We start from the raw sequence: 102,268 nt of genomic DNA, 5'->3' as shown, positions 1-102,268 counted from the left end.
TGATCCCACGGATCAATTGCTTAACGCCTGCACCCCGTCAGGCGAATAACCTGCAACGTCGAAGACACAAATCCTAAAACCGTAATAATCGCGTTATATCAGGCAGTTAACTTCGCTCCATGCAAAGTGCTTTGCGTTCAGCCACCACAACGGGAACCACTGTAGTGGCATAAGGACGCAAAAAATACTCAGTGATGGGCGCCTGAATGACCCAGGCTTCAAGCCTAGAACCAAATCCGATTGATACTGCAAACTCCGTTGCAAACGGTCATGAAAGCGACAGGGCAATAGAAATTCTAAAAAACCTCTTCCTCAATGGTGAGAAACAAGCCAATGTCTTAATCTGATAAGTCGGCGTAAGCGGTTAAAAAATCGTTAACTTTTCGGAATAGGTGCGAAAGCAACATGGCAAACTTCAACATCTCTGGCGGCGTTGGTACTACGTTCACCGATACTTCTCCTGGTGGCGGTTTTGTTATTGATTTCGACTCTCTCGACAACAGCTTTAGCCTGCAGATCAATGGTGTGGATTTGTTTGTTGGTGGACCCGCAGGGGCGCCGAATGAGCTGCAATTCCAACGACAAGTCAATGGTACCGAGGGTCAAACTGTTCGCTTTGCCGACGGGGACAGGTACGAAATCGATACACCAGCTGTTTGGCAACTTGGAAATACCAACGGTGAACCAGTTGTTCGTTTGGTCGTTGAGCCGGACGGAACAATCCAGCTCTTTGGCGTGAAAGCGGATAACGGCGCGCTTGTACCGCTGGAATTGTTCAACGGAATGACGGTAAATTCCGCCGCAATTGCAGACGCTTGGAACGATACCGGATCGAACACCATTACCATCGACCAGTCCGTGACCGGCCCCACAAATGCAGACGGCGAGTTTGTGGACGTTTTGTGCTTTGCGGCCGGAACATTGATTGAAACCCAGGATGGTCCTGTTCTGATAGAGGAACTGCGGGTTGGCGATCAGGTTCTCACCCATGATCATGGTCATAAACCGGTTCGTTGGATCGGATCGCGCAGTCTGAGCCTTGTAGAGCTTGAAGCTCAGCCACGGCTTCGGCCTATCCTTATCCGAGCGCATGCCTTGGGTGATGGGTATCCAAAGCAGGATCTAATTGTGTCGCAGCAGCACCGCATTTTGGTGTCATCAGCTGTCGCCATGCGCATGTTTGCGTGTCAAGATGTTTTGATACCGGCAAAAAAGCTGTTGCCTTTGGATGGCATCGACTTTCTGCCCGACACCGCGGGTAGCGTCGAATACTTTCACATACTGTTCGATCGGCATGAGCTCATCTGGTCCAACGGGGCGCTGACGGAAAGCTTGTTTACCGGCCCTGAGGCACTCAGGACTGTATCTCCAGAAGCCCGACAAGAAATCAAAGACTTGTTTCCCGAATGTTGCGATCCACAATTCGAGGCGACTTCCGCGCGCTACATTCCCAAAAAGGGCAAGCATATGCGTAAGTTGGTTGAACGGCACCAGGTGAACAACAAGCCACTTTATAGCTGATCATCTGTCTCAGACCCGTTTACGTCACTTTTGAGATTTGAGAGCGCTGCCGAAGGATCGCTTGATCACCGCTTGGGCGGTAAAACCCATTTCATCCCATCCGGCTTTTGGACGCGATTGAAAATTTCTGCTAATTTGTCCTCCAAGTGCAATGTGGGTTCGAGTTCGCGCAGTGGCCATCGGCTTGCGCCAGAGGACTTTGACTATTTCAGTCACGTCATGGCCGCGTATTATCCCGAGCCGCTTAAGACTTGGTCATGGAAAAAGGGCGTACCCGGATCAACGGCGTTTTCAGGATAAAAGGCACGGAGATCATCAGAATGGGAATTCCTGCCTGCCGAACGGCCTGAATGAAGCTTGCTTAGACCGGCGCGCAAATGTTAGACGCCTTGGATATTGACCGCCGGCCCTTGAATTCAATGATAGCCGGTCGCAGCAGCCACTAAGGAGGCACCCTTAACGTGCTGTCATCGCTGATTCAACGTTTCGGGCGACGCGCGGTCTTTCCTGCTCCTATGCCGGACACGCCGACCTGTGTCATTGGTGATGTGCACGGCTGCATAAGGCAGTTGCAGAAACTGTTGCCTCAGATTCCTCGGGATCATCGGATCATCCTTGTCGGAGATTATGTCGATCGCGGCGAAAACAGTGCTGACGTTCTGCGTCTGATCCAAGACCGCCCGGATTTCATCTGTCTGAAGGGAAACCACGAAGACATGATGTTGAATTTCCTGCGTGACCCTGAGGAGTATGGCCCGCGCTGGCTGCGCTATGGTGGCCTGCAGACGTTGGCTTCATTTGATGTCCGGAACGTGCGCGCCGAGATGACCGCTGCCGAGCTGGTCGCCTGCCGAGACAATCTTTTGGCGGAAATGGGACCTGAGCTGGTCCAATGGATCACGGAACTAAGAGCCTTTGACTATTCCGGAAACGTTCTTGTGGCACATGCTGGTGCAAATCCGAATACGTCCCCCGATCGGCAATCCAAGGAAACCCTGATGTGGGGCCATCCAGAATTTGAAACTACCGACAGACGAGATGGTGTTTGGGTTGTTTACGGTCACACTATTGTCGACCAAGTCACAGCGCGGCGCGGACGAATTGCGGTGGATACCGGTGCCTTTGCCACCGGCGTACTGAGTGCCGTGTGCCTGGATGGCGGTGATCCTACATTCATCAGTACCTACCATTAGCGCCTTTCACGCTGAAATAGGGTCGATTGCACTCGAAATTCACGATGGCGTGCAACTTCCGGAACTCACTCGCGCACGTGGCACAGGACATCCTTTTTTTCGGCTATTCCAAGGCAAGCCTTGTCAGGTCATGACGGTTTCAATAGGAATTTTAGGAACCGCGTCAATTTATTGAGCATATTTATGTTGATCTGTCCTGTCCTTCTTTGCGGAGGCTCCGGTACGCGCCTCTGGCCTTTGTCTCGAAAGAGCTACCCGAAGCAATTCGTTCCATTGGTCGGAGAAGAGACCCTGTTTCAGGCATCTGCCCGCCGGTTGTCGGGGGCAAACGCGGAATTGGAATTTGAATCGCCGGTGGTTCTGACCAACTCGGACTTTCGGTTCATTGTTGCGGAACAGCTGCAGGCTATCGGCATTGATCCCAGATCAATCATGATCGAGCCTGAGGGTCGCAACACAGCGCCAGCGGTTCTTGCGGCGGCACTGTATGCATATGCCAAGGATGAGGCCGCCGTATTGCTGGTTGCCCCTTCCGATCACGTTGTACCGGATGCTGCTGAATTTTACGCCGCTGTTGCCCGTGGTCTGGAGGCGGTTGCACAAGGCAAATTGGTGACGTTTGGCATTACTCCGACACATGCGGAAACGGCGTATGGATACCTTGAACTGGCAGCGGGTTCGGGCGGTGACGGAGCGCCTGTTCCGTTGAAGAAATTCGTCGAAAAGCCGGATCTGGCCCGTGCGACCGAAATGCTGGAGGCCGGGAATTACAAATGGAACGCGGGGATTTTCCTGTTTCGTGCGGCAGATATCATCGCAGCCTTCCAGGCCCACGCGCCCGATCTGATAAAACCGGTGAAGGAAGCGGTTGAAACAGCAACGCCGGATCTGGGGTTCCTGCGCCTCAACCCTGAAAGCTGGGCGCAGGCCGAAGACATTTCGATCGACTATGCCGTTATGGAAAAGGCAACAAACTTGTCGGTTGTGCCTTTCGGTGCTGCTTGGTCGGACCTGGGTGGCTGGGATGCCGTATGGCGCGAAAGCGGCCCGGACGCACAAGGCGTGGTGACCAGCGGGGGCGCAACAGCGATTGATTGCCACAACACCCTTTTGCGGTCGGATAGCGAGCAGCTGGAAATTGTGGGTATCGGACTGGACAACATCATCGCTGTGGCGATGAATGATGCGGTTTTGGTTGCCGATGCATCGCGGGCGCAAGACGTCAAAAAGGCGGTGAGCGCGCTTAAGGAAAAAAACGCGCCCCAGGCGACGGAATTCCCAAAGGACCACCGCCCGTGGGGGTGGTTCGAAAGCCTGGTGGTTGGCGAGAGGTTTCAGGTGAAGCGTATCCATGTGCACCCTGGTGCATCGCTAAGCCTCCAAAGCCATTTCCACCGTTCCGAACACTGGATTGTTGTCGAGGGTACCGCCCGTGTGACAATCGATGATCGTGAGCAATTGGTGACCGAAAACCAATCTGTCTATATCCCTCTCGGGGCCACGCACCGGATGGAGAATCCGGGAACGGTCTCGATGGTCCTGATCGAGGTGCAAACCGGCACGTATCTGGGCGAGGATGACATCGTGCGCTACGAAGACAAATACGCGCGCGGACAGGGGGCGAAAGGCTGAACCACGGCTGAGGTCTCAGTGTGACGTTGATTTACAATTGCGCGGCTGGGATCACTTGTTCTGCCGCGCAATTTTTTCATTTCAGGGTCTAACTGACGGCGCAACGCATGGTGCACTTGAGGATCGTAAAACGGATGAACCCAACGTGCCGCTGACTTGCACGGACAGCGAGATAACCACAATGACGACCAATCCATTTACCAACCGGGTCTCCAGCCTGTTAGGCCTTGCTCGCGCCCTTGTCGCTTAAGACACCTCCGACTAGGCCGGTGTAGCAATCGGTCTTTACGTCGAAACTGGCGGCGCGGTTGTTCTAACCACTGCTCAGGGTGAAGCTCGTACAGTTCATGTATCGGATTTTGATCCTGCTGGTGGGGACAACGCGCGTACATGCAACCGGCACCACAGCATCCGGCATCCTCGCGATGGTACTGGCTAAAACGCAGTCCAACCCAACAATCGCCTATCGACAGGTGGAAATGCCGCCTCTGTCGCTCCGGTCGGAGCAGTAGGTCTTCTAACTTTTTTACAGATTGCCACCTCGGTGGGACTGCACTCGCGCCAATTTTCACCCTCAATCAGCTTAGCTCGTTGGGCTTTGGCCCCAACAAAAAACAGATCATTCAGGTCATCACGCAAAAGCGCGGAGCAAGTGAAAACCGTTTAGTCCGCGCCAAACAAATCCCGGGTAAACACCTTTCCTACGACATCTTCAAGTTCGGGGCTGTGCCGGTTGGCCACAATCAAATCGGCTTCGGACTTAAAGGCTTCGAGATCTGATACGACCCGAGATCGGAAAAACTCGTTTTCCTCTAACGCCGGTTCATAAATAATGACCTCGACGCCCTTAGCTTTCAGCCGTTTCATGATGCCTTGTATAGAAGACTGACGGAAATTGTCGCTTCCGACTTTCATGACCAGCCGGTGGATACCAACGACGCGTGGGCCTTTCATAAGGATTTGATCAGACAAAAAGTCCTTCCGCGTCCGGTTCGCGTCCACGATGGCACGAATGAGGTTTTGCGGAACATGGCTGTAATTGGCCAAAAGCTGTTTGGTATCTTTCGGAAGGCAATAACCGCCATATCCGAAGGATGGATTGTTGTAGTGACTACCAATGCGCGGATCCAATGAGACACCTTCGATGATCTGGCGGGTGTTCATACCGCCGGCCATTGCGTAGCTGTCCAGCTCGTTAAAAAAGGCCACCCGCATGGCGAGGTAGGTGTTGGAAAATAGCTTTATCGCCTCGGCTTCATCCGGGTCAGTGAACAGGACATCCACATCTTTGGTCTCGGCACCTTCAATCAAAAGCCCGGCAAATACCCGCGCCCGGTCCGAACGTTCGCCGACGATCACGCGGGACGGGTGCAGGTTGTCATATAGCGCCCTCCCTTCACGCAGGAATTCCGGTGAGAAAATGAAGTTGTCGCTACCCAGATCGGCACGTAGTGCCTGAACGAATCCCACGGGAATCGTCGATTTGATGACAACGGTGGCTGTGGGGTTGATTGCATTCACCTGCCGGGCGACGGCTTCGACACTGGAAGTATCGAAGTAGTTGGATTTAACATCATAATTCGTCGGGGTCGCAACAATGACGAATTCGGCATCTTCAAAAGCCGGTTCCGTAGTTGCCCTAACCGAAAGCGCTCGGTTGGCAAGAAAGTCTTCCAGTTCGGCATCAACGATGGGGCACTGGCCGGAATTGACCATTTCTACCCGCTCTTTTGAAATGTCGATTGCCGTGACATCGTGGTTCTGTGCCAAAAGCACCGCATTGGACAAACCCACATATCCGAGACCTACAACCGCAATCTTCATTACTCTACCCTCATTTCTGCAAGCCGGTGAGTACTTCACTTGCTATATTGTTAGTCGATTGTAAATGCGCCTGTGTGCTTCATACGCTATAGTTCCGAATATTTGTTTTCGTCTGACCCGCTTGAAGCATGCCTGAGCTAAATGCGTTTCAGCCATGAGCTTAGAACCATTTTGAGACAGAAAAAATCTGTTCAACTCCAAAAGCTTCTTCGAGTGAAAGTGGTTAAGCTCCAGAACAATGGAAGTGTCCATTAGTCGGGTTGGTTAGCTAGCCGACTATCAAACTCATCGAGCAGGCCACGCCATGTTGATCTTCATTGGGGAGTTCAGTATTGGCTTTTCAAACTGCCCGATGTGAACTTCCTTTCGTATACACACCATGGCAACGGTCAGAGTTCCGGGTTTTCTGTGTCACTGGTGCAGCCGACTTGTTAGGTTGGTTCCATCCTTAGCAGGAGGCCTTTCATGCTTTTTATCACGAACAGATTCCCGACCCAGAGTATTCGCACCCGCAAAGGACGTCGCTTCACCTTTGATCTGGACAACAACGCACCTTCGAATTCGGTGTTCTATTGTGAAAAAGGCGAGGATGAACACCACACCGAAATTACCAGCAAAGAGCTCTTGCGGCGGGTGCGCGACAGCGATTGCCGTCAGATCCTGTTATACTTGCACGGGTTCAACAACCTGCCCGACGATGTGTTTCAAACAACGGCCGAGCTTAAGCGTCTGTGCGATCAGGCCAAACCCGGTGAAGTGATGGTGTTGCCTCTGATCTGGCCCAGCGACGCCAAGCAGGGGATCGTTCAGAAATACTGGGATGACCAGAAATCCGCGGACCAAAGCGGCTTTTCCTTTGCGCGGGTGCTGGAGCGTTTCCTGGAATGGCGCAACAGTGAGGATAACGAACCCGAAATCGCTCCCTGTTTGAAACGGATTAACCTGCTGGCGCATTCGATGGGCAATCGGGTTTTGCGCCAGACGTTGATGGAATGGGATCGGTATGATCTGGCGTCGGGCGTGCCTTTGTTGTTCCGTAACACGTTCATGGTCGCCGCAGATGTCGTCAATGAAACCGTGCATGAACATGAGCCCGGTGTGCTGGTCAGCCATGCGTCGCGGAATGTGGTTGTTTATTTCGCATCCGACGATCTCGCGCTGCGGGCCAGCAAGGCAGCAAACCTCAAGAACAAAGTGGCGTCTCGCCGTTTGGGTCATACGGGGCCAGAGAATATCGATCGAACGCCGCATAACATATTTCAGGTCGACTGTGACGATATCAATACGGCCTATGACACCCCCACCGGCCACAAGTATTTTGGTCCGGTTTCGCCGGGCGGCGAGGCGGGCCTGGTGTTCCGGCATATTTTTCAATGCGTCCAATCCGGGCGCGTTTTTCCGGATGATCCGCATCAGCGCTCGGTCATTCTGCGCTGAATCGGGTGTTCGCGATATGTCGGCTTTTCAAATTTGATCGGAAATCCAAATAGTTCACAATCTGGTGTTGCAACCTTCAGAATGATCTGGATGATCAGCACTACCAAGACCGACAAAACCGGTCTGCCGTTCCACGGAACGGTACTAACGAAAAAACGGGGAGATTATAATGATCCTGAAGAACTTGATGATCGCTGCCAGCGCGACCGCATTGATGGCGAGTGCCGCATCGGCGGAAACGCTGCGATGGGCACGTGCTGGTGACGCGCTGACGCTGGATCCGCACTCGCAAAACGAAGGCCCGTCACACACAATACGTCACCAGATGTACGAGCCGCTGATCATTCGCGACGTGACCGGCGCATTCGAGCCTGCGCTGGCGACCGAGTGGGGTCCCAAGGCTGATGACCCGAATGTTTGGGTCTTCAAGCTGCGCGAGGGCGTGAAATTCCATGACGGCGCGGACTTCAACGCCGAAGATGTGGTGTTCAGCTTTGAACGGGCAAAGCAGCCGAATTCCGACATGAAAGAGCTGATCGGTTCGATCACCGAAGTGCGCGCGGTCGACGATTACACCGTCGAGATTGTTACGGATGGTCCGAACCCGATCCTGCCGTCGAACCTGACCAACCTGTTCATTCTGGACAAAGGCTGGGCCGAGGCAAACAACACTGTCAATGTGCAGGATTTCGAGGGTGGCGAGATCACCTTTGCCACCACCAACGCCAACGGTACGGGGCCTTATGTCCTTCAAAGCCGCGAGCCTGACGTCAAAACCGTGATGGTGCGCAACGACAACTATTGGGGCATCGACCAGTTCCCGATGGAAGTGACCGAGATTGTCTATACCCCGATCCAGAACGCTGCGACCCGTGTTGCGGCGATGTTGTCGGGTGAGGTGAACTTCCTGCAGGATATGCCGGTGCAAGACATTGACCGCGTCAATGGTGCCGATGGCCTGATGGTCAAGCAAGCCCCACAGAACCGTGTGATCTTCTTTGGCATGAACCAGGGTGCGGACGATATCGAAGCAGACAACGTAGACGGCAAGAATCCTCTGGCCGATGTGCGTGTGCGTCAGGCGATGTCGATGGCGATCAACCGTGATGCGATCAAGCAGGTCGTGATGCGCGGCCAATCGCAGCCTGCGGGCATGATCGCACCGCCATTCGTGAACGGCTGGACCGAAGCGATGGACGGTGAATCCGCCACTAATCTGGAAAAAGCCAAGGAACTGATGGCAGAGGCAGGTTATGCCGATGGCTTCTCGCTCCGGTTGGACTGCCCGAATGATCGATACATCAACGATGAAGGGATCTGTCAGGCGGCCGTTGGGATGTTGGGCCAGATCGGCGTGACCGTGAATCTGGACGCAAAGCCCAAGGCGCAGCACTTCCCGCTGATCACCGATGGCAAGACAGATTTCTACATGCTGGGTTGGGGTGTTCCGACATATGACTCGGAATACATCTTCAACTTCCTTGTCCACGGTCGCGAAGACGACATCGGCACATGGAACGGCACCGGCTATCAGGACGACGCGCTGGACACGAAGATCAAGTCGCTCGCTTCGAACACCGACCTGGACGCCCGGAATGCCGACATCGCCGACATCTGGCGTGTGGTGCAAGACGAAGCGCTTTACATCCCCATTCATCACCAGGTTCTGAACTGGGGTATGGCTGACGGTGTCGGCATTGAAGTGGATGCCGAAGACCAGCCCAAGGTCAAATACTTCACCATTAAGTAAGTCAAAACCTTTGACGATCAGACAGGGCGCGATTTTCGCGCCCTGTTTTTTGTTGCGATCTGAGATTTCCTTGCGCATGCGGCAAAAACCAAGAAAACTCGACCCCAGAAACAGGGAGACATAACAATGATCCTCAGGAACAGCGCCATTGGCATTGCAATGCTGGCTGCCACCAGTGTTCAAGCTGCAGATTTCAAATGGGCCTCCACCACGGACCCGCAAACCATGGACCCGCACGCGGTCAATTCGGCTCCGGTTCTGGGATTTCTTAACAACGTCTACGAAGGGCTAGTCCGCCGCGACAAGGACATGAGCGTTCAGCCCGCCCTGGCCGTCAGCTGGGAGCCGATTGGCGAAGGCGACGGCTGGCGCTTCAAGCTGCGTGAGGGCGTGACCTTTCACGACGGCAGTACCTTTGACGCGCAGGACGTTTTGTTCAGCTATCAACGCGCCTCGGGCGAGGCCGCGGATACGCGCAGCTGGTTCGCGCCCATCAGTGAAGTCATCGTCGTTGACGATTATACCGTAGACTTCATGACGACCGCGCCGAACCCGTTGTTCCCGTCTTCGATTGCCAACTGGATGATCATGGATCAGGGCTGGACTGAAGCCAATGATGCCGCCGTTCCGGACAAAGAGGCCGGAAATTTTGCGACGATCAATGCCAATGGCACCGGTGCATTCAAGGTCACCGAGCGTGAGCCTGGCCTGAAAACCGTACTGGAGCCTCATGAGGGCTGGTGGGGCGACGTCGAGCACAATATCACCCGCGCCGAGTTTAACCCGATCCAGAACCCTGCGACCGCGGTTGCGGCGCTGTTGTCAGGCGATGTGGATATGATCAACCCGGTGCCAATCCAGGACGTCGCACGCCTGCAGGAAGACAGTGATGTCGAAGTCATCAAGGGGATCGAGGCCCGCGTGATCATGCTGGGCTTTGATCACGAGGCTGAGACGCTGAAGTATACCGACGATGAGGGCAAGCCCAACCCGTTCCGCGACCCGCGCGTCCGCAAGGCAGTGGCGCAGGCCGTTAATGTCGATGCCATTCTGGCCACCATCATGCGCGGCAATGCCGAAGCGGCCTCGCAATTGGTGAGCCCAGCCATGAGCGGCTATTCTGCGGCCCATGCCGAACGTCCCGCATTTGACGTTGAGGGTGCCAAGGCTCTGCTGGCCGAGGCAGGATACGCGGATGGATTCTCATTTGGACTGAAATGCCCCAATGACCGCTATCTGAACGACGAAGCGGTGTGTCAGGCCGTAGTCAGCATGCTGGCCCAGATCGGGATCACGGCCGAGCTGGAAGCGATGCCCGTGCGCAACTACTGGCCCGAGCTGCGCGAGGATAACTTTGACATGTATCTGCTGGGTTGGAGCCCCGGAACGTTTGACGCGGAACACCCGGTCCGGTTCCTAGTCGCGACGCCAAACGAAGAGAAAAAGCTGGGCAGCTGGAACTTCGGCGGCTTCTCGAACGCACGCGTGGATGAACTGCTGCCTGCCATCCAATCCGAGCTGGATGAGACCAAGCGTCAGGCCATGCTGGACGAAGTGGCTAAGATCATTCAGGACGAACAGGTCTATGTGCCCATGTATGTGCAGCCACTGGTCTGGGGCACGCGCAGCAATGTCGAGCTGACACAGCGCCCCGATAACTTCTTTTTGCTGCGCTGGGTGACTGTGAACTGAAAACGTCTAAACATTGGATTGGCGAGGGCCGGTTCGGCACCGCCAATCCGCATCGTACCCTGCTCAAAGCCAATGACGCAGGAAATAAGGATCGCTCTGATACCATCCCGTTAGCGATACCTTGACCAATTAGCCGACCCGTGCATAGAGAAGCGGATCAATGGGGAAAGTGAATGTTCGCATATATCGTCCGAAGGATGCTCCAATCCGTGATCGTACTGCTGGTCGTGGGTCTGGTCGCATTTTCTATGTTCCGGTTTGTCGGCGATCCGATCGACAACATGCTGGGTCAGGAGCGTACGCAAGCCGATATCGACCGGCTGCGGGCTGAACTGGGGCTGGATCAGCCGTTTCCGGTTCAGTACTACAAGTTCCTGAAAAATGCCGTTCAAGGCAATTTCGGTGTGTCTTATCGTCAGGGACGTCCTGTCTCGACCATCATAGCCGAGCGCGCGCCGGCCACACTGGAACTGGCTTTTGTTTCCGGCTTTCTGGCAATCACCATGGGGATTGCTCTGGGCGTGTTCACAGCCATCCGACGACAAGGGATTGCTGCGAATGTCATCATGACCGTTTCCCTGATCGGGGTGTCCCTGCCGACCTTCCTGATTGGGATCTTACTTATCTACATTTTCTCGGTTGAATTAGACCTCTTACCCAGCTTCGGGAGGGGCGAGACCGTTATGATTGGCAACTGGTCCACCGGCTTCTTGACGACTTCTGGTCTCAAGGCGCTGATCCTGCCCGCGATTACGCTGGGTCTGTATCAAATGACCCTGATCATGCGCCTGGTCCGGTCGGAAATGCTTGAGGTGTTGCGCGCCGATTATGTCCGGTTTGCACGCGCTCGCGGTTTGTCGGACCGGGTGATCAACTTCCGCCACGCGCTAAAGAACACTATGGTTCCCGTGATCACGATCACCGGTCTGCAGCTGGGCTCGATCATCGCGTTCGCCATCATCACCGAGACGGTGTTCCAGTGGCCTGGCGTTGGCCTGCTGTTCATCAACGCGATCCAGTTTGTCGATATCCCTGTCATGGCCGCTTATCTGATGTTGATTTCGGTCATGTTCGTTTCGATCAACCTGATCGTCGATCTTCTTTATTATGCCATTGACCCGCGCCTGCGTGTCGACGCGAGGGCCACATGACCGATACCATCGAAACCCCGACCGCCCCCACCAAATCGCGATTTGCCAAGTTCTGGGACAGCGATTTTGCGTGGTCCTTCCGGCATTCTCCGGTTGCCTTGATCGCCTCACTGGTGGTGCTGATCCTTTTGCTGGCCGCCGTTTTTGCCCCGGTCATCGCACCTTATAATCCGTTTGATCCGGCATCGCTGAACCTGATGAACGGCTTTACGCCGCCGGGCACGCCCAATGCCTTTACGCAGGAAACCTTCTTTTTGGGGACCGACGATCAGGGACGCGACGTATTCTCGACCATTCTATATGGCATGCGCATCTCATTGTTTGTCGGCGTGTCAGCTGTGATGCTGGCGCTGATCATAGGTGTCATCCTTGGGCTGGTTGCAGCGTATTTTGGCGGTTGGGTCGAGACGCTCATCATGCGGATTGCCGATGTGCAGCTGACCTTCCCGGCCATTCTGGTTGCGATGCTCATCTTTGGTATCGCCAAGGGCGTCACGCCTCCCGAATACCGCAACGAAATGGCGATTTATGTTCTGATCATCGCAATTGCCCTGTCTGATTGGGTGCAATTTGCGCGGGTCGTACGCGGCGCTGCGCTAGTGGAAAAGAACAAGGAATACGTACAGGCCGCCCGTCTGATCGGGCGCGGGCCAATTCCGATCATGTTCCGCCATATACTGCCCAATGTCCTCAGCCCGGTTCTGGTGATCGCCACGATCTCGCTGGCGCTGGCAATTATCGCCGAGGCAACGCTCAGCTTTCTGGGTGTCGGTGCACCGCCGACCCAACCGTCGCTGGGAACACTGATCCGTATCGGGCAGGGCTTCCTGTTCTCGGGTGAGTGGTGGATCCTGTTCTTCCCGGCCTGCACCCTTCTGGCGCTGGCCCTGTCTGTCAACCTGCTGGGCGACTGGCTGCGCGACGCGCTGAACCCCAAGCTGCGGTGATTACATGAGCCTTCTGACGATCAACGACCTGACGGTCGAATTCCCAACGCGCCGCCAACTGTTTACCGCCGTGGACCACGTGGACCTGTCCGTTGAACCGGGCGAGATCCACGGTCTGGTGGGCGAATCCGGTGCGGGCAAATCCACAATCGGAGCGGCCATCATGGGTCTGCTGGACCGGCCCGGCCGGATTGCCAGCGGCACCATCAAGCTGAGCGGTGACCAGATCAGCGGTCTGGATGCCGTCGCAATGCGCGGCCTGCGTGGCAAGAAAATCTCGATGATCTTCCAGGATCCTCTGACCTCGCTGAACCCGTTGTTTACCGTGCGCGAACAACTGACCGAGACGATCCAGGCCCATCTGGGCGGCACGGATGCCGAGGCGAACCAGCGCGCCCGTGATCTGATCGACCGGGTTGGTATTCCTGATCCGGACACGCGGCTGGACCAGTATCCCCACCAGTTTTCGGGCGGAATGCGGCAGCGTGTTGTCATCGCTCTTGCGCTGTGCACCGAGCCGGACGTGATTATCGCGGATGAACCGACCACGGCGCTGGACGTGTCCGTTCAGGCGCAGATTCTAGACCTGATCAAAGAGCTGGCGCTGGAACGGCAGGTCGGGGTTATCCTGATCACTCACGACATGGGCGTGATTGCGGATACCACGGACAAGGTGACGGTCATGTATGCGGGCAAGGTGGTGGAAACCGGCCCGACCTCGCAGGTCATGGGTCAGCCCACGCACGAATACACCAAGTCACTGATCGCCGCTGTTCCGCGCCCGACCCTGAAACTGCACCGCTTTCCGCAGATCAGCTATGGCGGGCGTGAGACCCGTTTTGCCATCGAGGATATGGCCCGGCACTGGCCCAAGGTGGACAACGACACCAGCAAACCGGTGTTCGAAATCCGCAATCTGACCAAGAAGTTCCTGCAGCGCAAAGGCTTGCTGCCGTGGGACCGCACTTATTTCACCGCCGTTGACGACGTAAGCTTCGACATTCGTGCGGGTGAGGTGTTCGGGGTGGTGGGTGAATCCGGTTCGGGCAAGTCCACTATCGCGCGGATGATCGCGGGGTTGTACCCGGTTGATGGCGGTACGATCACCTTTGACGGTCAGGTGGTCAGTGATCTGACCAACAGGGCCGCGCTGGATGCGTATCGCAAAAACATTCAGATGATCTTTCAGGACCCTTATTCGTCGCTGAACCCGCGGATGCGAGTTGACGACATCGTGGCCGAACCGATCCGCCATCACAAGCTGATGGAAGGGTCTGACATCAAGCGCCGCGTGGACGAGCTGTTGGATCAGGTCGGGCTGGGCCATGAGGCCGGGCTGAAATACCCGCACGAATTCTCGGGCGGTCAGCGACAGCGGATCTCGATTGCCCGCGCGCTGGCAACGCAGCCGCGGTTCCTGATCTGTGACGAACCGACCAGCGCCCTGGACGTGTCAATTCAGGCGCAAATCCTGAACATCCTGAAAGATTTGCAGGAACATCTGGGCCTGACGCTGCTGTTTATCAGCCACGACCTGCCGGTGGTGCGTCAGATGTGTGATCGGGTGGCCGTGATGAAGCAGGGCAAGGTGGTTGAACTTCAAGAAACCAACGAACTCTTCGCCAACCCGCAGACCGAATATGCAAACGAGCTGCTGCGGTTAATGCCGAAACTGGACGATCTGTCGACGGACGGGCTAGAGGCCGAGACCTAATTCCAAAAACCCAATTGCCCGTCTCGCGGGCAATTGGGTGTGCATATACATTAAAATATTCAAACTTTGCAGACTCATCCGGGTCTGTTGTGCTACGTCTGTCTTTGGAGTTGGGGGCTTCAGAGGGGCGAAATGTCTCAGGACCTTAGGGACTGGCTAAGCGCACTTGGATTATCTGACTACGCGCAGGCCTTTTTGGATAACAAAATTGATTTTGGAATTTTACCCGATTTGACGGGTGAAGACCTGATCGAAATCGGAGTCACTGCTGTCGGCGACCGCCGGCGGCTTTTGCGCGCGATTGCCGAGCTTGAGACGTTCGAAACCGCCCCGCCATTTCACCCTGAGGAATCGCTGGAGCCTGCGAAGCGCCAGGTGACAGTCATGTTCGCCGATCTGACCGGTTTTACCCGGTTGACCAGCGAACTGGATGCCGAAGACATGCACGCGCTGCTCAACGCGTTTTTCACCAGGGTGGACAAGGTCGTCGAAAAATACGGTGGCCGGATCGACAAGCATATTGGCGATGCGGTCATGGCCGTGTTCGGCGCGCCAATCTCGCACACGAATGATACCGAACGAGCCGCACGGGCCGCGCTGGAAATTCACACGGTTCTGCCCGGCCTGAACCCTCCGCTGACCTGCCATATCGGGATTGCATCAGGACAGGTGATTGCCAGTACGACAGGCAGTCAGGCCCATACGGAATACACTGTGACAGGTGATGGTGTGAACCTGGCGTCGCGCATCACCGACATGGCAGCGCCGGGGGAAACTCTGGTTTCACATGACATTCAGCGTGCGTTAGGGCCGCTTTTCGTCGGTGAATCGATGGGCGAAAAGGCGATTAAAGGCCTTGGTGATCCGGTTGAGCTGTGGCGGCTGGACCGGATGGCGCGCAACATCCGGTCGCGCAGGCATCGCTTTGTGGGCCGCGAGCGAGAGCTGTCCCTGTTTTCGGCAACGTTCGATCGATGCCAGCGGCACGGTAAGGGTGAAGTCCATATCGTACTGGGCGAGCCGGGCATCGGCAAAACGCACCTGTCCGAACAGGTGGCTGAGCTGGCCGACAGCCTGTCCTATTCCGTCCACAATGGCGTGGTCATGGATTTCGGCGCGCGCGAGGGGCATTCAGCTATCCAATCCGTGACACGCAGTATTCTGGGGCTGGAGCCGACGGATGATACGGAAACCTGTGCATCTGTCGCGAAGGATGCAATTAGCAAGGGTTGGGTAACAGCGGCGAATGCCGCGCATCTGAATGCGCTGCTTGAGCTTGAACAAGACCCCGGTCTGGCCGAGGTCTATGCGGTGATGGACAATGCAACCCGTCTGCGGGGGCGGCGTCAGGTCATCGACGACCTGATTTCGGCCCGCAGCCAGGAAACGCCTTTGTTGATCCATATCGAGGATATCCACTGGGCTTCACCCGAGATCCTGACAGCTTGCGCCCATATCGCGGCGATGACACGTAATCTGCCCTGCGTGTTGCTAATGACCAGCCGCGTGGAAGGCGATCCGATCGACCGCGAATGGCAACTTGCGACGGATGGTGCCCTGATATCCAAGCTGGAACTGGCGCCGATGGGGGACGAACAAGCCCGACAACTGGTCGAAGAGTTCACCGGGATCGATCCTGAACTGTTAGACGCCTGCGTGAAACGCGCCGGGGGCAATCCGCTGTTTCTTGAGCAGTTATTGCGCAATATCGATGTGCTGAAACAGGAATCCGTTCCCGGCAGCATTCAGGGCATTGTTCAGTCCCGTCTGGATTCGCTGGACCGGACCAGCCGGACGTCGATTCAAGCGGCATCCGTGCTGGGGCAGAGGTTCTCGCCCGAAGTTTTGAATTTTGTTCTGGGCGAAGGGCATCTGGATACCTCGACCCTGATCCGCTCGGCCCTGATCCGCGAGGCTGAGGCCGATCTGATGTTTGCGCACGCGCTGATCCGCGACGGATCTTATGCAACTTTGGTGAAATCCGAACGCGCGCGTCTGCATCGTCAGGCCGCGAGTTGGTTTGAGGACCGTGACGCCACCCTGCGGGCACAGCATCTGGATCGCGCGGGTGCAACCCATGCGGCCCAGGCATATCTGGAAGCCGCGGACAAGCTGATACAGGTCTTTCAGTTCGACGATGCCAGCCCGTTGATCGAACGGGCGCTGGAACTACCAGCACCTGCAGGGGTTCGCTTTGATCTGCTGTGCGCCCGGGGTGAGACGCACCGGTTGCAGGGCCTGTCCAATGATGCCCTGCGTGAATTCAAAGAAGCCGCAGAACTGGCCGAAACGGATGAACAAATCTGCCGGGCGCAAATCGGCCTGGCGCAGGCCGCGCGGCAGGCCAGCCTGTACCAGGAAGCACTGGAAAGTCTGGACATTGCCGAGGCGGCTGCGGAACGCTGCGGGTCTGACCGCGACATTGCCCAGATCAACTATGTGCGCGGCAATGTATACTTCCCGCTGGGGCAAGTGACAAAAGCGCTTGAGAGTAATGAAAAGGCTCTAACACTGGCCAGAAAGCTTGAATCCGCACGACTTGAAGTTGGCGCGCTCAGTGGATTTGGCGACGCCAATTTCATGAATGCCACGATGCAGACCGCAACGGGGTTCTACACGCAGGCGGTCGAACGGGCGCGGGAAAAGGGTTTGGTCCGCGATTTGGCAGCGAACCTGCACAATCTGAGCGTCGCACGCAGCTATACCGGCGATGTAGCGCAAGGAAAGTTGGATGCGCAGGAAGCCATCGAGGTGTCACAGAAGTATTTTGCCTTTGTTCCGGAATGCGTGGCACAAACTTGTTTGGGTGTGGCGCACACTTTTTTAGGGGAAATAGATCAGGCGCTGGACGTCTTTACCCTGTCCGCCGAGATCGCGAACCGCGTTGGCGCGAAACGCCTTGAGGCGCAGGCGCTGGAACACCTTGCCCGCACGCAGGTCTATGCCGGACAACTGGAACAGGCGCGCGAAACCGGTCGCCGCGCGGTCGACATTGCCCTTGAACACGGTCGGAATTTTGTCGGACCAAAAGCGCTGTCAGCTTTGGCCATGGCCGAAGAGGACCCAACTGCGCAGGATGAAAACCTAAAGCTTGGCGAGAAGATCATCGCCGAAGGCTGTGTTGGCCATAGCCACCTGCATTTCTATACGGACGCCGCTGCCGTCATGCTGGCGCAAAAGCAGTGGGACGAAGCCACGCGGTACGCAGATGCCTTGGCTGATTTCACAGCGGATGAGCCCTTGCCGATGGTCGACCTGTCGATCTTGCAGGCTCGAACACTGGCTGAATGCGGGGGTTGGGGCATTCCTTTGACGGCACATGAAGGGTTCGATGAGTTGAAGACGCGATTTCAGAACCTGGGCATCAAACAATCGCTGGTCGGGCCGCTGGACTAATCAGGTGAGGGGCTGAATGAGCATAGAAAAGAAAGTCTGGCTGATCTCGGGTTTTGTTACGCTGGGTCTGGCCCTTGTTCTGTTCAAACTCTGGATTGAACTGAACCATTTCGACGAGGATCCGACGCAATTGCCAGATCAGGCGTCAGTCGACGCTTACCTGCAAGACCTTCCAAATTTGCCAAGCTATCAGGTCAAAACTGGCATATTTATCAAATCCTTCAGTTTTACCGGTGCCAGTGATGTGCATGTCAGCGGCTATATTTGGCAGCATTATGAGGACGGTGTGCATGACGCCATCAAGCCGGCTGAAGGTGAAGTGGGGTTCATCCTGCCGGAAGCTGCCGAGGCAGCGAGTGGCCTGATTGAAGAGGCCTACAGGATAGATCAGGGCGGGTCCGAGTTGATCGGCTGGTACTTTGAACAAACCTTGCGCCAGGCCTTTGACTATACCAGTTATCCGTTTGACCACAAAACCGTCTGGGTCCGTTTCTGGCCGGGTGAGTTTGACGTAAATGTGGCTCTAATCCCTGACTTTTCGGCCTATCCGGCCACGGGGCCGAACGATATCTTTGGCATCGACAACCGGATCGTCATGGGAACGTGGGAGCGTGAAAACACCTATTTCGACTACCGGCTGTCAGATCTGGATACGACCCTTGGCATCGGCAAGAACGAATATCAGACCAACCTGCCTGAGCTGCACTATAATTTCGTCATCAAACGGAACTTTGCGAATGCTTTTATCGTCCACATGATCCCCCTGATTGTTGTGACGATGCTGCTGTTCGGGGCTGTCATGACAGTCACGCGACGCCCCAATCTGGTGGAACGGCACGATTTCAGTACGTCCAGCGTTATCGGCACCTGCTCAGTCCTGTTTTTTGTGATCCTGCTGGCGCATGTACAATTGCGTGAAGGGTTCGCTGGATCGCCTGTGATCTACATGGAATCGTTCTTTTTCCTGATGTATTTCCTGCTGCTGGCAGTGTCGGTAAACACCTACTTCTTTGCAGCCGAGGCCGTGCCGTCCCTGTGGTTCATCCACTATAAAGACAACCTGATTCCTAAGGCTTGTTTCTGGCCCTTTGTCCTGTCGTGCATGGTGATCATCACGGCCTATAACCTCAGCCTCAAGGACAGCCCTAAGGATGAGGTCGGGATACAGGTTCAAAACTAGGCGGGCGGCTGCCATCCGGGTTTTAATGTGCCTGTGGCCATGTCCAGCGTGTATTCCCCGACAACCCCGGCTGCGCCCTTCTCCAACTGATCCAGATACTTGGTGGGCTGCGCGATCACATAGGCATATGCGGGTTTCATTACGCCCTCGATCAGCACGTTGATCCGCTTGCGGACATAGACATTCTCGGGTGATCCGGGTCCGTGAAAACCTTCGAGCTTGTCGAGTTCTTTCATACCGGACGAAGTCACCCGATACACCTCTCCGTGGATCGGTTTGCCACGGCCTTTCTGGTCGACCAGCGTGGCCATCCGATGCAGGTAACCACAATTCGGATTATCGCAATGCGGCTCATGCGGCACGATTAGGGGCATTCGCTGTCGGGTCACGGCCTTGCCAACGAAATCATCCAGCACATCTGCGTGGGCTTCGTGGTTTGGGAAGCCTTTCTTCAACGAGCCATAGGTGAAGTAGAGATAGGTACGTTCACGGTCATCTACGACATCGTCTTCGTTCTCTTCCTCGATCTCCGCAAGCGTGTGGCTGTTGGCCCAGTCATCGAGCATGGCCAGCACTTCACTCGAGATTTTGGCTTCATTGACGTCCTCGGCGTTTTTGGGGCTTTGCAGGAAGTGGATGCACGAACTTGCGTCAATGCCATCTGCGGCCAACAGTGTTTTGACCATATCAACCGAGTTGTTCATCACCGCCACGTGCAGGCTGGTAAACCCATGGTCATTGGTCGCATTCACGTTGATGCCGCGCCGTATCAGCTCTCGCGCGGCCTCAATGTCAGGTTTGCCCAAGCCCTTTCCGTTTTCATGCAACTCACCTTCGCCGCCAGCTGCGTAATGCAACAGCGTATCGCCATTGTGCTCATCCACGATGTCGATCCCGGCCATCCCGTTTTCAATCGCGTCGAAAACACGGCGCCATTGCGCGAACTCATCCGAAGCTGCGGCCTCTTGCGCCCATTTGCAGATGTTGTGTTCCTGATCGGCCAGTTCCTCGAACGCTTCGTCCAAAACTTCCATGATCTGGTCCGGGGTGGCCATCATACCGATCCCCATCATGCCGTTCGACAATCGCCCTTTGCGGGGACCGACCAGATCAACACCCAGATCGCGCAGCTTTTCGACATTCCTTTGGGTTGTGACGTTGTTCCACATGTTGGTGTTACACGCCGGGCAAAGGATCGCCGGTTTGTTCCGGTACTGCCAGGCGACAAAGACCGAGGTCAGAAGGTTGTCGGCAATCCCATTGGCGATCTTGCCCATTGTATTGCAGGTCACGGGCGCCACGATCACGCAATCGGCCCAATCACACAACGCAAGATGCGAGGCTCGCAGCGGCATGCCGAACTTGGTGTAGCGGAAGTTCCATTCGTCGTCGTCGCGGTAATAGTCGTTGTGAGAGATATAGTCCTCGACCTTCTCGGGCTCATATCCCCTTTCAATCTCGACATCCGCTTCAATCTCAATATCGCGAAAGAACCTTTCAGCGGACACTGAAGGGATCAGTTTCACATTGTGGCCGGCATCTGTGATTTTCTTCACCAGTTGCGGCACCTTGTCCGCTGCCGATGATCCGCAAGCACACAGCAACACGTTGCGCTTTTCGCTGGGGGCATCGGTCAGTCCGCCCTTGGGGTACCCAAAGATGTTTTTGTCCAAGCTGGGGGATTCATGACGCAGCAGAACCGGCAACCCGGCCTTTTCCACGTCCTTCTGAAATTCACCTTTCAGGATACTGTCCACGATGTCGTTTCGCCGGCCCAGACAAACGCCATTGAAAAACAGATACGGAACGGTTTCCTTGCCGGTTCGGGCGATCAGTTGCCGGCGCATTTTCATAACATTTGCACCGTGCCCTTCGACATCAATCAGCTTGATGTCGGTGATGCCGATATTGGCCAGGATACTGCGCAGCATGTAGGACCAGGGGTCTTCATCCGCATAAAAAAGAACAAGCGGGTTGTTTTTGACGATCTGATCTACATCGCTGGGGTCTTCGGGCGGATCGTGTTTTTCGATCACGAGCAAGGCCGGGTCCTTGAGGTCCCGAAGGCCGCGGAACAGATGCCCGCGCGGTGCCTGCCATACCTGTGAGGTTGCGGGGCTCATGTCCACAACCGTCACCATATCGGTTACCTCTTTATAAGCGATACACAGGCACCAGAACTCCTCCAACAGGGCCGTTTCACGGAACGCATTCTTTGGGGGACAAATGACCTCAGACCCCAGTACCTTATTGAAATCGATATTGATCATCAGATGACGACAATCTTTGTGTTCGTTCAGGCCTAGCAATTGGTAGCGGAACCAGTCTTCGGGTGATCTGATGCTTTTGTCCGAACGATTGGCATAGCTGCGGAAAGAGCTGCCCAGATGCACGTCCGGTTCCTGACTTAGGTACCGTTGCGCCATCGCGTGCATTTCCCGGGCTGTCGACACACGGCTAAGCGCTTCGGCCAAATCGGTTTGCGTTGCCCTTAGCAGTTTATCCTCGTCAACCTGTTCATCCCCAAGGATGGCCAGGCTTTCCGCAAGAACGCCCATCGAGTTCATGTTCGGGCTGGCCCGCCTGAACAGGTTGCGCCGCATTTTGGGGTCCTTGGCCAGGTATTGCGTACTGTCGACATAATTGCAGTCCTGCTTCAGGGTTTGCAGGTATGTTTTGACAGCGTCTAGCGCCGAAAACCGCAGCATCCCCCGTGATCGCATCGATGTTCCATCGCGGTCGGTCATCCCGGCCCACAGTCGATCAATGGTTGTCACCCATAGCTTGCCGTACTTTTCCGGGTGAACGTCCATCATATGCACAAGGCCGGTGCTTGGGTTGCACTTTGCGATAATGGCAAAATGGCCGCCCGGCATGTTCTCCTTGCCATGTGCGACACCGACTTGAAAGTTCGCCACAAGGATATCGTTCTTTCCACCCAGCCGATTGGATTCGTCTATTGCCTCAAGCAGCAGATCCACGGATGTCGTGGCCTCATCCATGAAATAGGCTTGCACCTGAATGACATCGCGCAGGTCCTGAGTATGGATGAATGTGCAGGCAACATCGAAAAGTTCGCCCAGCGATATTCCGTCGTTTACGACAAACGAGGTTGGCAAGCCGCATTCGCGAAAGATGTCGTTGACTTCGTAGCTGAATCCAAGCGCCGACATGCTAAGGGCTGCCGCAGTCACGCTGCAGCAATTGATCGGCTGTTGATAGTTTTTCAGATGCACGCTGACCAGATCGCCAAATAGCGTATCTTCACAGGCATCTTTGATCTTTTTCGGGATTGCCTTCCATTGGTGTTTGGGCAGATAGGCCAACCGGGTGCCCGGAGTGGCCAGGGCCTGAAGACTGACGGGAATGTCCTCGATTTCGAGATGTTCTTCGTAAAAATAGTCCCCGCTGTCTGCGGTCGCCAGAACCGCTTTGTCCTGCCGGAGCTGAACCATGCCGCCAAGGACCACAAACATGCCCTCAGAGGGCAGGACCATCTCTTCGGATACTTCGTAGAACTCGAATTTCGAATGAATGACTGATGGGTCCTTGGATGGCAGGACCTCATCTATCAATTTCAGATCGTCTTGGGATGGATTGAATGATTGTGAGCTTTCAATTGGATCTTTAGGCACGTCTTGTCCCCCCTGAACTTCGCCGTGAAAATTGTCAAAGACCCAACGCAGAAGCTTGTTTTTGGGTCAGGCACCCATCGGTCATACTGAATAAAAGACCGGCCTGACGTAATTTCCCGCGCTGGGCGGACCGATTGAACACATTGATATGCGCGAACAAAAGGGTCCAATTGAGCGCACTGTATAATATCTGAATATAAAAATCACTGGCGTTGTTGATTGGGCCAATTGCGTTGCAGCCATAGGGTGATCATGTCGTTCATCGTGCCGCCGAGCGCGGAATCTCGCACAGGTGGTACGACGAATTGACAAAATTCTTGTCAATCTGACAAGCATAACCACGATTTCGTCAAGATTGCCCCTGCGTTTCGGACAGAAGCGGCCTCATACTTTCAAAAACGAAAGAGGAGGCGTGTTTTGAGCTGGAACATTTGTGTCATCGGGGCAGGCAAGATCGGTCAGATGATCGCGACCTTGCTGAAGTCATCGGCCAATTACTCGGTCACAGTGGCCGACCGGGATTTGGCTGCGTTATCAGCATTGAACAAGCAGGGCATTTCGACCCGGCAGATCGATGTGAGCGACGAAACGCAACTGACCGAAGGCCTGGGTGGGTTCGATGCCGTGATCTCAGCCGCCCCGTTCTTTCTGACGCCGAAGATTGCCAAAGCGGCCAAGACCGCTGGTGCGCATTATTTTGACCTGACCGAAGATGTCGCGGCGACCAATGCAGTGCGTGACTTGGCACAAGGCAGTGATACGGCGTTCATGCCGCAATGTGGTCTGGCACCGGGTTTTGTCGGTATCGCGGGGGCATCGCTGGCGGCGGAATTCGATGAAATCGACAGCCTGCATATGCGGGTAGGGGCGCTACCGCTCTATCCAACCAACGCGTTGAAATACAATCTGACCTGGTCCACCGACGGGTTGATCAACGAATACTGCAACCCTTGCGATGCCATCGTGAATGGTGAACGTGTCAAAACCGCCCCGCTGGAAGATTACGAACTGCTTGGCCATGACGGGGTGGAATACGAATGCTTCAACACCTCTGGCGGGTTGGGCACTTTGCCCGAAACACTGGACGGCAAGGCGCGTGCGGTGTCTTACCGTTCGATCCGGTATCCGGGCCATTGCGATATCCTGAAACTGCTTCTCAAGGACCTTGGCCTGGAACATCGCCGCGACCTGTTGAAGGATATTTTTGAGACCGCGCTGCCGCGCACCGATCAGGATGTGGTTTTGGTCTATTGCACCGCAAAGGGCATGATCGACGGCGCGCTGCGCGAGAAATCCCTGATCAACAAAAGCTTTGCCCGCACGATCAACGGGCAGGTCTGGAGTGCCATTCAGGTCACCACCGCCGCAGGCGTTCTGGGCGTGGTTGATCTGATGCGGACCGGCGTGCTGCCTGCGAATGGCTTTGTCCGGCAGGAACAGGTGAACCTGTCCGACTTCCTGAACACCGAATTTGGCCGGCTCTATCGCGCCGGTGATGTAACCGAACAGAACAAGGCGGCCTGAGATATGAAAGACATCGTGATGACAGCCCAAACAACCCTCGCCAATCTGGATCTGACCGAGGTCGAACTGACCGGCGGCACGCTCAAAGTGACGTCTCCGATTGATGGCAGCGTGCTGGCCGACGTGCATGAAACACCCGTTGCCGACATGGACGCCATCTTTGCCCGTTCTAAAACGGCGTTCAAAGAATGGCGGACAGTACCGGCCCCACGCCGGGGCGAGCTGATCCGCCTGTTGGGAGAGGAACTGCGCGCTGCCAAGGACGATCTGGGTGCTTTGGTGAGTTGGGAAGCCGGTAAGATCACATCCGAAGGCTTGGGCGAAGTGCAGGAGATGATCGATATCTGTGACTTTGCGGTCGGTCTTTCGCGTCAATTGTATGGTCTGACCATTGCGTCGGAACGTCCGGGTCACCGGATGATGGAGGCGTGGCATCCGGCAGGCCCGGTCGGGGTGATCTCGGCCTTCAACTTCCCGGTAGCGGTTTGGTCGTGGAATGCGGCACTGGCGCTGGTTTGCGGTGATCCGGTGATCTGGAAGCCGTCCGAGAAATCGCCGCTGACCGCGATGGCCTGCCAGAAAATCTTTGAACGCGCGCTGGCCCGGTTTGGCGATGCGCCGGACAACCTGCTGCAAACCCTGATCGGTGGTGCGGCGCTGGGCGAGGCCTTGGTCGCAAGCGAAGACGTTCCGGTTATTTCGGCCACCGGGTCCACCCGTATGGGGCGCGCCGTGGCACCTATCGTAGCACAGCGTTTTGGCAAGTGCATTCTGGAGCTGGGCGGCAACAATGCAATGATCGTTGGTCCTTCGGCCGATCTGGAAATGGCTGTCCGTGCGGTTGTGTTCTCGGCCGTAGGAACGGCCGGTCAGCGCTGTACCACGCTGCGCCGCCTGATCGTACATAACTCGATCCGCGAAGAACTGGTGGACCGTCTTAAAAAAGCCTATGCGGGATTGCCCATCGGCAACCCACTGGTCGAAGGCACGTTGATTGGCCCGTTGGTAGACGAAGCCTCGGGCACGGCCATGACCGCAGCGCTTGAGGCTGCCAAGGCCGAAGGTGGAGCCGTGCACGGTGGTCGTCGCGTGACCGAGGGTGTGCCTGCTGGTGTCTATATGGAACCGGCCATTGTCGAAATGCCAGGCCAGACGGCGGTGGTAAAAACCGAAACCTTTGCGCCCATCCTCTACGTCATGGGCTATGACGATTTTGATGACGCGATTGAGCTGCAGAATGACGTCCCCCAAGGCTTGTCCTCTTGCGTGTTCACCCTGAATATGCGCGAGGCCGAGCAGTTCCTGACTGCGGCCGGGTCGGATTGCGGTATCGCCAACGTCAATATCGGCCCGTCAGGTGCCGAGATCGGCGGGGCCTTCGGTGGTGAGAAGGAAACTGGCGGTGGGCGCGAAAGCGGCTCGGACGCGTGGAAAGCCTACATGCGTCGTCAGACGAATACGGTGAACTACTCGGCTGAGCTGCCTTTGGCGCAGGGCGTCAAATTCGATATCTGAACCAATTATCCAGCGGCGCTTCGGCGCGCCGCTGGACGATCCGCGTTAATCCGCAAAAAGATAGTCAAGGCTCATGATGGCTTGCGCCTTGTCCAGCGACACGCCCAGAAACTCGGCAATCGCGGTCTCATTCTCAATATTTGAGTTGGTCTCGCGGATACGCAGGTATCCGTCGAACTCTGCCTCGCGGATCAATTCGGATTCGTGCACCAGTGAACTGCGCAGTGCTGGGATCAGACGGGCCACGGATTCCCGAGGACTGCTTTCTCCGGCCAACCCCACGCGGCGGGCGTGGCCGATCAGATAATCGTCGGAGTACTCGCACTCGATTTCCAGAACATGGCTGCGGGCCTGAACCGAGCAGAAATCCTGAATGATATCCAGATCTGCGGGATCCACGCACAAGACCAGCTTGTTGGAACCAAAGCTTTCAAACAGCATGCGCGCCACCGCGCGCCGGTGCCGCGTGCGCTTGGCCAGAGACGATTCAATGCCGCCCAGATCAGGCAAAGAAGTGTCTTCTTCATTGAACAGGTATTCCACGCAGGGAATGTCGGTTTCCGAGACGATCTGATCCACCAACCTCTTGGCAACATGCCATTTCTTGCTCACGATCAGAAACACTTCGCGCTCGGGGCCCAGTGAATTGCCTGCCTCCCAGAACCGTTGCGCATAGCGCCGCCCCACCCGGCCACGCCCTGTCAGAAAGCTGTACAGGTTGCGGCCTTCGTCCGAGATGTGAAAGGTCATCCCTTCGGTAGCGTACATCTGACCCAGCCTGTCCTTCAGCTCATGGGCTTCGGGGCTGATCTTGCGGGCGAACAGGTAATCTTGCGATAGAAGCAAGTCATAGTGATCGTTGTAGAACGTCACCGGCATGCCATAATCCGAGAACATCAGAAATGTGGGCGTGCGGTTGTCGATCTCGGTTTTGGGGATAAGGTGGCGCACCAGAGTTTGAAAAAAGGTCTCGTCCGGAATCCAGGTGGTCGAGAAAAACCGTTTCACATCCGGGCGCTTTTGCAGAAAATCCAGGATCATTTCGATGGTCCTGCGGCGCAGGCACCACCATTGGCTGCCGATCATTATCTGAACGTCTGACGGAATCTCGCGCGTCAGACCAAACCGTTTTTGCAGATTGTACGACCCGTAAAACAGCTTGGCCTGTGTGCGTTCGTTGAAATAGTGCCGGTAGATCAGCCGATCCTCAACCATGCCGGTCTTGATCCAGTTGCTTTCCAGAAAATCATGGCTTTCGACGAAATCAACGTCGTGCTGGTTCAGAAAGTCGTGGATGTATTCAGCCGATTTGATCGGCATGCAGTCACCCGATACCATGTAGAAATGAGTGGCGCGGGGAAACGCATCCAAAGCGGCCTGCAGGGCATTCAGCGTGGCCTGAACCAATGACCACGCCCCCCAGCCGCATTTGATGCGCTTGCTGGCAAAGGTGACATTGGGGTTGTCTTTCAAAGCCTCGCGAATGCGTTCGAAAGCGGCCGCACTGGCCCGCGCGTCAAAGTGGATCGCCATGCAATCCCCGGCTGCGGTCAGTTGCTCGGCCTGCGCGATGATTGCGTCAGGGTCTTTGTGACAAAGCAATATGTAGGCAATTCTTGCCATATTGGCCTATTGTTTTCCGTTTCTGCCCGTTTCCAACCGTGATACTGAGGATGAGCGATTGAATAAATAGAATATTTTTGGTTTTTTGGTTTCAAATGCTGGCGCGTCAATTTTGAGACCAGATCAGCAAAGGAGGCACAGCAGATGGGTTTTCCCGGTACATGGATGACCGAAAGCGAAAGCATGGTTTACCGTGTGGTGCCGAAATGCGCCTGTTCTACCATTGGTCAGATCATGTTTTATTCGGATAACGGGCAGTTTTTTGACGGGGATATCCATGACGCGAAGGACGGGATGCACAAATGGGCCTTCGGTCCAAGTCAGGATCAGATCTCGGGAAATGTCCGTAATCACAAGTCCTTGGCCTTTACTTGCGTACGCAATCCCTACACCCGAATTCTAAGCTCGTTCTTCGACAAGATCTGCGGCATTCAGCGCAACGGCAAGCGGTATCGGGGCAATTTGGTGCCCACGCTTATCTATAATTACGGGATCGAAGTTGGCGGCGACGATGGCAAGGGTGAGTTCGATCAGATCGCCAGTTTCCGCCGGTTTTTGCTGTTTGCACGTGATACGATCCGCTGGCGCCGCCCGATGGATCCTGACATTCACTGGTCGGCCATGTCCGGGCATGTTTCTACCTTCATCGTGAATGGTGGGCAGTACGATCAGATTTTCTGGACTGAGCAGTTCAATGAAGGAATGCAAAGTGTCCTTGATCGGTTAGAGACACCGCACTCTGTGAATTTGTCCGAAATCCCGCGATTCAATGAATCCGAAGGCCACGGGCCGAAACGGGCGCATCCGGTCGAGGACTACTTTGACGACCTGTCGATGCATCTGGTCTACGAAATCTACAAACACGATTTCGAATTGTTCAAATACGATTTTGAGAACCCAGGCAACAAGATGCCAATCGGTGAGATTGATCTGGACGAAGTTCACGCCAAACTGGGCGACTAGGCGAATGAGTCAGCGATCGATCAGGTGCTCTTTCAAGCCGGTCGGGTATAGCTCTGGGCCGCCGGTATCCAGAGCATCCAGACTGAACCATCCTGCTGTCCAGCTCAGGCCATTGTCTTCGGTGAATGAAATCGGCGCGTCGGGCCAGTTCAAAAGCTCGGGGCACTGAATCTCGGCCACAAAGATGATCTCATGCCCCTGATGCCCTTCATGCCAGTACAGGTTCTCGATCACCAGCGGTTGTTCAATGACTTCAACCGTCACATCGAGCTCTTCCCGGAACTCACGTTTCAGCGCGTCACGCCATGTTTCGCCGAATTCGACCGATCCGCCCAACGGGCGAACACCCTTGATGCGACCGTCGTCATTTGGGACTTCGGCAGCAAGAAGGCGGTCCCCCCGCCAATGCAAGCCGATGACTTTGACACGGATACCGTTATGCGGGCGCCAGAATGTCATGCTTCTCACCGATTGTGCTATGGATGTTGTTGAATACAAAAGAAAAAGGCCTCGCTAAACGAACTAGCGAGACCTTTGAAGTTATTGCAGTTTGGGTGGTTTGGAAACCGCTTCGTCAGACTTGGCGCACGGCACCTTTCGCGGCACTTGTCGCCAGCTTGGCATAGGCTTTGAGCGCGGTCGAAACCTTGCGCTTGCGCGGTGCGGCCGGAACCCAGCCCTTTTCGTCCTGCTCTTCGCGGCGGGCAGCCAGTTCTTCGTCAGACACGGCCAGATGAATGGTCCGGTTGGGGATGTCGATCTCGATCTTGTCGCCCTGCTTGACCAGCCCGATTTCGCCACCCTCGGCAGCCTCAGGTGAAACGTGGCCGATTGACAGGCCCGATGTGCCGCCCGAGAAACGCCCATCGGTCAGCAAGGCGCAGGCTTTGCCCAGACCTTTGGATTTCAGGTACGAAGTCGGATAGAGCATTTCCTGCATCCCCGGACCGCCGCGCGGGCCTTCGTAGCGGATCACCACCACGTCGCCCTCTTTGACCTTGCCGGTCAGGATGTCGTTCACGGCCTGATCCTGGCTTTCGCAGACATAGGCAGAGCCGGTGAACGTCAGGCTGTTGGGATCAACGCCTGCCGTTTTTACGATACATCCTTCGCGCGCGATGTTGCCGAACAGAACCGCCAGACCGCCATCCTGACTGAACGCGTGTTCCTTGGACCGGATCACACCGCCTTCGCGGTCGGTGTCCAGTTCCTTGTACCGGTTCGACTGGCTGAACGCCTGCGTCGTGCGTACGCCGCCGGGCGCGGCCTTGAACAGGTCCTGCGCTGCCGGGTTGTTTGCGACCTTGATGTCCCAATTGGCAATCGCTTCGCCCATTGTTGCCGAATGCACGGTGCTGCAATCTTCGTGCAGCAGTCCGGCGCGGCTAAGTTCGCCAAGGATCGAGAAGATGCCACCGGCGCGGTGCACGTCCTCCATATGAACATTCTCAGTATTGGGCGCGACCTTGCACAGACACGGCACCTGACGGCTCAGGCGGTCCATGTCGGTCATGGTGAAATGCACCTCACCCTCATGCGCGATAGCTAGCAGGTGCAAAACCGTGTTGGTCGAACCGCCCATGGCAATATCCAGCGACATCGCGTTCTCGAACGCGTCGAACGTGGCGATTTCACGGGGCAGGAAGCCTTTTTCGTCCAGATCGTAGTGGCGTTTGGTGATTTCCACGATCCGACGACCGGCCTCAAGGAACAGCTCTTTGCGGTCCGCGTGCGTGGCCAGGGTCGAGCCATTGCCCGGCAGCGCCAGCCCCAGAGCCTCGGCCAGACAGTTCATCGAGTTGGCGGTGAACATACCGGAACAGGAGCCACAGGTTGGGCAGGCGTTCTCTTCGATGTGCTTGACCTGTTCGTCGGTGAACCTGTCGTCGGCGGCGGCGACCATTGCGTCAACCAGATCGATCTTCTTGGCGTCCAGATCGGCGATGTCGATCTTGCCAGCCTCCATCGGCCCGCCCGAGACAAAGATCGCCGGGATGTTCAGGCGCATGGCGGCCATCAGCATGCCGGGGGTGATCTTGTCGCAGTTCGAGATACAGACCATCGCATCAGCGCAGTGGGCGTTGACCATATATTCGACCGAATCCGCAATCACTTCGCGCGAGGGCAGAGAATACAGCATGCCGTCGTGGCCCATGGCAATACCGTCATCGACCGCGATGGTGTTGAACTCTTTCGCAACACCTCCAGCGGCTTCAACCTCGCGCGCGACCATCTGGCCCAGATCTTTCAGGTGCACGTGGCCCGGCACGAACTGGGTGAAAGAGTTGACGATAGCGATGATCGGTTTGCCGAAATCGTCGTCACCCATTCCGGTGGCGCGCCACAGGCCGCGGGCACCGGCCATGTTGCGGCCATGGGTAGAGGTTCTGGATCGGTACATTGGCATGATGCTGTTTCCCTATTACCCAAGCTGCGATATTGGGTGTGTACGTTATAGCGCACGTATCATATGTACGTTATAACGCACAAGACAAATCGCAAGGCCTAGGTATGGAATCGGACGAACTAACACTTAAACTCAGGGATGTTCGCGCAGCGTCAGGGCTGAGCCTGTCCAAAGTGGCCGAACTTACCGGGGTTAGCAAAGCCATGCTGGGTCAGATTGAACGCGGCGAATCAAGCCCGACGATCGCGACCTTGTGGAAGATCGCAAAAGGCTTCCAACTTCCGTTAAGTGCTTTGATCGGCACCGCTGCGATGCGCGACACAAAGGATACCGGCGTATTTAGCACAGTAACTTTCCCGGGCAGCATCGAGGTAAAGATTGTCTTCCCCTTTGATCCCGCGTTGGGCGCCGAAACATTTCACGTAGATCTGTCGCCGAATCAAAGTCATGAATCACCCGCCCATGCAGCCGGCGTGACCGAAGAGGTTTTTGTATTGAACGGAACACTGGACGTCCTGCGCAATGGAAACTGGGTTCCACTACAAGCCGGTCAGGGGTTGCGGTTCGCAGCCGACGTGCCGCACGGGTACCGCGCCGGTGATTGTGGGGCGGCATTCCTCAACATGCATCACTATTCGCAACCAATTGAGTTTCCAGAGCAGGACCGAACACTTCAATGACCGCATTTTTTGACAGCCTGACCTTCGTGGATGCCATCGGTTCTTTCGGGGCATTGATTGTAGTTGCGGCTTATTTTGCCACCCAGATGCGAATGATGAACTCGGATGACCTTGCTTTTCCGATGGTGAACTTGATCGGCTCGATTCTGATCGTGTTTTCGTTGATGCAGAACTTCAATCTGGCGTCGATGCTGATCGAAGGGTTCTGGATTATCATCAGCGTCATCGGGATTATTCAGTATTTTCGCCTGCGTCGGGTGCGGTAAATCGAGAACGACTTGGGCGCTAGCGCTATCCAGCCTTGAACCAGCATCCCACCAAGTATAGGGAAAAACCAAACGCGTTTAGGGGAGGCTTTTATGCAGGACGATCCGAAAACCCTCGTTTCTACCGAATGGCTTGCCGCCCATCTCAAGGACCCGGATCTGCGGGTGCTGGACGGGTCGTGGTATCTGCCTCAGCAAGGGCGGGACGCAAAGGCCGAATATGACGCGGCCCACATCCCCGGTGCGAGGTTCTTTGATATTGATGATATCTCGGACCACCGCTCGGACTTGCCGCATATGGCGCCCCCGGTCGAAAAGTTCATGTCCCGCCTGAGGGCGATGGGCGTGGGCGACGGCCATCAGGTTGTCGTCTATGATGGGGCCGGTTTGATGTCTGCCGCCCGCGTCTGGTGGTTGTTCCGGTTGATGGGGCAGGAAAACATCGCCGTTCTGGATGGTGGTCTGCCGAAATGGCAGGCCGAGGGACATGAGATCGAAGATCTGCCGCCGGTGATCCGCGACCGCCACATGACCGTCCGGGTCCAGAACCATCTGGTCCGTGACGTCACGCAGGTATCTGCCGCCGCCAAGCTGGGAGATCATGAGATCATCGACGCACGCTCTGCCGATCGTTTTACCGGAACCGGAACGGAACCGCGTGAAGGTCTGCGACGGGGCCGCATTCCCGGATCGCGCAACGTGCCTTTTGGCACTTTGCTGAACAAGAATGGCACGATGAAATCCCCCGAGGAATGCCGCGCCATCTTCGAGTCCGCAGGTGTGGACCTGTCGAAACCGGCCATCACATCCTGCGGGTCGGGTGTGACCGCCGCGATCCTCAGCCTTGCGCTTGAGCGCATCGGCAAGAAAGACCACTCGCTTTATGACGGCTCCTGGGCTGAATGGGGTGCCTTCCCGACCCTGCCCGTCGCAACCGGAGAGAACTGATGTTCGAAAACCTCAAACCGCAGCCTGCCGACAAGATTCTGGCGCTGATGCAGGCGTATCGCGAAGACCCGCGCGATCAAAAGATCGACCTGGGAGTTGGCGTTTACAAGAATGCCGAGGGCGTGACCCCGGTGATGCGTGCGGTGAAAGCGGCCGAAAAGCGCATCCTGGAAGAGCAAGAGAGCAAGGCCTACACCGGATTGGCGGGCGACCCGGCCTATGCCGATGCGATGATTGGCCTGATCCTGGGCACCTCGGTTCCACGCGGCAACATCGCTGCGGTGGCGACGCCCGGTGGAACCGGTGCCTGCCGTCAGGCGTTTGAGATGATCCGCATGGCCAACCCTTCGGCCCGCGTGTTCGTGTCGAACCCGACATGGCCGAACCACCTGTCGATCCTGAATTACCTGGGGATGGAGACGGTCCAGTACCGCTATTTCGACGGTGAAACCCGTGGCGTAGATTTCGACGGAATGATCGAGGATCTGAAAACCGCGAATGCGGGCGACGTGATCTTGCTGCACGGTTGCTGCCACAACCCGACCGGTGCCAACCTGAACATGGTGCAATGGCAAGAAGTTGTGAACCTGATCAACGAGCGCGGCCTCGTGGCGATGATCGATATTGCCTATCAGGGCTTTGGTGACGGTCTTGAGGAAGACGCGCAGGCAACCCGTCTGGTGGCCTCGTCGGTCAAGCGTTGCCTGATTGCAGCGTCCTGCTCTAAGAATTTCGGTGTCTACCGCGAGCGGACCGGCCTGTTGATGGCCATCAGTGATGACCCGGCGCAGACAGCCCTTAACCAGTCCACGCTGGCCTTCCTGAACCGTCAGAACTACTCGTTCCCGCCAGATCACGGTGCGCGGGTCGTGACGACGATCCTGAACGACGAAGCCCTGCGCGCTGACTGGGCGGCTGAGCTGGAAGAGGTGCGCCTGTCCATGCTGGGCTTGCGCCAACAACTGGCAGACGAGCTGCAGGCCCAAAGTGGGTCCGATCGTTTTGGGTTTGTCGCCCAGCACCGCGGCATGTTCTCGCGTCTGGGGGCGGCACCGGAACTGGTCGAAAAGCTACGCGCGGATCACGGCATCTACATGGTCGGTGACAGCCGGTTGAACATTGCTGGTTTGAACGCGACGACGGTTCCGATCTTGGCCAAGGCGATTATTGACGTCGGTGTCTGATTCAATTCTATAAATCAGAAAACCCGGGCGCGAACGCCCGGGTTTTTTATTTTCGAGTTGCTGGCTATTAGCCTTTCGAAAACTCTGGATAAGCTTCCATACCCAGCTCTGCCATGTCGAGGCCGTTGATCTCGTCTTCTTCGCTGACGCGGATGCCGACCGTCGCCTTCAGAATTGTCCACAGGATCAACGCGCCAACAAATGTGAACACACCATAAGCTACGATACCGGTCAGTTGGGTGATCAGGTTTGCCTCGCCGTAGAAGATCACGGCGATGGTGCCCCAGATGCCTGCGAACAGGTGAACCGGGATGGCACCGACAACGTCGTCGATCTTGAACTTGTCCAGCATCGGGACCGCGAAGACTACAATGATGCCACCAACTGCACCGATCCACAGCGCTCCGAACAGGGTCGGGGCAAGCGGTTCTGCGGTGATCGAGACCAAACCGGCCAGCGCGCCGTTCAGCACCATGGTCAGGTCAGGTTTCTTGTACAACACCTGCGTCATGATCAGGGCTGCGATAGCACCAGATGCGGCGGCCATGTTTGTGTTGGCGAAGATGCGGGACACGTCGGATACGTCACCTACGGTGCCCATCGCCAGCTGCGAGCCGCCGTTGAAGCCAAACCAACCCAGCCACAGGATGAACGTACCCAGGGTTGCCAGCGCCAGGTTGGAGCCGGGCATCGGGTGGACTTTGCCGTCCTTGTATTTGCCAATGCGGGGGCCAAGGATTAGGCAGCCCGCCAGAGCGGCCCAGCCACCGACCGAATGAACAACGGTCGAACCGGCGAAGTCGGAAAAGCCCATGGCATCCAGCCAGCCGCCGCCCCATTTCCAGGACCCAGAGATCGGGTAGAGGATACCGGTCAGTACGATGACAAAGATCAGGAAGGGCCAAAGCTTGATCCGTTCGGCCACGGCACCGGACACGATGGACGCGGTTGCCGCCACAAAGACCAGCTGGAAGAAGAAGTCCGAACCGATAGACGCGTAATCTAACGCCGCGTCTGCGGGTGCAACACCCACGGCATCAAGTACAGTCGGACCGCCAAGGGCAAAGAAACCATTGAAGTCGCCCGGGTACATCGTGTTGAAGCCGACCAGCCAGTACATGATCGCGGCAATCGAAAACAGCGCGATGTTCTTGATCATCTGCATGGCCACGTTCTTGGACCGCACCAGACCGCCCTCGAGCATGGCAAATCCTGCTGCCATGAAGAAGACAAGGAAGCCTGCCATCAGGAACAGCAAGGTGGTAAAAATATACTGGGTGTGCAGCGCGGCTTCGCCCTCGGCGGCCTCTTGCGCCAGACCCATCTGCGGCAGCACGACTAGCGCGGCGGCTGGGATGAGAGATTTCATCAGGTTCATTGTCAGTCCTCGAATGCTTTGGAGTGGCGGCGCTTACAGCGCCTCTTCGTTCGTTTCCCCGGTCCGCACGCGTAGCGCCTGCTCGACATCAAGGACGAAAATCTTGCCGTCACCGATCTTGCCGGTCTTGGCGGTTTTGGTGATGGTCTCGACGATTTGGTCGGCCATCGTGGCGGGCACCACGATTTCAAGCTTGATCTTGGGCACGAAATTCACCGCGTATTCGGCCCCACGATAGATTTCGGTGTGGCCTGATTGCGAGCCGAAGCCCTTGATCTCGGTCACCATCATGCCGCGCACGCCGGCTTCGGTCAGTGCCTCGCGCACCTCCTCCAGCTTGAACGGCTTGATTGTCGCAATGATCAGTTTCACGTCTGTCCCCTCTTCCTGTCCGGCGGAACCGGTTTGTTTGCACCTGCAGAAAGAGAGCGTGACTGACCGCAGTAAGAAACGGTCAGGGCGGGTGAACGCAGGGGAAAAGAGGGGTGAGGTGCACAATTTTTGCACAAAAAAACGTTTTTGCCCAAAAAGCGGGCGAACTATTGAGGCCGGTTAGCGGAATTTCATACCTCTACTTCGCGCCAGTGGCAGGGTATGGTGCCTCAAAATGATAACCGGGCAGAGTTTGAGCATGACTGAGTCCAGGCGTCGCAAGACATCGCTTGTTGCAGACAAAAGATACCCTTCGAAGGGGCGTAAACCCGCTGCAACAAAGCGGACGACAAAGCCCGCCGGCAAAAAGGCGACGGCGCGTAAAACGTCAACGCGTAAGACCGCCCGAAAGAAAACCCGCAAGACGTCCGGTGGCGGCGGCGGCTTCTTTCGCCGCATGTTCCGTTGGATCTGGCGGTTGATTTGGGGTGTGACCTGGCGTGTAGGCGCGGTGGCCGCCATGCTGTTGGCTTTGGCGGTTGGGGTTGTCTACTCCTCTCTGCCTGACGTCGATGCCTTGCTGGACGGTCGGGCGCGCGGATCGGTGACCCTGTTGGATCGGGACGGCAAGGTCTTTGCCTGGCGTGGGGACCAATTTGGTGGGGTGATCACCGCCGATACCGTCTCGCCGCATCTGAAGAACGCCGTCGTCGCGACCGAGGACAAGCGGTTCTATCGCCATTTCGGTGTCAGCCCGCGCGGTGTCGCAAGCGCTGTGCGCATCAACCTGAGCGAAGGGCGCGGACCGCTGTCGGGACATGGTGGGTCGACCATCACGCAGCAGACGGCCAAGCTGTTGTGCCTGGGTGTGCCTTATGAGCCCAGTGATTGGGAATCCGAGGCTGCCTATGAGTCCGATTGCCGTCAGGGCTCGCTTTGGCGCAAGGCCAAAGAGGCGGTCTATGCGATGGCGATGGAGGTCAAGTATTCCAAGGACGAGATTCTGACCATCTACCTGAACCGGGCCTTCCTGGGCGCGGGTGCGCGCGGGTTCGAGGCCGCAAGCCAACGCTATTTCGGGATCTCGGCGGCTGAGGTCAGCCCGTCGCAGGCCGCGATGTTGGCTGGTCTGCTGGTGGCACCGACGCGCTATGCACCGACGAATAACCTTCAACGTTCGCAGGATCGGGCGCGGCTGGTGGTTGGCCTGATGGAGGCACAGGGGTATCTGACCTCGGCACAAGCAAGCAGTGCGCGCAGCAATCCCGCGCAACTGTCAGAAGCCGCTGCTGCGCGAGCGGGGGGCTATTTCGCCGATTGGGTGATGGCCAGCGGGCCCGAGTTCTTTACACGCAACACGACCGAAGATGTGGTGATCCGCACCACACTGGATCAACGTATCCAGAAATCGGCCGAAGAGGCGCTGCAGTTCATCTTCCAGGAGAAGGTCCGCGAAGGATCAAAGGCGCAGGCCGCGATCGTGGTGATGTCGGCGGACGGGGCTGTGCGCGGCATGGTTGGCGGGCGCAAGACCCGGGTGTCCGGTGCATTCAACCGAGCCACGCAGGCGCTGCGGCAAACGGGGTCTTCCTTCAAACCCTTCGTTTATGCCACCGCGCTTGAGCTTGGCTATTCGCCATTGGATACGGTGGTGGATGAGCCCTACTGCGTGAGCATTCCGGGCTCTGGCCAATGGTGTCCCAAGAACTACACCAACAAGTTTTACGGGCGCGTCACACTGGCAGACGCGTTGAAAAACTCGCTGAACATCCCTGCGGTGAGAGTGGCTGAGATCGCAGGGTTGGACAATGTCCGCACCGTGGCCAGCGAATTCGGCATTGATAGCGATCTGGCGCAGGGTCCCGCCCTGGCGCTGGGCGCGTCGGAAAGCACGCTGATCGAGATGACAGGGGCTTATGCGGGTATCCTGAATGGTGGCTCGGCGGTTGAACCTTATGGGCTGACCGAACTGAAGTTGTTAGGCGATGTTACCCCAGTCATGGTGACGACAACCGGCATTGGTGAGCGGGTCATCAACGACAAAGCCGCCAAACAACTGACCTGGATGATGGAGCGTGTGGTGTCCGAGGGCACCGGCGCACGGGCACAACTGCCCGGATGGCAGGTGGCGGGAAAAACCGGCACGACGCAGGCTGCGCGGGATGCGTGGTTCATCGGGTTCACGGCCGATTACGTCACGGGCATCTGGATGGGTTATGACGACAACACGCCGCTGTCCGGTGTGACCGGAGGCGGTTTGCCTGCGGAAATCTGGAAAGAAACCATGCTGCGCGTGACTGAAGGTATGACGCCGACGCCATTGCCGATGCTCGCCCCGGACCCACCGGTTAGAACTGCTCAGCCGCAGCAGCAGCGCCGGAAGAACCAAACCGGGTTGGACCGGGCCATCAACAACATGCTGAACAACATTTTCGGTGGAAATTAAAAAAGGCGGTGCGCTGGGCACCGCCTTTTGAATTGAATGCGGTTCTGATCAGAGGCTGTCGTCGAGCGCGCCCAAAATGGCGTCGCCCATTTCTGTGGTCGAAACCGGCGTGACGCCTTCGTCGGCCAGCAGATCACCAGTACGGACACCGTCGGCCAGTACCTTCTCGATTGCGGCTTCCAGACGGTCCGCTTCTTCAAGCTGATCAAAGCTGTAGCGCAGCGCCATGGCAAAGCTGAGGATACAGGCGATTGGGTTAGCTTTTCCCTGACCTGTGATATCCGGGGCCGAACCATGGACCGGTTCGTACATCGCCTTGGGGCGGCCATTCGCCATAGGAGCACCCAACGAGGCCGACGGCAGCATTCCCAGCGAGCCGGTTAGCATCGCGGCACAGTCCGACAGGATGTCGCCAAACAGGTTATCGGTCAGGATGACGTCGAACTGCTTGGGCGCGCGCACCAGCTGCATCGCGCCATTGTCGGCATACATATGGCTCAGCTCGACCTCGGGGTAATCCTTGGCCACACGGTTCACAACTTCGCGCCACAGAATGCCCGATTCCATGACATTGGCCTTCTCCATTGAGCAGACTTTTTTGTTCCGGCGCATTGCCAGTTCAAAAGCCGAGCGCGCGGCGCGTTCGATCTCAGATTCGGTATAGCGCTGGGTGTTGATGCCCACACGCTCATTGCCTTCTTCAAAGATGCCGCGCGGCTCGCCGAAATAGACGCCCGAGGTCAACTCGCGCACGATCATGATATCGAGGCCGGCAACGATATCTTTCTTGAGCGACGAGAAATCGGCCAGCGCGTCAAAGCACTGTGCCGGGCGCAGGTTGGAATACAGGTCCATCTCTTTGCGCAGGCGCAGCAAGCCGCGCTCGGGCTTGAGGCTGAAATCCAGATCGTCGTATTTCGGGCCGCCCACAGCACCCAGCAGAACCGCGTCAACCTCTTGCGCTTTGGCCATCGTCTCGTCCGACAGGGGCTTGCCATGCGCATCATACGCGGCACCGCCGACCAGATCCTCGCTCACGTCGAATTCCAGGCCGCGTTTTGCACCGAACCAGTCGATGACTCTGCGCACTTCGGCCATGACTTCGGGGCCAATTCCGTCTCCGGGCAGGATGAGGAGCGAGGGGTTGGACATGAAGGATCTCCTTGCGTTTTACAGCACAGGCCCTAGCGCCTGTGCGGCATCGGGTCAATGAGACGATCCCGCCTGACGGCAAGGAAAATACAGGTTTGTTTCCGTTAGCGTCTGAAAATTGCGTCAGGTCTGCATTGCAGGCCAGATCATAGCGCAAAGTACCGTATCAGCGAGGCAGTGTCAGGTCGACCCAGATCAGCCGGTGACGGCTGGCGCTTTCGGCGGTTTTGCGTTCTTCGGAGCCCGCGGCGGGCCAGTGCACCCCGGAATCCACCACCTGCCATTGGGCCGATGGTAGGACGTAATCGACCCGCATTGGACCAACCGTTTTCCAGACCACCGTTGTCAAATCGCCTGAGGGGTCTGCGGGTGAAGGGTCCTGAAGGCGGGGGTCGTTCAAAAACTCTCGGATCACCTCTTTGCGTCCATCACCTCGCGCTGGGTCCAGATTGGCGTCACCCGCGATGACAAACAGACGATCGGGTTTGCGCCCGACTTCACCATCCATGACTGCGGACCAAAGGCGGATCTCGTCCTTGTTCCTCAGTCCATTGCGATCCTCTGGTCCGTCAAACACCGGGGGTGAGGCGTGGAAGGGCATCAAATCCAGCCGCCCTGCCGGAGTTTCGATGGGCACAATCCAATGCGCCACGGATGAGAGCCGCTGAACGTTCTGCGCCGGTTCTGATGGGTAGGGGCCTGCGTCATGTTGAGGCAATTCAGCGCCGGGCAGTTCCAGCCATAGCAGGTCGGACAGGTCCTGAATCTGATCCGAAGCGATGCGATAGCGGGACATCACGGCCAGCCCACCTTGTCCGGTGAAGCGACCCCAGCCTTGCGCGTCACCAGGACCGCTGGTACGACCATCTCCGTCCAGATCAAGATCCGTTTCCAGGCCGGAATTTGGTTGGGCTGCGAAAGTGTAGGGATAGTCCAATCCGGCCTCGCGCAACCGATTTGCCAGCGCCGTCAGCGCCAGCCCCTCGAAATCCCAGTCGATCCCCTGCAACGCAATGATGTCGGGGCGGGTGTCCGCCAAAACGGAAACAACCGCCATCACCTGATCATCACCGCGGCGAATATCCCGCAGCAGCAATCCCGGACCATCGCGGCTGAGTTCTGTATTGTAGGTGGCAATACGGATCGTCTCTGCCTGCGCCACAACGGGCAACAGCAGCAGGATCAGGATGCGGATCATGCGGTCTGGGTAGACTCGGCTGTGGAATAGGCGCGCCGTTTTTCGACGATCAGATTGGCAATGCGCAGGGTCGCCATGCCACGCATGATCATGCTGGCCGGTAGGAAGGCCCAGGCGCTGAGTGTCCAGATCAGGGTCTGAGGATTGCTCAGTGAGATCGGATCGGCATAGTCAGTCAGCAGTTTGATCAGCGCCGGGATCAGGAACGGCAGCAGAATACCGATGCAAATGTTCAGCCGACCGTCGCGCTGCAGGCGCGTAACTACGTCACCGCCTTTGGTGGGGTCGAACAGCGGAAGATTGGTCCAGACATTGAAGGCGCCATTTCCGGTCGGCCAGCCGCGCACTTTCACCGCGTAGGCAAAGCTGGCGATCGTCACCAAAGCAGCGACATACGCAACGCTGGCAGAAATACGGACAAGTTCGATCAGGGGCGCGTTTGCATCAGTCGGCAGCATCAGGATGATCAGCCGTACTGGCGAATAGGGAAAGTCGACCACATTCGCAACGCCCAGGCCAAAGGAATAGAAGGTCGTCGTCAGGCCAGTCGGCGCATACGCGTTTTTGCAGATCAACGTCAGGAAGGTGACCATCGACATCAACCCAACAAAGCGCAAACGGTTCACAGGTGGCGCATCGCGGAATTCGATAAAGCTGGGAAAGGCAGAGTTGTATTCAGCGAACGTCAGGAAAAACGCGAGAATGGCGAGAAAGACGACAATCTCGGTCCCATTCGTAGACGTTACTGGCAGGTACAACGCAGGTGTCAGCACCATAAGTGCGACCAATAATCCCCGAATCGCCGCCCCTGTTGTGCGCGCAATCACTATCCAAACCCTTTCAAAACGGATTGACCGTTTCTTTTTCTTTGACGGCTTTGTCCCATCTTGCATCCGACATATTTTTGTCGGAGACCACCATTACCGCCAACATTGACGATCAGCGATAATCCGCTCAAGCCAAGGCGTAGAAAACATGTGATTTTGGGCAAAATGATGGCAAAACTGGTGCGCCTTTGCATCATCCCTGTCGCAAATTCGACGTGTATTGGGGTCCTGCAGCTACATGTTGTGGTTGCCGGAACTTCAACCCCAAGAAAGCGAAAGGGGCCGCTCAGGCGACCCCGATAGGTTGAGTAACCGCAGATTCGTTCTTGGAATCACACCCAGGGACGGGCCTGGTTTGCGTGATCCTCGAATTTGTCGATGTGATGATCTTTCTCCATCGTCAGGCCGATATCGTCCAAACCATTCAGCAGGCAATGCTTGCGATGTGGGTCGACGCTGAACTCGATCACAACGCCATCCGAGGTGGTGATCTGCTGATCTTCCAGATGCACGGTCATGCGGGCGTTTTCGCCTTTATGCGCATCTTCCATCAGGATCGCGTGGTGTTCTTCTTCGACCACGATGGGCAGGATGCCGTTCTTGAAGCAGTTGTTGAAGAAGATGTCGGCAAAGCTGGTCGAGATCACAACCTTGATGCCGAAATCCTTGATCGCCCAGGGTGCGTGTTCGCGCGACGAGCCGCAGCCGAAATTGTCACCGGCAACCAGAATCTCTGTCTGACGATAGGCGGGTTTGTTCAGCACGAAGTCTTCGTTTTCGCCACCATGTTCATGGTAGCGCATCTCATCAAACAGCACGACACCAAGGCCGGACCGTTTGATGGTTTTCAGGTGCACCTTCGGGATGATCATATCGGTGTCGATATTGATCAGCGGCATTGGGGCGGCCACCCCGTGGACTTTGTCAAACTTTTCCATGTCTACACTCCTGCGAGAGAGGGCCGCGCCCGTATCCCGCGTTTAAGCTTGTTTCGCTTCTGTTGTTGCGTCGTTGGGTGCGTTTCTGATGAAGAACGCCATGAAGACCAATCCGAACCCGTTGAACAGCATCTCAATGCCCAGGAAGATACCCAAAATGCTCAGCAGCACCTGAGGGTCGCTTCCCACATATGTCCAGATGATGCCCGCGAGGACGATCGACAAGACGCCCGAGATCATCGTGGGCCAGAAAAACTGTGTTCCCTTCATTTGGAACGACAGAATGACCCGCGCGATACCGCCTGCCATGAACAGGATCAGCATCACGGTTGCCAGTGTCAGGGTTCCCTGCAGCGGGTGATCCAGAAAGGACCAGCCCAGAAACAGCATCACCGCACCCATGATGAGTGACAGAATTTTGTTGCCGGTACCTTCAACCGTAAAGCCGCCAACAACTTGCAGCGCGCCCGAGACTAGCAGCAACACACCGGTTACCACCGTCACGGCGACAGACGCCACAACTGGCGCGCCCAGTACAAAGATACCGAACGCTATGGACAGAAGCCCCAGCAGGAGCCATTTGACCCAGTCACTCATGTTTTTAATCCCTCAAATATCTAGATGTGATGGGACCTTACATCAATTCACGGACGTCTGTCAGCCGTCCTGTGATTGCCGCTGCGGCAGCCATTGCAGGGCTGAGCAAATGGGTGCGTCCGCCCCGGCCCTGACGGCCTTCGAAGTTGCGGTTTGAGGTCGCTGCACAGCGTTCGCCCGGCTGCAGTTGGTCGGGGTTCATCGCCAGACACATCGAACATCCGGCCAGACGCCATTCGAAACCGGCATCCTTGAAAATCTCGGCCAGACCTTCTTCTTCGGCCTGCGCCCGAACCAGACCCGAACCTGGCACGACCATGGCACGCATGCCGTCCTTGACCTTTTTGCCCTTCAGGATCTCGGCAGCAGCGCGCAGGTCTTCGATGCGGCCATTGGTGCAGGACCCGATGAAAACAGTGTCAATCTCGACGTCGCTCAGCTTTTGACCGGCTTCCAGACCCATGTACTCGATCGAGCGGCGGGCTGCGTCAACCTTGCCACCTTCAAAATCTTCGGGGTTCGGTACAGTTGCGGTGATCGGCAGTACGTCCTCGGGGCTGGTGCCCCAGGTCACGACAGGTGCGATGTCTTCGCCGCGCAGGGTGATGACCTTGTCGAAATGCGCGTCATCGTCGGTAAACAGCGTTTTCCACCATGTCAGAGCAGCTTCCCACTGGGCACCTTTCGGCGCGTGGGGGCGACCTTTGACATATTCATAGGTGGTCTCGTCCGGCGCGATCAGGCCTGCACGTGCACCGCCTTCGATCGCCATGTTGCAGACGGTCATGCGGCCTTCCATCGACAGATCGCGGATCGCTTCGCCGCAATATTCGATAACATAGCCGGTTCCGCCGGCAGTACCGGTCTCACCGATCACAGCCAGAGTGATGTCCTTGGCGGTCACACCCGGCTGCAGCTTGCCGGTGATTTCCACCTTCATGTTCTTGGATTTCTTCTGGATCAGGGTTTGCGTGGCCAGAACATGTTCAACCTCGGACGTGCCGATGCCGTGGGCCAAAGCACCAAACGCGCCGTGAGTGGCCGTGTGGCTGTCGCCACATACAACGGTCATGCCAGGCAGGGTCCAGCCCTGTTCGGGGCCGACGATGTGCACGATGCCCTGACGAACGTCATTCACCGGGTAATAGTGAATGCCGAAATCCTTCGCGTTCTTGTCCAGCGCTTCGACCTGAATGCGTGATTCGGGGTTTTCGATCCCGTTCACCCGATCCGCAGTGGTCGGAACGTTGTGGTCCGGCACGGCGATGGTCTTTTCCGGCGCGCGTACTGGACGACCCGCCATGCGAAGCCCTTCAAAGGCTTGCGGGCTGGTGACTTCGTGTACCAGATGGCGGTCGATATAAAGCAGGCAGGTGCCATCATCGGCTTCGTGCGCGACATGGGCATCCCAGATCTTGTCATAGAGTGTTTTGGGGGACATCGGTCCTCTCCCGTGTGTAATGAGAAATAGCTGGCGAGTGGCTGGGCGCCGCTTATAGGCGGGCCAGAACCGTGCGGGCGGCCCCAAAGAACCGTTCACGCAGGCGCGTGCGGTCTTGCAGTGTCGGAGCAGGGGCCAAATAGACTCTCATGCGCCTCAGATATATCGCGTGTGCCCGTCAATCAAGGTTCAATCCGGCCTCGGGCTTGCATCACCCCGAGTTGCTGTCCAAGCTGCGTGTCAGGAGACCTGTATGAACCAAGACCTGATCCCCAGCTCGCTGTCGGAACTCTATGAAAACATGGTCGCGGGGTTTTCCGTGCAGTTCGGCAAACTTGCCGATCTGATCGTCACGCCGGGTTGGCGGCGGCACCAGTTGATCATCATCCTCGCCCTGTGGGCTTTGGCATATGTGCTCAAGCTGGTGACGCAAAACCGGTGGGAAACCTGGGCACGTGCCCGCACCGGCTGGCCCAAATGGCGGCTGCGCACTCTGGTTCAGCTGATGCAGCGCCTGACGCTGGTCTATTTCGTTTTGTTGTCCTGGACGCTGTACCTGTTCATGCAGAATGTGACCTGGCCGTCGCACAGTTACATTATCGGCGTGATCGCGACATTGGCCGCCGCTTGGCTGGCGATCGCGCTGGTGGCGCGACTTGTCCGCAACCGTACGCTGCGGCGGATCTTCAAATGGGCAATGTGGGTCTATGCAACACTGGTTGCGCTGAACTTGACGGATGATGTGGCCGAGTTTCTGGACGGCGTGGCGATTTCCATCGGTGATCTGCACATCTCGGCCCTGGGGATTCTCAAGGCCGCTTTGCTGATCGGCGTGCTGCTGACGTTGGCCCGCATCGGGACCCGCACGGCCGAGCGGGGATTGCAGAGGAACGACGACATCACGCCTTCGATGCAGGTTCTGTTGGCCAAAGGCATTCAAGTTCTGCTGTACGGAGCTGTCTTTATGGCGGCCATCCGCACGCTTGGGTTTGATCTGACTGGCATCGCGCTGTTGTCAGGCGCGATCGGCGTGGGCATCGGTTTTGGTCTTCAAAAAGTTGTGTCGAACCTGATTTCCGGGATCATCATCCTGATGGACCGCTCGATCAAACCGGGCGACGTGATTTCGTTGGGTGACACATTCGGATGGATCAACTCGCTGGGCGCGCGGTATGTATCGGTGGTCACGCGGGATGGGCGTGAATACCTGATCCCGAACGAAGACTTGATCACCAATCAGGTGGTGAACTGGTCGCATTCGGACCGTTATGTGCGTCTGGATCTGGACTTTGGCACCAGTTACGACGACGACCCGCATCAGGTGCGCGCAACCGCGATCCGGGCAGTTAAATCGGTGAAACGTGTTCTCAGCGGCGGTTCACATGAGCCGGTCTGCCATATAACCGGGTTCGGCGACAGCAGCGTGAACTATGTGCTGCGGTTCTGGATCAGCGATCCGACCAAGGGGCTTACCAATATCAGGGGCAATGTTTACCTCGCCCTTTGGGACGCTTTCAAGGCCGAGGGGATATCGATTCCTTTCCCCCAGCGCGAGGTCCGGCTGCTGCCCGACGGCGCAGAGCAGCAACAGATCGCCAAAGAGTGAGCACCCGTGCGGCCGCAAAAGCGCCCGTTCATTGAAATGTTGCATTCCCCTTGTTACCTTATTAGTACCCCTGCGCCGGGGTTTGGCGGCGCGCAACAAAGGAGGACTATGTCCTGTCTCTACATACACAGGCGGGTTTGCCCGCCGATGATGGGGCCAATGTAATGGCCCACTCTCAGTCAATCAGCGACAAGCTGCTTGAACGTATCCTTTCCTCACTTTCCGATGACAAGGCCGAAGATGTCGTGCAGATCAACCTGCAAGGCAAGTCGTCTGTCGCGGATCACATGGTCATTGCGTCCGGGCGTTCGACACGTCAGGTCTCGGCCATGGCGGAAAAGCTGACGGATCGCATCAAGCAGGAATTCGGTTTCACCTCGAAGGTCGAAGGCAAGGATGCCGGCGACTGGGTGCTGATCGATACGGGCGACGTGATCGTCCATATCTTCCGCCCCGAAGTGCGTGAATTCTATCAGCTGGAAAAGATGTGGCTGCCTCAGGGCGGCAGCGCCTCGGCCAACTGAGGCGCTATCCCGGCCTGCATTAACAGGCTGGAGGCGAGAGAAATATGCGTATAAGCATTTGTGCGGTCGGGCGATTGCGTGCCGGACCGGAGAAGACCCTGCTTGACGATTATCTGACCCGATTTGACCGGACCGGCCGTAGCCTGGGCCTTGGTCCTGCACAGGTGATCGAAGTTGAGGACAAGAAAAACGCAGGGATGGGGGCCGAGGCCGCGTTACTGCGCAAGGCGATGCCCAAAGGTGCGGTGATCTGCACGCTGGATGAACGCGGGCGGGTGATGTCCTCGCCTGATTTTGCCAAAAAACTCGGTAGCTGGCGCGATGCCGGACGGCAGGATCTGGCATTGATCATTGGCGGCGCAGACGGAATAGACCCTGATCTGCGGGCCGAGGCCGATTTTTCCATCTCATTCGGGTCGATGGTCTGGCCGCATATGCTGGTCCGTGTGATGCTGGCCGAGCAACTTTACCGGGCCGCGACCATCCTGTCGGGCGGTCCCTATCACCGGGTCTGACATGGCGCAGCTTCTGATCGTCTACCATTCGCGCACCGGCGGAGCCCGCCAAATGGCCCAAGCCGCTGCGGCAGGAGCGCGGGACGAAGCGGAAACGGTTCTGAAAACTGCAGATCAGGCGACCCCTGAGGATTTGCTGGGTGCGGATGGGTATATTTTCTGCGCGCCCGAGAATCTGGCCGCGATTTCAGGTCTGATGAAAGAGTTCTTTGACCGTTGCTACTACCCTGTGCTGGGCAAGATCGAAGGGCGACCGTATGCGCAGATGATCTGTGCTGGGTCCGATGGCGAGAACGCGGCCCGTCAAACCGCGCGGATTGCCACCGGTTGGCGGTTGAAAGAGGTTCAGTCGCCGCTGATCATCTGTACCCATGCGCAGACGCCCGAGGCTATTCTGGCCGAAAAGACCATCCCGCAAAATCAACTGGATGAGTGCCGTGATATTGGGGCTGCGTTGGGTGCGGGTCTGGCGCTGGGTGTGTTCTGAAGATCAGTTCAGCGGGACCAGCGTGGTCTCATCGCCCCAGCCATCGACACTGCACCGCGCCTGAATCTGAACCTGTGTCACGCCATCTGGAATCGCCACTCCGGATAGTGAGCGTGTAAAGGGCTGCTCAGTCTCATGTGGGTGATGCAATACGCGCATGCCCAGTTCATTGCCGTCCATGTCCAGAACGCGCCAGCCATCGGCATAGTGATCCCATCCGGTATCGGGATGGCGGATCGTCACGTCGAATCGCCACGTGTCACCGCTTTGGTTGGCCGCCACTTTTTCAATCACAGAAGGGTCGGCAAGCGCCGGGCTGGCGAGAAGAAGGCTGAGAATCAAATACCGCATGTGGCGATCCTAGGCTGTGTCCGTTGGCTTAGCGATCACGAATCCGTGTTGCGCGGTTGGGACATCAGGACGAGCCGGGAATGCGACGCAAACTCACGACGGTAAAGGACACCAAACGTGATTGCCGTGCCCAGCAACAGCGCCACAGGCCCAAGTATCCAGGCAACGGATGCCAGGGCAAAATAAGTCACGCGCAAACCGCGGTTAAAGCTACGCGCTGCGGTGACGCAAATCTCGGCCGCCTGTGCCGCGCGCGGATAGGCTTGCGGGTCTGATGGTTCGTTGGGGACCGCAGCCATCAGAACTGCGCAATAGCCAAACAGCCGATGCGCCCAGACGTATTTCAGAAACGCATTTGCCAGAAGAAGGATGATGATCAGGATTTTGATCTCCCACACCATGGCCGGTGCGCTGCCGATGGCCAGATCATTGGCAACACCGGCAAGACTTTCGGTATTGCCCAGCAGGGCTAATCCGCCCCCGATGGCGATCATCGTAGTCGATGCAAAAAACGTGCTGCCCTGCCGCATCGCCGCGACCACCTGCGCGTCAAACATTCGGGGTTGCCGGGTGACCATTTCCCGCATCCATTCTCGACGATAGTCATCCATCATCACCGTGACGGAATGCTTATTGGGTGAGGGATTTTCGATTCGCCAACCGATCCACAGCCAGGTGATCAGCAACACGGCAATGGCCGCATAATCCAGCGGTGAAAACAATTGTGCCCGATCAATCCAAGTCATGCTGCGACCTTAGGACCAGACAGGAGAACTTGCCAGATGAAGAAATTGGTAATATTATTTTACCAAATAGGGGATCGACCATGGAAATGCCAACGCCAAATCCTGACGTTCTGCGCCGCAAGGCCCTGGTTCTTCAACGTTTGTTGCAAGTTTTGCCCGAGGACGCGGTGATTCACGAACCGTCCGAGACTCGAGCTTATGAATGTGACGCGCTGACGGCGTATCGGTGCCCTCCGATGCTGGCGGTTCTTCCGTCGACCACGCAAGAGGTCTCGGACGTTTTACGCATCTGCAATGAAGAAGGTGTCCCTGTGGTTCCGCGCGGGTCGGGTACTTCCTTGGCCGGTGGCGCGTTGCCAACCGCAGATTGCGTCATCCTTGGCGTCGCCCGGATGAATGAGGTGCTTGAGGTCGACTATGACAACCGCTTCATTCGCGTTCAATCAGGCCGCACGAACCTGAGTGTGACCGGTGCGGTCGAGGAAGACGATTTCTTCTATGCGCCAGATCCGTCCTCACAGCTCGCCTGTGCCATTGCTGGGAACATCGCCATGAACTCAGGCGGGGCGCATTGTCTAAAATACGGTGTGACCACCAACAACCTGTTGGGCGTAAAGATGGTGCTGATGGATGGCAGCGTGGTCGAGATTGGCGGCGCGCATCTGGACTCTGGCGGCTTGGACCTGTTGGGAGTCATCTGCGGGTCTGAAGGGCAGTTGGGCGTCGTGACTGAAGCCACGCTGCGCATTCTGCGCAAACCTGAAGGTGCCCGGCCTGTATTAATGGGTTTTGATGATAACGAAGTTGCCGGGCAATGCGTCTCGGACATTATCAAGTCGGGCATCCTGCCGGTTGCGATCGAATTCATGGACACACTGTGCATCCAAGCCTGTGAAAATTTCGCCCACGCCGGTTACCCCGACTGCACCGCTTTGCTGATTGTCGAGGTCGAAGGGTCCGAGGCCGAGATGGGCTATCAGTTGTCAAAGATCATCGAAATCGCCAAGCGCCACAATCCGGTCGAACTGCGCGAAAGCCAGTCGGCCGAAGAAAGCGCGAAAATCTGGCTGGGGCGCAAGTCGGCCTTTGGCGCGATGGGGCAGTTGAACGACTACATGTGTCTGGACGGCACGATCCCGGTGTCGTCCTTGCCGGAAGTGCTGCGCCGGATTGGTGAAATGAGCGAAGACTACGGCTTGCCGGTCGGCAACGTGTTTCATGCAGGCGATGGCAACATGCACCCATTGATCCTGTTCGATGCCAACAAACCCGGTGATCTTGAGAAATGCGAGGCGTTCGGAGCCGATATCCTGAAGCTTTGCGTTGATGTGGGTGGCTGCCTGACAGGTGAGCACGGCGTTGGGATCGAAAAGCGCGATCTGATGTCCCACCAATACGCGCCTGCGGACCTTGAGGCTCAGATGGTCATCAAGGATGTGTTCGACCCGAATTGGCTGCTGAACCCGGCCAAAGTGTTCCCATTGCAGGCGTCGAAGTCCCGACGCAACGCGCGGATCGCCGCAGAATAATCGGCTCTAACAGGGAAGAATTGTCATGAAACCAAAGACAGAAGCCGAACTGGCCGAGATGGTGGCCGAGTTGAATGAACCGGTCCATATCAAGGGAGGCGGTACGCGCGGTATTGCGGGACCAGATGCGGTGACTGAAACAAGCGGACTAACCGGCATCACACTTTACGAACCCGGCGCGCTGACTTTGGTGGCGAAGGCCGGAACACCCGTGGCAGAGATCGAGGCCGCGTTAGATGCAGAAGGTCAGCAATTAGCGTTCGAGCCTATGGATCACCGGGGATTGCTGGGAACCAGTGGCACACCGACCATAGGCGGTGTTGTGGCGGCCAACATATCTGGGCCCCGGCGGGTACAGGCTGGGGCATGCCGCGATTTTCTCCTGGGCGTGCGCTATGTCGATGGCATGGGGCAGGTCGTCAAGAATGGCGGCCGGGTCATGAAGAACGTCACCGGCTATGATCTGGTCAAACTGATGGCGGGATCCTGGGGCACTCTGGGTGTTTTGACCGAAGTGTCGTTGAAGGTACTGCCCAAGCCCGAAGTCGCCGCAACGCTGTCTGTTCAGGTATCTGATGTGACCACCGCAGTTGCAGCGCTGTCCGCCGCATTGAAATCCCCTTTTGAAGTTAGCGGAGCAGCGTACGACCCGGATATGGGAAGCGCCTTACTGCGCCTCGAAGGATTTGCGGGTTCGGTGACATACAGGTTGGATCAACTGAAATCCCTACTGTCTGGTTTCGGCGAGGTTGCCGAACTTGAGCAGCCCGGCACATTGTGGGTCGACCTACGTGACGCAGCCGGTTTCCACGAACAAAGCGGTGATGTCTGGCGCATTTCGGTCAAACCCTCGGATGCGCCGGGCATCGTTGCGCGCATCCGGGCAGATCGAACGTTGTTTGATTGGGGTGGCGGGTTGATCTGGGCCTTGGTGCCGGTTGGTACTGATCTGCGGGCGCATTTAGGCGCGTTTGGCGGTCACGCTAACATCGTGCGGGCAGGGTCCGAAACACGGGCAGAACTGGGGCGTTTTCAACCGGAGGCACCCGGCATTGCGGCTCTAACCAAAAGAATTCGTCAAAGATTCGACCCCCGCGGTTTGTTTAACCCGGGGTTGATGGGGTAAGCCGATGCAGACGACATTCACCGAGAAGCAGTTGCAAGATCCCGCGATCCAAAGATCAAATGAAATCCTGCGAAACTGCGTCCATTGTGGGTTTTGCACAGCCACATGCCCAACCTATCAGGTGCTGGGGGACGAGTTGGATAGTCCACGCGGGCGCATTTACCTGATCAAGGACATGCTGGAAAACGAGCGTGTGCCGGATGAGAAAACGGTCAAACATATCGACCGCTGCCTGTCATGCCTGGCCTGTATGACCACATGTCCATCGGGCGTGCACTACATGCATCTGGTCGATCACGCGCGGGAATACATCGAAGAGAACTATAAACGCCCCTTTTCGGATCGTGCATTGCGTTGGGTGCTGGCACAGATTCTGCCTTATCCGATGCGGTTCCGCTGGGCTTTGATCGGGGCGAAGCTGGGGCGGCCATTCCGCTTTCTGATGCCCGACGCCCGGTTGCGTGCCATGCTAGACATGGCACCCAAACATATCCCGCCCGTTAGTCGCAATGACGACCCGCAGAGATTTCCGGCCAAAGGACCGCAGCGCAAGCGCGTTGCGCTGATGACGGGTTGTGCGCAAAAAGCTTTGAATACTGACATTAACGACGCAACTATTCGACTTTTGACCAGGATGGGATGCGAGGTCGTCGTGGCCGAAGGGGCAGGGTGCTGCGGCGCGCTGACCCATCACATGGGCAAAACCCGTGAAAGCCATGAGGCCGCAAAGGCCAATATCAGGGCCTGGACCGCAGAAATGCACGGCGACGGGCTGGACGCCATCGTCATCAATACCTCGGGCTGCGGTACGACGGTCAAGGATTATGGCCATATGTTTCACAATGATCCCATGGCCGAAGACGCGGCGCAGGTGTCGTCGATTGCAATGGATATCAGCGAACTGCTGATCCAGCTGGAGCTGCCACAGGACGAAAACAAGGGCCTGACCGTTGCATATCATGCAGCCTGTTCTTTGCAGCACGGTCAAAAGATCAAAACGCACCCCAAAAGCCTACTGAAACAGGTCGGTTTTGCCGTGTTAGAGCCTACAGATAGTCACCTGTGCTGCGGCAGCGCGGGAACTTACAACCTGATGCAGCCCGAGATTTCGGGCAAGCTGAAGGACCGCAAAGTCAAAACGCTGGAAGCCAAAAAGCCGGACGTGATCGCGGCGGGCAATATCGGATGCATGATGCAGATCGGCTCTGGCACGGACATTCCCGTGCTGCACACGGTCGAGCTTTTGGATTGGGCAACCGGCGGGCCGGTGCCGCGTGCATTGCGTGAACCAGCCAAACCTAAGGTTCCGGTCCTTAGATAGGCCATGCTGATGCAACTGGGCACCACTCGCCCCGTTAAACGGGCGCGGGCGTCATCGCCCTATTTTTGCCGCACCGGAGACGTAGGAAAATACGTCAACAGCAAAGCCGGAGTGCCGTTTGCGAAACTGGATCACAGCATTGGCGCTGGCTTTGACGCCGTTGTCCGCCGCAGCCCAGGATACCGGGTTGAAAAGCCTGGAAACCACCGATGCGGGGCGCGCGTGGATGGCGGTAGGGCGCCTGGATATCAACGACGGCGCCGGGTTTTGCACCGGGACGCTGATTTCTCCGACACAGGTTTTGACGGCTGCCCATTGTCTGTTCGATAAGGTGACCGGTCAGCGGATTGACCTGGCAGAGGTCGAGTTTCTGGCCGCCTGGCGTCTTGGGCGTGCATCGGCCTATCGGGCCGCGCGTCGCGCTGTTGTTCACCCGGACTACGAATACAGCACAGAGGCAACGGCCTCGCGGCTATACAATGACATTGCGCTGATCGAACTGTGGCAACCGATCCGAAATACAAGCGTAATTCCGTTCGAGACCGGAGACCGCCCGTCCCGAGGTGCCGAAGTGGGGGTCGTGTCCTACGCGCAGGACCGGGCCGAGGCCCCCTCGCTGCAAGAAGTGTGTTCGGTCATGACGCGCACATCCAACGTTTTGGTGTTGTCCTGTGACGTCGAATTCGGGTCGTCCGGCGCGCCGGTCTTTTCCTTTGAAGGGGACCGGCCGCGCATCGTTTCGGTCGTTGCAGCCAAGGCTGAATTCAACGGGCAGCGCGTGGCGATCGGCACCGCGGTCGAGGATTCATTGGAACTGCTGCAGGCAGAGTTGTCGGCTGGTCGCGGATTTGGCGTGTCTCCCTCTCAGGGTGGGACACGCCGCAATATTGGAGCAAGGTTCATAAAACCATGAGTCGTTTATTTCTGAATTTTCTTTTGTTCCTTTCAATTTCCGCCACCGCAACTTACGCCCAGACCGCCAAGCGCAAGCTGACGGATCGCGATGACCTTTACGGATGGGAGGCGGTTGGACGTCTGGACGTAGGCGATCAGGGGTTTTGCACCGGCACCCTGATTGCGCAGGATCTGGTTTTGACTGCTGCGCACTGTGCGGTGGACAAGGCCAGCGGCAAACCCTACGAGCCGGGAAAGGTGACGTTTCGCGCCGGTTTGAGCCATGGTGAGGCGCTGGCAGATCGCAAAGTCATGCAGATTGCCGTGAACCCGGAATATGTCAGCAATGCCCCGTTGTCACCGGATACTGTCCGCGCTGACGTTGCGCTGATGCGTTTGGAACAGCCTATCCCCTATTCCATCGCCAATCCGTTTGCGTTGCATAAGGGGCGCGTTGCTGGAACCGAGGTCAGCCTGGCCTCATATGGGCGCGGCCGGTCCGAGGCGATCACGCGGGAAAGATCCTGCCGGATCCTGGGTCGCCAGCAAGGGTTGATTACCTTCAACTGCGACATCACTTTTGGCTCGTCCGGTTCGGCATTGCTGGCCAGAAATGGACCGCGCTGGCAGATCCTGTCAGTTGTTTCAGCGATCGGAACCTACGGGGGTCGTGTGGCCGGATACGGGATGGAACTGTCTGGAATCGTTGCCGAACTCAAGGCGGACTTGCGGCGCGATGCCCCGCGTCCACAGGCAACGATCCGCCGGTTGCAGGTCGGGTCCGACAAGTCGAATTCCGGCGCGAAATTCATCAGCTCGGGCGGGGGTTGAACTCGGTCAAACTGCTACCCATGTGAAATGTGTCGGGTCGCCACGAACGGGGCCCGTATCAACCAGATGCCCGTCCGAACGGAGGGCAGAACACAGATCGCTCTGATATGAGGATATGACACATGCGTAGTTTTGATTTTGCACCGCTGCACCGCGCCACCGTTGGTTTCGACCAGATCGCTGACATGATGGATCGCGTGCTGACCAATGATGTGGCTCAGCCGAGCTACCCACCTTACAACATCGAAAAGACCGATGCCGACACCTATCGAATATCGGTTGCAGTCGCCGGTTTTTCGGAAAATGACCTGTCGGTCGAGATGAAAGAAAACGCCCTGATCGTTGCTGGCAAGAAAGCCGCCGAGGACAAAGAGCGCAGCTACCTGCACCGCGGCATCGCCACCCGCGCGTTCGAACGCCGCTTTGCGCTGGCCGATCACGTGCGCGTCACCGGCGCCAACCACGAAGACGGCATGCTGAACATCGACCTGAAGCGCGAAGTGCCCGAAGCCCTGAAACCGCGCCGGATTGAGATTTCTTCGGCGAACGCCATCGAAAAGGACGTGGTCGACGCTAAAGCCGTGAATTAGGGCGACCGCTATACGCCGCGATAATCGTTCCTCTCTGGATTATCGCACCATACGCCCCGCGTTCCTCCAGACGCGGGGCGTTGTTTTTTCACGTGTGTTTGAATTGCCGGTTCGGTTTGCTTATGAACGCAGAGACCATGATGTTATCTACTTGGCTTACAGTTCGATTTGATGACGCGAAGGCTTATCTGTCACAAAATCTTGGGATTGGGCACGCTAGTACCATCAAATATAATAAAGATTCGAAGGCAAAAAACTCTCGGTAATGCGGGGCAAAGACAGTTTTGGGTATACTTTGGTTTTTGAAAAAAAAGAGAAACCGACCTGATAAGGTGCAGGAATCCACACCGTCCTGGCAGGACCTGCTTGGGCTGGACGTTGACTATTATCGCGATAATCAACCTGATTTGGCAGAGTTATCGGATGCGGAACTTATTGAACATTTCAATCTGCACGGGCGCGCGGAAGGGCGAGTAGGAGCAAAAGAAGCGTTACGCGCCGAGCTCGTCAAAACTGTCTCAAGGTATAAGTCCATTCTGGAAATTGGCCCCTTCTGCAATCCGTGTGTGACTGGGTCGAATGTTTCCTATTTTGATGTCCTGGACAGTTCAGGATTGCAACAACGAGCAAAGGCGATCGGATACAATACAGCCTCGGTTCCCGACGTGGAGTTTGTTTCGCCAACTGGTGACCTTGCTATCGTAGATCGCAAATTTGACGCGGTGATCAGCTCTCATTGCATCGAACATCAACCTGATTTGATTGCTCATTTGGTGCAGGTACAGCGTATACTTAAAGAGGGCGGGCGTTATTTTATGCTAATCCCGGACAAACGCTATTGCTTTGACTTCGCGCTTGCAGAAAGTAATGTTGCCCAAATTGTCGCGGCACATCGCAACGGTCGGAAGACTCATCGCATCGAAAGCGTGATTGAGCACAGGGCCTTGACCACTCACAACGACACTGGTCGTCATTGGCAAGGCGATCATTTCGATGCGGGTTGGGAAGAGAGAATAGCAAAAAGAACAGATGCTGCGCTGGCTGAGTTTGACGCCGCAGGTGGCGGTTACATTGACGTGCACGCCTGGCAGTTCACGCCGAAAAGCTTCGCGAGTTTAGTCAGTCAACTTCGACTGATGAAGTTGATCAATCTGGAAGTTCAAGACGTTTATGAAACGCCAAAAGGGCGCAATGAATTCACGGTGATATTGAAGAAATAGGCAGGTGCTGCGCTTTCCGAATGAGGATATGAGCCGCAGGCTTTCTGGACGTGGCGGATTATTTTTTAGCAGTTATGGTCGGGTGGTGAGTGGTTAAATACGGATTGCCCCGCGTAGGATTACGCGGGGCATTTGGGTTTTCCATACCAAATTCAGTTCCCGCCAGTCACCGACCCAATCGACCAGAACATCGTCTCGCCCGAGGCATCGTCGACGCCGTCATTGTCGGTCATCACAAACGCCTCGCCCGAGGGCAGGATGGCTAGGCCTTCGATCTTGTCCAGAACGTAGCCACCAGTCGAGGTCAGGTCAGGCAGCAGGTCGCGGACTTCCTGCTTGCTGACCACGGGCAGGGGGCGGCCCAGTTGGGCCGGGGTCATGTCAGACAGCGGTATGCGGTAGATCTTTTTGGTCACGGCGCGGTGGTCGTGCTGATTGTCGCGTTCGATGACATAGACGTGGTCGCCAAAGGCCACGATTTCCGACAGACCGACCCAGCCCTTTTCCGGGTCCGCTTTGGGATAGTGCACCGCGCCCCATTCCTTGGTCTCAAGGTTGTAGGCCACCAGTTTCACGTGGTTTTCAGGGTCGTCCTTCCATTCGCGCTGAACGGCCGTCCAAAGGGTGTTGCCAACGCGGGTGATGCCTTCAAACCCAAAGCGCTTTTCGACGGCCATGAGCTCAGGTGGCAGGCCGATCTCGCTTTTGCGATCCTTGATCAGGCCATCAGCGGACACGTGGTAAATCGCATGCGGGATAACACGGTCGGTACGCCCTTCGGAGGCGACGTAGAACCCGCCTTTACCGTCCAGCGTGATGCCCTCCAGATCCAGCTTCTGTGCCGGGTTGCCGTCCTGACGGTGGATGCGGATCACATCCACAATGCGGGCCGGTTTATGGCTGGGGTCGATCTTGAAAATCGAAGGCTGGAAGCCATAAAAGCTGTCGTTGACCGCGTAGATCATGCCGTCCTCATCAGACACCAGACCGGACAGCGCGCCCCAGCCGATCAGCTCACCCGTGCCTGCGGACGTCAGATGCGGATAGGTGGCCGGGGCGTCCTGATATTCGTAGATCATCACGTGTGCACGCGGGCCACCGTCTTCGATCAGGTCCTTTTCATTAGCCGAGATCAGCAGGTTACGTTCCGGTATCGCAACATAACCTTCGGGACCAACGCCTGAAGGCAGCAGCTGTTTCAGAACTGGGTTGGCCGGATCGGTGGCGTCATAGACACCCACGACCGAGGCGCGCTCGGCTCCTACAAAGATCATTGGTGTGTCACCGAAGGTCGCTGCGGTCACACTTTCAGGCTCAACACCTTTGGCGTCCGAGCGTTTGTCGGGATAGTGACCGATCTGGATGATGGCTTTCTCGAAACCGGTACCGTTTTCGTAAACTACGGCGCCGTCCTTGTGGAAGATCGTCCAGCCACGCGAACCGCCCTCGTAGTCGCCTTCGTTGGCGGTGGCGAAGTGGTTCTCGTCGACCCATTTCACCGCGTCCGGTTCACGCAGACGGCCCGGCTGACTCTCGGTGAAAACCAGTGCGCCGCGCTCATCGGTGGCGTCGATACCATCCAGGTCTACGCTACCGGCCGAGAAATGGCTGATCACCTTGCCGTCTTTGTCCACGACCGCGATGTGGTTGTTTTCCTGCAGGGTGACGACAGTTTCGCCCAGACTATTGATGTCCACGAACTCGGGTTCGGGGTCAGTAGGCGCAACCTCCGACAGCCCGGTCAGCGAGGCCATCTTCATGCCCGCGCAATCCAATGCGCCGTCTTTCAGCGGCACCAGAGCCAGTGTTCCGGCAGGCAGCTGAGGGAGGACCCCGTCGTTCAGGTCTTCGTCACGCTCATTCTCGATGGCTACGGAAACAAAGTTGCCATCCGGGGCAATCGCGACACTGTCGGGCTGACCACCCAGATCACAGGCACCGGTTTCCACCTTGCCCGCAATATCGACCGAGATCAGCTTGCCCGAAGGGACAGTATAGCTTTCCGAAGTGTTCACGCCCACAAAAGCCGTCGTGCCAACAATCCCCACGGATGTCGGCTCACCACCCACGTCCATCGCACCCAGTGGCGCGGGGTTCGCGGGGTCGGTGATATCGACCATACCAATCATACCCAGCGGGCTGTCCGTATAGACCAGCGTCATGCCATCAGCAGTCGCCGCGATGATCTCGGGCGAGGTTTCGCGGGTGGTATCCGCCCCCTCGGCCATATTTTTGACGACGGGGAAAGACGCAATTCGGTTGAAATTCATTTCTGCCGCTGCCTGACCGGCGGTCAGGGCAAGGGCAGATGTCAGGCAGACACAGCGCAATGACATCGGGTGGTATCCTCTCTCACTTGGATGAGAGGGGGATGAACGCGGGTCATTGCAGGGATGTGACGGTTTGTTTGCAGTTTTGTGACAAACGTAATGGCCCCGGCGCGCAGCACCGGGGCCTTTTCAGATCAGACCGACAGGCAGACGTACTTCATTTCAAGATAATCTTCCATGCCGTGATGGCTGCCTTCGCGGCCCAAGCCGGATTGTTTGACACCGCCAAACGGGCCGAGTTCGGTCGAGATGATACCGGTGTTCACGCCGACGATGCCGTATTCCAGAGCCTCGGCCACTTTGTACACGCGGCTGAGGTCTTTGGCGTAGAAATAAGACGCCAGACCAAAGATCGTATCGTTGGCCATTGCGATCACGTCATCTTCGTCTTCGAACTTGAACAGGGGCGCCAGCGGGCCAAAGGTTTCGTCCTGTGCGACCATCATGTCCTGCGTCACGCCGGTCACGATGGTGGGCTGGAAGAAGGTGCCGCCCAGATCATGCGGCAGACCTCCGGTCAGAACCGCGCCGCCCTTGTCGGTAACGTCTTTGATGTGTTCCTCGACCTTGGCGACCGCTTCTTCGTTGATCAGCGGACCGGTGGTGGTGCCATCGGCCAGACCGTCACCGATTTTCAGCGCTTCGACGGCGGCTTTCAGTTTGGCCGCGAATTCATCGTACACGCCCGCCTGCACATAGATGCGGTTGGCGCAGACGCAGGTTTGGCCGTTGTTGCGGAACTTGCACATCATCGCGCCTTCGACAGCCGCATCCAGATCAGCGTCGTCAAACACGATGAACGGAGCGTTGCCGCCCAGCTCCATCGAGCATTTCATGACCTGATCGGCCGCCTGTTTCAGCAAGATGCGACCTACTTCGGTCGAGCCGGTGAAGGTCAGTTTGCGCACGCCGGGGTTTTCACAGAATTCCTTCCCAATCTCGCTGGCGCTGGAGGACGGCAATACGTTGAACACACCAGCCGGAATGCCAGCCTGTTCGGCCAGAACGCCCATGACCAATGCGGACAGCGGTGTTTCCTTGGCCGGGCGCGCAACAAAGGCGCAGCCAGCCGCCAGCGCTGGAGCTGCCTTGCGGGTGATCATCGCATTGGGGAAGTTCCAGGGCGTGATCGAGGCCGCAACACCGATCGGCTGTTTCAGCACCATGATCCGCTTGTCGCGCTGGTGACCGGGGATCGTCTCGCCATAAACGCGCTTGGCCTCTTCGCCGAAGAACTCGATGAACGACGCGCCATAACCGATCTCGCCAACGGCCTCGGCCAGCGGCTTGCCTTGCTCGGCGGTCAGGATCTTGCCCAGATCTTCGGCGTTTTCCATCATCAGGTCGTACCAGCGACGCAGAATCACGGCGCGTTCCTTGCCGGTCAGCTTGGCCCATTCCTTTTGCGCGGCCTCAGCTTGTGCGATCGCGCCGGCGACCTGCGCGCGGCTCAGGTCTGCGACTTCGGCTACAACGTCGCCGCGCGCCGGGTTGGTCACGGCAAAGGTGCCATTGTCCCCGTCGACCCACTGACCGCCGATATAGGCTTTGGTTACAAGCAGATCGGGGTTTTTTAGGATTGATTTCAGGTCGGTTGTCGCGTCCAGCATGGGTCAGCCTCCGGCAATAAAAATTTGTTAGCACTCAAACATGTGCCTCCCGGATTGTCTATGGCCACCCGTGGGGTCAGATCAATCCAGTTTTCGTATGGTAAACGTGACGTTTTCTGCCTACCGGGGCGCATTCATGCGATCTGAGGCCAAAGTGTCAACCCGCCTATCTTTTTTTGGCGGAGTTTGCCAAAGTTCCACAGGATTGGTTGCCCAAGGGGATGTAAATGATCGTAACATCTCCTATCTTGTTGGGTGCATAATTAAAAAAGGAATAGGACAGATGTCGAACCAGCAGTTTGATGCGTTGATTGAGGAAACGCAGCAAAAAGTGCGCGAAAGCCAGTCTCAGATCGAAGGGCTGACATCCCGGATTGAAGCCGCGCGTTCTAAGATCGGCTCTGCCGAGGCCGACATCGACATCGAAAACGCCACGCTTGAGGATGTGCACGCCCATACCGAGGTGATGAACGCCAATATCGCCGAGCTGATTATGGGTCTGGACGACGTCACCAGCGCCTTTTCCAAGGATTTCGACGAGATGCGCTCGAAGTCCGGGTGGGAGACGTTTGTCGGCATCTTCTCGAAAGGCAAATCAGAATCGATGCGGCAGGAACGGATGCGTACCGCCAATATCGACGACAAGCTGCAGGACCTGATCGCCAAATCCGACGTAATCGTTCAATTGCTGCAAGGGCAGCTATCCGTGTTGGAAGAACAGCGGGTGAAGGTCGAGGAAAACCTGACTGGTACGCTGGATGACCGCGAGGCCACTGTTGCTGAACTAGAGGCGCTGCGGGCCGAGATTCAGGATATGGATCCGACGATTATCACTCTGGAAAACAAGATCAGTGTCGAACAGGACGCCGCCGCGCGGACCCAATTGGAAACCGAACTGGCCGAGCTGAACAAGCAATACAATGCCAAGGTTCAGGAAGAGCAGGTCAAGCTGGCCAAAAGCCAAACGCTGGAGCGCTATATCGAAAAAGGTAAGACCTGGGTCGACTCCCTACAGAACCAGGCGGCGACGCAGATGGTGCTGATCAACAAGCTGCAGACAGACACGCAACAGCGCGTGGTGCTGTATGACGCCCTGACCAAATCACTGAAAACCGCACAGCAGCAGGACGTGGCCCACCGCATCAACGAGATCGGCGTGCAGACCGACCAAGAGGCGCAGACCGCCATGGCCGCCATCGGCACCGCGACCAACCAGAAGATGGCCGACATGCTCGAGGCGCATGAGGACCACATGGTCTTTGCCCGCGACGTGCTGGAGAAAAAGGCCAAGGCGGATGAACGCTTTGCCCGCCGGTTTGCCTCGATTGTCGAGAAGCATGATAAGAATTTGTATGGGGGCTGAGGTAAGTGAACTGGTTTCGCACAAAGTGGAAAACCGTACTTGCCTTAGTTACCTTCGGCGTTTTGGTTTTCCTGACGTGGCAGGGCAATAACACCGACAATAAGTTGCTGTTTGTGGTGGTTATTTGGATTGCGGTTGCTGTCTATATTATTGGCGCAAGACTGATGCCCCCTGCAATAGGTACACCAGAGGACGAGCTTCATCACATGACATTATTCGAAGCAATTCGTACCAAAGACGTTTGGTTACAAATCCTTAGGCATCGCTGGCTGGAAGTCTGTCTTTTGGTTCTGTTCCTGATATTGAGTACAGGGTGGGGCTTGCTTTGGATGGGCGCACTTGGTGTCAGTCTTTTGACTTTCGTTCAGCTGTTTGAAACAGCAAAAGTTCAAGTGGAGCGTAATCGAACTCGGCGATGACAAACCCCACCCAAGACCATGTCGGCCTGACCGACACCTTCGCCTCACGGCGCTATTTCCGCAAATTTGAGGTGATCACCGTCCACCTGTTGCGCGTGGCCGCGACGATGGAGGCTGAGGGCGCGATCTCGAAACAAGAGGTGCGGATCGTGTCGCGCTACCTCTCGGGGCTGCTCTACACGTTCCGGGCGCTCAGCATGAAATACCTGCTGGTCGGGCGCGATACGGGGCGTTTTTTTGGCAGCCTTGCGATGGACAAGCGCGACAGCGGGTTTCCGGTGGCGGCTGAGTTGTTGACCATGGCCAATGACGCGCAGCAGGCGCAGGTGCATCTGGCGAATATGCCGTCCGAAGACGACCTGAAAACCGACATGGTGCGGACCATCATTGGCGATCAGGACATCCCGACCAAGCTGCAATTCGCGCTGTCCCAAAGGCTCTACTACGAGGAATTGCTGAAGGGTCAGCTGTTCTGGGCCCGCAATGATCCGGAATGTCACTGGATCGGAAATGAGGGCGAGCGGCGCAAGTTCATGATCCACTGGGCGGTCTATGACAGCCAGATCAACCTTCCGGTCATCTACCTGATGCAACTTGAGGACAGCGGCAAAACCGCTCTGCCCAAGGACCAGCGCCGCTGGCCCGAAGTTCAGTCGCATCTGATGGCGCAAAGCTTGGGCGGTCTGAAACTGGTGACCATTGCCAAAGGCTTCGATCAGGATTTCGACGACCTGCACCCCAAACACCTGCGCCGCATCCACGTGGGTCCGATGTATTCCTCAGCCTATACCGAGCAAACCGGCCCGTTGCGGCAAGTGCTTGAGGACGCACAGGCACCGCAAGGTCAGGACTGGGCACTGGCCTGGACCACCGAAGAGCTGGAAAGCGAAGAGGTGATCGAAGAACGTGCCGGGTGGTTTTCCACCGTCGAGCGCGAGGTCTTCGCGCTGGACCCGTTCGGCGGGCAAGGGGCCGAAACCGGGGCCACGCGCACCCAACGGTCGATCATCTTGCCCCAACGCCCGTTTCAGGTGCTGGCCGAGCGCAATCCGCCGGGATTTGGTGATGTGCGCAAATTCGTGGTCAGCAAGAGCGGGCAGGTGCTGAGATATTGAAGACAACAAAGGCTATTTTCAAATGAGTTTGACGTCAGATCAAATGGAATTACGCGAAGACGACATTCGCAAACACTATCCAGCGGCGACCGCCTTGCTGAACGGGTTTGAACACGCGCCGCGGATAGCCAAAGCGGTTGAGGTGGCGACCGAACGGTCTCCGGGTGTTTCCACTGGACGGCGGTTCCGCTCCACGACACCGGGGCTGGTGACACGCCGAACCGTGCGCGCAGCCGGAGTGCATCTGGTCGAACGGATCGAGGCCTCAGATGATGGCGATACACTGGTCTCGCCGCCTCAGGCGACCACGCAGCAGGCCATCCGCCGCGCCATTGCCATCGCTCTGGCTGTGGGTGAGGCCTATGCGGAACAGACCTCGCTGGCCGATCTGAAACGCGCGAATCTTGCTGGAGACTTGCCCGCCGCGCGCAAGACCGAATTCTCGGAACTGCTGACGGCGGAGGCTCTGATCACCTCGCACACGTTTGGCAATGCACTGGCATACTTGATGTCCTCGCATTTGGGTGAAACCACCGCCGATATCGGTGAGATCGAAGAGGTTTTGACCGATAACGGCCAACTTGCCCTGCATGGCGCCCTGTGGGAGCTGGACCAGACCCTCGCCAAACATGCCCCCGACGATGCCCACCTGATTGCCGCCACCAGCGCCTATGCCGAGCAACTGATGGAAAAGGCCGCGCTGCGCGCGCAGTCAGCAGGCCATCTGGCCCCGTTCCAGAACGCCGCATGGCACATCGAGGCTGATGATCTGACGATCCGGGGGTTCGAACCGGCCTCCAAGGCCAAATCCACCACCCTGACCATGACGTTCAAGAAACCGAACGAGGTGGTCGGCAACCATATCGCCAAATATCAGGCGATGAAGCTGGCCAAGATGGTCATGGCCTATGACTTCGATCGCCGCCTGAACCCGTTCGCGGAACTCGGCGGGTTCATCTTTACCTTTATGGGGGATGGCAAACCGGGCACCGGCAAGACCACTCTGATCCAGATGATGGCCGGGCTGATCAACGATTATTGCCAGAACGCGGGTTATCCGTTCCGCTATCAGAACCTGAGTACCGATAATATCGACAGCTATCAGGGCAAATCCGGCCAGAACGCCAAGGCGTTTATCAACACGATCGTCGACCCCTCGGTTATCGGCTTCGGCACCATCGACGACATCGACCAATTGGCGGGCAAACGCGGTGACCGGCAATCCTCGGCCGGGCAGTTGGAAATCACCGCCGTGCTGATGGAGAGCTTTGCGGGTGCCAACACCGTCGTGCGCGGCAACTGCACCTTTGGCATGTTCTCGAACTACCCCGAGAATGTGGACGACGCGCTGCGCCAGCGGGCCGGCGCGCGGTTCCTGGTGGACGGGCCGCAAACGCGTGAGGATTACATCGACATTCTGCACCTGCTGATGGGTCGTAACCACGACATCCCGCTGGGCGAACACGATGCCTATGCCGCGCAGGAAATCAAAAAGGCTGTCGCTGCCAGTTTCGAAAGTCATTCCCGCCCGCACGAAGAGGCTCTGCTGCAGGTCTATGACCGGGTCTCCGGCGATATCGGCCAGATGGATACGATTGCCAAGATGGGCACCTATCTCAAGGCGATCCAGCAGGCGGATGAGCGCTTTACCGGCCGCGCGATCAAGAACATCACCGATGCCGTCAAGGTCCGCGCGATGGATTTCGAACTGCCCGACGAATGGATGGAGAATCCCGACCTGTTCCTGTTCCGCGACTACGACACCAAGAAAGCGATGATCGAGGACCTGCGCCAGCCGATCACGGTGGAAATGGTGATGCAGGAAATCAACCGCTACGCCGACAGCGAGTTTCGCTATGCCGACAAAAGCGACGAGGTCGCCATCGAGAACGCCGTCCGCGAGATGGGTCGGATGGAAGAAGCCAAGCGGCGGTATTTGGAGACTAAGGGGTGATGCAAAAAAAGACTGTTATCTTGCATGACTGGCCCTTCATTTCTGGTTTAGTATTCACCCTGATCATTTTCGGTGTCTTTACTTGGTCTCTGCTTTTGCCTGTGAGCGCCAACGACCTGTATTTTGATTCAAAATGGAATTACCTGAGGCAGGCTACGCCGAACGAGTTGGGCGATACTTTGGCTGGACTGGCTGGAAGTCTTGCTTTTGTGTGGGTTGTCGTAGCTGCACTTCTGCAGGCCCGCGAACTTCGGGAGCAGAGAGTAGAGTTCAAAAAGATGGCAGATTCACAAGCTGCCCAAGTTGACTTGCTCGTGAAACAAAGCTCGCTGATTGTAGCGCAAGTCGATGACTTAAAATCGCAACAGGAAGACAAATACTCGGAAGAAATCCTTAACAATCTTTACACCGTATTTCTTGAGGGACCTTCGGTCGTATATTGGGGGTCTCAGGGCGATACGAACACTAAGTTTATGCGACCGAGTTTCGGGAAAAAGACGCGAGATGAATACTTAGAAGATGCCTGCCGTACTTTGGCTAAAACACTGTTAGACGCCAGAAAAAGGAAGGTAGCGGACAATGCAAATGATAATGGTGTTCTTATTGGCCCCTTGGAAAACTTGTTTGACGACCTTTGGAACCGGCAAGATCGCCTCTCTACAGCACAAAAATTAAAACTTAGGCGATTAGGTATCGCCGCCTGTATGATGCATTTCCACGCTATTTTCGCGTCCGATTGCGAGGGCGAATAATGATCCGCCTCATCGAAAAAGGCCTGATGTTTGGTAACCTCATCCACATCTCCAGCCCGGCCTTAGTCGAGCGGTATAACCGCGCGCTGCAGCATCTGGCGGCCAAGACCACGGCGCTGACGGATTTCCATGTCGATATCTCGGGCTATTCGCCGGAGGTGGGGATTGAGTTGGAGGATGAGCTCTACCTCAACCCCAACGGAGTCAACCGGCAGTTCATACTGCTGACGACCGAACAGAAACGCGCGCCTCTGCTGAACGTCAAATTCTCAACCTCGCGCGACATTCTGCGCGAATTCATCGAGATGAACGAGGCGCAGCTGTTTGCCCTGACCGCCACCGATGCGGTGGCTGGCGAGCTGGTGAACTCGGTCATCAAACTCACCACCCCGCGCGATCTGCTGAACCTGCGCAAGATCGAGGTTGAGGCTGACACCGCAGGCGGCACACTGCGCAAGGCACAGCAACTGGCGGGTATGGTCGAGCAGTTCAAAACCGAAGAGGACGCCTGGTTCAACGATGTGCTGATCGCCAAGATGATCGAAACGGCCAAGGAAACCGGCGACGTCACCCGCAATCCCGTCCGCCTGCGCCATACCGCCTTCGAACAGCGCAACTTCTGGACAGCGCATTTTGGCGGACTGTACCTGTTTCCGGATCTGGATCATCCGGCGGCGATCTACATGGGCGAAAAGCCCGACGATATGCCGATCAAATACGTTTTTGAACCGTCGCAGCGGAACCAGATTGCCAAGTTCCTCGGGCTAAACGGCTTGGTCGAAACGATCATCGAGGCGCGCGGTGTCAATTCCGCCGCAATCCTGCAGCAGAAAATGGACTTCCTGACCGTGGATGCCGCTGCCGATGCAGGCGTTGACCTGACAGGGTTGGATCGCGGTGACATGCGACGGCTGGCGAGAAACCATTCGGATCGTCTGCCCGAGGCTTATCACGGTTTGGCGCAGCTGTTGCGCTGGGCAAAGGATGGCGGGCCGTGGCCGCGCATCACGTCAGATCACCCGGCCTATTTCTATACGCTGCGCGCAACCAACACACCGAACCGCGATCTGGTGAACATGTTGCTGGCGGAACTGGCCCCGTTGGACCCGCGTCAGGTGTTCATTTGCCATAAGGAACTGTTCTACCGCACCTATGCGACTTGGCCCGAGGCCAAGAAAGCCTATGTTGCCGACTTCCTTGCGCGCGAGTATCAGGTGGATAAGGCTGGCGCCCGGGCCGCACTATTCGGCCACGAACCGGATATGAGCGGCGATGACCGGGTCAGCGAAGACATCATCGCACGCGTCGGCCCTTGGGGCGCAGTAGGGAGAAGTTAAATGTTCGTCGCACTGCGCTTTTTGATCCCGTTGCTGGTCGTTCTGACGGTCATTTATGTGGGCGTATCAATCTATTCTCGCCGGGTGCGACGTGGCAAACTGATCGCCCATTGGGAGAAAAAGGGAATGACCGGCGACCGCGATGCCTTTGTCCAGCGCGGGCTAAAAAAATACGACGGATCGTTTCGCCGTAAACTGATCCTTGGGATTTACGTGGTGCCGCTGGGCCTGATCGCAATCCTGATTTATGTTACGAACTTCATGTGAGGGTTTCGCTGATGCGTTACGTCAAATGGGCTATCATCATCCTGTTCTGGGGCACGATTGCGGCGGTGTTGAACTACACCCTTCCGCAGCACGATGTGGTTCGGATTTCGGATACCTATGAGAAACGGATCGACCCCGGTGAGAACAGCATCTTCTGGTCGGTTCATGACGTCGGCAGTGATGCGACAACGCCAAACCGCGATGTGTTTTTCATTCAGACCCGCAAGACCAACGGCAAGGTCATGGTGTATCGGAACGAAGACACGGGCTGGGGCTGGCCGCCCTATTTCAAGCTGAATTCCTCGAACCTGCAAGCCGAAGCGGCGGACCAGAAATCGACGACCGAGGCGCCACGTTGGGTTGTCGTGCGCCATTACGGCTGGCGCAGTGAGTTCCTGTCGATTTTCCCGAATGCAGTGAAGATCTGGGCAGTCGACAGTCCTGACGTTCGGATTATTCCCTGGTTCAATATCATTTTCCTGACCGTTTTCTTCGCGATTGTTTGGGCCCTTTGGGTTCGCTGGCGTCGGTTTCGTGAGGCGCGGGTCGATCCAGTGATCGAGAATATGGAAGATGGCCTTTATGCCGCCGGCGACGCCATAGAAGAGCAGGGCAGCAGGTTCCGAAAGTGGCTGAACAGTTGGAAATCCAAATAAGTTTTGGAGGGGCCGTTTGGCCCCTCCGCCAGTCTTGGCAGTGACCTGCTGATCTGAGTTCCTCAGCGTACGATAAATTCGGCGTGAAGCGCTCCGGCGGCTTTGATCGTCTTCAGAATGTCGATCATGTCTCGGGGCGACACCCCAAGCGCGTTCAGACCTGCCACGACTTCGGAAAGGGTTGCCGCTTCGGGTATTTCAGCCAGTCCGGTGCCTTCCTCTTCTTCTATTCCGGCGATTGTTCTGGGCACCACAACGGTCTCGCCGCGCGCGAAGGGGTTGGGTTGAACCGCAATCGGCGCCTCTTCGACTGTGAGCGTAAGGTTGCCCTGCGAGACCGCCACGCGGGATATCCGCACTTCCTGCCCCATCACAATCGTGCCCGAACGCTGATCGACCACGACGCGGGCCTTGGTTTCGGGTTCGACCAGAATGTTCTCGATCCGCCCAAGCGCGTGGGCGGTCGAAATTGCCTGCGTTGCCGCGATGTTCAGCTCAACCGTCCCGGAATCGCGCATGATGGCCACTGCGCTGTTGAACTCGGTATTGATGGCAAGCTCGATCCTGCCTGCCGTAGTAAAATCAGGCTCTCGCAAAGCAAGGCGCATCTGGGTAAGCGCCGATAGTTCGAAATCGATTTCACGTTCCACCCTTGCTCCGGAGGGGATCACGCCGGAAGTGGGAACGCCCTGCACAACCGAGGCGGCCTCTCCCTCAGCCGACACGCCGCCTGCCAAAACGGTGCCTTGCGCAACAGCGTAAATCTGCCCGTCAGCAGCGTTCAATGGCGTCATGATCAGCGTACCGCCCAGCAGACTTTTGGAATCTCCGATGGCAGAGACCGTCACGTCGATCTGCCCCCCAACGCGCGAAAAAGGCGGCAGGCTTGCAGTCACTAGAACAGCGGCCACGTTTTTGGGGCGGAAATCCTCGCCGTTGACGTTGACGCCCAACCTTTCGAGAATGTTGGACATGATCTCTTCGGTAAAGGGCGAATTCCTGAGCCCGTCACCGGTTCCATTCAGCCCCACAACCAGGCCGTAACCAACCAGATCGTTTCCGCGGACTCCGTCGAAGTCCACCAGATCTTTCAGTCGGATCGCGCCGGCGGAGGCCAGGCCAGGAAGCAACATCAGAAGAAAAACAAGAACTCTCATCTCAGGAAATTCACCAACGACAGGTTCGCGTTGCGAACGGTGACCGAATACAGGCTTTCCAGTTGGAACTGCACGGCTTGCAACTGAGCGGCGGTTTCATAGGGATCCGCCGCGATCAATGTGCTTCGGCTGCTTTGCAGGCTAGTCCGCGCCGCATTATTTCGCGTTTGCGCCTGTTCGATTCGGGCCTCGGTCGCGCCGACATCGGCGCGCAGCCTCACCAACTGATCCTTGGCGTTGACCAGATCGACGCCCAATTGTTTGAACAAGGCCGTTCTTTGTTGCGTCGGGACATTCAATCCGCTGTCCGCGACGACGGCTGCGACCGCGATGTCGCGAAGTGCAGCTTTGATGGCCGGATCCGTCGCTGTCACAGGAATTGAAACGCTTTCATTCTCGGATATCTGCATGGGGGCCAGTTTTGTGCCGGATCCCTGATAAATTACCGCATCGAACCCGGTAGGATCGTTGAACCAATCCTCTGCCCTCTGCCGGATGTCCGCGACAGTAGCTGCGCCCGTCAACTCGGCCTCTAGCGCGGTGATCAGCGTGTCAGAGGACGGAAGCGGAGAGACATCCGTTGCGGTGCCCGAGTAAAGGCTGCGCCCTCCGACGCGGGTGTTCAACGCAGATACGATTGCGTCCAGTTCGTTTCTGGCCTGAGCCGATGCGTTTTCGTGGGTCACCGCCTGATTTGAGGTGCCAAAGGACAGAAGTGAGGCGGTAATCCCCTCAACAGCGCCGGCAACTGTGTTCAGGCTCAGCTGCATCGCATCCGTGAACAACCCGGCTTCGGCGGTCGATACTTTGAACGCATCCAGTCTGGATAGGCTGCGATCCAGATCCAGCAGATGAGAGTAATCACCGTCCAGATGGCCAGGCAAGTCCTGAACCCGTCCGGATGACAATTCGTAGGACAGTGTTTCGATCTGATTTTTGATCTCGGTCGACCGGGTTCTCAGCGTCAATCCGCGCGCCAGATCACCTATGGATGTCAAATTCATCGTCATAACCTCAGCAGAGTGTCCATCATCTCATCCAAGGTCGAGATGAGCCGCGCATTCGCGGCATATGTCTTTTCGATCTGCATCAGATTTTGCAGTTCGGTGTCAGTATCCACGCCGCGTTCGGCTTCGATCTTGGTCATTTCCAGTTGCGAGTGCTTGGCGAATGTCATGCGCCCCTCAGCGGCATGGGCGTTTGCTCCGGCCTTAGACAGCAGCGCCTCGGCAATCTCCGCAGCCCGCATGTTGCCGGTGCCATAGAGCCCCCCGGCAACGGGGCGGGCATCGTTCAGGACTGCTCCAAAGGCCCTCAGCTGCGTTGCATCGCCCGGATCCCCCGGAGTGGCGGCGCCGAGGCCTGTCCGCAATTTCCAGCTGTCACCACCAGCATCGGGGTCCACCGCCGCGTTCAAGCGTATGCGCGAAGCCAATCCGTTTGCCGCAGTTGCGTCGTAGCGATTGCCATCATCGGTGAACACGCCGGGATCAGTTGCCGCGACGGTCGGATCAAGACCGGCGGTCTCGAACCGTTCGATCAGGTCTTGGGCGGCGGTGTCCAGGTGTACTTGAGCCTCAACCGCCAGTTCATCGCGAATCTCGAACTGAGCCGCCAGGGCCCCGCCCCTAAGCTGCGCACTATTGCCGCCGGTACGCACAGGCTGCCCGTTAATTTCAAGCCCGGACAAAAGGCTGTTGGCAATTGTCATGTGCGGCTTGGTTTCGCCGGTTGTCGTAAAACTGAATTCCGCTGCCTGCCCCTCTAAAAGGATCAGGCCGCCGTCTGAAAATAACGATACACGGTGGTTATCCCGCGCTACAACATTGACCGGCATCAGTTCGTTTACCTGATCGATCAGCAGTTGGCGCTGATCCAGCAAGGCGTTGATATCGCCGCCAGAGTTCTTGACGCTTGGGATCTTGTTGTTCAGGCTTTCGATATCCTGCAATGACTGGTTCAGGCGGTCGACCTGCTTGCCGATGGTCCTGTCCGCATCCGACCGCGACTGACGTAGACCTTCGGATGCCGCGTTAAGGCTGTCCGCCAAATCCCGTGCGGCGCGGGCCGCCTGATCTAGCCGTACTTTGGAATCGGGCAGGCTGGCGGCCGTTGTCATGCTGTTTTCAAAATCAGTCAACCGAGAGGCGAAGGATTTGGGGTCATCAACCGAACCAACGGCCTTTTCAAAACGGGTGTAGAACTCTGAGATTGCGCTTGCACCGGCAAGATTTGCGTCGGAATCGCGCCGGTTGGCGACCAAGGCCGGGTCCTGATGGCGCGTCACACCGACGGTGCGCACGCCGTTGCCTGAGATCGGACTTGTCGCCAATTCCAGCGAGCGACGCACATAGCCCGGTGTCAGGGCGTTGGCGATGTTGCCCGAGACAACTGCGGCCCCGCGGCTTGCGGCGGTCAGACCGCCCAACGCGTTGTTCAATGCTGTCGTCATGTTCATCGGACAGGTCCTTTCTCTAGCTCAAAGCCCTGCATCAACGTTTGATGTTTGTCGTTTCCTGAAGCATCTCGTCGACTGTTTGGATCACCTTGGCGCTAGAAGAAAATGCCCGCTGCGTCTGGATCATTGAGGTCAGTTCAGTTGCGACATCGGTCGTGGATTCCTCACGCGCAAAGGATACCAGATCGCCGGTCGGCCCATCGCCCGCGTTCCACAGGAAGAACGTTCCACTATCGCGGGAGGGGGCGTAAGTCTGGTTGTCCAGCGCCGTTAACCCATTGGGATTGGGAACATCGACAAGCGGTATCTGGTACACGCGCCGGCTGACACCGCTGTCGTATTGCGCGTAGACATATCCGTTTTCATCCACCTTTACGCCGGTCATTGTTGCAACCGGGGCACCGTCGCGTGTGATCGACACCGGGGCAAACGTATCAGACAGCTGCGTAATCCCATTTTTGTCGCCGATCTGACCGATATTGATCTCCATCGGCCCACCATCTACGTTTACCACAAAACTGCCATTTGCCGGATCGTAAGCACCACCCGATATGGTGGTCACGCTGGCAAGCGTGCCGCCTGCGGTTCGGCTGTCGGTGAAGGTCAGGCGGTACTCTCCGATCACCGCACCGCCAGATGCGGTATCGCGCAGCGTCATCGTCCATTCATTGCTGGAACCTGTTCCAGGCACGGTCGGGACCAGTTCAATGTTTACGGACTCTGATTTGCCGAGATTATCAAAATACTCGACCGACAAAGGCTGTGCGTCACCCGGTGCGCCGGCATCCGTCGCCGTGGCAGGAAGGTTCATGCGCAGGTTCATGCTTGTGGTCGGCGAGCCGGTCAATTGATTGACGCTGAGTTTGACGGGTTCCAGCGCAGCTGGTGTATCCCTTGGCACATTGGGGATCGATCCGTCCGGGCCAGCGGGCCAACCCAACAAAACAAGCCCCGATTGCGTTACCAGATGACCCTGCTCATTGGTGCGGAACGAGCCGGTTGTGGTCAGAAGCATCTCATTCGAGTTTGACGCCACCTGAGAGCTGGGCCGCACCGGCAGAAGGCCACGGCCGCGCACTGCCAAGTCCGTTGAATTGTTCGTTGTGACCAGCGATCCACGCTGGTCGATCATGCGCTGACTTGTGGTTCTGACACCGCCTGCCGAATAGCTTCCCCCCTGACCGGACGTGACCATCGAGTGAAAGTCGGTCTCGACCCGTTTGTAGCCAAAGGTGGACGAATTGGCGATGTTGTCAGAGATGGTCGCCAGTCGGTTCGCGTTGGCCTTCAAAGCGGCCACACCGGCATTCAGCGAAGAGGAAATTGTCATTGGCACGCCCTTCTGTTGCGTCAAAACGTGATGCAACAGCTAACGTACTGGCCCTTAACAGCACGCTAACAGGTAAAATGCGTTCTATCCTTTTGAATTCTAAGGCGTGCGCAGAAAAATGATCTCGATCCTGTTGTTGCGGACCGCCATCGGGTTTTTGGCCGTCAACTCGCGGTCTGCGTGCCCCGTGACCCGATCCAGCCTTTCGGCGGCCAGACCCTTGCCCTGCAACATCTGACGCACGGTTTGAGCGCGGGTCGTCGACAAATCCCAGGCCGGATTTTGCGCCAGAACGACCGGCGAGGCACGCACATGTCCCTCGACAGCAATGGAGTTTTGCACCAGGTCCGAAGATCGCGCCACCAGCAACGCGAGTGCGCGCATCATGGCGGTTGGCTTGTCGGTACCCGATTCGAACAGCGGCTGATCCTCGGTATCGAACAGTTCGACCACCAAACCTTCGTCAGTGACGCGCGTGACGATATGTTTCCGGACCTTGTCCGAAACCAGACTTTCGCCCGTGCGCCCCAGAAACTCGGCTTCGAGTGTCGAAAAATCCTCGGCGGTCTCATTACCACCTTCTGTTTTCACGCCGACGGAACCGCGTGCCTGCCGGGCAACCGTGGGGCTTTTCTGGCTGGCGCCCGAACCATCCATCACCATGGTCTTTTCAGAGAACATATTGTTGCCGCCAAAGGCGCCGTCACCGCCGCCTGACACCGGATTCACCGGTATTGTTGGCGAAAAGTAATCCGCCAGCCCTTTGCGTTGTTTTTCCGTCGTTGCATTCAACAGCCACATCAACATGAAGAACGCCATCATGGCCGTGACAAAGTCGGCATATGCGACTTTCCACGCGCCACCGTGGTGACCTTCGCCACCGGACACACGTTTCTTCTTGATGATGATTGGCGCCGCATTGGATTGCGCACCCATCTCCACCACCTTTTTATCACCCGCTACCGGGGTAGCAGTGCAGGTCTTAAGGCGGGCTTAACGTTTAAAACTGTCGCGATATCGCTGCTACACCAAGGCGGCTCCGGCGCGGCGCAGGATCAGTTGCAGGCGATCAAAGCTGTTTTTGATTCCATCCGTTTCGGGCTTGGCGAAAAAGGCGTCCAGATCATCATGCACGCGCACGGCCTGATCCAACAGCGGATCGGCGCCCTCGGAATAGAGCCCGGCTTTGATCATCACCTCGGACTGTTCATAGCTGCCAACCAGTCGGCGGGCTTGCGAGATCAACTGGTTTTCTTCCTCTGTGGCCGCACCGGGCAAGCTGCGCGAGACAGAGCGGCTGAGGTCGATCGCGGGAAACCGGCCACGCTCGGCAATCTCGCGGTTCAGGACGATATGGCCGTCCAGAACACCGCGCAGGATATCGGCTATGGGTTCATCCATGTCCGATCCTGCGACCAAAACACTGAACACGGCCGTGATGTCGCCCAGCTCACCGGTGCCCGGACCCGCGCGCTCGCAAAGGCCCGCAATCAATGGGGTCACTGAAGGGGGAAACCCGCGAAGCGACGGTTGTTCACCTGTAGCAACAGCAATCTCGCGATGCGCTTCGGCAAAACGGGTGACAGAATCGGCCAGAAACAGGACGTTCAGGCCCTGATCGCGCAGGTATTCCGCCACCGACATCGCGGACCAGGCACAACGGCGGCGCGCAAGGGCTGATTGATCAGACGTTGCGGCCACCACGACCGACCGCTTCATCCCCTCGGCACCCAACGCGTGTTCGACAAATTCGTTCACTTCGCGCCCACGCTCACCGACCAGCGCGACGACAACCACATCCGCATGCATCGACCGCGCCAGCGTTGCAAGCAGCGTGGACTTTCCCACGCCAGAGCCGGCGAACAGTCCAATGCGCTGACCCTGAACTATGGGCAGCATAGTGTTCAGCATCGCAAGACCAGTCTCCATTCGTTGACCCAAAGGTTTGCGATCGACCGCAGGTGGAGGGGCTTGCATTACGTCCTGCTCCTGAACTCCAGACAGCATGGGTTTTCCGTCTAATGGATTGCCAAACGGGTCGACCACCCGTCCCAACCAGTGCATTCCCGGTGCAAAGGCTGGTGTTTGGTTCAGAATCACTCTGTCACCAAGGCAGACCCCGTCCGGTGCCGTGGCGGGCAGCATGTGAATCAGATCCGATTCGACATGCAATATCTCGCCTGCCAGATCCGGCCCATTGCGTCGGCGTAAGGTCACATGATCCCCGATCCGCGCATGCGCTGCGAGGCCTTCAACTTCTATAACCCCGCGCGCGACACTGGCCACATGGCCCATATGGCGTGTGGCAGTCAGGCGGTCGATTTCACATTTCAAAAGCATCGGGTCGAGATCGGACATCGTGGGTTCTCCAACGGTTTCTGAAAACGGTTTTTAAAGGAATCGGGGTTAAGCCTTGATTGAAATTGATCGAGGGAGAAGCCCCGATGTTCTATGACCTGAACGTCTTTAAAACCGCGTACGCAATGGCAACCCATGCCGGGCAACGGCAATCCGTCATTGCACGAAACATGGCCAACGCGGATACGCCAGGCTACCAGCCCCGCGATATCGAGGCCTTTCAAAAAGCATTCGAAAGCGCGGGTCGTGAGGTCGCCATGACTGCCACGCGGGCGGGACATCTGAATGGTGTTGGTGGCCCAAAGCCCTGGGCTGAGATTGAAGCCACCCCTTCGGGTGACCCAAACGGCAATGGCGTTTCCGTCGAGGAAGAGATGCTAAAAGGCGTTGAGGTCAAACGTCAGCATGATCGCGCCCTGGCGATCTACAAATCTTCAATGAACATGCTGCGCAGCAGCGTCGGCCGGGCATAAGGGGGCCATAGGATGAGTGACTTTTCCCATTCCCTGACCGCCTCTGCCAGCGCCTTGCGCGCACAGGCCGCGCGTTTGCGCCATGTGTCCGAAAACATCTCGAACGCGGATACGCCGGGTTATCGGCGCAAGACAGTCCCGTTTGAGGCTGTGAACAAAAACGGCAACGAAATGGTGCAGGCAGGGCGGGTCAAGCTGGACCGCCGCGCGCTGTCGCGCGTCTATGACCCAAGTCATCCGATGGCCGATGACACAGGCCATTTTCGCGGCTCGAACGTCGATCTGATGATCGAGATCGCCGACGCCCGCGAGGCGCAACGCAGTTACGAAGCCAACCTCAAGATGTTCGATCAGACACGTCAGATGTCGTCGAGCCTGATGGACCTCCTCAGAAAATAAAGGACACCAGAATGGATATCCGAGCAATCAATGCGGCCCAGAGTTACGCGGGCGCGCGCCCGGCGACGCAAGCTGATCCAGACCATGCCGGAATGGCGCAGGGGCTGCGGTCTGGGTTTCAGGATTTTGCGGCGACGCTGAAACAGTCCGAGCAGATGTCGCAATCCGCGATGACAGGACAGGCCGACCCGCATGCTTTGGTGCAGGCGCTGGCGCAGACCGAACTGGCCGTGGAAACGGCTGTGATCGTGCGCAACAAGGTGGTCGAGGCCTATCAGGAAATCCTGCGGATGCCGGTCTGACGCAATGCTCAGCGAAGGTGTGTTCTATGACATCGTGCGTCAGGCGCTTTGGGTCGCGGTCATCACCTCGGTTCCGATCCTGGCGGTGGCGCTGGTTTCGGGCCTGATCGTTGGCCTGTTCCAGGCGCTGACGTCGGTGCAGGAGATGACGCTGACCTTCGTGCCCAAACTGATCGCCATCGTCATCGTGTTCTGGATTTCGATGGGGTTCATGACCCAGACGCTGGTCACGTTCTTCGCAGGAACACTCATCCCTTTAATCGCAGGAGGTCGCTGATGGATACCGCCTATGTCACCCTGTCTCGGCAATCGGGTCTGATGAACGAAATGCGGCTAGTCGCGAACAACATCGCCAATGCCAACACCACCGGCTACCGCGCGCAAGGTTTGGTGTTCTCGGAATTCGTACGCGATATGCCCGGAAATCCATCCCTGTCCATGAGCCGTGCCGAAGTGCGTAATACTTCGCTGAAGCAAGGCGTGCTGACCGAAACCGGAGGGCAGTTCGACTTTGCCATCGAAGGGGATGGGTTCTTTATGGTCGAAACCCCGGCGGGCAACCGGCTGACCCGGGCTGGTGCTTTCTCGTCCAGTGCGGACGGGGATCTGGTGACCATGGATGGGCACCGCGTTCTGGACAGCAATGGCGCGCCTGTTTTTATCCCGCCTGACGCGGCATCCATAGATGTCGGCAGCGACGGCACCCTGAGTGTCGACGGGCAATTGCTGGGCCAGATCGGGGTTTACCGCGTTGCCGATCCTAAAACGCTGATGCGTGAAGGCAGCACGCAGTTCCGAGCCGAGGGTGACATTGAACCGGTCGAAGAGCCGGTGGTCGTTCACCGTTTTCTCGAGGGATCGAATGTGAATGCCATCGCGCAGGTCTCGCGCATGGTCGAAATCCAGCGCGCCTATGAATTGGGTCAGAGCTTTCTGGAAACCGAAGACGAACGGGTGCGCGGCGCGCTCAAGGCGCTGATGCGCTGATTTGAACAAGGAGAATTTGACATGCGAGCTTTGAAAATTGCGGCAACGGGAATGACGGCGCAGCAAATGCGGGTCGAGACGATCTCGAACAACCTCGCGAACATGAACACCACGGGCTACAATGCGCGGCGGGCCGAGTTTGCCGATCTGCACTATCAGCAGACGGCACGGGCGGGTGCGGTCAATGCCAATGACGGAACAGTGCTTCCTACTGGTATCCAATTAGGCTTGGGTGTCCGCCCGGCGGCGGTGACCGCGCAGCTGTCGCAGGGCGCGCTGTCAGCCACCGGAAGCGACCTGGATGTTGCAATCGAAGGGCGCGGTTACCTGGAGGTGACGTTGCCCAACGGCCAGTCCGGTTATACCCGCGATGGCAGCCTGAAACGATCCGCCGAAGGGTTGATGGTAACCTCGGACGGGTTTGCCGTCGCACCCGAAATCACCATTCCTGACGATGCACGGTCGATCTCGATCAACCCCGCGGGCGAGGTTTATGCCTATTTCGACGACGCGCCAGAGGGGCAACTGCTGGGAGAGTTTACCCTGGCCAGCTTTTCCAACGCCAAGGGACTCGAGGCGATTGGCAGCAACCTGTTCAAGGAAACCGAAGCTTCGGGCGCGCCTGTGGTTGGCGCACCTGGAGAGGATGGGGTGGGCATGCTGCGGCAGGGCTATCTTGAGGACAGTTCGGTCGATGCGGTGCGCGAGGTCACCGAACTGATCGAGGCACAAAGAGGATATGAAATGAATGCCAAGGTCATATCCGCTGTCGATCAGATGATGAGCGCAACTACGCAGGTGCGGTGATGCGGGTTCTGAGTTTTGTTCTGGCCTTGGCGGCTCCGATCCCGGCAATGGCTGAAATTGTGGTGTCGAAACGCACCATCCGGGCCAAGGAAATCATTTCAGCCACTGACCTGGAAACCAAGGATCAGATGGTTCCAAACGCGGTGAGCAATGTGGACTTTCTGGTCGGGCAAGAGGCGCGCGTCGCTCTGTACCCCGGGCGTCCTATTCGTGAGGGCGATTTCGGTCCTCCGGCAATTGTGGATCGAAACGATCTTGTCGTTCTTGTTTTTGACCGCCGCCCCCTGTCCATCACCGCCGAAGGTCGCGCATTGGGTCGCGGCGGGGTCGGGGATCGTATCCGGGTCATGAACCTGTCGTCACGCACAACCGTCACCGGGCGTATCCGGTCGAACGGCCAGATCGAGGTAAAATGATGTCAGCACTTTCCCAAACTCTGTTGGTTGCCGTTCTCACCGTGTCGGCCTGTGGCCGCGTTGATCACCTTGGCAAACCGCCAAGCTTTACGCCCAATGATGAGTCGCCGGAACATGTGGCGATGCTTTGGCCGGGCTTGCCCTTGCATACCCAACCGGCGCGCAACGTTGACAAATCATCGCTTTGGAGCGGTGGCCAGCAGTCCCTGCTGGGAGATCAGCGCGCGATCAAGAAAGGGGATATCATGACGGTCGTGATCGAGTTGGACGAAAAGGCCGAGATATCGAATGACACCAACCGATCCCGTAGCGGCTCGGAAAGTCTTGAGGTGCCGGGGCTGTTTGGCTTGCCACAACGCGCGGCTGAGCACCTGCCAAACGGCGCATCCCTGGACGAAGCTGTTTCGATCGATTCCTCGTCGACCAGCAAAGGCAAAGGATCAGTAAAGCGAAAGGAAAAGCTGACCCTGCGGGTGGCCGCAACCGTGATTGATGTTTTACCAAACGGGGTGCTTTCGATCTCGGGGTCGCAGGAATTGCGCGTCAACTTTGAGCTGCGTGAACTTTTGGTCGCGGGCTACGTGCGCCCTCAGGATATCTCGCGCCAGAATGAGATTACCTACGACAAGATCGCGTCGGCGCGTGTGTCCTACGGTGGTCGCGGTCAGATCTCTGACGTTCAGCAGCCCCGTTACGGGCAGCAAATCCTGGATTCAATTTTGCCATTCTGAGGGGAGAGAGTGATGAAAAAACTGATCCCGGTCGTCCTTCTTTTCGCCGGCTTGGGTGGCGGCATCGCGGCAGGCGTGTTTCTGGCCCCTTCGGACAAAAAGGCAGACGTTGCCAAAGATATGAACGTCGAGTCAAAACAAGACAAGACTAGGAAGAAAGACCCGAATACCACGACAAATAAGTCCGGCAAAGCGGACAAAAAGGAAGGTTCGGGTTCTTATGAGTATCTGAAGCTGACCAAGCAATTCGTGGTTCCGATCGTGGAATCTGATCGGATTGCAGCACTTGTCACCATGTCGCTAAGCCTTGAGGTCACACCTGGAATGGCCGAGCCGTTCTATGCCTCGGAACCCAAACTTCGTGACCGCTTTTTACAGGTGCTGTTCGACCACGCCAATACCGGTGGTTTTGACGGGAATTTCACCCGCTCGGATAACCTGGGGGTCTTACGCGAGGCACTGCTGGATGAGGCGCGCAAGGATTTTGGGGACGATGTTTCAAAGGTTCTGATCATGAGTGTGAACCGTCAGGATACGTGACGGGTCGGCGGGCCTTGGTTGGATCACGGGCAGGTCCTTACTGGGGTTTTTTGCATAAATTTGAAACCGCCTGCTTGCGCCCGAATGCGACGCGCAGATTCGCAAGGGCCGTCAGCTTTTGTGCTCGTAACCGCGCAAGTTGCATGTTGAGCTGCCTGCGTGTCGCCGATTCCCACCCGTTCCAGAGAACATCCGTTCCGGTAACACGGTAGCCTTCTGCAGACGCTGTCTCTTGCCGGGTTTGTTGGACTTGGGCGTCAAGTCGGGCCAATTGCTGTTGTACCCGTGCCTCGGCCTCCAGCAGCGGGCGCAGGGATTGGTATTCTCGCTGAAACGAGGCTTCGGTCACTTTGGCCAGATCCTGCAGCTGTGTGCGTTGCATCAGATTTGCCCCTTCACCCGTTTGCGCATCGCCTCAGCAAACCGGATCGCAGCGGCGACGGGGCGGTAATGTTCTTCCGAGATCTGCTGCCCGATCTCGACCGTGGCATGCAGAGCACGCGCCGTTGGCGGATCCGGGTGGATTGGGACGCCGGCATGCCCGGCGGCCTCGCGAATGGCGGCTGCGACGGAATCCACGCCCTTTGCCACGCAGACCGGTGCCGATCCGGCGGTCCGGGACCATTTCAGCGCGACGGCAAAATGGGTTGGGTTGACGATTACAACATCGGCTTTTGGTACCTCGGCCATCATCTGATTGGTTGCGATGTCCTGGGCGCGCTGGCGGCGCTGCTGTTTTACATGCGGGTCGCCTTCGGCATCTTTGGTCTCATCCTGGATTTCCTTGCGCGACATCCGGTTCTTGCGCATGTGTTCGGCGTATTGCCAGACATAATCGATCACCCCGATGGTCAGAGCCACCGCAATGACGATGAACATGAACCGAATTAGCAGATTCATCATAAACATCACTGAAGACTGGGCTTGCGTCGCGCTTGCAGACAGAATCTCGCTGAGGTTGGCGCGCAGAAAAAGCGCCAGGCATGTGCAATAGATCACCAGTTTTGCAAAGCTCTTGGCAAATTCGAACAAGCCGCTGCGTCCAAATTTGTTCTTCGCATTGGACGGTATCGAAATGCGCGACAGCTTGGGTTTCAGTTTGGTGGGCGCAAAAACAAGCGCACGTTGCGAAATCAGGCTGAGCAGGACGGCGGCAGCAGGCAGGCCAAATAGGACCGGAACAGACCAAGCAGCCGCCTGAAGCATCCCCCCCACGGGGCTGGAAGCCGAACCTGTTGTCAGCAGTTGGCCAAAATCATCAGCCTGATCAATCAACACGACGAACAATGTGCCCATACGGTCCACAGCGAATTGCCCCGCAGCAAATATGGCAATCAGCAAACCGACATAGGCCGCTACGACGTTCAGATCGTTGGACTTGGCGATTTCCCCTTTTTCGCGCGCCTTCTGCAGCTTTTGCGGTGTCGCCTCAAAGGACTTGTCACTGTCGTCGTCCTGACCGCTCATCTTGCAACCTCAAGTGTGTTCACAATGAAGGCGAACAGGGCATCGGACCACACCGACAAGATCAAAGGGGTGCCCGCAAACAGCAGAAACAAACCCGCGAAGGTGATCGCGGGGGCGCCGACAAAGGCCACCATCAACTGAGGCATCGCCCGGTTTATGACCCCGAGCGCAAGGTTATAGATCAGCGACGCGATAACAAAGGGCATGGCCAGGCTGAACGCCAGACCAAAACTGCGCGCGATATGTTGCACGCCCCACTGCGACAGGTCCGGTGCCAGTGGAACAACGCCCATTGGAAACAGCGTGTAACTGTGGATCAAGAACTGCGCGACGCGGATGTGCAGGCCCAGCAGAACCGCCAATGTCAGACCTGCGAGTGTCAACAGATATCCCATTGCAGGAACAGGATCGACAGCGGCCCCGCCTAGAATCTGTGACAGCGATGTCGATTGCGCCGCTATGGACCCCGCAGTTTGCAAGGCCAGCACGAACAAACGCAAACCAATGCCCATTGCCAATCCGACAAGTGTTTCGGTGCCAATCATTCGCACCAAAGGCAAAACCCCTTGCCCGTGGTCGGGCGCAGGAACAGCTGGCGTAACGATCAGTGTAAATGCCGCGGCGATCCCCAGCTTGACGCGGGTTGGAATGCTGCGTTCCCCGAAGGCGGGTAATAGCGAAACCAGCGCCGACACGCGCAGGAAGACGGCAAAGAGATGCCACAGACCATCTGCCAGTTCCGGCAGCAACGCTGGAGGCACGGTGATCATGCGGGTACTGTTCCGACCAATGCGGGTCTGGCCTCGAGCCCGATTTCCTCAAAGGACAGGACCGGATTCGACACCCCCCGCGCCTGCGCGATCGTGCGCAGCAGTCGACGTCGGCGGGTGGAAGTCACGACCGCCGGGAACACCCCGTGATCGGCGGATTGCGAGACGGTTTCGACGACACCATCTGCCAGTTTGTTGAACAGGTTCGGCGGCAGGGCGACATCCAATCCAGCGTTGGGCGCGTCGATCTGGTACGAGGCAAACGTGTCTTCCCATTCAGGTGCAAGCTGGATCAGCGGAATGGAACCGTCTCCCCGCTTCATGTCGGCAACCAACTGGAAACCCAATCTCTGCCGGACCAGTTCGCAAATCCCTTCAGGTTGGGTCGTCGTCAGGCGCGCCTCAGCCACAGTTTCAAGGATCAGGGCCATGTTACGGATCGAGACTTTTTCCTCCAGCAGCAGTCGCAATACAGAATGTAACGTGTCGATCGGCACCTTGTCCGGGATCAGCTCGTCCAGCAGCTTGCGGTTCGCTTCAGCCCGAACCGGATCGCTAAGCCGTGTCATCTCGGACAGCAGGCGGCGCAGGGATTTCAAAGTCAGCAGCCGCGCGAAGTTCTGTTTGATGATCTCAAGCAGATGGGTCGCCAAAATCTCGGGGGGAGAAACGATGGTCGCGCCGCTCAGCGCCGCGGCTTCCTGATCCTTTGGTAGAATCCAGCGCGCCGGGGCGCCATAAACAGGTTCGGTCACATCATTGCCTTCGGGCAGCATGTCATGGCCGTCCTGCACCAGCGCCAATACCAGATCTGGGTTGAGAACACCGCGCGCCTGCTCGACCCCCTGTACCTTGATCACATAGGTTCCCAGTGGAAGTTCTGCCCGGTCGGTCAGGCGGATGTCAGGCAGGATCAGTCCAAAGCCCGAGGCGACATATGTGCGCATATTGGCAATTCGTGCGTCCAACCCGGTGCCGTGGTTGAGAACCATGCTGACAAGATCAGGGGCGAATTCCAGATGAACATCATCCAGATCCAGAATGTCCCCGATGGCTTGGGAAACCGGGGTTTCATCCTCGGATGAAGGTGCCTGTTCCGCGTCTGTTTCGGCCTTTTGTTTGCGGTGAACCGAGTATGCCGCATACCCCAGAACGCCCGCGCCGAGGATGAAGGGCAGAAAGGGCAGGCCGGGCACCAGCGCAAACAAGACCATCAGCATGGCCACTGTGCCCAAAGCGGCCGGATGCCGACCCAATTGTGAAAAAATCGCGCTGTCGGTTGCACCCTGAGTACCACCCCGCGCCAGCAATAGCGCCGAGGCGATCGAGATGATCACCGCGGGGATTTGCGAAACCAACCCGTCGCCGACAGTCAGAATGGCATAGGTCTCAAACGCGGCAGAGATGGGCATTCCCTGCACGATTACGCCCATAATCAGGCCCATCACAAGGTTCAGAAGCGTGATCAACAGCCCCGCAACCGCATCCCCCTTGACGAATTTCGAGGCCCCGTCGAGTGAGCCGAAGAACGTGGTTTCCTGCTGTTCTCGCTCGCGGCGCTCTTTCGCTTGCTGATGATCAATGGCCCCGGCGGACATGTCGCTGTCGATGGCCAGCTGTTTGCCAGGCATTCCGTCCAGAGCAAACCGCGCGCCGACCTCGGCCATGCGGGCCGCGCCCTTGGTGATGACCATAAAGTTCACGATCAGCAGCACACCAAAAACGACGAGGCCCAGAAAGATGCTGCCGCCCATAACAAAATTCGCAAACCCCTCGATCACGTCTCCGGCAGCACTGGGGCCGGTATGGCCCTGACCGATGATCAGCTTGGTCGAGGACACGTTCAGCGACAGCCGCAGCATCAGCGAGGCAAGCAGGATGGTTGGGAAGGACGAAAAATCCAGCGGGCGTTCGATGAACAACGTCAGAGTGAAGATCAGAATCGCCAATGCAAATGAAGCGGACAAGCCAACATCCAGTACCCATGCGGGCATCGGCAGGATCATCATCACGATGACAGTCATCAACGCCAGCGCCAGCAGCACGGTCGGAGAGAAAAGCGAACGGGCGTCGATCTCGGGCACACAGAGCTCCTAGTTGAACTGGATAAAGGCCGTCGCGGCACCAGCCACCGGCACCAGCGATCCCATCGCGCCAGTGTTGGCAGGCTCTGCCCGAGGTGGAATTAATGGATCGGCAGCCCCGGTAAACGGATCGCGCGTCGCAAATGCGTTTGGAGTTTGCTGATCCAACTGAGCCAGAACGGTTTGAAAACGCGTCACGTAGGTGTTTGCCAAAACGGGTGTGCGCGAGTGATAGGCCCCGGCGGCAGCGTTCCACGAGCCCAGCTCGGTATACAGCTCTTTCAGAAACCGCGCGGCATATGTGGCGTTTTCATCGGGATCGAACATGGCGTCGATCGAGCGGAACGCCTTGCCGTGCCAGCGGTAGTTGATCTGGAAACACCCGATATCAAAGCTGCGTTTGCCTGCTTTGAAGATGTCGAACACATATGATTTTGCCTCGAACTCTGAGGTGAACCAAATGCCCTTTCCTTCAACATTGATCGTCCAGGGCCAGGGTTGCAGTACCCCGTCAACCGTGCGGCCTGTTTCAACCCGGGCAATGGCGCGCATGACATCCAGCGGCACACCTTCGGACCGGGCGGCGCGCTGGGCGGCTTGGTCGCAGGTGTGGGCCGTTTGGGTGTTGGGCATGGCAAAACCCTGCGGCGCAGCCAACAGCGTCACCAGGGTCAGTCCTAAGATCGTTCGATATGGCATTCTGCCGGTCCGGGATTCTGATCAGTCCGGGCCAAGCTAGCTGTGTCAGGGTTTACAGAGGGTTATCGACTACTCAGTTTCGGTCGATCCGGCGGCCGAACACGACACTGGTGTTGGTTCGCAAAACCCCGGGGATCTTTGCCAATTCGTCGACCAGTATGTCCAGATCCTCGATTCTGGGGGCTTCGGCGGACAGCAGCAGGTCGAATTCCCCATTGATCGACAGGCAAAGTTTGACCTCGGGATAAGTTTCCAGCCGCTTGATAATACGTTTGGTCTCTTTTTGCTGAACCTCAAGCAAGACAACGACCTGAACGCGCGGGGCGTCTTCAGGGGCGCTCAGAACCACCGAATACCCGGCAATCACGCCGCGTTCTTCCATCCGTTGGATGCGTTCGTGCACGGTGGTCCGGGCCACACCCAGTTTCGCCGCGATCTTGGTCGTAGATTCGCGGGCGTTGTGCTGCAGGGCTGTGATGATGCGGCGGTCAAGCTGATCCATAGGGCCAAGGTGTAGTGCAAATACCTTGGGATGCTCAAGGTTTGTCAGCGTGTTCGTCCGACGTGATTTTCTGCTTGGAGCGCGGCCAGATCAGAAGCGCAACACCAAGCCCCAAAAGGGCCGCCATGGTCATCCAGATCAATGTCTGTTCGGTTCCTCTGTTGGTCATCAGCCACCCGGCCAGCGGGTACAGTACCAGCCAGCAGGCATGGGACAGGGTGAACTGCGCGGCGAAAACTGCTGGTCGGTCTTCCGGGCGGGCCGTGCGTGTCAGCAGGCGGCCGGACGGCGTCAGAGTGGCTGAATAGCCAAAACCAGCACCCGCCCATAACACCGCGAGCCCCCACAAAGTCATCTGGGTCGAGGCGAACAACCCCGCTGCAACGGCCATCGTGAGTGTCCCGAATGCTGCACCAGCCAGCATAACGCTGCGATCCTCGTAGTTGTTCAGAAGAGACGGCAGTATGAAGGCCGCCGCCATCGAGCCGCCGCCATACCCGGCCAATGCAACGGCCACAGCACTTTCCGACAGTCCAAGATCGGCGCGCACGATGACGACAGTGTTGACGATGACCATCGCGCTGAGTGACGCGGCCGTCCACGTCAGCGCCAGCAAACCGCGCAACCGTGTCGTGCCAAGGTATAGGCGAATGCCCCGGGTTGTCCGGTCGTAAACCCCCCTCCGTTTCGTCGGTTGGGGCGAAGGCAGGGCGACCGACACGACAAGTATTGCCGAGGCAACGAACCCAAAGCTTGTGCCCCAGAACAGGCTGTCAAAGCTAATGTTCAACAACAGCGCTGCAGCCAGAGCGGGACTGAGCAGACTTTCGAGGTCATAGGCCAGCCGAGACAGCGACAGAGCTTTGGTATAGTCCTGCTCATCTGTCAGAACATCCGGGATCGTTGCCTGAAAGGCAGGAGTGAAACCGGCAGATGCCGATTGCAGCAGGAAGATCAACACATAGATCTGCCATATCTCGGTTACGAACGGCAGGCAAAGCGCGACGGCGGCACGCACCAGATCTAGCACCACCAACATTTTGCGTCGGTCCAGCCGTTCCGCAAACGCAGCGGCGAGCGGGGCGACAACCACGTAGGCCACCATCTTGATGGTCAGGGCGGTTCCCAGAACCATACCCGCCGCGTCACCGGCCAGATCAAAGGCGAGCAACCCCAAGGCAACCGTCGCCAGCCCGGTTCCCATCAACGCAACCACCTGAGCCGCCAGTAAATGCCGATAGACGCGGTTCTTCAGGACGCTCAGCATCGGTCAGAGGTACTTTGTGATGGTTTTGAAATCTTCCACGTCCGGGTTTTTGGTTGCGGTCGTTGGTGATAGGCAGTGATCAATATGATCGTGGATCAAAGCCCGCTTGGCGTTGGTAATCGCCTTTTCAACCGCAAAAAGTTGCTGTGCGATGTTGGTGCAGGGCTCTTGATCTTCGAGCATGGATATTACCCGGGCCAGATGCCCGTGTGCCCGTTTCAGACGCGCGTGGATCTGCGGGTGCGATTCGTGTTTGTGCTGTGCCATGCAATAACCCTATCCTCCCCATGGGGATATGGCCAACGTAATCTACGGGTCCCTGCCGCACCGTTATGGATGGCGTTGAGTTTGGGGACCAAACCTCCTATCTCGGGGACGATACCGGACAAAGGACAAGCCCCGTGGCAAACCATCTTTACAAAAACGACCTGCCGGACGGGTTGGATATGGGCCCTGTTGTGGCCATTGACTGCGAGACCATGGGTCTGAACCCGCATCGGGACCGGTTGTGCGTGATCCAGATGTCAGGCGGCGACGGAAACAGCCACATCGTCCAGGTCGAAAAGGGGCAGACCGAGGCCCCGAACCTGTGTGCGATGCTGGAAAACCCCGACGTGCTAAAGCTGTTCCACTTTGGACGTTTCGACATCGCTGCGATGTATCACGCGTTTGGCGCGCTGGCCGCACCGGTTTATTGCACCAAGATCGCCAGTCGGTTGGTGCGCACCTATACGGATCGACACGGGCTGAAGAACCTGTGTCAGGAGCTGATCGGCGTCGATATCTCAAAACAGCAGCAAATGAGCGACTGGGGGGCTGAGACCCTGACCAACGCGCAGCTGGATTATGCGGCTTCGGACGTACTCTACCTGCATCAGCTGCGCGAGGCGTTGGACGAGCGCCTGGCCCGCGAAGGCCGCACCGAAATGGCGCAGGCCTGTTTTGACTTCCTGCCGATGCGTGCGAAACTGGACCTCGCCGGTTGGCCCGAAACGGATATTTTTGCGCACTCATGACCGATACCGAAGCATTCCTGAGAACCGCACGTCAGGTCATCACCGACGAGGCCCGCGCGCTGGACGTGCTGGCCGAAAGCCTGAATGAAGATTTTGCCGAAGCCGTGCAGATGATCCTGCAGGCTCCGGGCCGCATCATCATCAGCGGTATCGGCAAATCTGGTCACATCGGCCACAAGATTGCCGCCACGCTGGCCAGCACCGGTACGCCCGCCTATTTCGTGCACCCGGCCGAGGCCAGCCATGGCGATCTGGGCATGGTGTCGAAAGGCGACGTGGTTCTGGCCATCTCAAACTCGGGCGAAGCGCCGGAACTGGTCAATCTGCTGGCCTTTACCCGCCGCTTTGGCATTCCCTTGATTGGATTGTCCAGCAAGCCGGAAAGCACGCTAATGACGCAGGCGGATGTGCATTTGCTGATCCCGTCGCTGGGCGAAGCTTGCGGTTTTGGCATGGTGCCCTCGATTTCAACCACGTTGACGTTGGCGATGGGCGACGCCCTGGCCATTGCGTTGATGAAATACCGTGATTTCAAGCCCGAGGACTTCCGCGCCTTCCACCCTGGCGGCAAGCTGGGGGCGCAGCTTTCAACCGTGCGGGATTTGATGCACGCCGATCTGCCAGTTGTGTCTGAGGGCACCCCCATGAGCGAGGCGCTGCTGGTCATGAGCCAGAAAAGCTTTGGCGTTGTCGGTGTGACGGATGAGACCGGCCGCCTGATTGGCATTGTGACTGACGGCGACTTGCGCCGAAACATGGACGGTCTTCTGGACAAGACCACCAAAGAGGTCATGACCACCAATCCGTTGACCATTTCCCCGAACGCAATGGCGGAAGAGGCGGTGGCGATCATGAACGATCGCAAGATCACTTCGCTGTTCGTGGTCGACCCCGAGACACAGGGGCCGGCCGAGGGGCTGTTGCATATCCACGACTGCCTGCGCGTCGGATTGGGCTAGGCGGAGGGTAGCGCGGTGGATGGACACTCACGCAGGGTACAGTTCTTCAAGGTGGTGCTGCCTCTGGTGGCCATTGCTATGCTGTCGACTGTGTTCCTGCTGTCGCGCAGCATCGAAACCAATGTGTCCGTCCCCTTCAATCAGCAGGATATCGATGAACGTTTGGCGGATCAGGTGGTGACGCAGCCCAACTACCAAGGAACGACCCGTAAAGGTGAGGACGTTCAGATCGAGGCAAGTCGGGCAACGCAGGGTACTGAGGGCGAAGCGCCAACAGCGGCCGAGTTTCGAGGTCGCTTTGGCCTGCTGAATGGCGGCGTGATCACTTTGGACTCCAACACTGGCATGATCCGTCCGGACAAGAATACAGCTACCTTTGTCGGGGATGTGGTTATAACAACAACGGACGGCATCGTCGTCACGACCGATCTGTTGAACACCGCGCTGGACGAAATTGAGGGCGACACGCCCGGTCAGGTCGACGGAACCGGTATTATTGGTGATTTTACTGCGGGCAGAATGACATTTGGGACTGAAAAAAAAGATGGACCGGTCCATATTATTTTTACAGATGGCGTAAAGTTGGTGTATGAGCCTCAAAAAGCAGAAAGATAACCTGTGTTCTATTTTCGATTAGCCCTTGTAAGCGCTGCTCTGGTAACTGGTGCGATATCTGCGACAGCGCAGGAAACTCAGGTTGCTTTCGGTTCGGCTAATGCCGACCCAAGCCTGCCGGTCGAGGTGACCTCGGAAAAGCTGAACGTAAATCAGGAAGACGGCTCGGCCGAGTTTCTGGGCAACGTGATCGTCATTCAGGGCGAAATGCGTCTGACGGCGGAACGCGTGCTTGTCATCTATAACGAAGACCGTTCAGGCATCGAACGGATGGAAGCGACCGAGGATGTGATTCTGGTCAGCCCTCCGGATGCTGCCGAGGGCGACTGGGCGGAATATACCATCGATTCAGGTGAGATCGTCATGAAGGGCAACGTTCTGCTGTTGCAGGGGCCAAGCACGATCAGCGGCGACCAGATGAACGCCAACCTGACCACCGGCAAAGCAACGATGACAGGCAACGTGAAGACCATCCTGCAGCAGGGGGCCAACTGATGGCTCAGCCAAACCTGACGGTGGCCGAAGGTGCCTCTGGTCTGAAAATCGAAAAACTTCGCAAGTCTTACCGAAAAAAGACAGTGATCCGTGACGTTTCCATGACCTTGGGCCGATCCGAGGTCGTGGCGTTGCTGGGTCCGAACGGGTCAGGCAAGACCACCACATTCTATTCGGTCGCAGGCCTTGTGTTTCCTGAGGCGGGCACTGTTACGATTGACGGTCAGGTTGTCACAACGCTGCCTATGTATCGCCGCGCACGTCTTGGGATCGGATATCTGCCGCAAGAGATGTCGATTTTCCGTGGCATGAGTGTCGAGGACAACATCGCCGCCGTTCTGGATATCACCGTCAACCACGCCCACCGCCGAAAAGAGCGGCTGGAAGAGCTGTTGTCCGACTTCTCGATCGAACACCTGCGCCGCGCACCCGCGCTGGCCCTGTCGGGCGGTGAACGCCGCCGGGTCGAGATCGCGCGTTGTTTGGCAGCAGATCCGAAATATCTGTTGTTGGATGAACCCTTTGCGGGGGTCGACCCGATCAGCGTCGGGGATATCCGCCACCTGGTTGCGGACCTGAAAAAGCGTGGAATCGGCGTGTTGATCACCGATCACAACGTGCGCGAAACTCTAGAGATCGTGGATCGTGCCTACATCCTGCATGACGGTCAAGTCCTGATGTCCGGCACACCCGATGAAGTGGTCGAAAATGAAAACGTGCGCCGGGTTTACCTGGGCGAAAACTTCCGTATTTCATGAGCTTGCGCAGATTTTCGCCGGGCGCATAGCGGAAATCACGTATATACACGCCTGTTTTGATTGACTCTCCCGCCGTCTCTTGCCTCAATTGGACTATGGCATTTCTTCGGTTCCCGACTGGATCACGACGCCCCTTCCTGGAAGGGGGGCCGGTGCGGTTACCGCAGGATTTGCCGATGTCCCCCACCCGATAAAAACAAGCGCGTCGCATTACGTGACGTCAGAAATGGGTGTGAATTGTGAAGGAGATCACATGCGTTACCAAATCAGCGGAAAACAGATCGACATCGGTGCGGCCCTGCAGACTCATGTGCAGACCGAACTGGGCGAGGTCGTGGGCAAATATGCCCAACGTCCTACAGATGCCAACGTCGTCTTTTCCCGTTCAGCGCATGAATATGTATGCGAAACCACAGTGCATCTTTCCACTGGTCTGACCGCTCAGGCCAAGGCACACGCAACCGAGATTTACGCGGCGTTTGAGGGATGCTGCGACAAGATGGAAACGCAGCTGCGCCGTTATAAGCGCAGGCTGAAAGACCACCACAAGGATCGGTCCGAGCCTGTTGAACTCTTCGGAGCGTCGTCTTATATCCTCGCCTCTGACGAATCGGAGACGGCTGACGAGCCCGATACTCTGCAGCCCATGATCGTGGCTGAGATGGAAACCAAGATCCCATCGCTGAGTGTTGGAGAGGCGGTCATGCAGATGGAGCTTGCCGGTGCGCCGGTGCTTGTGTTCCGAAACGAAAACAAGGACGGATTGAATGTCGTGTACCGTCGCGAGGACGGTAACATCGGCTGGATTGATCCGTAACAGGCAAGACTAGCAAGGCACGCCCCTGCAATTGCAGGGGCCCCGCCGTGGAGCGTGATGATGGAGCTTTCGAGCATATTAAAGCCCGAAGCAGTACGTGTGTTGTCCGCCGCTTCTAGTAAGAAGCGGTTGTTTCAGGAAATTGGCGATGTTGCTGCCGGGACTTTGCACCTGGATGCGCAAACTGTCGTCGATTGCCTGCTGGAGCGCGAAAGTCTGGGGCCGACCGGGGTTGGACACGGTGTCGCCTTGCCGCACGCTCGGCTGACAGATCTGGACAGTGTCTCGGGTGTGTTTGTAATGCTCGAAAAACCGATTGATTTTGGATCGGTCGACCGGCAGCCAGTGGACATCGCATTTGCACTGTTTGCGCCGGAAGAGGCGGGTGTCGATCACCTCAAGGCGCTTGCGCTGGTGTCGCGTACACTGCGCGACACGTCTGTTTGCACAAAGCTGCGGGCCAACCCTGATCCGGTCAAGCTTTACGCGATTCTGACCGAAGCGCAGTCCATGCAGGCCGCCTAACTTTGCAGAAATAAAAAAAGCCCCCGAAAGTTGGGGGCTTTTTTCTTCGAGGCGGCTTTTGGTTACCCGCCTGCTCCCATTTCCAGCGTCCACCAGATTTTCCCGCCACCTTCCTGATGCCACGAAAAGCCCATTTGTGAGGCTTTCGGGTCCATGATCACGGCTCGGGGGCCAGGTTCCTGCATCCAGGCGGCCAAGGTTTCGGTTTCGGTCTCATAGGTTTCCGAGATCGCCTCACCCAGGAAAGTCCCGTAATACCCAACGCGCTGCGCGCGATCTATGGGCGACGATCCGTCCGAACCAAAGTGCCAGGGGCGGTTTTGACGCGCCATGTCCTTGGAGTGAGTCGCGGCCGCAGCGTTTAGCTGCGAGTTCAGCTGCACCGCCTGCAAACCCTGAGCCTGGCGCAAGGCATTTACCGAATCCAGCATACGGAACTGGAGCTTTTCGGGGTTGCCGCGAATCTTATAAACCGACGGCAGTGGACGGCCATCTGATCCGTAAGTTGGGGTGCTGCTTGGGGTACATGCAGCCAGCGCAACAAAGCAAAGAAACAGTAATGTGATAATACGCGTCATGATCGACCTGATTATTGTGTCGATATACGGCATAGCGCGCCATGCAGCCTTGGGCAAACCTGCAATGGCTGATTCTTGCATGTTTCTGCCGGTTTGATTTGCGATTGACGCATTCTGGCAATAAAATACGTCAAAATTTCAGGACATCTTTCGCAAAGGACCGGTCACTATGGTCAAGAAACCCATTCATTCATCTAGCCGCCGAGGATTTTTGGCCGGTGCTTCGGCCCTGCTGGCATCGCCGGCGATTGCCCAGTACATTCCAGGTGACCCACTGCGGCCAGCACCCGAGGCCGAGCCAGACGTGCGTCGCAATGTCTCGGGGTTCCGCGCCCTGGATTGGCAGCCTTATTTCTCGAATACGAGAAATGGGGCCATTCTGGTCGATACGGTGTCCCGAGCGCTGCATTATTGGTCAGATGATCAATCTGTTTACAAACTCTACCCCTCATCCGTTCCGCTGACCGAAGAATTGACCCGTCGGGGCCGCACCAGCGTCATCCGCAAAGTTGAGGGTCCCAGTTGGTCACCGACACCTTCTATGAAGAAACGAAATCCCGAATGGCCGGATCATATTCCGCCGGGCCCTGATAACCCATTGGGAACACATGCTTTATACCTGAGTTGGAAATACTACCGGATTCACGGAACGCATGACACGCGCAAAATTGGTCGCCGGTCGTCGAACGGATGCATCGGCCTGTTCAACGAAGATATCGCTGAGCTGTTCTCGATGGCGAAGGTCGGCACGCAAGTGTTGCTTATTTGACGACATTTTCGCGCACGAACCCGCTTGTGGCTCAAGTTGCAATTGCATTCCAGTCATATAGCTGATTAGAAAAAAACCACGAGGTAAGTCTTAGGTGTGCGGATCCGATTGATGGAGCCGTGCAAACTCTGGAGGTTAATATGAAAAAACTCGTTCTCGCCGCTGCATTGACTGCTGCTGCTTCGACCGCTTATGCCGGTAACCTGGAAGAGCCGGTTGTTGAAGCACCGGTTGTTGTAGAGGAAACTCAGGGTTCGTCGCAGGGTATCATCCTGCCGCTGATCCTGCTGGTCGTAGTTGCCGCAGCTGTTGCAGCAAGCTAATTTGACGAGCTAAATCTAGAGAAAAGGCGGTGGAGCGATCCACCGCCTTTTTTCATTTCTTGATGATGGGAAACGGTCAGTCGAGCCAGCCCTTCAGATTGTCTTCGATTACCTTGCCCAGTGCGCCAATGTGCGAATCATCGTCATTGAGGCAGGGGATATAGGTAAAGGTCTGACCGCCGGCCTCTTCAAAGCTTTCCTTGATCTCTTCGTTGATCTCTTCCAGCGTTTCGATGCAATCGGCGGAAAACGCGGGCGCTATCACGGCAATGTTCTTTTTTCCCTGCCGCGCCAGATCAGCCACATGATCCACGGTATAGGGTTTCAGCCATTCCTCGGGACCGAATCGCGATTGGAAGGTTGAGACCAGCTGATCGTCCGACCAGCCCAGCCGTTCCTTCAGCAATCGGCTCGTTTTCGCGCATTGGCAATGATACGGGTCGCCCTGCTGCAAATAGCGCTCTGGCATGCCGTGATAGGAACAGACCAGGACATCCGGATTGGTCTCCAGCGCGGAATAGGCTTTTTCCACTGAACCGGCCAAAGCGTCGATATAAGCAGGCTCGTCGAAGTAGGCTGGAACGGTGCGAGACGCAGGTTGCCAGGCTTCGTTCATCAGCGCGCGGAAGAACTGATCATTGGCTGTTGCAGTCGTCGCGCCAGCATATTGCGGGTAGAGCGGGAAGAATAGGATGCGGTCGCAGCCTGCAGCAACCATCTCACGCACTTTGGATTTGGTCGAAGGGTTACCATAGCGCATGCAGAAATCGACCATCACCTGATCGCCATAACGTTCCTGCATTGCGTCTCGCAACTTGGCTGTCTGGTCCTTGGTGATCGTCATAAGCGGGCTTTCGCCCTTGTCGTGGTTCCAGATCGACTTGTAGGCCTCACCCGAGCTGAACGGGCGCTTGGACAGGATGATGCCTTGCAGAATCGGCTGCCACTTCCACTTGGGATAGTCGATTACGCGCTGGTCCGACAAAAACTCATTAAGATACCGGCGCATCGGCCAATAGCTGTAGTCATCCGGCGTACCGAGATTGGCCAGCAGAATGCCGACGCGGCCCATTTTGACCTTTGGATGGTCTGCGGCGGCGTGATCGGGGCGAGTGGCGTCAAACATCTGATGCTTCCTGAGATTTCTCTGTACTGGCCTGAGATAACCGGAAAAGCCCGGTCGTCAATTGGACAGTTTACCTTCTTTTGTGCCCAGCGCATCCGCAAGCCGGGCTTTGGCTGATCCGGGGCGCAATGGTTTCTGTTGGCTGTCATCGGGAGACCAGCCGGTCAGGCAGATCAATTCATAGGTGGCGGCCAACCGCCCCCCGGGCGTTGAGAAGTTGTCGGCATAGACCTGCTGCGCACGCGTAAAAACCTGTCGCTTGGTGGGTTGTTTCATGCGCCCGGACAGGCTGTTGGTCTCACCCATGGCGCGCAGGTCATGCATCAGGTGCTGCATGTCGCGGTATTCCGCCTTCAGGCGCGCGGTGTCGGCGACCGGCAGCGCAAACCCCGCCCGTTGCAGCAACCCGCCAAGATCGCGCAGCTCGGCCATCGGGACGATACGGGGGCTGAGGCCTCCGGTCACTTCGATTTCGGCCTGTCCCAATGCGGCGCGCAATTCGTGCAGGGTTTCTCCGCCCAGACACACGACCAATAGCAACCCGTCGGGGCGCAGAGCACGGCGACATTGGATCAGTTGCCCAACAGGATCATTGGCCCAATGCAGCGCCATGGCGTGGATGACCAAATCATGCGCACCGGGGGTCAGATCCAGAACCTCATCATCCGCAACGATCCGCGTCCCGGGCAGCATGTCCTGCCAGATATGCGCAAATGGCGTCACGATCGCCGGGGCCGTAAAGGTTTTGTTAACCATGGAGAGCCGATCCTGCACTTCGTCCACAGCGGCACGATGCAGGAACAGGGCCTCATCCTTCGCGCGGGCGCGGTGCCGGGTAAGGACCTGGCGATCAAACAAAGAGGGTGTATTGGACTCAGGCAGTTTCATAGGGCGCAATTATCGCATGTGGCACCGGATTCAAACCGCTGTCGCGCTGATCTATCCGCCGCGCTGTCTGGGATGCGGGGAACTGACCGAATCGGATTTCGGGCTGTGTGGGCCCTGCTGGCGCGAGACGCTCTTTATCGGTGGAGTTGTTTGCGAAAGCTGCGGGGTGCCGTTACCGGGGGTTTCAGACGGTCACCGGATTGAGTGCGACGATTGCTTGGTTGCGCCGCGCCCCTGGCAAGATGGGCGTTCGGCCCTTTTGTACGATGGCAAAGCGCGGTCGCTGGTGCTGGCCTTGAAACATGGTGACAGGCCCGAACTGGCGCGCCCTGCCGCACGCTGGCTGGCGCGGGCCGGGCAAGAGATATTCCGCGAGGGGATGCTGCTTGCGCCGGTTCCTTTACACTGGTCCCGGTTGTTGAAACGCCGGTACAACCAGTCCGCCCTACTGGCGCAGCACCTTGGGAAAGAGGCAGGGCTTGAGGTGTGCCCGGACCTTTTACTTCGCCGCCGAAAGACGCCTGTTCTGGATGGCAAAACAGCGGCAGAGCGGGCTGAAGTCCTTAAAAGCGCGATCATCGCCCATCCAAAGCGGCAAGACCGCTTGCGGGGCCGCGATATCCTGCTAGTGGACGATGTGATGACGTCCGGCGCAACACTGGCGGCTTGCGCGCGTGTCTGCCTTGCATCCGGAGCAAATCATATTTCCGTGTTGACCCTAGCGCGCGTTGCCAAGGATGCCTAATTCGCCCAAGATTATGCGAAACGCGAAGGTACGGAATATGAAACCGGTAGAAATCTACACCTCGCCGCTCTGCGGCTTTTGTCACGCGGCCAAACGCTTGCTGAAACAGAAAGGCGTCGAATTCAAGGAAGTCGACGTGCTTATGCACCCCAAGCGCAAGCCCGAGATGATCCAGCGCGCCGGTGGCAAACGAACCGTGCCACAGATCTTTATCGGTGCGCAGCACGTGGGCGGCTGTGACGAACTGTATGAGTTGGAGCGTCAGGGCAAGCTGGATCGCCTGCTCGCAGCCTGATGAAGACCGCGCTGCTGCAAATCACCTCGTCGGATGATCCGGCGGAAAATCTGGACAGGGTGCGCGCCATGATGGCCGAGGCTGCGGAACAAGGGGCGCGGTTCATCCTGACGCCCGAGGTGACGAATTGCGTGTCCACCAGCACCACGCGGCAGCGCGAAGTCTTGCAGCACGAAGAAGATGACCAATCGCTGGCCGGCCTGCGGGAAAAGGCCGCTGCGCTGGGTGTCTGGCTGCTGATCGGGTCTTTGGCGATCAAAACCCATGATGCAGACGGTCGGTTTGCCAACCGGTCCTTCATGATCGACCCGCAGGGGCAGATCGTGGCGCGTTACGACAAGATACACATGTTCGACGTGCAGGTCACCGAAACCGAGACCTTCCGCGAATCCAAAAATTACCGCCCCGGCGACAAGGCGGTGATTGCCGACACCGAATTTGGCAAGGTTGGCATGACCGTCTGCTATGACGTCCGGTTTCCGGCGCTCTACGCTGCGTTGGCGCAAACGGGGGCGCGAATCCTGACGGTTCCGGCCGCGTTTTCGCCGGTCACAGGCGCGGCCCATTGGGAATCGTTGCTGCGCGCCCGGGCGATTGAGACCGGCTGTTGGGTTCTGGCCCCCGCACAAACTGGCGAACACCCTAAAACCCGCGGCAAGACGCGCTATACCTATGGCCACAGCATGGTTGTCGCCCCGTGGGGCGAGGTTGTCATCGACGCAGGGACCGATCCGGGCATTCACATTTTCGATATGCATGATAGTTCTGTGTCTGAGGCGCGCCGTCGCGTGCCCTCGTTGACTCACGTCCGTCGCTTTGACGGACCCTGATCCAGAACCGGACCATGACTGACGGACACAATGCCCTTGCGGTCACGCTGTTCAGCGAAATCCTGACCGCCGACCAGCTGTTGCGTAATCGGCTTAGCCGGGTGCTGCCTAAGGGCATGGAGATTTCGCATTTCTCGGTGCTCAACCATCTGGTCTTTGTCGGGAACGAGCGTAGCCCGGCGCAGCTGGCAGACACATTCCACGTCACTCGTGGCGCGATGACCAACACCTTGGCCAAGCTGGAATGGGCCGGGTACATCCACATCCGCCCCGACTGGGACGATGCCCGCCGAAAGATGGTCGCGATCAGCCCCGCCGGTCGCAGGGCACGGGATCAGGCGATTGCGTCGATCGCGCCGCTGATCAACCGCGTGGTCGGAGAGCTGGGACTGGAACGCGTGCGCAGCACGTTGCCCGTATTGCGGGATTTGCGGTTGCAGCTGGAGGGGGAGTAGGGGCTACTTCTTGAGCTGATCACTGGTCAGCTGACCTACGCAGAAAATTGAAAATTCTGGCTAACGACCAGCGAGCAGGAAGCTAAGTGATGCCTTGGATATTGGATGTTAAATCCGGGAATATTCGTTTGGATTTAGACGGGGGATACTCCAACGGTCACAATCCCATCGATTCTCACGGTGTATCGGGTTTTGTCGCCGATATACCGCCGGATTTGGTCCCATTCCGGCTTGATATTATCAAAGCTCCTGAGCCTTTGCCAGAATTCGCCAGCTATCTGTATAACGACATTTATGTGGGTGAGACCGCGCGTCGGTTAATCGAGGAACTGGAGCCATCCGTGCATCAGTTCTATGAGACGATTGTCACTAGAAGCGGCAATCAGTTGGCCGACAGGTCCTACTTTCGATTTCAAATCGGGAAGGAAAACGTTCTTGATGGTGCGCTTGTCGTGGAGGAATCGGATGTATCTTTGCGTATCAAAAAGCGCAAACTTGACGATGGGAGTGTAGTAGAACGCAAAGTTTTGTTACCTAAGGTTCGACCACCTCGCATGACGTGGCGTAAGAGCGTTGTACAAGGTCGCCATCTTTGGACGGAAAAGCGTCTTCGTAACTTTTTGATCGCTTCAGACGAGTTGTATGCCGCGTTCAAATCCGCTGGAGTAACTGGCTTTAACGCGCAGGAATGTCGCTTTTTTTGAGCTGTCGTAGCAGGGGTGCTTGGACTCACACCACATCCTACGCTCACCCCGGTTTCACACTCGCCGTCACATAATTCACGCTCAGATCCCGGTCCGAGATCGACCAGCTCCAAAGGATCGGGTTGAAGACAAACCCCTTCCGGTCCACCGGCTCTAGCCCGGCTTGGCGCAGCAAGTCGAACAGCTCATCGGGGGTGATGAACTTGTTCCACTCGTGCGTGCCGCGCGGCAACCAGCGCATCACGACCTCGGCCCCGAAGATCGCCATAGCATAGGACTTCGGGTTGCGGTTGATGGTGGAGCAGATCAGCAGGCCACCCGGTTTCAATAACTGCTGCGACGCGGTCAGAAAGCCAAGGGGGTCGGCGACGTGCTCGACCACCTCCATGTTCAGCACCACGTCGAATTGTTCACCCGCAGCGGCCATGTCCTCGGCTGTGGTGTGGCGGTAGTCGATGTCCAAACCGGATTGCTCGGCATGGATGCGCGCGACAGGCAGGTTGCCTTCTGCAGCATCGGCACCAACGACTTCGGCCCCCAGCCGCGCCATCGGTTCGCTGAGCAAGCCGCCGCCGCAGCCGATATCCAGCAAACGCAGGCCCTCGAAGGGCTTTGGCGACTTCAAATCGCGATCGAATTCGCCCGCGATCTGCTGTGTGATATAATCCAGCCGACAGGGGTTGAGCATGTGCAGTGGTTTGAATTTTCCATGCGGGTCCCACCATTCTGCGGCCATCGCTTCGAATTTTGCGATCTCGGAAGGGTCAACCGTGTTCGGATGCGCTTGCATTCCTGTCTCCGTATGCTCTTTTACGCTTAAGGACTATATAGGGCCATAATGGACAAGTACCCGGACCAAAAGCGCGCAGTTCAATATCTGTACCCGCCGATCGATCCTTTCGATCAGCGCATGGTTGATGTGGGCGACGGACACCGTATCTATATGGAACAATGCGGCAATCCCAACGGCATTCCGGTGGTGATTCTGCACGGAGGCCCGGGCGGTGGCTGCAGCCCCGCGATGCGGCGCTATTTTGATCCGGACGTCTTTCGGGTGATTCTGTTTGATCAGCGCGGATGCGGACGGTCGCGGCCCCACGCGTCGGTCACAGACAACACCACTTGGCATCTGGTGGACGATATCGAACGTCTGCGAACCCTGCTGGATATCGACGACTGGATCGTCTTTGGCGGCAGCTGGGGGGCGACGCTTGCGCTGGTCTATGCGCAGTCCCACCCGGATCGGGTCAATCGCCTGGTACTGCGCGGTGTGTTCCTGGCGACGCAGGCCGAGTTGGATTGGTTTTACGGCGGCGGCGCGGGCAAGTTCTGGCCGGAGCAATGGGCGAAGTTCACCGCTCTTCTGTCCGACAATGAGCTGAGTGACACCATAGGCGCATTTAACAAGCGCCTGTTCTCGGGGGATCGCGCGACCGAGATCCTGTATGCCCGGGCCTGGTCCAGTTGGGAAAATGCGCTGGCCTCAATCCATTCACATGGCGCAACCGGGGAAAGCCCCGGCGAATACGCGCGCGCCTTTGCGCGGCTTGAGAATCACTATTTCATCAACCGCGCGTTTCTTGAACGCGACGGGCAGATTCTGGACCAGATGGACAGAATCGCACATATTCCCGGCCATATCGTGCAGGGGCGGTATGACATGATCTGTCCGCCTCAGGCCGCGTGGAACCTTGCCCAGCTGTGGCCCAATGCCGAGCTGAAGATGGTGCGTCAGGCCGGGCACGCGCTGTCCGAACCCGGAATTAGCGCGGAATTGGTTCGCATCATGGACCGCGTGGCGGAGGGCGCAGTATGACCCGCATCGACCGTCGTGCTCTGTTTGCTTCCGGTGCTGCTGCCGCTCTGCTTGCGGCGACCGGTGCGTCTTTGGCCGATACGCCCAAAGTGGGTGGTACGCTGCGCCTTGCCGTGCCCCGCGATGACAGTTTGGAGCAGGTTGCCCGTGGGGCCGTGTTCGACACCCTGACCGAGATTGCACCCGACGGCACCCTGCGCGGAGAGCTTGCGACCGGTTGGCAAACTGATTCCCAAGCCCGCATCTGGAGCTTTGATCTGCGCGAGAACGCTCGTTTTCACGATGGCGCAGTCCTTGATGTAAGGGATGTGATGGCGGTTCTGGGCGATGTCGGGCAGGTCGACGCCTTGTCAGATAATCGCGTGCGTCTGGAGTTGGCTCAGGCCAACCCGGGTCTACCCTTCCTTTTGGCCGACAGCAGGTTCGTTATTACGCGCAACGGGCAAGGTGTCACGCCCTTGCAGGCGGCGAACGGCACCGGATGCTACCGAGTTGAACGGGCGGAGGATGATCGTCATTTCCTTGGGCGTCGTGTGGCGGGTCATTACAAGGACGGATCGGCCGGCTGGGCCGAAACCCTGGAGATTATCGTCATACCCGATGCGCGTGTGCGGACCGAGGCGCTGCGGGACGGCTTTGTGGATATCGCAGCGCTGCCACAGGGCGGCGGGTTCAGCCCGCACCGCGGATTGCGCTTTTTCCCAAGCGAATCCGATATGGCGCTGGCTGTTGCAGGGCATGTCGGCATGCCCCGTCAGATCGGAACGGATCGCCCTCTGGATGATGGCCGCATTGCCGAGCGTTGGTGGTTGATCTAAGCGCTGAAAATTCGCCTGACTTCTACTTTGTGCAAAATTTTGCTATTGTACGCGCTGTATTAGCTTAATTGTTTCGAAAATGGGAGAATTCCCATGAGGGTTTAAGGCTTAAAGAATATATCAATTTCCATTTTGTCCGTAGCATTGGCGGTTGTTGCGGTGTTTGCCCTGAAATCAGGTAAAGACGTTACCGTAAAAGTCAGCAAAAACGGGACGATAGAGCTGGATGCTCGCGAAGGGCAGTCGCTGACTCAGTTGCTGGACAAGGGTTTTGAGGCCGTAGAGGCGACCCCGGAAGATAGTGCAGAGACGACAGCGCGGAAACTGTCCGATATGCGGGCTTTGACCCGCACGCTGAAGTCGCACGGATATTATGCTCTGAACGATTCGGATCTGGTTCACGAGATTAGAGGACTGGAAAAAGACGATCCCCTGTCGGCCGGCCTACGCGACGTTCTGTATGATCTGGAAGGTCCGTTTTCGCTGCCCGGAACGCTGCGTGGGGCGGATTCACGGATGTGGCAGGCCATCGCTGATCTGTACGAGGGCATAAAGTCCGAACCGCATGATGACAGTCAGCTATTTGCCACGCTCTACACCAACTTCATTCAGCAAGAGACCGTGTTCAGCCCCTTCAAGCACGAGGTAACGGCCGAGGGTGTGTTGTTGCATTACACAAATGGTAACGAAAAACCGATGGTGTACACCTGCCCCGACAGTTTTTTGAAACCGGGGATCACCGTCTTGATCAAGCCGACCGGCGGGTCATCCAATATCATGCGTCAGTTCACGGTTCGGCAAAATCCTGTTTTTCATTCTTGCGCCGCGCGGACACCGTTCGAGTTTCTGTCGGGTTCGGAAATGAAGCTGGGGCTGAACCGGGTGGCCTTTGATCAACTCTTCCCGCCGCGGATG

102 protein-coding genes (1 of these 102 running past the window's edge) are annotated in these 102,268 nt (G+C 57.2%); 66 read left to right on the top strand and 36 right to left on the bottom strand.

Annotated features, from left to right (window positions below):
* Nucleotides 1–206 precede the first annotated feature (206 nt).
* The 5 genes from QMP16_RS14115 to QMP16_RS14095 all read left to right on the top strand — a co-directional run bounded on the left by QMP16_RS14115 (nt 207) and on the right by QMP16_RS14095 (nt 4,858).
* Nucleotides 207–347, top strand: coding sequence for a hypothetical protein (locus tag QMP16_RS14115; RefSeq protein WP_282152897.1), 141 nt, complete (start codon nt 207–209; stop codon nt 345–347).
* A 58-nt stretch (nt 348–405) separates the two neighbouring features.
* Complete coding sequence (locus QMP16_RS14110; RefSeq protein ID WP_282152896.1) at nt 406–1,521, top strand: Hint domain-containing protein; 1,116 nt, start codon at nt 406–408, stop codon at nt 1,519–1,521.
* A gap of 461 nt (nt 1,522–1,982) precedes the next feature.
* Nucleotides 1,983–2,714, top strand: a complete 732-nt coding sequence (locus QMP16_RS14105) for a metallophosphoesterase family protein (RefSeq protein ID WP_282152895.1) — start codon at nt 1,983–1,985, stop codon at nt 2,712–2,714.
* 183 nt (nt 2,715–2,897) lie between these two features.
* Nucleotides 2,898–4,346 (top strand): mannose-1-phosphate guanylyltransferase/mannose-6-phosphate isomerase, encoded by a 1,449-nt coding sequence (locus QMP16_RS14100; RefSeq protein ID WP_282152894.1) that lies wholly within the window; start codon nt 2,898–2,900, stop codon nt 4,344–4,346.
* Between the two features lie 347 nt (nt 4,347–4,693).
* Nucleotides 4,694–4,858 (top strand): hypothetical protein, encoded by a 165-nt coding sequence (locus QMP16_RS14095; RefSeq protein WP_282152893.1) that lies wholly within the window; start codon nt 4,694–4,696, stop codon nt 4,856–4,858.
* 151 nt (nt 4,859–5,009) lie between these two features.
* Here the strand turns inward: QMP16_RS14095 and QMP16_RS14090 are convergent, their stop codons facing one another.
* Nucleotides 5,010–6,170, bottom strand: coding sequence for a nucleotide sugar dehydrogenase (locus tag QMP16_RS14090; protein ID WP_282152892.1), 1,161 nt, complete (start codon nt 6,168–6,170; stop codon nt 5,010–5,012).
* Between the two features lie 465 nt (nt 6,171–6,635).
* Here QMP16_RS14090 and QMP16_RS14085 point away from each other — a divergent pair, with 465 nt between their 5' ends.
* The 8 genes from QMP16_RS14085 to QMP16_RS14050 all read left to right on the top strand — a co-directional run bounded on the left by QMP16_RS14085 (nt 6,636) and on the right by QMP16_RS14050 (nt 19,437).
* Nucleotides 6,636–7,607: an alpha/beta hydrolase gene (locus QMP16_RS14085; protein WP_282152891.1), complete on the top strand. Its 972-nt coding sequence runs from the start codon at nt 6,636–6,638 to the stop codon at nt 7,605–7,607.
* A 169-nt stretch (nt 7,608–7,776) separates the two neighbouring features.
* Nucleotides 7,777–9,357: an ABC transporter substrate-binding protein gene (locus QMP16_RS14080; RefSeq protein WP_282152890.1), complete on the top strand. Its 1,581-nt coding sequence runs from the start codon at nt 7,777–7,779 to the stop codon at nt 9,355–9,357.
* A gap of 126 nt (nt 9,358–9,483) precedes the next feature.
* Nucleotides 9,484–11,049, top strand: a complete 1,566-nt coding sequence (locus QMP16_RS14075; protein ID WP_282152889.1) for an ABC transporter substrate-binding protein — start codon at nt 9,484–9,486, stop codon at nt 11,047–11,049.
* 173 nt (nt 11,050–11,222) lie between these two features.
* Nucleotides 11,223–12,200 (top strand): ABC transporter permease, encoded by a 978-nt coding sequence (locus tag QMP16_RS14070; RefSeq protein WP_058273052.1) that lies wholly within the window; start codon nt 11,223–11,225, stop codon nt 12,198–12,200.
* Nucleotides 12,197–13,147, top strand: a complete 951-nt coding sequence (locus QMP16_RS14065; protein ID WP_058273051.1) for an ABC transporter permease — start codon at nt 12,197–12,199, stop codon at nt 13,145–13,147. Before QMP16_RS14070 ends, QMP16_RS14065 begins: the two co-directional genes overlap by 4 nt.
* A 4-nt stretch (nt 13,148–13,151) precedes the next feature.
* The gene (locus QMP16_RS14060; RefSeq protein WP_282152888.1) at nt 13,152–14,861 is read left to right on the top strand and encodes an ABC transporter ATP-binding protein; all 1,710 of its coding nucleotides are present in this window, start codon (nt 13,152–13,154) and stop codon (nt 14,859–14,861) included.
* 132 nt (nt 14,862–14,993) lie between these two features.
* On the top strand, nt 14,994–18,257 hold the full coding sequence (locus QMP16_RS14055) for an adenylate/guanylate cyclase domain-containing protein (RefSeq protein ID WP_282152887.1): 3,264 nt from the start codon (nt 14,994–14,996) through the stop codon (nt 18,255–18,257).
* Between the two features lie 16 nt (nt 18,258–18,273).
* The gene (locus QMP16_RS14050; RefSeq protein WP_058276568.1) at nt 18,274–19,437 is read left to right on the top strand and encodes a hypothetical protein; all 1,164 of its coding nucleotides are present in this window, start codon (nt 18,274–18,276) and stop codon (nt 19,435–19,437) included.
* On the opposite strand, the gene QMP16_RS14045 is transcribed toward QMP16_RS14050, so the two are convergent.
* Entirely contained in the window at nt 19,434–23,072 is a 3,639-nt protein-coding gene (locus QMP16_RS14045; protein WP_282152886.1) for a flavoprotein, read from the bottom strand. The genes QMP16_RS14050 and QMP16_RS14045 overlap by 4 nt on opposite strands.
* Nucleotides 23,073–23,489: 417 nt before the next feature.
* Here QMP16_RS14045 and QMP16_RS14040 point away from each other — a divergent pair, with 417 nt between their 5' ends.
* Both QMP16_RS14040 and amaB read left to right on the top strand, forming a co-directional pair.
* Nucleotides 23,490–24,596, top strand: coding sequence for a saccharopine dehydrogenase family protein (locus tag QMP16_RS14040; protein ID WP_282152885.1), 1,107 nt, complete (start codon nt 23,490–23,492; stop codon nt 24,594–24,596).
* Nucleotides 24,597–24,599: 3 nt separating this feature from the next.
* Nucleotides 24,600–26,111: an L-piperidine-6-carboxylate dehydrogenase gene (amaB, locus tag QMP16_RS14035; protein ID WP_432653408.1), complete on the top strand. Its 1,512-nt coding sequence runs from the start codon at nt 24,600–24,602 to the stop codon at nt 26,109–26,111.
* Between the two features lie 45 nt (nt 26,112–26,156).
* On the opposite strand, the gene QMP16_RS14030 is transcribed toward amaB, so the two are convergent.
* Nucleotides 26,157–27,734: a DUF5928 domain-containing protein gene (locus tag QMP16_RS14030; protein WP_282152884.1), complete on the bottom strand. Its 1,578-nt coding sequence runs from the start codon at nt 27,732–27,734 to the stop codon at nt 26,157–26,159.
* 144 nt (nt 27,735–27,878) lie between these two features.
* Between QMP16_RS14030 and QMP16_RS14025 the strand changes: the two genes are divergently transcribed.
* Complete coding sequence (locus QMP16_RS14025; RefSeq protein WP_282152883.1) at nt 27,879–28,697, top strand: sulfotransferase family protein; 819 nt, start codon at nt 27,879–27,881, stop codon at nt 28,695–28,697.
* A 9-nt stretch (nt 28,698–28,706) separates the two neighbouring features.
* Here the strand turns inward: QMP16_RS14025 and QMP16_RS14020 are convergent, their stop codons facing one another.
* Nucleotides 28,707–29,156: an NUDIX hydrolase gene (locus QMP16_RS14020; protein ID WP_282152882.1), complete on the bottom strand. Its 450-nt coding sequence runs from the start codon at nt 29,154–29,156 to the stop codon at nt 28,707–28,709.
* A gap of 115 nt (nt 29,157–29,271) precedes the next feature.
* Nucleotides 29,272–31,104 carry a dihydroxy-acid dehydratase gene (gene ilvD, locus QMP16_RS14015; RefSeq protein ID WP_282152881.1) on the bottom strand — a complete coding sequence of 611 codons (1,833 nt, stop codon included), beginning with the start codon at nt 31,102–31,104 and terminating at the stop codon, nt 29,272–29,274.
* Between the two features lie 104 nt (nt 31,105–31,208).
* Here ilvD and QMP16_RS14010 point away from each other — a divergent pair, with 104 nt between their 5' ends.
* The 4 genes from QMP16_RS14010 to QMP16_RS13995 all read left to right on the top strand — a co-directional run bounded on the left by QMP16_RS14010 (nt 31,209) and on the right by QMP16_RS13995 (nt 34,182).
* Nucleotides 31,209–31,784, top strand: a complete 576-nt coding sequence (locus tag QMP16_RS14010; protein WP_282120957.1) for a helix-turn-helix domain-containing protein — start codon at nt 31,209–31,211, stop codon at nt 31,782–31,784.
* Nucleotides 31,781–32,050: a CBU_0592 family membrane protein gene (locus QMP16_RS14005; protein WP_282120956.1), complete on the top strand. Its 270-nt coding sequence runs from the start codon at nt 31,781–31,783 to the stop codon at nt 32,048–32,050. Before QMP16_RS14010 ends, QMP16_RS14005 begins: the two co-directional genes overlap by 4 nt.
* 93 nt (nt 32,051–32,143) lie before the next feature.
* Nucleotides 32,144–32,998, top strand: a complete 855-nt coding sequence (sseA, locus tag QMP16_RS14000) for a 3-mercaptopyruvate sulfurtransferase (protein WP_282152880.1) — start codon at nt 32,144–32,146, stop codon at nt 32,996–32,998.
* Complete coding sequence (locus tag QMP16_RS13995; protein WP_282152879.1) at nt 32,998–34,182, top strand: amino acid aminotransferase; 1,185 nt, start codon at nt 32,998–33,000, stop codon at nt 34,180–34,182. Before sseA ends, QMP16_RS13995 begins: the two co-directional genes overlap by 1 nt.
* A 67-nt stretch (nt 34,183–34,249) precedes the next feature.
* On the opposite strand, the gene QMP16_RS13990 is transcribed toward QMP16_RS13995, so the two are convergent.
* Nucleotides 34,250–35,560: an ammonium transporter gene (locus tag QMP16_RS13990; protein ID WP_282152878.1), complete on the bottom strand. Its 1,311-nt coding sequence runs from the start codon at nt 35,558–35,560 to the stop codon at nt 34,250–34,252.
* A 33-nt stretch (nt 35,561–35,593) separates the two neighbouring features.
* Nucleotides 35,594–35,932, bottom strand: a complete 339-nt coding sequence (locus QMP16_RS13985) for a P-II family nitrogen regulator (RefSeq protein WP_058273036.1) — start codon at nt 35,930–35,932, stop codon at nt 35,594–35,596.
* 259 nt (nt 35,933–36,191) lie between these two features.
* Between QMP16_RS13985 and QMP16_RS13980 the strand changes: the two genes are divergently transcribed.
* Nucleotides 36,192–38,378: a transglycosylase domain-containing protein gene (locus QMP16_RS13980; protein WP_282152877.1), complete on the top strand. Its 2,187-nt coding sequence runs from the start codon at nt 36,192–36,194 to the stop codon at nt 38,376–38,378.
* 48 nt (nt 38,379–38,426) lie between these two features.
* Here the strand turns inward: QMP16_RS13980 and leuB are convergent, their stop codons facing one another.
* The 7 genes from leuB to QMP16_RS13945 all read right to left on the bottom strand — a co-directional run bounded on the left by leuB (nt 38,427) and on the right by QMP16_RS13945 (nt 44,682).
* The gene (gene leuB / locus QMP16_RS13975; protein ID WP_108861675.1) at nt 38,427–39,530 is read right to left on the bottom strand and encodes a 3-isopropylmalate dehydrogenase; all 1,104 of its coding nucleotides are present in this window, start codon (nt 39,528–39,530) and stop codon (nt 38,427–38,429) included.
* Between the two features lie 166 nt (nt 39,531–39,696).
* On the bottom strand, nt 39,697–40,728 hold the full coding sequence (locus tag QMP16_RS13970; protein WP_282152876.1) for an endonuclease/exonuclease/phosphatase family protein: 1,032 nt from the start codon (nt 40,726–40,728) through the stop codon (nt 39,697–39,699).
* Complete coding sequence (locus QMP16_RS13965; protein ID WP_282152875.1) at nt 40,725–41,555, bottom strand: hypothetical protein; 831 nt, start codon at nt 41,553–41,555, stop codon at nt 40,725–40,727. The genes QMP16_RS13970 and QMP16_RS13965 overlap by 4 nt, the downstream gene beginning before the upstream one ends.
* 332 nt (nt 41,556–41,887) lie before the next feature.
* Nucleotides 41,888–42,493 (bottom strand): 3-isopropylmalate dehydratase small subunit, encoded by a 606-nt coding sequence (leuD, locus tag QMP16_RS13960; protein ID WP_282152874.1) that lies wholly within the window; start codon nt 42,491–42,493, stop codon nt 41,888–41,890.
* 42 nt (nt 42,494–42,535) lie between these two features.
* Nucleotides 42,536–43,090, bottom strand: a complete 555-nt coding sequence (locus QMP16_RS13955; protein WP_282152873.1) for an HdeD family acid-resistance protein — start codon at nt 43,088–43,090, stop codon at nt 42,536–42,538.
* Between the two features lie 37 nt (nt 43,091–43,127).
* Nucleotides 43,128–44,531 (bottom strand): 3-isopropylmalate dehydratase large subunit, encoded by a 1,404-nt coding sequence (gene leuC, locus QMP16_RS13950; protein ID WP_058276552.1) that lies wholly within the window; start codon nt 44,529–44,531, stop codon nt 43,128–43,130.
* A 52-nt stretch (nt 44,532–44,583) separates the two neighbouring features.
* Nucleotides 44,584–44,682, bottom strand: a complete 99-nt coding sequence (locus QMP16_RS13945; protein WP_108861670.1) for an isopropylmalate isomerase — start codon at nt 44,680–44,682, stop codon at nt 44,584–44,586.
* A 102-nt stretch (nt 44,683–44,784) separates the two neighbouring features.
* Between QMP16_RS13945 and QMP16_RS13940 the strand changes: the two genes are divergently transcribed.
* The 4 genes from QMP16_RS13940 to QMP16_RS13925 all read left to right on the top strand — a co-directional run bounded on the left by QMP16_RS13940 (nt 44,785) and on the right by QMP16_RS13925 (nt 47,663).
* A complete protein-coding gene (locus tag QMP16_RS13940) occupies nt 44,785–46,137 on the top strand; it encodes a mechanosensitive ion channel family protein (protein ID WP_282152872.1) in 1,353 nt (450 codons plus the stop codon).
* A gap of 164 nt (nt 46,138–46,301) precedes the next feature.
* Entirely contained in the window at nt 46,302–46,661 is a 360-nt protein-coding gene (rsfS, locus tag QMP16_RS13935) for a ribosome silencing factor (protein ID WP_058276550.1), read from the top strand.
* 44 nt (nt 46,662–46,705) lie between these two features.
* Entirely contained in the window at nt 46,706–47,176 is a 471-nt protein-coding gene (gene rlmH, locus QMP16_RS13930) for a 23S rRNA (pseudouridine(1915)-N(3))-methyltransferase RlmH (protein ID WP_282152871.1), read from the top strand.
* Nucleotide 47,177: 1 nt separating this feature from the next.
* Nucleotides 47,178–47,663 carry a flavodoxin family protein gene (locus QMP16_RS13925; protein WP_282152870.1) on the top strand — a complete coding sequence of 162 codons (486 nt, stop codon included), beginning with the start codon at nt 47,178–47,180 and terminating at the stop codon, nt 47,661–47,663.
* A gap of 3 nt (nt 47,664–47,666) precedes the next feature.
* Here the strand turns inward: QMP16_RS13925 and QMP16_RS13920 are convergent, their stop codons facing one another.
* Nucleotides 47,667–48,014: a hypothetical protein gene (locus tag QMP16_RS13920; protein WP_282152869.1), complete on the bottom strand. Its 348-nt coding sequence runs from the start codon at nt 48,012–48,014 to the stop codon at nt 47,667–47,669.
* A gap of 35 nt (nt 48,015–48,049) precedes the next feature.
* Nucleotides 48,050–48,760 (bottom strand): DUF599 domain-containing protein, encoded by a 711-nt coding sequence (locus tag QMP16_RS13915; protein WP_282152868.1) that lies wholly within the window; start codon nt 48,758–48,760, stop codon nt 48,050–48,052.
* Between the two features lie 80 nt (nt 48,761–48,840).
* Between QMP16_RS13915 and QMP16_RS13910 the strand changes: the two genes are divergently transcribed.
* The 7 genes from QMP16_RS13910 (at nt 48,841) to QMP16_RS13880 (ending at nt 56,271) form a co-directional block, all read left to right on the top strand.
* Nucleotides 48,841–50,289 (top strand): FAD-linked oxidase C-terminal domain-containing protein, encoded by a 1,449-nt coding sequence (locus tag QMP16_RS13910; RefSeq protein WP_282152867.1) that lies wholly within the window; start codon nt 48,841–48,843, stop codon nt 50,287–50,289.
* Nucleotides 50,290–50,314: 25 nt separating this feature from the next.
* Complete coding sequence (locus QMP16_RS13905; RefSeq protein ID WP_282152866.1) at nt 50,315–51,415, top strand: FAD-binding protein; 1,101 nt, start codon at nt 50,315–50,317, stop codon at nt 51,413–51,415.
* 4 nt (nt 51,416–51,419) lie between these two features.
* The gene (glcF, locus tag QMP16_RS13900) at nt 51,420–52,736 is read left to right on the top strand and encodes a glycolate oxidase subunit GlcF (protein ID WP_282152865.1); all 1,317 of its coding nucleotides are present in this window, start codon (nt 51,420–51,422) and stop codon (nt 52,734–52,736) included.
* Between the two features lie 118 nt (nt 52,737–52,854).
* Nucleotides 52,855–53,649 carry a trypsin-like serine peptidase gene (locus tag QMP16_RS13895; RefSeq protein WP_282152864.1) on the top strand — a complete coding sequence of 265 codons (795 nt, stop codon included), beginning with the start codon at nt 52,855–52,857 and terminating at the stop codon, nt 53,647–53,649.
* Nucleotides 53,646–54,461, top strand: coding sequence for a trypsin-like serine peptidase (locus QMP16_RS13890; RefSeq protein ID WP_282152863.1), 816 nt, complete (start codon nt 53,646–53,648; stop codon nt 54,459–54,461). The genes QMP16_RS13895 and QMP16_RS13890 overlap by 4 nt, the downstream gene beginning before the upstream one ends.
* 122 nt (nt 54,462–54,583) lie before the next feature.
* Entirely contained in the window at nt 54,584–55,051 is a 468-nt protein-coding gene (locus QMP16_RS13885; protein ID WP_113789186.1) for an Hsp20 family protein, read from the top strand.
* Nucleotides 55,052–55,383: 332 nt separating this feature from the next.
* On the top strand, nt 55,384–56,271 hold the full coding sequence (locus tag QMP16_RS13880) for a class I SAM-dependent methyltransferase (RefSeq protein WP_282152862.1): 888 nt from the start codon (nt 55,384–55,386) through the stop codon (nt 56,269–56,271).
* Nucleotides 56,272–56,423: 152 nt separating this feature from the next.
* Here the strand turns inward: QMP16_RS13880 and QMP16_RS13875 are convergent, their stop codons facing one another.
* The gene (locus QMP16_RS13875; protein ID WP_282152861.1) at nt 56,424–58,607 is read right to left on the bottom strand and encodes an esterase-like activity of phytase family protein; all 2,184 of its coding nucleotides are present in this window, start codon (nt 58,605–58,607) and stop codon (nt 56,424–56,426) included.
* Nucleotides 58,608–58,735: 128 nt separating this feature from the next.
* The gene (locus QMP16_RS13870) at nt 58,736–60,211 is read right to left on the bottom strand and encodes an NAD-dependent succinate-semialdehyde dehydrogenase (RefSeq protein ID WP_058276539.1); all 1,476 of its coding nucleotides are present in this window, start codon (nt 60,209–60,211) and stop codon (nt 58,736–58,738) included.
* A 283-nt stretch (nt 60,212–60,494) separates the two neighbouring features.
* Between QMP16_RS13870 and QMP16_RS13865 the strand changes: the two genes are divergently transcribed.
* Genes QMP16_RS13865 through QMP16_RS13830 form a run of 8 tightly spaced genes read left to right on the top strand, consistent with a single transcriptional unit; the run spans nt 60,495 to nt 68,074 of the window.
* Entirely contained in the window at nt 60,495–61,574 is a 1,080-nt protein-coding gene (locus QMP16_RS13865) for a hypothetical protein (protein ID WP_058276579.1), read from the top strand.
* Nucleotides 61,575–61,579: 5 nt separating this feature from the next.
* Nucleotides 61,580–61,993, top strand: a complete 414-nt coding sequence (locus QMP16_RS13860; protein ID WP_282152860.1) for a hypothetical protein — start codon at nt 61,580–61,582, stop codon at nt 61,991–61,993.
* On the top strand, nt 61,990–63,108 hold the full coding sequence (locus tag QMP16_RS13855; protein ID WP_282152859.1) for a hypothetical protein: 1,119 nt from the start codon (nt 61,990–61,992) through the stop codon (nt 63,106–63,108). The genes QMP16_RS13860 and QMP16_RS13855 overlap by 4 nt, the downstream gene beginning before the upstream one ends.
* 22 nt (nt 63,109–63,130) lie before the next feature.
* Nucleotides 63,131–65,062, top strand: coding sequence for an AAA family ATPase (locus tag QMP16_RS13850; RefSeq protein ID WP_282152858.1), 1,932 nt, complete (start codon nt 63,131–63,133; stop codon nt 65,060–65,062).
* Nucleotides 65,062–65,814, top strand: coding sequence for a hypothetical protein (locus QMP16_RS13845; protein ID WP_282152857.1), 753 nt, complete (start codon nt 65,062–65,064; stop codon nt 65,812–65,814). Before QMP16_RS13850 ends, QMP16_RS13845 begins: the two co-directional genes overlap by 1 nt.
* Nucleotides 65,814–67,151, top strand: coding sequence for a DUF6638 family protein (locus QMP16_RS13840; protein ID WP_282152856.1), 1,338 nt, complete (start codon nt 65,814–65,816; stop codon nt 67,149–67,151). The genes QMP16_RS13845 and QMP16_RS13840 overlap by 1 nt, the downstream gene beginning before the upstream one ends.
* A complete protein-coding gene (locus QMP16_RS13835; protein WP_113789176.1) occupies nt 67,152–67,418 on the top strand; it encodes a hypothetical protein in 267 nt (88 codons plus the stop codon). It begins immediately after the preceding gene.
* 11 nt (nt 67,419–67,429) lie between these two features.
* Nucleotides 67,430–68,074, top strand: coding sequence for a DUF1523 family protein (locus tag QMP16_RS13830; protein ID WP_282152855.1), 645 nt, complete (start codon nt 67,430–67,432; stop codon nt 68,072–68,074).
* 62 nt (nt 68,075–68,136) lie between these two features.
* Here QMP16_RS13830 and QMP16_RS13825 read toward each other — a convergent pair whose 3' ends face one another.
* From QMP16_RS13825 to QMP16_RS13800, 6 genes are all read right to left on the bottom strand, one after another.
* Nucleotides 68,137–69,231 (bottom strand): flagellar basal body P-ring protein FlgI, encoded by a 1,095-nt coding sequence (locus QMP16_RS13825; protein ID WP_282152854.1) that lies wholly within the window; start codon nt 69,229–69,231, stop codon nt 68,137–68,139.
* Nucleotides 69,228–70,235 carry a flagellin gene (locus tag QMP16_RS13820; protein ID WP_282152853.1) on the bottom strand — a complete coding sequence of 336 codons (1,008 nt, stop codon included), beginning with the start codon at nt 70,233–70,235 and terminating at the stop codon, nt 69,228–69,230. The genes QMP16_RS13825 and QMP16_RS13820 overlap by 4 nt, the downstream gene beginning before the upstream one ends.
* 2 nt (nt 70,236–70,237) lie before the next feature.
* A complete protein-coding gene (gene flgK, locus QMP16_RS13815) occupies nt 70,238–71,689 on the bottom strand; it encodes a flagellar hook-associated protein FlgK (RefSeq protein WP_282152852.1) in 1,452 nt (483 codons plus the stop codon).
* 34 nt (nt 71,690–71,723) lie between these two features.
* Nucleotides 71,724–73,019, bottom strand: a complete 1,296-nt coding sequence (locus QMP16_RS13810; protein WP_282152851.1) for a flagellar hook protein FlgE — start codon at nt 73,017–73,019, stop codon at nt 71,724–71,726.
* 99 nt (nt 73,020–73,118) lie between these two features.
* Nucleotides 73,119–73,955: a flagellar motor protein MotB gene (locus QMP16_RS13805; protein ID WP_282152850.1), complete on the bottom strand. Its 837-nt coding sequence runs from the start codon at nt 73,953–73,955 to the stop codon at nt 73,119–73,121.
* Nucleotides 73,956–74,042: 87 nt separating this feature from the next.
* Nucleotides 74,043–75,377: a FliI/YscN family ATPase gene (locus tag QMP16_RS13800; protein WP_282152849.1), complete on the bottom strand. Its 1,335-nt coding sequence runs from the start codon at nt 75,375–75,377 to the stop codon at nt 74,043–74,045.
* A gap of 86 nt (nt 75,378–75,463) precedes the next feature.
* Here QMP16_RS13800 and QMP16_RS13795 point away from each other — a divergent pair, with 86 nt between their 5' ends.
* The 9 genes from QMP16_RS13795 to QMP16_RS13755 are packed head-to-tail and all read left to right on the top strand — an operon-like array spanning nt 75,464 to nt 80,032.
* The gene (locus QMP16_RS13795) at nt 75,464–75,850 is read left to right on the top strand and encodes a FlgB family protein (protein WP_282152848.1); all 387 of its coding nucleotides are present in this window, start codon (nt 75,464–75,466) and stop codon (nt 75,848–75,850) included.
* A 12-nt stretch (nt 75,851–75,862) separates the two neighbouring features.
* Nucleotides 75,863–76,249 (top strand): flagellar basal body rod protein FlgC, encoded by a 387-nt coding sequence (flgC, locus tag QMP16_RS13790; RefSeq protein ID WP_282152847.1) that lies wholly within the window; start codon nt 75,863–75,865, stop codon nt 76,247–76,249.
* Between the two features lie 11 nt (nt 76,250–76,260).
* Nucleotides 76,261–76,551, top strand: a complete 291-nt coding sequence (gene fliE, locus QMP16_RS13785; RefSeq protein WP_282152846.1) for a flagellar hook-basal body complex protein FliE — start codon at nt 76,261–76,263, stop codon at nt 76,549–76,551.
* Between the two features lie 4 nt (nt 76,552–76,555).
* Nucleotides 76,556–76,828 (top strand): flagellar biosynthetic protein FliQ, encoded by a 273-nt coding sequence (locus QMP16_RS13780; protein ID WP_282152845.1) that lies wholly within the window; start codon nt 76,556–76,558, stop codon nt 76,826–76,828.
* Complete coding sequence (locus tag QMP16_RS13775) at nt 76,828–77,538, top strand: flagellar hook-basal body complex protein (RefSeq protein WP_282152844.1); 711 nt, start codon at nt 76,828–76,830, stop codon at nt 77,536–77,538. Before QMP16_RS13780 ends, QMP16_RS13775 begins: the two co-directional genes overlap by 1 nt.
* A gap of 21 nt (nt 77,539–77,559) precedes the next feature.
* A complete protein-coding gene (gene flgG / locus QMP16_RS13770) occupies nt 77,560–78,345 on the top strand; it encodes a flagellar basal-body rod protein FlgG (protein WP_282152843.1) in 786 nt (261 codons plus the stop codon).
* Nucleotides 78,345–78,761: a flagellar basal body P-ring formation chaperone FlgA gene (flgA, locus tag QMP16_RS13765; RefSeq protein WP_282152842.1), complete on the top strand. Its 417-nt coding sequence runs from the start codon at nt 78,345–78,347 to the stop codon at nt 78,759–78,761. Before flgG ends, flgA begins: the two co-directional genes overlap by 1 nt.
* Nucleotides 78,761–79,492, top strand: coding sequence for a flagellar basal body L-ring protein FlgH (gene flgH, locus QMP16_RS13760; protein WP_282152841.1), 732 nt, complete (start codon nt 78,761–78,763; stop codon nt 79,490–79,492). Before flgA ends, flgH begins: the two co-directional genes overlap by 1 nt.
* A gap of 12 nt (nt 79,493–79,504) precedes the next feature.
* The gene (locus tag QMP16_RS13755) at nt 79,505–80,032 is read left to right on the top strand and encodes a flagellar basal body-associated protein FliL (protein ID WP_282152840.1); all 528 of its coding nucleotides are present in this window, start codon (nt 79,505–79,507) and stop codon (nt 80,030–80,032) included.
* Nucleotides 80,033–80,069: 37 nt separating this feature from the next.
* On the opposite strand, the gene QMP16_RS13750 is transcribed toward QMP16_RS13755, so the two are convergent.
* The 8 genes from QMP16_RS13750 to QMP16_RS13715 form a co-directional block, all read right to left on the bottom strand.
* On the bottom strand, nt 80,070–80,414 hold the full coding sequence (locus QMP16_RS13750; RefSeq protein ID WP_282152839.1) for a hypothetical protein: 345 nt from the start codon (nt 80,412–80,414) through the stop codon (nt 80,070–80,072).
* A complete protein-coding gene (gene flhB / locus QMP16_RS13745; RefSeq protein WP_282152838.1) occupies nt 80,414–81,499 on the bottom strand; it encodes a flagellar type III secretion system protein FlhB in 1,086 nt (361 codons plus the stop codon). Before flhB ends, QMP16_RS13750 begins: the two co-directional genes overlap by 1 nt.
* Nucleotides 81,496–82,269, bottom strand: coding sequence for a flagellar biosynthetic protein FliR (locus QMP16_RS13740; RefSeq protein WP_282152837.1), 774 nt, complete (start codon nt 82,267–82,269; stop codon nt 81,496–81,498). The genes flhB and QMP16_RS13740 overlap by 4 nt, the downstream gene beginning before the upstream one ends.
* Nucleotides 82,266–84,353 (bottom strand): flagellar biosynthesis protein FlhA, encoded by a 2,088-nt coding sequence (gene flhA, locus QMP16_RS13735; protein WP_282152836.1) that lies wholly within the window; start codon nt 84,351–84,353, stop codon nt 82,266–82,268. Before flhA ends, QMP16_RS13740 begins: the two co-directional genes overlap by 4 nt.
* Before the next feature lie 9 nt (nt 84,354–84,362).
* Nucleotides 84,363–85,052, bottom strand: coding sequence for a lytic transglycosylase domain-containing protein (locus tag QMP16_RS13730; RefSeq protein WP_432653407.1), 690 nt, complete (start codon nt 85,050–85,052; stop codon nt 84,363–84,365).
* A 73-nt stretch (nt 85,053–85,125) separates the two neighbouring features.
* The gene (locus QMP16_RS13725) at nt 85,126–85,554 is read right to left on the bottom strand and encodes an Lrp/AsnC family transcriptional regulator (protein ID WP_058273002.1); all 429 of its coding nucleotides are present in this window, start codon (nt 85,552–85,554) and stop codon (nt 85,126–85,128) included.
* A gap of 34 nt (nt 85,555–85,588) precedes the next feature.
* The gene (locus QMP16_RS13720) at nt 85,589–86,821 is read right to left on the bottom strand and encodes an MFS transporter (RefSeq protein WP_282152835.1); all 1,233 of its coding nucleotides are present in this window, start codon (nt 86,819–86,821) and stop codon (nt 85,589–85,591) included.
* Nucleotides 86,822–86,824: 3 nt separating this feature from the next.
* Entirely contained in the window at nt 86,825–87,088 is a 264-nt protein-coding gene (locus QMP16_RS13715; RefSeq protein WP_282152834.1) for a metal-sensing transcriptional repressor, read from the bottom strand.
* A gap of 134 nt (nt 87,089–87,222) precedes the next feature.
* Between QMP16_RS13715 and QMP16_RS13710 the strand changes: the two genes are divergently transcribed.
* The 7 genes from QMP16_RS13710 (at nt 87,223) to QMP16_RS13680 (ending at nt 92,006) form a co-directional block, all read left to right on the top strand.
* Nucleotides 87,223–87,837, top strand: coding sequence for a ribonuclease D (locus QMP16_RS13710; RefSeq protein ID WP_282152833.1), 615 nt, complete (start codon nt 87,223–87,225; stop codon nt 87,835–87,837).
* Nucleotides 87,834–88,796 (top strand): KpsF/GutQ family sugar-phosphate isomerase, encoded by a 963-nt coding sequence (locus QMP16_RS13705; protein WP_282152832.1) that lies wholly within the window; start codon nt 87,834–87,836, stop codon nt 88,794–88,796. The genes QMP16_RS13710 and QMP16_RS13705 overlap by 4 nt, the downstream gene beginning before the upstream one ends.
* 15 nt (nt 88,797–88,811) lie before the next feature.
* Nucleotides 88,812–89,411, top strand: a complete 600-nt coding sequence (gene lptC / locus QMP16_RS13700) for an LPS export ABC transporter periplasmic protein LptC (protein WP_282152831.1) — start codon at nt 88,812–88,814, stop codon at nt 89,409–89,411.
* Nucleotides 89,412–89,414: 3 nt separating this feature from the next.
* Nucleotides 89,415–89,906, top strand: coding sequence for an LptA/OstA family protein (locus tag QMP16_RS13695; protein ID WP_058272997.1), 492 nt, complete (start codon nt 89,415–89,417; stop codon nt 89,904–89,906).
* Nucleotides 89,906–90,664 carry an LPS export ABC transporter ATP-binding protein gene (gene lptB, locus QMP16_RS13690; protein WP_058272996.1) on the top strand — a complete coding sequence of 253 codons (759 nt, stop codon included), beginning with the start codon at nt 89,906–89,908 and terminating at the stop codon, nt 90,662–90,664. The genes QMP16_RS13695 and lptB overlap by 1 nt, the downstream gene beginning before the upstream one ends.
* A 253-nt stretch (nt 90,665–90,917) precedes the next feature.
* A complete protein-coding gene (hpf, locus tag QMP16_RS13685; protein WP_058273067.1) occupies nt 90,918–91,481 on the top strand; it encodes a ribosome hibernation-promoting factor, HPF/YfiA family in 564 nt (187 codons plus the stop codon).
* A 60-nt stretch (nt 91,482–91,541) separates the two neighbouring features.
* The gene (locus tag QMP16_RS13680; protein ID WP_058273066.1) at nt 91,542–92,006 is read left to right on the top strand and encodes a PTS sugar transporter subunit IIA; all 465 of its coding nucleotides are present in this window, start codon (nt 91,542–91,544) and stop codon (nt 92,004–92,006) included.
* 62 nt (nt 92,007–92,068) lie between these two features.
* On the opposite strand, the gene QMP16_RS13675 is transcribed toward QMP16_RS13680, so the two are convergent.
* Nucleotides 92,069–92,584, bottom strand: a complete 516-nt coding sequence (locus QMP16_RS13675; protein WP_282120905.1) for a CAP domain-containing protein — start codon at nt 92,582–92,584, stop codon at nt 92,069–92,071.
* Between the two features lie 169 nt (nt 92,585–92,753).
* Between QMP16_RS13675 and QMP16_RS13670 the strand changes: the two genes are divergently transcribed.
* Nucleotides 92,754–93,353 (top strand): L,D-transpeptidase, encoded by a 600-nt coding sequence (locus QMP16_RS13670; protein WP_109311276.1) that lies wholly within the window; start codon nt 92,754–92,756, stop codon nt 93,351–93,353.
* Between the two features lie 140 nt (nt 93,354–93,493).
* A complete protein-coding gene (locus QMP16_RS13665) occupies nt 93,494–93,676 on the top strand; it encodes a hypothetical protein (RefSeq protein WP_010442520.1) in 183 nt (60 codons plus the stop codon).
* 76 nt (nt 93,677–93,752) lie between these two features.
* Here the strand turns inward: QMP16_RS13665 and hemH are convergent, their stop codons facing one another.
* Complete coding sequence (hemH, locus tag QMP16_RS13660) at nt 93,753–94,802, bottom strand: ferrochelatase (RefSeq protein ID WP_282152830.1); 1,050 nt, start codon at nt 94,800–94,802, stop codon at nt 93,753–93,755.
* A gap of 57 nt (nt 94,803–94,859) precedes the next feature.
* Nucleotides 94,860–95,690: a methyltransferase domain-containing protein gene (locus QMP16_RS13655; RefSeq protein ID WP_282152829.1), complete on the bottom strand. Its 831-nt coding sequence runs from the start codon at nt 95,688–95,690 to the stop codon at nt 94,860–94,862.
* A gap of 16 nt (nt 95,691–95,706) precedes the next feature.
* Here QMP16_RS13655 and QMP16_RS13650 point away from each other — a divergent pair, with 16 nt between their 5' ends.
* From QMP16_RS13650 to QMP16_RS13630, 5 genes are all read left to right on the top strand, one after another.
* Nucleotides 95,707–96,435, top strand: coding sequence for a ComF family protein (locus QMP16_RS13650; RefSeq protein WP_282152828.1), 729 nt, complete (start codon nt 95,707–95,709; stop codon nt 96,433–96,435).
* Nucleotides 96,436–96,472: 37 nt separating this feature from the next.
* Complete coding sequence (gene grxC / locus QMP16_RS13645) at nt 96,473–96,730, top strand: glutaredoxin 3 (RefSeq protein ID WP_108861637.1); 258 nt, start codon at nt 96,473–96,475, stop codon at nt 96,728–96,730.
* The gene (locus QMP16_RS13640) at nt 96,730–97,560 is read left to right on the top strand and encodes a carbon-nitrogen hydrolase family protein (RefSeq protein ID WP_282152827.1); all 831 of its coding nucleotides are present in this window, start codon (nt 96,730–96,732) and stop codon (nt 97,558–97,560) included. The genes grxC and QMP16_RS13640 overlap by 1 nt, the downstream gene beginning before the upstream one ends.
* Nucleotides 97,561–97,574: 14 nt before the next feature.
* Complete coding sequence (locus QMP16_RS13635; protein WP_282152826.1) at nt 97,575–98,015, top strand: MarR family winged helix-turn-helix transcriptional regulator; 441 nt, start codon at nt 97,575–97,577, stop codon at nt 98,013–98,015.
* Between the two features lie 89 nt (nt 98,016–98,104).
* Complete coding sequence (locus QMP16_RS13630) at nt 98,105–98,719, top strand: imm11 family protein (protein WP_282152825.1); 615 nt, start codon at nt 98,105–98,107, stop codon at nt 98,717–98,719.
* A 43-nt stretch (nt 98,720–98,762) separates the two neighbouring features.
* Here the strand turns inward: QMP16_RS13630 and ubiG are convergent, their stop codons facing one another.
* Entirely contained in the window at nt 98,763–99,509 is a 747-nt protein-coding gene (ubiG, locus tag QMP16_RS13625; RefSeq protein ID WP_282152824.1) for a bifunctional 2-polyprenyl-6-hydroxyphenol methylase/3-demethylubiquinol 3-O-methyltransferase UbiG, read from the bottom strand.
* 48 nt (nt 99,510–99,557) lie between these two features.
* On the opposite strand from ubiG, the gene pip reads away from it, so the two are divergent.
* The 3 genes from pip to QMP16_RS13610 form a co-directional block, all read left to right on the top strand.
* Complete coding sequence (gene pip, locus QMP16_RS13620; RefSeq protein ID WP_282152823.1) at nt 99,558–100,535, top strand: prolyl aminopeptidase; 978 nt, start codon at nt 99,558–99,560, stop codon at nt 100,533–100,535.
* Entirely contained in the window at nt 100,532–101,353 is an 822-nt protein-coding gene (locus QMP16_RS13615; RefSeq protein ID WP_282152822.1) for an ABC transporter substrate-binding protein, read from the top strand. The genes pip and QMP16_RS13615 overlap by 4 nt, the downstream gene beginning before the upstream one ends.
* 132 nt (nt 101,354–101,485) lie before the next feature.
* Nucleotides 101,486–102,268 carry the 5' portion of a hypothetical protein gene (locus tag QMP16_RS13610; RefSeq protein WP_282152821.1) on the top strand. Its footprint extends 96 nt past the window's final position, so only the first 783 of its 879 coding nucleotides appear in the window; it begins with the start codon at nt 101,486–101,488; the stop codon falls past the right edge of the window.

Source organism: Ruegeria atlantica, assembly GCF_947495585.1.
GTDB lineage: Bacteria > Pseudomonadota > Alphaproteobacteria > Rhodobacterales > Rhodobacteraceae > Ruegeria > Ruegeria atlantica_G.
This window is presented reverse-complemented; position numbering and strand designations above follow the sequence as displayed.

Coding starts and splice junctions, on each gene's coding strand:
- QMP16_RS13640 (WP_282152827.1), top strand. CDS start 96,730: ATGAAGACCGCGCTGCTGCAAATCACCTCGTCGGATGATCCGGCGGAA.
- grxC (WP_108861637.1), top strand. CDS start 96,473: ATGAAACCGGTAGAAATCTACACCTCGCCGCTCTGCGGCTTTTGTCAC.
- QMP16_RS13675 (WP_282120905.1), bottom strand. CDS start 92,584: ATGACGCGTATTATCACATTACTGTTTCTTTGCTTTGTTGCGCTGGCT.
- QMP16_RS13945 (WP_108861670.1), bottom strand. CDS start 44,682: ATGAGAGTCTATTTGGCCCCTGCTCCGACACTGCAAGACCGCACGCGC.
- QMP16_RS14005 (WP_282120956.1), top strand. CDS start 31,781: ATGACCGCATTTTTTGACAGCCTGACCTTCGTGGATGCCATCGGTTCT.
- QMP16_RS14090 (WP_282152892.1), bottom strand. CDS start 6,170: ATGAAGATTGCGGTTGTAGGTCTCGGATATGTGGGTTTGTCCAATGCG.
- QMP16_RS13715 (WP_282152834.1), bottom strand. CDS start 87,088: ATGGCACAGCACAAACACGAATCGCACCCGCAGATCCACGCGCGTCTG.
- QMP16_RS13885 (WP_113789186.1), top strand. CDS start 54,584: ATGCGTAGTTTTGATTTTGCACCGCTGCACCGCGCCACCGTTGGTTTC.
- sseA (WP_282152880.1), top strand. CDS start 32,144: ATGCAGGACGATCCGAAAACCCTCGTTTCTACCGAATGGCTTGCCGCC.
- leuB (WP_108861675.1), bottom strand. CDS start 39,530: ATGTCCAACCCCTCGCTCCTCATCCTGCCCGGAGACGGAATTGGCCCC.
- hemH (WP_282152830.1), bottom strand. CDS start 94,802: ATGTTTGACGCCACTCGCCCCGATCACGCCGCCGCAGACCATCCAAAG.
- QMP16_RS14080 (WP_282152890.1), top strand. CDS start 7,777: ATGATCCTGAAGAACTTGATGATCGCTGCCAGCGCGACCGCATTGATG.
- QMP16_RS13910 (WP_282152867.1), top strand. CDS start 48,841: ATGGAAATGCCAACGCCAAATCCTGACGTTCTGCGCCGCAAGGCCCTG.
- QMP16_RS13800 (WP_282152849.1), bottom strand. CDS start 75,377: ATGTCCGATCTCGACCCGATGCTTTTGAAATGTGAAATCGACCGCCTG.
- flgA (WP_282152842.1), top strand. CDS start 78,345: ATGCGGGTTCTGAGTTTTGTTCTGGCCTTGGCGGCTCCGATCCCGGCA.
- QMP16_RS14020 (WP_282152882.1), bottom strand. CDS start 29,156: ATGACATTCTGGCGCCCGCATAACGGTATCCGTGTCAAAGTCATCGGC.
- flgC (WP_282152847.1), top strand. CDS start 75,863: ATGAGTGACTTTTCCCATTCCCTGACCGCCTCTGCCAGCGCCTTGCGC.
- QMP16_RS13725 (WP_058273002.1), bottom strand. CDS start 85,554: ATGGATCAGCTTGACCGCCGCATCATCACAGCCCTGCAGCACAACGCC.
- QMP16_RS13920 (WP_282152869.1), bottom strand. CDS start 48,014: ATGCGGTATTTGATTCTCAGCCTTCTTCTCGCCAGCCCGGCGCTTGCC.
- glcF (WP_282152865.1), top strand. CDS start 51,420: ATGCAGACGACATTCACCGAGAAGCAGTTGCAAGATCCCGCGATCCAA.
- QMP16_RS14025 (WP_282152883.1), top strand. CDS start 27,879: ATGGGTTTTCCCGGTACATGGATGACCGAAAGCGAAAGCATGGTTTAC.
- amaB (WP_432653408.1), top strand. CDS start 24,600: ATGAAAGACATCGTGATGACAGCCCAAACAACCCTCGCCAATCTGGAT.
- QMP16_RS13810 (WP_282152851.1), bottom strand. CDS start 73,019: ATGACAATTTCCTCTTCGCTGAATGCCGGTGTGGCCGCTTTGAAGGCC.
- QMP16_RS13680 (WP_058273066.1), top strand. CDS start 91,542: ATGGAGCTTTCGAGCATATTAAAGCCCGAAGCAGTACGTGTGTTGTCC.
- QMP16_RS13720 (WP_282152835.1), bottom strand. CDS start 86,821: ATGCTGAGCGTCCTGAAGAACCGCGTCTATCGGCATTTACTGGCGGCT.
- rlmH (WP_282152871.1), top strand. CDS start 46,706: ATGCGTATAAGCATTTGTGCGGTCGGGCGATTGCGTGCCGGACCGGAG.
- QMP16_RS13890 (WP_282152863.1), top strand. CDS start 53,646: ATGAGTCGTTTATTTCTGAATTTTCTTTTGTTCCTTTCAATTTCCGCC.
- QMP16_RS13915 (WP_282152868.1), bottom strand. CDS start 48,760: ATGACTTGGATTGATCGGGCACAATTGTTTTCACCGCTGGATTATGCG.
- QMP16_RS13835 (WP_113789176.1), top strand. CDS start 67,152: ATGTTCGTCGCACTGCGCTTTTTGATCCCGTTGCTGGTCGTTCTGACG.
- QMP16_RS13850 (WP_282152858.1), top strand. CDS start 63,131: ATGAGTTTGACGTCAGATCAAATGGAATTACGCGAAGACGACATTCGC.
- QMP16_RS14085 (WP_282152891.1), top strand. CDS start 6,636: ATGCTTTTTATCACGAACAGATTCCCGACCCAGAGTATTCGCACCCGC.
- QMP16_RS13750 (WP_282152839.1), bottom strand. CDS start 80,414: ATGCAACGCACACAGCTGCAGGATCTGGCCAAAGTGACCGAAGCCTCG.
- leuC (WP_058276552.1), bottom strand. CDS start 44,531: ATGTCCCCCAAAACACTCTATGACAAGATCTGGGATGCCCATGTCGCG.
- QMP16_RS13980 (WP_282152877.1), top strand. CDS start 36,192: ATGACTGAGTCCAGGCGTCGCAAGACATCGCTTGTTGCAGACAAAAGA.
- QMP16_RS13665 (WP_010442520.1), top strand. CDS start 93,494: ATGAAAAAACTCGTTCTCGCCGCTGCATTGACTGCTGCTGCTTCGACC.
- QMP16_RS13970 (WP_282152876.1), bottom strand. CDS start 40,728: ATGATCCGCATCCTGATCCTGCTGCTGTTGCCCGTTGTGGCGCAGGCA.
- QMP16_RS13775 (WP_282152844.1), top strand. CDS start 76,828: ATGGATACCGCCTATGTCACCCTGTCTCGGCAATCGGGTCTGATGAAC.
- QMP16_RS14030 (WP_282152884.1), bottom strand. CDS start 27,734: ATGGCAAGAATTGCCTACATATTGCTTTGTCACAAAGACCCTGACGCA.
- QMP16_RS14055 (WP_282152887.1), top strand. CDS start 14,994: ATGTCTCAGGACCTTAGGGACTGGCTAAGCGCACTTGGATTATCTGAC.
- QMP16_RS14060 (WP_282152888.1), top strand. CDS start 13,152: ATGAGCCTTCTGACGATCAACGACCTGACGGTCGAATTCCCAACGCGC.
- QMP16_RS13990 (WP_282152878.1), bottom strand. CDS start 35,560: ATGAACCTGATGAAATCTCTCATCCCAGCCGCCGCGCTAGTCGTGCTG.
- leuD (WP_282152874.1), bottom strand. CDS start 42,493: ATGGAAAAGTTTGACAAAGTCCACGGGGTGGCCGCCCCAATGCCGCTG.
- QMP16_RS13705 (WP_282152832.1), top strand. CDS start 87,834: ATGACCGATACCGAAGCATTCCTGAGAACCGCACGTCAGGTCATCACC.
- QMP16_RS14065 (WP_058273051.1), top strand. CDS start 12,197: ATGACCGATACCATCGAAACCCCGACCGCCCCCACCAAATCGCGATTT.
- QMP16_RS13925 (WP_282152870.1), top strand. CDS start 47,178: ATGGCGCAGCTTCTGATCGTCTACCATTCGCGCACCGGCGGAGCCCGC.
- QMP16_RS13905 (WP_282152866.1), top strand. CDS start 50,315: ATGAAACCAAAGACAGAAGCCGAACTGGCCGAGATGGTGGCCGAGTTG.
- QMP16_RS14050 (WP_058276568.1), top strand. CDS start 18,274: ATGAGCATAGAAAAGAAAGTCTGGCTGATCTCGGGTTTTGTTACGCTG.
- QMP16_RS14110 (WP_282152896.1), top strand. CDS start 406: ATGGCAAACTTCAACATCTCTGGCGGCGTTGGTACTACGTTCACCGAT.
- QMP16_RS13825 (WP_282152854.1), bottom strand. CDS start 69,231: ATGAGAGTTCTTGTTTTTCTTCTGATGTTGCTTCCTGGCCTGGCCTCC.
- ubiG (WP_282152824.1), bottom strand. CDS start 99,509: ATGCAAGCGCATCCGAACACGGTTGACCCTTCCGAGATCGCAAAATTC.
- QMP16_RS13855 (WP_282152859.1), top strand. CDS start 61,990: ATGACAAACCCCACCCAAGACCATGTCGGCCTGACCGACACCTTCGCC.
- QMP16_RS13830 (WP_282152855.1), top strand. CDS start 67,430: ATGCGTTACGTCAAATGGGCTATCATCATCCTGTTCTGGGGCACGATT.
- QMP16_RS14075 (WP_282152889.1), top strand. CDS start 9,484: ATGATCCTCAGGAACAGCGCCATTGGCATTGCAATGCTGGCTGCCACC.
- QMP16_RS13740 (WP_282152837.1), bottom strand. CDS start 82,269: ATGATCACCGTGCCTCCAGCGTTGCTGCCGGAACTGGCAGATGGTCTG.
- QMP16_RS14070 (WP_058273052.1), top strand. CDS start 11,223: ATGTTCGCATATATCGTCCGAAGGATGCTCCAATCCGTGATCGTACTG.
- flgH (WP_282152841.1), top strand. CDS start 78,761: ATGTCAGCACTTTCCCAAACTCTGTTGGTTGCCGTTCTCACCGTGTCG.
- rsfS (WP_058276550.1), top strand. CDS start 46,302: ATGGCCCACTCTCAGTCAATCAGCGACAAGCTGCTTGAACGTATCCTT.
- flgK (WP_282152852.1), bottom strand. CDS start 71,689: ATGAACATGACGACAGCATTGAACAACGCGTTGGGCGGTCTGACCGCC.
- hpf (WP_058273067.1), top strand. CDS start 90,918: ATGCGTTACCAAATCAGCGGAAAACAGATCGACATCGGTGCGGCCCTG.
- QMP16_RS13755 (WP_282152840.1), top strand. CDS start 79,505: ATGAAAAAACTGATCCCGGTCGTCCTTCTTTTCGCCGGCTTGGGTGGC.
- QMP16_RS13615 (WP_282152822.1), top strand. CDS start 100,532: ATGACCCGCATCGACCGTCGTGCTCTGTTTGCTTCCGGTGCTGCTGCC.
- flhB (WP_282152838.1), bottom strand. CDS start 81,499: ATGAGCGGTCAGGACGACGACAGTGACAAGTCCTTTGAGGCGACACCG.
- QMP16_RS13795 (WP_282152848.1), top strand. CDS start 75,464: ATGTTCTATGACCTGAACGTCTTTAAAACCGCGTACGCAATGGCAACC.
- QMP16_RS14100 (WP_282152894.1), top strand. CDS start 2,898: ATGTTGATCTGTCCTGTCCTTCTTTGCGGAGGCTCCGGTACGCGCCTC.
- QMP16_RS13865 (WP_058276579.1), top strand. CDS start 60,495: ATGTCGAACCAGCAGTTTGATGCGTTGATTGAGGAAACGCAGCAAAAA.
- QMP16_RS13955 (WP_282152873.1), bottom strand. CDS start 43,090: ATGAGTGACTGGGTCAAATGGCTCCTGCTGGGGCTTCTGTCCATAGCG.
- lptB (WP_058272996.1), top strand. CDS start 89,906: ATGGCTCAGCCAAACCTGACGGTGGCCGAAGGTGCCTCTGGTCTGAAA.
- fliE (WP_282152846.1), top strand. CDS start 76,261: ATGGATATCCGAGCAATCAATGCGGCCCAGAGTTACGCGGGCGCGCGC.
- pip (WP_282152823.1), top strand. CDS start 99,558: ATGGACAAGTACCCGGACCAAAAGCGCGCAGTTCAATATCTGTACCCG.
- QMP16_RS13820 (WP_282152853.1), bottom strand. CDS start 70,235: ATGAATTTGACATCCATAGGTGATCTGGCGCGCGGATTGACGCTGAGA.
- QMP16_RS14010 (WP_282120957.1), top strand. CDS start 31,209: ATGGAATCGGACGAACTAACACTTAAACTCAGGGATGTTCGCGCAGCG.
- flgG (WP_282152843.1), top strand. CDS start 77,560: ATGCGAGCTTTGAAAATTGCGGCAACGGGAATGACGGCGCAGCAAATG.
- QMP16_RS14115 (WP_282152897.1), top strand. CDS start 207: ATGACCCAGGCTTCAAGCCTAGAACCAAATCCGATTGATACTGCAAAC.
- QMP16_RS13780 (WP_282152845.1), top strand. CDS start 76,556: ATGCTCAGCGAAGGTGTGTTCTATGACATCGTGCGTCAGGCGCTTTGG.
- QMP16_RS13840 (WP_282152856.1), top strand. CDS start 65,814: ATGATCCGCCTCATCGAAAAAGGCCTGATGTTTGGTAACCTCATCCAC.
- ilvD (WP_282152881.1), bottom strand. CDS start 31,104: ATGCCAATGTACCGATCCAGAACCTCTACCCATGGCCGCAACATGGCC.
- QMP16_RS13845 (WP_282152857.1), top strand. CDS start 65,062: ATGCAAAAAAAGACTGTTATCTTGCATGACTGGCCCTTCATTTCTGGT.
- QMP16_RS13875 (WP_282152861.1), bottom strand. CDS start 58,607: ATGTCATTGCGCTGTGTCTGCCTGACATCTGCCCTTGCCCTGACCGCC.
- QMP16_RS13655 (WP_282152829.1), bottom strand. CDS start 95,690: ATGAAACTGCCTGAGTCCAATACACCCTCTTTGTTTGATCGCCAGGTC.
- QMP16_RS13670 (WP_109311276.1), top strand. CDS start 92,754: ATGGTCAAGAAACCCATTCATTCATCTAGCCGCCGAGGATTTTTGGCC.
- QMP16_RS13635 (WP_282152826.1), top strand. CDS start 97,575: ATGACTGACGGACACAATGCCCTTGCGGTCACGCTGTTCAGCGAAATC.
- QMP16_RS13730 (WP_432653407.1), bottom strand. CDS start 85,052: ATGCCATATCGAACGATCTTAGGACTGACCCTGGTGACGCTGTTGGCT.
- QMP16_RS13995 (WP_282152879.1), top strand. CDS start 32,998: ATGTTCGAAAACCTCAAACCGCAGCCTGCCGACAAGATTCTGGCGCTG.
- QMP16_RS13940 (WP_282152872.1), top strand. CDS start 44,785: ATGAACCAAGACCTGATCCCCAGCTCGCTGTCGGAACTCTATGAAAAC.
- QMP16_RS13650 (WP_282152828.1), top strand. CDS start 95,707: ATGTGGCACCGGATTCAAACCGCTGTCGCGCTGATCTATCCGCCGCGC.
- QMP16_RS14095 (WP_282152893.1), top strand. CDS start 4,694: ATGTATCGGATTTTGATCCTGCTGGTGGGGACAACGCGCGTACATGCA.
- QMP16_RS13630 (WP_282152825.1), top strand. CDS start 98,105: ATGCCTTGGATATTGGATGTTAAATCCGGGAATATTCGTTTGGATTTA.
- QMP16_RS13870 (WP_058276539.1), bottom strand. CDS start 60,211: ATGCTGGACGCGACAACCGACCTGAAATCAATCCTAAAAAACCCCGAT.
- QMP16_RS13805 (WP_282152850.1), bottom strand. CDS start 73,955: ATGGGTGCGCAATCCAATGCGGCGCCAATCATCATCAAGAAGAAACGT.